We start from the raw sequence: 115343 nt of genomic DNA, 5'->3' as shown, positions 1-115343 counted from the left end.
GCGAGCAAGTTTGGCTTCGATCTCACCCAGTTCGATGCGGAAACCGCGGATCTTCACCTGATCGTCATTGCGCCCCAGGTATTCGATGTTGCCATCCACCAGGTAGCGACCGAGGTCACCGGTCCTGTACATCCGGGCATTTGGCGTGGTGCTGAACGGGTCCTTGAGGAAACGTTCGGCAGTCAGGTCATCGCGGTTGAGATAGCCGCGAGCCACCCCGGCGCCGCCAATATAGATTTCACCCGGCACGCCCAATGGCACCGGTTGTTGGTGCTCATCCAGCAAGTAGAACTGGGTATTCGCCACCGGCTTGCCGATATGTGCGGCAAAACCGTCCTCACGAGCCATCGACACCCAGCTTGAGTAAGTCGTGGTTTCCGACGGGCCGTAGAGGTTGCACAGGCGCTTGACCTGGGTCTGTTCGAACAGCGTTTCCACCAGGCTGCGCTTGAGTGCTTCGCCGGCGACGTTGACCGTGTCGACGCCCTCGCCCAACCCACCGGACTCCAACAAGGCCTTGAGCGCCGAAGGCACGGTGTTGATCAGGGTGATGTCGTGCTCGCCCTGTTGCAGTTCCAGCACATTAGTCACGACTTCGATGCTGCCGCCGCAGGTCAGCGGCGCGAAGCACTCGTAGACGGCCAGGTCGAAGTTCAACGAGGTCGAGAACAAGGTTTTCGCCAAGGTCTGCGAATCGAACGAACGATGCGCCCAGGTCAGGAAGTTCACTGTGTTGCGGTGTTCGATCATCACGCCTTTAGGCAGACCGGTCGAACCGGAGGTGTAGATGACATAGGCCAGATGCGCGGACGTCAGCTCGGCGACCATCGGATTCCGGACGGACTCGTCCTGCCACAGCCCACTGTCGAGATTGATCACTGGCATCGAAGCGCCGGCCAGCAGTTCGACCGTCGCGTCCTGGGCCAACACCGCTGCTGGCGCGCTGTCTTCGAGCATGTAGGCAATCCGATCCAACGGATACGCCGGATCCAGCGGCACATAACCACCGCCGGCCTTGAGGATGGCGAGCAGCCCTACAACCATGTCGATACCACGCTCGACACAGATCGCCACCCGCGAGTCGGGTTTCACCCCTTGCGTGCGCAGGTAATGCGCCAAGCGGTTGGCCCGTTCGTTCAACTCGCGATAGTTCAGGCGTCGCTCGCCACGGATCACCGCAACGGCATCCGGCGTATGCTGCACCTGCTCTTCGAACAACCCATGAATGGTCTGCTGCTGCGGGTAATCGGCTTCGGTGGCGTTGAACGTCACCAGCAGTTGCTCACGTTCCGAGGCCGGCAGGATCGCCAACTGATGCAGCGGCGCCTCCGGCGTCTGCTCCAGCATTCGGACCAGATTCTCCAGCGTGTGCTGCACATAACCACAAAGCCGCTGCGCGCCAATGCGTGCCGGGGTCATGACGGTAAAGCTGAACGCCTCGCCCTGGTCATCCACCGACAACATCAATGGGTAGTTGGTCCGCTCTTCGCCACCCAGCACCTGAATGCCGTTCCAGGCCGACAGCGCCTCGGCCGAGGTCGACACGGCGGTGTGGCGGTAGTTGAGCAAGGCACTGAACAACGGCGTCGGCGCCTCTACGCCGCTGCAGCGTTGCGCCAGCGCCAAGGCGGCGTGTTCATGGCCGAGCAATGCGGTCAGGCGAGCGTGGGTCGCTTTCACACCGGCGCGAACGCCGGTTTGCCCGACACTCACTCGCAGCGGCAAGGTATTGATGAACATCCCCAGTGCCCGATCGGCACCCTCGCCGCCCTGCATCCGGCCCAGCAGGACCGTACCGAACACCACGTCTTCGCGACCCGAGACCCGGCCCAGCACCTGGGCCCAGGCCAGGTGATACAAGCTCGCCGCGCTCACCCCGAGCTGACGCGCCTGGGCCCGCAACCGACGACCGAGGTCGGCTTCCACCTCATGGCGGGCTTCCTCGATGTCGCTGCCATCGCCTTGCACATCCTGCAAGCCGAACGGCAGCGTTGGCTCGTCGACGTCACCGAGCATGTCGCGGAAGAACCGTTCATGGGCTTCAGCGCTCACACCCAAACGGGCCTGAGCCACATAATTGCGATACGGCATCGCGACGCCCAACTGATCAGCCTGCCCCAGCAGATACGCCTGCATTTCCTGTTGCACCACCTCCAGCGCGGTGTGGTCCAGGGCCATGTGGTGGAACAGCAGCATCGCCAGCCAACGATCGTGACTGGCATCGTGGGCATAAACCAGGCGCAGCATCGGTGCCCGGGTAATCTCCAGGCGGTTCTGCCGCGAATCGAAACGCTCATGCAACTGCGCCGCAACGTCTCCGTCGGCCGGGTCCAGGATCGCCTCTTGCTGAATCAGCAGCGCCTTGCGCCAGACCACTTGCACCGGTTGTTCGAGCCCTTCCCACAACACCGACGTGCGCAGAATGTCATGACGGTCGATGACCTTTTGCAGGGCTTGGGAAAAGTCTTCCAGGAGCCCACGGTTGTCGAAGGCGAACTGCGTCTGGAGCACATAGGGGTCGCCGCGTTCGGCGGCCAGGTGATGGTAAAGAATACCTTCCTGCAGGGGCGCCAGCGGATAGATATCCTGCACGTTGCCGGCGCCGCCCGGTACCGTCGAGGCGATCCGGTCGATGGCGTCCTGGTCCAGATCGACCATCGGCAGCATGTCCGCCGTGATGTATTCGCAATTCAATGGAATCAGATTCGCCGGGACACGGACCTCGCGGCCACTGCCGACTGCCGCCGCCAACGCCGCCAGGGTGGACTGGCTGAACAGCACGCCGACGTCGGCGCTCAGCCCGGCCTGGCGCATCCGCTCGATCAGGCTGACCGCCAGCAGCGAATGCCCGCCCAGCTCGAAGAAGTGGTCATGCCGGCCGACCCGCTCAACCTTGAGCAGCTCGGACCAGATCCGCGCCAGTGCCGTTTCGACCTCACCTTGCGGGGCTTCGTAACCGCGGCCCGAATAGGCCTCGCTGTCCGGGACAGGCAGGGCCCGGCGGTCGAGCTTACCGTTCGGGGTCAGGGGCAAGGCGTCCAGGCGCATATAGGCCGCAGGCACCATGTGGCTGGGCAAATGCACTTGCAATTGTTCGCGCAGGCGCTCGGCCGTCAACGCTTGATCCAGGCTGTCGTGCGCCGTGTAGTACGCCACCAGGCGCTGGTCATCCGGGGCCTCTCCCACCGCGACGACAACAGCTTCCCGCACACCGGGGCACGCGCCAAGCCTGGCCTCGATTTCACCCAGTTCGATGCGCAGGCCACGGATCTTCAGTTGGCTGTCGTTGCGCCCCAGGTAGTCGATATTGCCATCCGGCAAGTAGCGCGCCAGGTCACCGGTGCGGTACATCCGCGCGTCCTGCACGGTGCTGAACGGGTTTTTCACAAACCGCTCGGCGGTCAACTGCGCACGGTTCAAATAGCCCCGGGCAACGCCGGCGCCACCGATATACAACTCACCCGCCACGCCGACCGGAACCGGCTGCAGGTGGGCATCGAGCAAGTAGACCTGGGTGTTGGCCACCGGTCTGCCAATATGCAACACCGCCTGCGAGGCATCGATCCGCCCCGAGGTAGCCACCACCGTCGCTTCCGTAGGGCCGTAGTTGTTGATCAGTTCGAAAGGCAGATCGGCCGGTAGTTTGCGCAGGCGGTCGCCGCCAATCAGCAAGGTGCGCAGTTGATCGTGGGCCATATCGCGGCCAAATGCGTATTCGGCAATGGGCGTGGGCAGGAAGCACACGTCCAGCGCCTGGGCCTGCCACCAGTCGAGCAGCGCGCCGACGTCCTCGCTGCCCGCATGGGCCGGCGGCAACAGCAACGTCGCCCCCGCACACAACGAAGGCCAGATCTCCCAGGCCGCCGCATCGAAACCGAAACCAGCGACACTGGACGTGCGGCTGCCGCGCTTCACATCGAAGGCCTGGCAATGCCAGCCCACCAGGTTGCTGAGGTTGCGATGCTCGACCATCACGCCCTTGGGCAGACCGGTCGAACCGGACGTGTAGATCACATACGCCAGATGGCTGGCTTCGAGCCCCGGCACCTCGGGGTTGGAGACGGATTCGTCCTGCCAATCGCCGCTATCGAGATCGATGACCGGCGCCGAGCCGACGGCCAGTAAACCGCGGGTGATGGTCTGCGCCAACACCGCGACCGGTGCACTGTCCTGCAACAGGTAGCCGATACGTTCCGCCGGGTAGGCCGGGTCTACGGGCACATAACCGGCCCCGGCTTTCAGCACGCCCAACAGGCCGACGATCATTTCCAGGCTACGCTCGACACAGATCGCCACTCGGTCGTCCGGGCAGACGCCCAAAGCCAACAGGCGATGCGCGACCTGGTTCGCCCGGGCGTTGAGTTCGCAGTAGGTCAGTGCCTGGTCTGCATACACCACCGCCACCGCTTGCGGATGCGCCGCGGCCTGGGCTTCGAACTGCCTATGGATCAGCGGGTCATGGGTATAGGTCGCACCAGTCGCATTCCAGATTTCAAGCAATTGCTTGCGTTCGGCCAGCGGCAAGATCGCCAGGCTGTGCAACGGCGTCTGTGGCGCATGTTCCAGCGCATCGACCAGGTTTTCCAGCGCCACTTGCATATAGCCACAGACACGTTGGGCACCGATCCTGGATTCGACCAACGCCGTCAGGCTGAAATCTTCACCCAGGTCATCGACGCTCATTGTCAGCGGATAATTGGTGCGCTCTTCGCCCCCCAGTGCCTCGATGCCTTGCCAGGCGGACGAGGTTTGCAGCGCGATGGGCGCGGCGACCGAATGCCGGTAATTGAGCAACGCGCTGAACAACGGCGTCGGTGCCATGACGCCACTGCAACGCTGGGCCAACGCCAGCGAGGCATGCTCATGGCCCAACAGGCCGGTCAGCCGTGCGTGGGTCGCCAGGACGCCGTCGCGCACGCTTTGCGCACCGACCTGCACGCCAATCGGCAAGGTGTTGATGAACATCCCCAATGCCCGGTCGGCACCTTCGCCGCCCTGCATCCGCCCCATCAGTACCGTGCCGAACACCACCTCTTCGCGCCCTGACACCCGGCCCAGCACCTGGGCCCAGGCCAGGTGATGCAAGGCGGCCGCGCTCACGCCCAAGCGGCGGGCCTGGGTACGCAGGCGTCGACTCAAATCCGTCGCGAGACCCTGTCGGGCTTCCTCGACAAGGCTGCCATCGCCGCGCACATCCTGCAGGCCGAACGGCAGCGTCGGCTCGTCGATGGTACCGAGCATTTCACGGAAAAACGCCTCGTGTGCTTCGCGACTCACACCCAGGCAGGCCTGGGCCACGTAGTTGCGATACGGCACCGCCTCACCCAATTGGCCGGCCTGGCCCAGCAGGTGCGCCTGCATCTCGTGCCGCACCACCTCCAGCGCCGTATGGTCGAGCGCCATGTGATGGAACAGCAGGGTCGCCACCCAACGTTGGTTGAGTACATCCTCGGCAAACCGGATGCACATCAATGGCGCCTGGCGGATGTCCAGGCGATATTGCCCCGCGTCGAAGCGCGCCTTCAGCCGGCTGGCAATGTCACCGTCCCCAGCGCCCAGGGCCACTTGCTCGACACCCAGCGATGCCGTGCGCCAGACCACCTGCACCGGCTCGTCCAGGCCTTCCCAGGCCATGGCGGTTCGCAGGATGTCGTGGCGATCGATCACGCCCTGCAGGGCCTGGGTGAAAGCGTCGAGGCGTTCGCGGTTGTCAAAGGCAAATTGTGCCTGCAAGACATACGGATCGCCCTGCTCGGCGGTCAGGTGATGATAGAGAATGCCTTCCTGCAAGGGCGCCAGCGGATAGATGTCCTGCACATTGCCCGCCCCGCCCGGCACGGTCGCCACGATGCGGTCGATGGCGTCCTGGCTCAACGCGGCCAGCGGCAGCATTGCCGGGGTTATGTGGGTGCAACCGAGCGGAATCAGGTTGGCCGGGACGTCGATTTCGTTGCCGTCATGACCAACGGCTGCCGCCAGCGCGGCCAGCGTCGGTTGATTGAACAGCACGCGCACGTCAGTGCTCAAACCGGCCTGGCGCATCCGCTCGATCAGGCTGACCGCCAACAGCGAATGCCCGCCCAGCTCGAAGAAGTGGTCGTGTCGACCGACTTGCTCCAGCCCCAGCAGGTCCTGCCAGATTTGCGCCAGGACGGTTTCGGTTTCGCCTTGCGGAGTTTCGTAGCCACGGGATATGACGGCATCGAGATCCGGTGCCGGCAGCGCCTTGCGGTCGAGCTTGCCGTTGGGGGTCAGTGGCAGCGCGTCCAGTCGGACGTAGGCCATCGGGACCATGTAATCCGGGAGTTGCGCTTGCAAGTGCGTGCGCAGGGTTTCGATGTCCAGTGCTTGATCTGGCGAGTGCTGGGTGAAATAAGCCACCAGGCGCTTGTCACCCGGCACGTCTTCACGGGCCAGGACCACGGTTTCCTTGATGGCAGTAGCCTGGGCGAGCTTGGCTTCGATCTCGCCGAGTTCGATGCGGAAACCACGAATCTTGACCTGATCGTCATTGCGCCCCAGGTATTCGATGTTGCCATCCGCCAGGTAGCGCCCCAGGTCACCGGTCTTGTACATCCGGGCATTTGGTGTGGTGCTGAACGGGTCCTTGAGGAAGCGTTCAGCGGTGAGGTCATCGCGATTGAGATACCCACGAGCGACCCCAGCCCCGCCGATGTAGATTTCACCCGGCACACCCAACGGCACGGGTTGTTGGTGTTCATCGAGCAAGTAGAACTGGGTGTTAGCGACCGGTTTCCCGATGTGTGCAGCGAAACCCTCTTCGCGGGCCATCGACACCCAACTGGAGTAAGTCGTGGTTTCCGAAGGGCCATAGAGGTTGCACAGGCGCTTGACTTGGGTCTGTTCGAACAGGCTTTCCACCAGACTGCGCTTGAGCGCTTCACCGGCGACGTTGACCGTGTCGACACCCTCGCCTACACCGCCCGACTCCAGCAACGCCTTGAGCGCCGAAGGCACGGTGTTGATCAGGGTGATGTCGTGCTCACCCTGTTGCAGTTCCAGCACATTAGTCACGACTTCGATGCTGCCGCCAGACGTCAGCGGCGCGAAGCACTCGTAGACCGCCAGGTCGAAGTTCAACGAGGTCGAGAACAAGGTTTTCGCCAAGGTCTGCGAATCGAACGAACGATGCGCCCAGGTCAGGAAGTTCACTGTGTTGCGGTGTTCGATCATCACGCCTTTAGGCAGGCCGGTCGAACCGGAGGTGTAGATGACATAGGCCAGATGCGCTGAAGTCAGCTCGGCGACCACCGGATTCCGGACGGACTCGTCCTGCCACAGCCCACTGTCCAGATTGATCACTGGCATCGAAGCGCCGGCCAGCAGTTCAACAGTCGGGGTCTGGGCCAATACCGCTGCTGGCGCACTGTCTTCGAGCATGTAGGCGATGCGGTCCAGCGGATAGGCCGGATCCAGCGGCACATAACCGCCGCCGGCCTTGAGGATGGCGAGCAGCCCTACAACCATGTAGATACCACGCTCGACACAGATCGCCACCCGCGAATCGGGTTTCACCCCTTGCGTGCGCAGGTAATGCGCCAAGCGGTTAGCCCGTTCGTTCAACTCGCGATAAGTCAGGTGTTGCTCGCCACGGACCACCGCCACGGCATCCGGCGTACGCTGCACCTGCTCCTCGAACAAACCATGAATGGTCTGCTGCTGTGGGTAATCGGCCTCGGTGGCGTTGAAATCGCGCAACAACTGCGAACGCTCGCCGTCAGGCAGGATGTCCAGATCATTGACAAACGATTGGGGCGCGAACTCCAGCGCCTCCACCAAGCTCGCGAGGGCTGTCTCCATGTAGGCGCCAACCTGCCGGGCATCGACCGCGCCAGCGGTCTGCACGCTCAACAGGAACCCTTCGCCCTGATCATCGACCGACAACATGCACGGATAATTGGTCCGCTCCATGACCGCCAGCACTTGCGCACCCGCCCAACGTTCGATGCCGTCGTTATCCTGGAGCGGGCTGTGGCGGTAGTTCAACAAGGCGCTGAACAGCGGCAACGAAGCCGGCACGCCGCTGCAGCGCTGGGCCAGTGCCAGCGAGGCGTGTTCATGACCGAGCAACGCGGTCAGTCGCTCATGGGTCGCCTTGACGCCCGAACATACATCCTCGGCGCCCACTTTCACTCGCAGCGGCAAGGTATTGATGAACATGCCCAGCGCGCGGTCCGAGCCCTCGCCGCTCTGCATGCGGCCCAACAACACGGTGCCGAAGACCACGTCTTCACGACCGGACAAGCGCCCCAATACCCTGGCCCACGCCAAGTGATGCAAGGCCGCCGGGCTCACGCCCAGCAGGCGCGCCTGTCGCCGCAGGCGCAGGCTCAATGTGGCATCGAGGTTCAGCTTGACCTCTTCGATACCCCGGCCGTCGCCCTGTACTTCACGCAGCCCGAACGGCAGCGTCGGCTCCTCGACATCGCCGAGCATGTCGCGGAAGAAGCCTTCATGTTGCTCGCGGCTGACGCCCAGCAGGGTCTGCGCCACATAATTGCGGTACGGCATGGCAGCGTCCAGGCGCTCGGCCTCACCGTTGAGGCACGCCAGCATTTCCTCCTGCATCACGTCCAGTGCCGTATGGTCCAGGGCGATGTGGTGGAACAGCAGGATCGCGACCCAGCGCTGCTGGACGCGGTCCCAGGCGCACGCCAGGCGCATCAGTGGCGCCTTGCCCAGGTCCAGGCGACAGTGCCGAGGGTCGAAAAGCGCTTGTAGTTGCGCGGCGACATCGCCTTGTGCCGGGTCCAACAGCGGTTCTTCGAGTTGCAGTTCGGTACGGCGCAGGACCACTTGCAAGGGCTGGTCGAAGCCTTCCCAGAGCACGGCGGTCCGGAGGATGTCGTGCCGGTCGATGACCGCCTGCAAGGCCTGGACGAACCCATCGAGCTGGGCACGGCTGTCCAGGGCAAACACGGCTTGCAACAGGTACGGGTCGCCCGCTTGCGCGGCAATATGGTGGTAGAGAATCCCCTCTTGCAGCGGGGCCAGCGGGTAGATGTCCTGCACATTAGCGACCCCGCCGGGCACCGTGGCGACAATCCGGTCGATGGTTGGCTGATCCAGCGACACCAGCGGCAGCATGGCCGGCGTGATCCGCTGGCAACCTGCGCTGATGGCATTGGCCGGCACCACGATGTCAGCGCGACCGCCCACCGCCGCAGCCAGGGCGGCCAGGGTCGGTTGACCGAACAACACACGCACATCGGCACTCAGGCCGGCCTGGCGCATGCGTTCGATCAGTTTCACGGCCAGCAGCGAATGCCCGCCCAGCTCGAAGAAATGGTCATGGCGCCCCACCCGCTCCACGCCCAGGACCTCGGTCCACAGCCGGGCCAGCACGGTTTCCACCTCGCCCATTGGTGCTTCATAGGCACGGCTGGCAAAGGCGTCCGCCTCGGGCGCTGGCAGCGCCCGTCGGTCCAGCTTGCCATTGGGTGACAGGGGCAGTTTTTCCAGGCGCACATAGGCCGCCGGGACCATGTAGTCCGGCAAGAGCGCCTGCAGGTGCGCGCGCAGCGCATCGGCATCGGGCCACAGGTCCGCGATCGCAGGCGTGAAGTACGCCACCAGGCGTTTGTCGCCAGGGCTGTCTTCGCGGGCGATGACCGCCGCCTCTTTGATCCCGGCCTGCTGACAAAGCCTGGCCTCGACTTCCCCCAGCTCGACGCGGAAGCCGCGGATCTTGATCTGGTCGTCATTACGTCCCAGGTATTCAATGCAGCCGTCGGGCTGGTAGCGCCCCAGGTCACCGGTCTTGTACAGGCGTGCCTGGCCATCCGCCGCGAAGGGATCGCGGATGAAACGTTCGGCACTGAGGTCGTCGCGGTTCAGGTAGCCACGGGCAACGCACACGCCGCCGATGTGGAGCTCGCCAGCCACGCCGGCTGGAACCGGACGCAGGTGTTCATCCAGCAGATAGATGCGCGTGTTGGCCACCGGATACCCGATGGCCGGCAGCGTTGGCCAGGCGGCGACATCGTCCGGCAAGGTCAGCGCGGTGGCGACGTGGGATTCGGTCGGGCCGTAGTGGTTGTGCAGGCGGCAGCCGTCCAGGCGGGCGAAAAAGCCACGGATCTGTGGCGTGATGCGCAGTTGCTCGCCCGCGGTGATGACGTCCCGCAGCGGGCAGGCCAACGGACCGCTCTCGCCATCGCCCAGCACCGCCTCGGCCAATGCCTGCAGGGCGACACACGGCAGGTAGAGCCGTTCGATGCGCTGCTCGCGGATATGCTGGAACAGACGATGGAAATTCAACCGGATATCGGCATGGATCAACGACAATTCGCCACCGGCGCACAGGGTGCTGAAGATCTCCTGGAAGGCAACGTCAAAGCCCAGGGCCGCGAACTGCAAGGTGCGTGCAGCCGCGCGGCCCTGCTGCTGGGCCTGTGCGATTTGCCACTGCATCAGATTGACCAGGGCCCGATGCGGCATGGCCACGCCCTTGGGCTGGCCAGTAGAACCGGAGGTATAGATGACATACGCCAGGCTGTCGGGGCTCAGGCCGCTCACGTGCGGAGGGGTTTGCGGCTGGGCGCTGATACCGGCGGCATCGCGCTCCTCGGCGTCGAGCAACAACACCGGCATGCTCGGTTGCGGGAAACGTGCCTGCAAATCGCGCTGGGTCAGCAGCACCTTGGGCGCGCTGTCGTCCAGCATGTAGGCCAGGCGCTCGCTCGGATAGGCCGGGTCCAGCGGTACATAACCGGCACCCGCCTTGAGAATCCCCAGCAGCCCCGCGACCATTTCCAGGCTGCGGTCCACACAGATTGCCACGCGATCATCGGCACCGATCCCCAGCTCGATCAGGCGATGGGCAATCTGGTTCGCCAGCCGATTCAGCTCACCGTAGCTCAGGCGCAAGTCCTGATACGTCAGCGCGACAGCTTCCGGCCGGGCCTGGGCCTGGGCTTCGAACAACTGATGAATCAGCATTCCCGCCGGATAGGCCGTATCGAAGGCATTGAAGTCCTCGATCAATTGCCGACGCTCATTGGCGGGGACAATATCCAGGCCATGCAGCGGTGTGTCGACCGCCTGATCGAGCGCATCGGCCAATGCTTCGAGCACCGTATTCATATAGCCGCAGACGCGCTGCGCGCCAATGCCGGCCACGGCTTGCACCGTCAGCCCGAACGACTCGCCCAGGTCGTCTATCGACAGCGACAGCGGGTAGTTGGTCCGCTCCTCGCCGCCCAGGATCTCGACACCGGCCCAGGTTCGCGCCAGGCCGGCGTCCTTGGGTGCCTGCGCGGCCACTGCGGTTTGCCGGTAGTTCAGCAATGCGCTGAACAGGGGCGTCGGCGCGGCGACCCCGCTGCAGCGCTGCGCCAGGGATAACGGCGCATGTTCATGACCCAGCAGTGCCGCCAGGCGCTCGTGGGTGGTCTTGAGAGCAGCCAGTACGCCCTGGCTCCCAGCCTCGACGCGCAGCGGTAGCGTGTTGACGAACATGCCCAGGGCGTGTCCTTCGTCCTGGCCGCTGTGCAAGCGGCCCATCAACACCGTACCGAACACCACATCCTGACGACCGGACAAACGCCCCACCACTTGGCCCCAGGCCAAATGATGCAGGCTCGCCGTGCTGACCCCGAGACGCCGTGCCTGGGCGCGCAGGCGCTGGGTCAAGTCGGCAGCCAGCTGTAGCGAAGCCTCTTCGATACCGGTGCCGTCACCCTGCACATCCTGCAAGCCGAACGGCAGCGTCGGCTCGTCCACGTCCCCGAGCATTTCGCTGAAGAACGCTTCATGTTGGCCAGGGTCGCTGTCCAAGCGGACCTGCGCCACATAGTTGCGATAAGGCACGGACCTGGGCAGTTCACCCGAACGGTTTTCCAGGTGTGCCTCGATTTCCTTGCCCAGCATGCCCAGGGAAGTGGCGTCATCGATCAAGTGATGGAACAGCAATACCGCGACCCAACTGCCGTTGGCGAGGTCCTCTGCCACGTGGATGCGCATCATCGGTGCCTGACGCAGGTCGAAGCGGGTATGGCGAGGGTCGAAGCGGGCCTGCAACTGCTCGGCAATGTCGCCTGCGGCCGCATCCAGGGCAAGTTCTTCCACCCCCAGCCGGGCCTGGCGCCAGACCACTTGGACCGGCTCGCCCAGTTCTTCCCACATCACTGACGTACGCAGGATGTCATGCCGCTCGATCACCGCCTGCAAGGCTTGCACGAACGCATCCAACTGTGCGCGACTGCCCACGCGCAACAGTGCTTGCAGCAGATAGGGATCGCCCTGGGTCGTCGCCAGGTGGTGATACAGGATGCCTTCCTGCAATGGCACCAGCGCGTAGATGTCCTGTACGTTGCTCACCCCGCCCGGCACCGCCGCGACAATACGGTCGATCTCGTCCTGGGTCAGCGTTGCCAGTGGCAGCATGTCCGGCGTGATGCGCTCGGCATCGTGGGCAATGGCGTTGTCCGGTACGACGTTGACGCCGCTGGTCCCCGTGACGGCCGCCAGTGTCGCCAGGGTTGGCTGGCCGAACAGCACCCGCACATCAGTGTCCAGATTGACCTGGCGCATGCGTTCGATCAGTTTGACCGCCAGCAGCGAATGACCGCCCAGTTCGAAGAACCGGTCATGGCGCCCCACCCGCTCGACACCGAGAAGTTCAGTCCAGAGCTCGGCCAGGGTGATTTCCACGTCACCTACCGGCGCTTCGAACACGCGATGGGCATAAGCCTCTGCATCGGGCGCTGGCAGTGCCTTGCGATCAAGCTTGCCATTGGTGGTCAGCGGGAACCGTTCAAGGACCACGAAGGCACTGGGCACCATGTAATCCGCCAACGAACCCAGCAGGGTTGAACGCAGTTCGACCACCGACAGCCGTACGCCTTCATCGGCGATCAGATAGGCCACCAGACGTTGATCGCCCAGCACGTCTTCACGGGCGACGACCACCACTTCACGTACACCTTCGCACGCCGTCAGCTTCGCCTCGATCTCGCCAAGCTCGATACGGAAGCCGCGAATTTTCACCTGCTCGTCGTTACGCCCCAGGTATTGCAGCTCACCGCTGCGCAACCAGCGGCCCAGATCACCGGTGCGATACATGCGCGCCCCGGCGGCGCTGTCGAACGGATCGGCGAGGAAGCGGGTGTCATTGAGTTCTGGCCTGTTCAGGTAGCCCCGCGCCACCCCCGCGCCAGCGACATACAACTCACCTTCCACGCCCACCGGCACCGGTTGGCCGTACGGGTCGAGCAGGTACAGGCGCAAATCAGGAATTCGCTTGCCGATCGGACTGACCCCGATCAACTGCGCGTCCGCCGCTTCAAGCGGACGATAGGTTACGTGCACCGTCGTCTCGGTGATGCCGTACATGTTCACCAACTGTGTCCCGGCGTTGGCCACACGGGCATACCACGGTTTGAGAATGCCGGTTTCCAGCGCTTCGCCACCAAAGATCACCTGGCGCAGGCTGTGACGCAGATCGCTTTCGCCCTGGGCCGCGATCAACTGCCGGAAGGCACTCGGCGTCTGGTTCAACACCGTAACCCCGGCCTCGCACAACAGCGCGTAGCAGTCTTGCGGGGAACGGCTGACCAACTGCGGTACCACCAACAGGCGGCCACCATGGATCAACGCCCCCCAGATCTCCCAGACCGAGAAGTCGAACGCGAAGGAATGGAACAGCGCCCACACATCCTGCGGACCGAACTCGAACCACGGCTGGGTCGCCGAGAACAGCCGCGCGACGTTGCGGTGTTCGACCATCACGCCCTTGGGCAACCCGGTGGAACCGGAGGTGTAGATCACATAAGCCAAGTGATGCGACGCCAACGTCGCGACGTCAGGGTTGTGCGCCGGCTGTGGGGCGATGCCTGCGCTGTCAGGCTGATCGAGCCATAACACCGGGGCAGACAGCGCCGGCAGTTGCACCTCCAGCGCCGACTGAGTGAGCAACGCCACCGGGGAGCTGTCCTCGAGCATGAAGGCCAGGCGCTCTGGGGGATAGGCCGGGTCCAGCGGCACGTAACCGGCGCCGGACTTCAGGATACCCAGCAGGCCGACGATCATGTCCAGGCCACGCTCGACACAGATCGCCACCCGGTCATCCGGGCGAACACCCAACGCCAGCAGGCGATGAGCAACCTGGTTCGCCCGGGCATTGAGCTCACCGTAGGTCAATGCCCGGTCTTCGTATACCACCGCCAGCGCATCGGGTTGCGCGGCCGCTTGCACTTCGAACAGGCCGTGGATCGTGCGGTCATGCTCATAGTGCTGCCCATCGTTGGCGTTCCAGGCCTGAAGCTGACGGGCTTCGGCCGGCGTCGGCAGCACAAACTCGCGGATCGGCAATGCGTCATTGCTCAAGCCTTGCTCCAACACCTGCATGAAGCGCTCGGCCATCGCCTCGATTTCACCGTCCTGGAAAAAGGCTGCGTTGTAGATCCAGTGCAGCCAGGCGTTATCGTCGTGCGGGTTGCTCCGCACGTGGATGGCCAACGGCATCTGTTCATGGCCGTTCGAGCATTTCACCGAACGGGCCGGGGCCTGCCCGAACATGAACTGGTGATCGTCCAATTCATAGGAGAACGATATATCGAACAACTGCGCGCGATTGCCCTGCAGCAGCTCCAGCGAACGGTTCATATCGCTCAGGGGGAAGCGCTGGTGGCGATAGTCCTGTTTGAGGGTGCGCGCCACTTCGTGGACCAGCTCACCGAATGACAAGTCGGCGCTGAACCGCAACCGCACGGCGCTCACCTGAGTGAACAACCCCATGGTCTTCTTGAAGGTCGCGTTGGAGCGGTTCAGGACCGGCAGGCCGATCACCAGCTCTTCGCGCTGGGTGGTGCGGGAAAAATAGACATACAGCGCGGCAAGCAGCACAGCAGAGCGTGACGACTGATGCAATTGCGCCAGGACGTCGATCCGTTCGTTCAGCGTTTGAGGATAGCGCCATAGGGCATGGCGGCTGGGCGCCATGCCCTTGGGGTAATGATCGCGATCACGCGCGACGAATAATGGCGATGGAACATCCTGGTATTTTTCCAGCCAGTATTGTTGTTCACGAACAAAGCGAGGGGATTGGCGATAGCGGGCATCGTCCTGGATGAACTCCACGTAGGACGGCGCCGACAAATCCGGCAACTGGTTACTTTCCAGGGCGCTGTAAAGCTCACCGAGGTCCTTGAACATCAAACCGATGCTCCAGCCATCCAGGACGATGTGATGGACCTGGACGGCGAAATAGAACGACGAGTCGTTGAGTTTGAGCAGGTCGAAGCGAAACAGGTGGTCACCGTCCAGTGGAAACGCAACCCCCATACGTTGCTGTATCCAGGCCTGTGCCGCTGCTTCTGGATCGGATCGATCAGAAAAATCATGCACCGGAACCTGCACCGCCAGAGTATCGACCAGCATCTGCATGGGTACGCCACCGGCCTCGGTGCCTGAGAGCAATACCGTGCGCAGGGCGTCGTGTTTCTGCACTAACAAGTCGAACGCCCGTTGGAAGCGCTCGGGGTCAACAACGCCCTCGATGTGCAGATATCCTCCTATGTTGTACAAAGGTGAATCGCCCTTGCTCATCTGATCCAGCCAGATGTCCCGCTGGGCGGCCGTCAGGGGGTAGGTTTGCGAAAACTGCAGGGACTGATTCATACCCGCGCCTCCGACACTCGTCCGTCCACCGACAACGGACCGCTCTGAGCAATCCCGCTCAGAGGTTGTTCGTGACACCGGTTGGCCGAAAGGCTCGTTGCAACAACGTCATCCACAGCACGCGCAAAGAAAAATTTCATACGTTCCTTCTCAGAGATTTGTCAGTGCTGCCTGGGGAAAACGCAACAGGCACGCCTGGAGTTGAAGCAGATCCGCGCAGCCAGCCAGCGCGGCATGGTGTCGGTTGAACAAGCGGGTCGACCTTGCATGGCCTTGCCCCCGACAACCCATACGCGCCTGCCAGGTGGGGTTTGAAGCCAGGTATCCTTCACGGTTGCGCAGAGGTATTGTCACGACCTCGCATGCCGGACAACGTCGCCGAAATCGACATTCAGGCGCGCTTATCGCGGACAGCGCAGCTGGTATCGGAAACGATCTGCCCATCGACCAACTTGATGATGCGATCGGCCAGTTGGAAGTACTGATCGTCATGGGTAATGATCAGCACCGTCTTGCCACGACGCTTGAGATCGGGCAGCAATTCCTCATAGAAGAATTTCTTGAACGGCGGATCCTGGTCTGCCGCCCATTCGTCCAGCACGTAGACCGGTCGGTCTTCCATGTAGGCACACACCAGCGCCAGGCGCTTCTGCTGGCCATACGACAAAGCCTTGGTGGTTGAATAACCCAGCCCCTCGATCTTGATTTTGTCGGTCAGCCCCAGGGTTTCCAGATACTTACGGGCCAATGCGGGGCTGCCGTCCTCCTCATCGGGACCGATGAGGCGATTGAACAGATGAAAATCGGAGAACACTGCGGAGAACAAGTCTCGATAGTCACTGCGACTTTCATCGGTGATGGGTGAGCCATCGAGCAGCACCTCACCGCTTTGGGGGATGTAAAGCCCGCAGATCACCTTGGCCAGGGTGCTTTTGCCACAACCGTTGCCACCGACGATGTAGACCAACTCCCCGGATTGCACGCTCAGGTCGATAGGTCCCAGAGAGAAACCGGCATCTGCGTGCAGGTCCTGATAGTGCATCTGCACATCCTTCAACTCGATGCTGTCCCAGGACTTTTTATGCTCCAGCAGATGCACTTTGGGGGCTGGGGTCTCGACGGGGTCTGGGTGCGGATCGTTGATCGAGAAACCGAATTCCGAAAGACGAGCACAGGCGACCCGCCCCGCCGCCAGTAGCGGCATCGCTCCCACCAGCAACGACAGCGGCCCCATGATGTACAGCACGGCCAACACACTGGCCGTCATGACTTTCGGCTCGACCGCACCGACCAGTGGCGCGGCGAACAACAGGCAACCGATCAGCAAGGACAAGGTGAACTGGCCGACGTTGTCGGCGGCGGTGTACCACAGACGCTCGACAAAGTTGTAGCGCGCGACCCGTATAGACGATGCCTCGATGGCAGAGCGACCGAACCAACGCCGCCGAACGCCATTGAGCTTCAGTTCCTTGAGACCGAACACCAGGGCGTGGGTGTATTCGTTGAATGCAGTGAACTCGTCCCGTACACGACCGGTGTATCTGACGCCGCTGGTGAAGAAAAACAGATAAAGCCCGACCCCCAGGATCATCAGTGAGACAGTCAAGGCCAGGACAACCCACGACAGGTAAGCCAGGTAGGCGATACCAAACAGAAAGACAGTCATCTCGACCAGGACTGTGGGGATGATGATCAACGTGGTGTTCAGTTGCGGAATGTCGTTGGTCAACATGGTCAGCACATTGGGCGGGCCGCGCCGGTCAACCTCTTCCAGCGGCGTGGCGAGGATCTTGCGACACAGCGCGATGCGCAACCGCGTCATGATCCGCATGCTGGCGTAAGCCGGGAACAAGGCTGCACCGTTGCGCAAGATCAGCGCCGTGGCACTGAGCCCGATGAACCAGTACAGCGCGTGCAGGCGAGAGCCATCATTGTGGATCGCCTCGTTGATCACGCTCACCACCGCGATAGACGCTACCCCACTGATGACACCGCAGATCAAGGTAAAGAGTGTCAGCCAGGGATGGTTGCGCCACAACAGGCGCATGACCGAGCCCGGCTTCGGCTTCTTCGCTTTTTTCTCTTTCATGGGTTGCTGTCCTCGAATGGAGTCGCGAAAGGGCTCACGCTGGCTGCCATACGTCGCCGCGGGCGGTCATCTCGCCCATGGCCACGACAATCAGGCGTGGCTCCTCGTAAGGATCGCGAGCATGGGCGGCCAACATGTTGTCGAGCATCACTACATCGCCCTTGCGCCAGGCGAACCTGACGGCACAGGCCTCATAGGCCTCGCCGAGCAACGCCATGACGTTGTCTTCTATCGGTGTTCCGTCGCCATAACTGACCATGCGCGGCAGACGATCGGCACCGAATATATCGAGCAGGTCTTCACGCATTTCCTCGCCCAGACAAAATGGGTGATGCAGCTGGACCTGGTTGAAGAAAGCACGCTCGCCCGTCACCGGATGCTCGATGACTGCCGGGCAGAGCGTACGCACTTGCAGCGTTTCGTCGTCGAGCCATTCGAAATCGGTGCCCTGTTCCCGGCAACGCTGCTCGACAGCCGCGCGGTCAGTGGTACCAAAGAACGATTCCCAGCTCGGCTCGACGCCGACGGTAAAGGTGCGGCTGTACATCAAGCCTTTCTGTTCGAAGCGCGTCACCACCTCCGCCGGCAGGCATCGCAGCACCTGACGGATGTCCGCCAGGGGAGTCGCGCCGCCGACCCGTGACGGCTGCTCGCAGTAGAACCATTGCTTGCGCGGCCAGCTTTCCAGGTGCGAACTCTCGTTGTGATACAGGATCATCTCGCGCTCGGGGTATGGCGTGGATCGGTAGACGTTGCGTCCGCCCTCCTTCTTCGGCAGGTCGCCGTAACTACCATGCAGCCCGGGCGACAGGGCTTCGGCGAACGCCTCGAAGTCCGGCACCGAGGCGAGATCAAAACCGCGAAACAGCACCGCGCCGTGGCGACACAGCAACGCTTCGATCGCCTCGCGATGGGTGCTGGCCCACAGCGAAGGGTCCAGCCCCGGCTCGATGGGTTCGATCACCACGGGCAAACTCAAACCGTCGGCGAGTGACGACAGTCTTACCGATTCGCCGGCGCCATGACCGGGCCAGACGAGTGAATCCGCCACCCCGTCAGCGGGCATGACGGGTGAAGCGTCAGTTTGAAGACTCATGCATAACTCCTGAACCACAGATCCTCGGATCCACGTCGCAGGGCCGAATCAATGCGCCCCACCATCGGGCAAGGATAAAAACACTGATCCGCGATGGTGTCTGGCACCGCAAACCGGGACAGAGCCCGGCACCTGCCGCTGCACCGACACGGTCGATCCGCATCAGGATCGTTTGTCCCCATTTCCCCCGACAGACGCAGGCACGAAGTCGGTGCTGAAATGCGCCAGCTGCGATTCGCACAGGTACCTCCAACGATCCCGTGGGCCGCAGTGACGTATCGAGTGCAGCGGTTTGCGTACCACGCAAACACGCTGTACGTGGCATTTAACAGGAGCGTTAGTCATGCCGATTAAGAACACTGGCGGATCGGTCAAATCCGCGCCAGCCCCCCTCACGCCTGGTGCATTGCTGCATGAGTTATTCATCGCCCGGGCCCGCGAATTCCCCGAGCGAACCGCGGTGTCCGACGCCTCGCGCTCATTGAGCTACGCCCAACTCGACGCGGCGTCGTCGAAGCTGGCGGCCCGGCTTCGCCAGGAAGGCGTCCAGGACGGGATGCTGGTGGGGATGTGCCTGCCACGCGGCGTCGACCTGGTCATCAGCTTGCTGGGCATCCTCAAGGCCGGTGGCGCTTATGTCCCGGTCGACCCGCAGTACCCTGGCAAGCGTGTCGAACACATCGTTCGCGACAGCGGCCTGAGCCTGATGATCGGCGAACTGGCCGACCTGCCACAAAGCACGTCCGTGCGTGTCCTGCCCCTGGCCGAACTGCTGGCCGGCCCGACACTGGAGCTGTTGGCCGACGCCGACCGCCGCAACCCCGACGAGGCCGCGGCCTATGTCATCTACACCTCCGGTTCCACCGGTGAGCCCAAGGGTGTATTGGTCGCGCACGGCAATGTCAGCCGCCTGCTGGAAAGCACCCAGCGTTCATTCGCCTTCAACGAGAACGACGTCTGGTCGATGTTCCACTCCATCGGCTTCGATTTTTCGGTCTGGGAAATCTGGGGCGCCCTCGCCCACGGCGGCCACGTTGCCGTCGTGCCTTACGATGTGTCGCGCTCGCCAAGTGAGATGCGCCAATGGCTGGCTGACCAGGGCGTGACTGTCCTGAGCCAGACGCCCTCGGCGTTCCGTGGCCTCGATGAAGCCGATCGCTCCGCCCCTGCCCCTCTGGCGCTGCGCTATGTGGTGTTCGGTGGCGAGGCGCTGCCGGCCACCGTGCTACGCCCGTGGGTCGAGCGTCATGGCGACCAGAAGCCGGCCTTGATCAACATGTACGGCATTACCGAAGCCACCGTCCACACCACCTTCAAGCGTGTGCTCGGCCAGGACCTGGAAAGTGCCGCCATGGTTTCCATCGGCGCGCCACTGGATGGCTGGCGTCTGCATCTGCTCGACGCCGATCAGCAACCGGTGCCCCAGGGCACCCCCGGTGAGCTGTACATCGAGGGCGCCGGTGTAGCGCTGGGTTACCTGAATCGTCCCACCCTGAACGCAGAGCGTTTCGTCCAGTTGCCGGGCACCTCGAGCCGAGCCTATCGCACCGGAGACCTGCTAGTCCTGGGGGATGACGGCGAGTACCGCTACGCCGGACGTTGCGACGAACAATTGAAGATCCGCGGTTTCCGGATCGAGCCGGGAGAAGTCGAGGCTTGCCTGCAAACCAGCCCGGCCATCGCCGCGGCCCATGTCGTCGGCCACGATTACGGCGAGGGCGACTGGCGCCTGGTCACCTACGTGGTGCCGTCCCAGGGCGTCGAGGCCTGGACCGAACAGACCCGCAGCGAAGTGGCCGCGCTGGTGGCCGCCAATCTGCCGGACTACATGCGTCCTTCGGCCTACATTGCGCTGGCGCAATTGCCGGTCACGGACCACGGCAAGATCGACAAGGCTCGCCTGCCCTCGCCTGAATCGGTGCCTTCGAGCGTGGAGCACGCCAGCGAACCGGGCCTCACCGAACAGGAGCAGTTCGTGCTCAAGGTCTGGTCGGACGATATCGGCCTGAAGAACATCGGCCTGAACGATGATTTCTTCGATTTCGGCGGCACCTCCCTGGCCCTGATCCGCTCGTTGAGCACACTCAAGGCCCATTACCGGGTCAACCTCGACCCAGGCGTGCTGGCAGATGGCGCGACCGCCAAAGTGTTGGCCGGCTGCATCCAGCGTTCCCTTGTTCAAGCCCATTGACCGAAAAGGAAAAAGCCCATGAGCAAAAAATTCGCCTTGACCCCGGAAGAACGTGCGTCCTTCGAAAAGAACGGTTTCATCGGACCATTCGACGCCTATTCGCCAGAAGAAATGAAAGAGACCTGGAAGCGCACCCGTCTGCGCCTGCTCGACCGCAGCGCTGCGGCGTACCAGGATCTGGATGCGATTTCCGGCGCCACCAACATCGCCAACTATGATCGCCACCTGGACGACGAATTCCTCGCCAGTCATATCTGTCGCCCGCAGATCTGCGACCGCGTCGAGAGCATTCTCGGCCCGGATGTATTGTGCTGGCGTACCGAGTTTTTCCCTAAATACCCGGGCGACGAAGGCACCGACTGGCACCAGGCCGACACCTTTGCCAATGCCTCGGGCAAACCGCAGATTCTCTGGCCGGAAAATGAAGACTTCGGTGGCACCATCACGGTCTGGACCGCCTTCACCGACGCCAACATTGCCAACGGTTGCCTGCAATTCATTCCCGGCACCCAGAACAGCATGAACTACGACGAAACCAAGCGCATGAGCTACGAGCCCGAGACCAACAACTCGGTGGTCAAGGATGGTGTGCGACGCGGTTTCTTCGGCTATGACTATCGCCAGCTGCAGATCGACGAGAACTGGAAACCTGACGAAGCCGCCGCCGTGCCCATGCAGATGAAGGCCGGTCAGTTCATCATTTTCTGGTCGACCCTGATGCACGCCTCCTATCCCCACAGCGGTGAGTCCCAGGACATGCGCATGGGCTTCGCTTCGCGCTATGTGCCGTCGTTCGTGAAGATTTATCCGGACTCCGACCACATCGAGGAATACGGCGGTCGTATCAGCCTGGAAAAATACGGTGCGGTCCAAGTGATCGGGGACAAGACCCCGGAATACAACCGCCTTGTCACCCATACCACCCGAGGCAAGAAATTCGAAGCGGTCTGATTTTTTCAGTGCCATATGACAGTTGGCATGCGCAACGTGCCTGACAGGAGTCCCCCAATCCATGACTATTTCCACCGACGCAGCCACGCGCCTGTGTGAGACCGTGAGGATGCTTAGGCACCTTGCCATCCATCTGCCCGATCCTATCTGCCTGAGCTTTCTCGCCCAGGGGAGTGACCTGTCACCCGACCAGGCCTCCCCTAGCGTCAGAGCCACCGAACGGGCGGTCAGCACCGCCTTCGCACGGATCGGCGTCAAAGCCGTGCAGTACTTGCACGACGGCGAGACGCAACTGTCGTCCTTCGAAATGTTTATCAGCAAGAAAATCTGCCAGGCGCTCGATTTCTCCTACGACCACTTCGACGACGTCGACAGTGCCAAGGAGTTCGGGCGCCTGGTCAGACACTTCGATTTCAGCGGTGCAGTGCCCGAGGTCGAGACACTGCACCTGATCACCCGCGACAACGTGGCGCTATCGGTCCACGCCAGTACCGAGCGCCAGCGCCCGGCCATCGTCCTGGCCCTGCCCTGTGGCATGCCATTCGACTTGTGCCGCGAGTGGTTCAACGCACTGAGCGAGCGGTTCTTCGTGGTCACCTGGGAAACCCGTGGGCTATTCGGTTCCTGCACCTCGTTCGACCAGTTGTCGGTGGATACCGACGCCCAGGTCGGCGACCTGATCAACGTGATGAATCACTACGGATTGCAGAGCGCGCACCTGATGGGCATCTGCGGCGGGGCGGTGATTGCGCTGAGCGCTGCCGCCACCTATCCGGATCGGGTCAACTCCCTGAGCCTTTGGCATGGCGATTACAACCTGGGCGACGACAGCCTGCGCACCGCCCACCAGCAGAACTTCGAATGGCTGATGGAATCGGCCGCCGTGGACCGTAACGAAGCCAGCGACTTGCAGGCGTTGTTCCTGGACCAGGCGACACTGGCGACCATTCCGGACTCCATCGCCCATGCGGCGCTCTATCCTTACGTCAATGAGGAGCTGTTCTACCGCTATGCACGGCTCAACGATGCGCTGAACAAGACCGAGTTGAAGTCGCGCCTGGAACAGATCACCGTGCCCACCCTGGTGGTCGCCGGCGACGCCGATGAAACCACTCACATCGGCGGTTCCCGGCTCATTGCCGAGGCCATCAGCGACGCCCTGCTGCATGTGGAACGCAACGGCAGTCATCTGGCGTTCTTCGAGTCCACCCAGCGTTCGAAGCACACCGCTTTCCACTTCCTGGAATCGACCCTCGAAGCGACGGCTGTTTGACCTCTGCACACCTGGGGCAAAGCAAAACCTGTGGGAGCGAACTTGCTCCCACATTGGTTCTCGGTGGGCCACAGACTTGGCGTTCGCCACAGATCCCGTGGGAGCGAGCCTGCTCGCGATGAAGCCAGGCCAGTCACCATCACCAGTGACTGACCCACCGCTATCGCGAGCAGGCTCGCTCCCACACGAGTTTTTCCAGCATTAATAAATCCGGTGTCCTCCACTCGTACGTGTGGGAGCGGGCTTGCCCGCGACGGGGCCGTGTCAGTCGCCATCCCAGTGACTGACCCACCACCATCGCGAGCAAGCTCGCTCCCACAATGGAATCGCGGCGACCTCAATCTCCCGGTCGCCACCCTCCCCCCGGCCACAGATCCACCTCAAGCCACCATGTGCTTCTCACGATGAAACTCAAGATACAGCACAGTCCGGTGTGCCCGTGAAGCGTTGACGGCGAAGTGGTCGAGGGAGCCGTCGAAGATCACCAGGTTACCGTTGGTGCTCTGGTTGAAGCTGCCGTTGACGTTGAGGTAGGCATAGTTCTGGGTAGTGGGCGCGTCGATGGTCAGTTGCATGTGCAGCAAGCCTTCTTCCCAGGTACCGGTGTGGGAGTGGGTACCGAGGAACACATTGGGCTCCATGCGCAGCAAGGCACAAAGCTTGATGCCGGGGATTTTCTTCAACAGTTCGATGGTGCCGGGCATGGCGGCCTGGGCGTAGGGGATCGGTGTGTCGTAGGCGACCAGGCCATACTGGGTCCACTCCGGCATGACGTCCATGTCGTCACCCCATCCCCAGAGCCAGCCATACTCGCCGCCGGCCTCCATATGCGCGGTCACTTCGTCGACGATCTCGGTAATCGACTTGCCCACACGGTTGATAGTCAGGGTCGGCGCATCGAGGGCAAGAAATTCCTCGCGGATCACTTCCCAGTTGTCAGCCAGGTTCTTGAGTGCCGGAAAACGGCTGGGTTCATAAAACGACGGGCGCATAGTTGCTCCTTTTATTGAGGGTTGTCGATTCCGATGACGCTGCGAAGGCAGCCCTGCCCGCGTGATACGGGCACAGCAGAAGAGCCTGCAAAGGTTGACCCACCGGGCCCGACCTGTCTGTCACGGGAATCCGGTACAGCAGGCCACGCCGGGCATTACAGCGGCTCGACCTGCGGGTTGTCGGCCAGCCGTACGACGGCCGCCTGCGTGGGCGTCTCGTCCAATCGGCGCATCGGCCCATAGAGCAAAACACTCAAGGGCAGGAGCGCAAACAGTCCGCCGGCCACGACGAACAGCAATCCGACGCCACGCCCCGGCCCTACGCCCAGCCAGCGCCCGATCGACTCGGCATAGAGGCCACCCGGCATCAGCGCCGGCTGGAACCAGTGATCCACCAGGAAGCCACCGACGATCACCGCCAGGCTGGTGGTGGCAATGGTCAACATGCTGATCAGCGCAAAGACACTGGCACGGCTGCCGGCGGGGATCCTGCGCATCCAGAGCGAGTTCACGCTGGCATCGGCGATACTCGCCATGGTGATCGCGACAAAGGCCAGCGCGCAGTACGCAACGGCCTGCGACACCATCCCCAGGGCAACGACACAGGCCGCCAGCAACAGATCGGCCACCGCCACCAGCGCCATCAAGCGCCGCGGATTGCCCATGGAAATCAACAGCCCCGCACCGGCCAGGCCTCCCAGGGCCGCCCAGGTGTAGGCCATCCCCAGCGTCTGACTACCCAGGGTCGACAGCAACAACGGCGTCATCATCAAGGTGGCCAGCGACAACAATGCGGTACGCATCATGGTGTAGACCAGCAGCCCGGCCATCAGCCGTTCGGCCATGAAAAACTTCAGTGCCGCCGCAACGTTGCTCACCGCGCCCCCGAACACCGAGCCTTTGCTAGTACGCTCATGACGGTCCGACGCACCGCGCACATGGGAGAACGCCTTGATCACCAGCAAGGTGCCCGAGCAGAAGGTAATCAGGTCCACCGCCAGGATCGTCACCAGCCCGGCACTGGCCATGATCGCCCCGGCCAGCAGCGGCGCCACCAGGGCCGAAGCGTTCTTGCTGATGCTGATCAACCCCGAGGCCCGGGTGAATTTGTCGGGGGCGACAATGGTACTCACGGCGGCCTGATAGGCCGGTTTGCGAAAGGCCCCGACAATGGACGCCAGGCAATTGAAAATGTACAGGTGCAGCGGTTCCAGGCGTTCGAACCAGAGCAGCGCCATCACCCCCAGAAGCAGTATCGCCAGGCTCACATCGCAACAGACAATGATCACCCGGTGGCTGATCCGGTCGGCCAGCCCGCCCGCCAGTGGCAGAAACAGCACCGCCGGCAAGGTCGCCGCCAGCACGACATTGGCGAAGGCCACCGCCGAACCGGTATGGGTATACACCCAGACGCCCAGGGCGAACTCCATCAACGCGGTGCCGACCACCGCCAGCGACTCTCCGCACCAGAGGAAATAGAAACCTTGGCCAAGATCAAAACCCCGGCGACCACTGCCCAAGCTCATGGGCGCACATCGCGAGGCATGGCGACATCGATCAACTTGCTCAGCAGCCGATAACCCAGGGAATAGGCCACCGCACCCAACACCACCGGCGCATAACGGGAAAACAGATAGGTGCGCAACACCCGCCTGGCGATAGGCGAACTGATGTCGCCGCTGACGTGCAGGGGCGTCGGGAAGGTCGCCGCGACGGTGGCACCGAATTCATCGTCCATCGATTGCACCGCGTGCCACCAGTAGACCGGGATGTACAACGCATCTCCCGGCTCCACCACCGTGCGCAGCGCTCGCAGTTGTCGGGTACCCGGAAAACGCCCGGTGTCGATGTCGTACAGGTAACCCGCCTGCTCGATCACCGGCTGCAACGCCCGCCAGCTGGTTTCGTCCGGCGGCAACAGCAGCACCTCCTTGGCGCCCACCACCTGGGCCATGAAGGTTTCATCGACGACATGGAAATGCCAATCGGTGTAGGAGTTGCGATACAGGAAACTGCGATGAGGCGGGTAATGCCGGGACTTGCCCAACTGCGGCATGAACGGCAATCCGCCGACGTCCTCTTTCATCTGCTCGATCGCCGAGCCTTCGGAAAACCGGCAACTGTCGGCCACCCATGGCCCATCACCCTCCCCCAGGCCTGCGAGGAATTCGTGGAACGGCATTTCCCGATAGACGCTGTTCGCGTACTCGGTCAGCTCGGCCTTGACCTTGGGATTGGACCAACCGATGACCTCGGAGACGATCTGCGAACGCACCACCACCGCGCTGTTGCGTGAATGGGCTTTGAGGTAGTCCAGGCGCTTCCATTTCTGAAACGCCGGCCAATGCCGCACCGCATTCTTGACCAGGCAGGGGCGGTTGCGATTGACGTACCGCCGGGTGAAGTCCTCTTTGGAGATCGACAGCGCGTCGATCACTTCGACCGGGCCCGCCTGCGGGTGATTGGGAAAACGGGACAGGCTCCAGAACTTCGATACCGGGCGATCCGATTCGGCGATTAGTGGCATTTTCGACCCTCGCAAGCACACTCAGGGCCGTTGGTATAACAGACTCGCGCGACCACGCCCAAGCACCGCACAGCCCCGTTCCTCGCCGTTGTCCCTGCTTCCCATGACAGACATCCCCCACTGGATGCTCTAATTTTTTCTCACTTTGTGAAGGGACTTCAGGCGCCCGCCCGCCACCACCAACGTCCTTCCTCACGGCTATTGATCCGCCGACTGGCAGTCGCCCAGGCCTCCACACACCGCTGCCTTTCGAACGGAGACAAAACCTCAATTGATTCTGCAAGCAGGTGCTCCGATATGGATTCGTCGACCGATATGTCGCTCTCGCAAGATTGCGTGTCCCATGAGCTGGCCTCAGTCCAGCAGGGCATCTGGCTGGACCAGATCGCGCACCCAGACCTGCCCTACTACAACATCGGCATGTCCCTGGAGATCAGGGGTGAGATCAACATCCCATTGTTCGAGAAAGCCATCGAGCTGGTCGCCAACCGTCACGATGCCCTGCGCCTGAGCTTCAGCCATGAGGGCGGCATCGGCCGCCAACGAGTCATCCCCGAGGTCAAGGTAAACCTGCAAGTGGTGGAGTTCTCCGAGGAGCAGGCTGCCGCCGGCCTGGCCATGGAGTACCTGCGCGACGCGTTCCGCCAGCCGTTCGAATCGCTGACCGGGCAGCTCTGGGAGGCGCGCATGGTCCGTTGCGGCCCGAACCTCCATTACTGGCTCAACCGCTACCACCACCTGGTCACCGACGGCATTGGCGTGGCGCTGATCGGCCACGCCGTGGGCGCGGCCTACAACGGCCTGCTGGCCGGCAATGACGAAGTCGCCCAGGGGCATTCCTACCTGTCGTTCCTGGAAGATGACCGGGCTTACCTTGCCTCGTCCCGCTACGAGCGCGACCGCCAGTTCTGGCAGGAAACCTACGCGCAAATGCCGCCATCGCTATTGCAACGCCGCGCTGACTTCAAGACCGGCCAGGCCAATGCACTGGCGCCCAGCGCCCAGGTGCAGGCGATGCTTCCCCGAGCGCTGTACAACGCCCTGACACAATTCGCCAGCGAACGCAGCCTGTCGGTCGCCCATGTGCTGATCAGCGTGGTGGCCACCTATTTCTGCCGCACCGTGGGGGTCGATGAAATCGTCATCGGCATGCCCGTGCATAACCGCACCACCGCCCGTACCAAAGAAACCGCGGGCATGTTTTCCTCGGTCAGCCCGATCCGCCTGCCCGTCGACTTCGATGCTTCGCTGCTGGACCTGATGCACACTGCCGGTGGGCAGCTGCGCCGCTGCTACCGTCATCAGCGCTTCCCCATCGCCGAGCTCAACCGCAGCCTGCGCCTGGCACAGAGCGGACGTCGGCAGCTGTTCGACATCTCCTTGTCGTTCGAAAGCCTGGACGGCGACGATCAGTTCGGCGGCACTTCATCCACCGTCATCACCATGGATAACGGTTACGAACAGACGCCCATGGCGATCTTCGTGCGCGACTACCATCCGTTCGAAGACGTCCATCTGGACTTCAACTTCAACACTGCCTATTTCAGTCTGGAAGAAGCCCGACTCCTGCAACAGCGCATGCTCTCGATGCTCGAAGCGGTGCTGGAGCGCCATGACACCGCCGTGGGTCATTACCCGCTCATGAGCCAGGCCGAGCGGCAACGTCTGCAAGTCGAATTCAACGCCACGGCCCGCGACTATCCGCAGGACGTGTTGATCCACCAGTTGTTCGAACAGCAAGCCGAGCAGCGCCCGGCTGCCTGTGCCGTGCGCGACGAGAGCGGTCCCCTGCTCAGTTACGGCCAACTCAATCGCCAGGCCAACCGGCTCGCCCATCGCCTGATCGAACTGGGTGTGGAGCCGGATGACCGGGTGGCCGTGAGCCTCAGACGCGGGCCGGAAATGGTCGTCGCCCTGCTGGGCATTCTCAAGGCTGGGGGCGCCTACGTGCCCATCGACCCGGACCTGCCGAGCGCCCGCCAGGCATTCATGCTTGGCGACAGTGCCCCGCGAGCCGTGCTGACCAGCCAGGCACTGCTGGCCCAGTTGCCGCCGTTGGATGTTCCGCTGCTGGCACTCGATGGCAACGAAGATCAAGGTCAACTGGCCGCTCAGCCCGAACATGACCCGGCCCCGCAAGCCCTGGGCCTGACACCCCGGCACCTGGCCTACGTGCTCTACACCTCAGGCTCCACCGGCAACCCCAAGGGCGTGATGAATGAACACCTCGGGGTGGTCAACCGCCTGCTGTGGGCCCGCGACCAATACGGTGTCGATGCCAGCGACCGGGTGCTGCAAAAGACTCCGTTCGGATTTGACGTGTCGGTCTGGGAGTTTTTCCTACCGTTGCTCGCCGGCGCCGAGCTGGTCATGGCTCGTCCGGGCGGCCACCAGGAGCCGGATTACCTGGCCCGATTGATGCGCCAGGCTGGCATCACGCTGCTGCACTTCGTACCGTCGATGCTCGACCTGTTCCTCGAACACCATGACAGGCAGGACTTCCCTGCCCTGCGCCGCGTGCTGTGCAGCGGCGAAGCCCTGCCTCGCGGCCTGCAACGGCGCTTCGAACAACAACTGGCGGGGGTCGAGCTGCACAATCTCTATGGCCCGACCGAAGCGGCCATTGACGTCACCGCCTGGCAGTGCCGGCCCAGTGACCCCGGCGAAAGCGTGCCCATCGGCAAGCCGATCGCCAACATCCAGATGCATGTCCTCGATGCCCGGGGCGAACCCCAACCGTTGGGCATCGCCGGGGAGCTGCACATCGGCGGCATCGGCGTCGCCCGAGGCTACCTGAACCAAGCGGAACTGAGCGCCGAACGCTTCATCGCCGACCCGTTCAGCCAAGAACCCAACGCACGCCTGTACAAGACTGGCGACCTTGGCCGCTGGCTGGCCAACGGTGCATTGGAGTACCTGGGACGCAACGACTTCCAGGTTAAAATCCGCGGCCTGCGCATCGAGATTGGCGAAGTCGAAGCGGCCCTGGCCCTGTGCCCCGGCGTTCGCGAAGTGGTGGTCATTGCTCGGGAAGACCATCCTGGGCAACCGGACAGCAAACGCCTGGTTGCCTACGTCTGCGGTGAGCCGGTGCCGGCCGAGCAACTGCGTGGCGCCCTGCTCAAGCACCTGCCCGAATACATGGTGCCCAGCGCCTTCGTGCACCTGGACGCCCTGCCCCTCACCGCCAACGGCAAGCTCGACCGCCGCGCCCTGCCCGCGCCCGGCCTGGAATCCCTGGCGAGCAAAACCTACGAAGCGCCCCAGGGCGACACCGAACTCGCCATTGCCGAGATCTGGAAAAACCTGCTTGGCCTGGATCAGGTCGGCCGTCACGACGGCTTCCTCGAACTCGGCGGCCATTCGCTGCTGACCGTGCAGCTGCAGGCGCGCCTGCACCAGGACCTCGGTGTCGAGATCGACCTGCGTACCCTCTTCGCCCAGACCTCGTTGAGTGAACTGGCCCAACAGGTGGAACAGGCCGGCCAGTCCCAGGTCCAGCCGATTGCCGTGGTGTCCCGCGACCAGCCCTTGCCGCTGTCCCTGGCCCAACAACGCCTGTGGTTCCTCGATCAACTGGACCACGCCGCCAGCGTCGCCTATCACATGCCCGCCGCCCTGCACCTGCGCGGCCAGCTGGATCGCCACGCCTTGCAGCGCGCCCTGGACCGCATCGTCGCCCGCCACGAAAGCCTGCGCACCACCTTCGAACGCCATGATGGCGAGGTCCGCCAGCGCTTCGCCGCCGCCGACATCGGCTTCGCCTTGCAGGAACACGACCTGCAAGCCCTCGACGCCGAGGCCCGGCAAGCGGCCGTCGAGCAACTGACCCTGGCCGAAGCCCGCGATGCCTTTGACCTGAGCCAGGGGCCACTGATTCGTGGCCGCCTGCTGCGCCTGGATGCCGACGAACACATCCTGCTGGTGACCCAGCACCACATCGTCTCCGACGGTTGGTCGGTGGCGGTGTTGATCGGTGAATTCAACGCGCTCTATGCCGCGTTCAGCCAGGGTCTCGACGATCCACTGCCGGCCCTGGCCCTGCAATACGCCGACTATGCCGCCTGGCAACAGCAACACTTGCAAGGTGAACGCCTGCACGCCCAGGTCGGCTTCTGGAAGGAACACCTCAGCGGCGCCCCGGCGCTGCTGGAACTGCCCAGCGACCATAACCGCCCGCAAGTGCAAAGCTACCAGGGTGCCGCGCTGGCCCTGAAACTGCCCGCAGCACTCAGCACTCGCCTGCGCCGCTTCAGCCAGCAACAGGGCCTGACGCCGTTCATGACCCTGCTCGGCGCCTGGTCGATCCTGCTTTCGCGCCTGAGCAACCAACCGCAAGTAGTGGTCGGCACCCCGGTGGCCAACCGTCCACGCCAGGAAACCGAGGCGCTGATCGGCTTCTTCGTCAACACCCTGGCCCTGCGCATCGACGTCCAGGCCCACAGCCGTGTCGACCAGTTGCTGGCGCAGATCAAGGCCACCACCCTCGACGCCTACAGCCATCAGGACCTGCCGTTCGAACAGGTGGTCGAAGTCCTGCAACCGGAACGCAGCCTGGGCCACAGCCCGCTGTTCCAGGCCATGCTGGTGCTGGGCAATACCCCGCGCGACCAGGCTTTGGAACTGCCAGGCTTGAGCCTGACCCCGCTGCCACAACCTACCGGCACCACACAGTTCGACGTGAGTTTGTCGCTCAATGACGATGGCGAAACCATCAGCGGCCAGTTCGAATACGCCACCGATCTGTTCGCTGAAAGCACCATTGCCCGTTGGGGCCAGCATTTGCTGCACCTGCTCGACGCGATGCTCGACGATGCCCACCAAGCGCTGGCAACCCTGCCGTTGCTGGACAACCAGCAACGCCGGCAACTGCTCGGTGGCTTCAATCAGACCCATGCCCCGTTTCCCGAGGGCAGGCTGGTGCATGAGTGGTTCGAACAACAGGTGCTGGATCGCCCCCGCGCCATCGCTGTCCAGGCTGAAAACAGCCGCCTCAGCTATGGCGAACTCAATGCCCGGGCCAATCGTATCGCTCACCGCTTGATCGCCGCCGGCCTGCGCCCGGATGAACGCGTGGCGCTGCTGGTGGAACGCAGCCCCGAGATGATCATTGGTATCCTCGCCATCCTCAAGGCCGGCGGCGCCTATGTGCCGCTGGACCCGAACTATCCGCAGGATCGCCTGCAGCACATGCTCAGCGACAGCTCGCCGCGGGTATTACTGAGCCAAGGCAACCTGGCCGGACAACTGCCACCGCTGCCGATTGCGCAACTGTCTCTGGACGATCCAGCCGCTGGCGATGAACGCAACCCGCGGGTCGAAGGCTTGACCTCCCGGCACCTGGCCTACGTCATGTACACCTCAGGCTCCACCGGCAAGCCAAAGGGGGTGATGCTCGAACACCGTTCGGTGTGCAACCAGATCGGCGCCCTGCAAGAGCGTTATGGCCTCAACCCGGAAGACCGCATCCTGCAGTTTGCCACCATGACCTTCGACATGTCGGTTGAAGAGATTTTCGGGGCGTTGCTGTCCGGTGCCACCCTGGTTCTGCGCAGCGATGCCTGGATTGCCGGGACTGCGGCCTTCGCCGCACTGTGCGAACAACATGCGATCAGCGTCGCCAACCTGCCGACCGTGTTCTGGCAGCAGGTCAGCCGCGACCTGCATGTACCGCTGCCCACCTCGCTGCGTCAGTTCATGATCGGTGGCGAAGCGGTGGGTAAACAGGCCGTGACCCAGTGGTTCGCCCGGGCCGGTCATCGCCCGGCGCTGTTCAATGCCTACGGCCCGACCGAAGCCACCGTGAACGCCTCGATCCGCCTGATGGAAAGCGACCACGACGACTTCCGCTCGATCGGCAAACCGGTACGCAACACTCAGCTGCACGTGCTCGATGCCAGCGGCAACCTCGTCCCACTGGGGGTCGCCGGAGAAATTCACATTGGCGGTGTCGGTGTCGCGCGCGGTTACCTCAATCGCCAGGAGCTGACCGCCGAACGCTTCATTGCCGACCCGTTCAGCACCGACCCGGACGCGCGCCTGTACAAGACCGGCGACCTTGGCCGCTGGCTGGCCGATGGCACTCTCCAGTACCTGGGGCGCAACGACGATCAGGTGAAGATCCGCGGTTTCCGTGTGGAGCTGGGCGAGATCGAAGCCATCCTCGCCGGCTGCGCCGGTGTGCGTGAAGCAGTGGTGGTGGCTCAGGAAAGCAGACCGGGCCAATCGGACAGCAAGCGCTTGATCGCCTACCTGTGCGGTGAATCGGTCCCCGTGGAACAACTACGCACCGCCTTGTTGGCGGCGCTGCCTGAATACATGGTGCCCAGCGCCTTTGTGCATCTCGAAGCCCTGCCACTGACGCCCAACGGCAAACTCGACCGCCGCGCCCTGCCCGCACCGGGCCAGGAAGCATTCGCCAGCCGGGCCTACGAGGCACCGCGGGGCGAGGTCGAGCAGATCGTCGCGACCGTCTGGCAGGATCTGCTGGGCATCGAGAAAGTCGGCCGGCATGACCGCTTCTTCGAACTCGGCGGGCATTCGCTGCTGGCGGTGAGCCTGATCGACCGCTTGCGCCAGCACGGCCTCAGCGCCACGGTGCGCACCGTGTTCACCGCGCCCAGCGTACGGGAGATGGCCCAGGCCCTGAGCCGCAGCGAGGAAGTCTTGTTCCTGGCCCCGGCCAACCGGATTCCGGCCGACTGCACGGCGTTGACGCCGGACATGCTGCCCCTGGTGGAACTGACCTCGACCCAGCTCGAACGTATCGTCAGCGCCGTGCCTGGCGGTGCCGCGAACATCCAGGACATCTACCCGCTGGCGCCACTGCAGCAAGGCATCCTGTTCCATCATTTGCTCGGGCATGAAGGCGACGCCTATCTGGTGCGCTCGATGATCGAGTTCGACGACCGCCAGCGCCTCGATGCCTTTGTCGCGGCCCTGCAAGTGGTCATTGACCGCCACGACATCCTGCGCAGCGCCGTACATTGGGTCGGCCAGCCGCAAGCGGTGCAGGTGGTGCAACGTCGGGCCGAGCTACCGGTCCAGCCCATCACCCTGACGGCCGATGAGGATCCGCGCGCGCAACTGGAGCGTTTGAGCGATCCACGACACCTGCGCCTGGATTTGCAACAGGCACCGCTGATGCGCGCCTGCATCGCCCAGGACCCGCATTCCCAACGCTGGTGGCTGGCCCTGCTGGACCACCACATGATCAGCGACCACGTGTCCCTGGGCATCGTGCTCGAGGAAATCCAGACCCTGATGCAGGGCCAGGGTGCCAACCTGCCCACACCCATGCCGTATCGGGAGTTCGTCGCGCAGATTCTCGCCACCCCGCCCCAGGCCCACGAAGCCTATTTCGCCGGGCGCCTGGCCAGTGTCGATGAGCCGACGGCCCCATTCGGCGTGCTGGATGTCCAGGGCGACGGTGCCCAGGTGGTGGAAACCAGCGTGCGTCTCGACCCGGCCCTGAGCCTGCGGATCCGCGCGCAATCGCGCACGGCCGGGGTGACGCCGGCGGTACTGTTTCATCTGGCCTGGGCCCAGGTGCTCGCGCGTTGCACCGGGCGTGATGACGTGGTGTTCGGCACCGTGGTCGCCGGACGCCTGCAAGGTTCGCTGGGCGCCGACCGGGCCCTTGGCGTGTTCATCAACACCCTGCCAGTACGGGTGCGATTGGCCGGGCTCAGTGTCAGCGCGCTGGTGGACGAAACCTATCGCGACCTCAGCGAACTGCTCGCCCACGAACAGGCCTCTCTGGCCCTGGCCCAGCGTTGCAGCGGCGTTGGCGCGGGCCTGCCGCTGTTCACCACCTTGCTCAACTACCGCCATCAGACCGACGGCGGCTCGTTGGCCAACGCAAACCAGGTCCTGGCCTGGGACGGTGTGCGCTTCCTCAGCAACGAAGCCCGCACCAACTATCCGATCGAAGTGGCCGTGGCGGATGAAGGCGACGACTTCTCCCTGACCGCCCAATCCATCACTGGCATCGACCCGCAACGCATCGCCGCCTACCTCGGCCAAGCCGTGGCCGCCCTGGTGGAAGCCCTTGAACAGACCCCTGAACGCCTCGCCAGCGACCTGAAAGTGCTGCCTGAAACCGAGCGGCAATTGCTGCTGGGCGACTTCAACCACACCGCCAGCGATTTCGGGCCTGCACAGCCGATCCACACCCTGTTCGAAACCCAGGTCCAGGCCAATCCCGAGGCCGTGGCCCTGGTTTGCGAGAACCAGCAACTGAGCTACCGCCAGCTCAACCGCCGCGCCAACCACCTGGCCCGGCAATTACTCGAACTCGGTGTCCAACCCGATCAACGCGTGGCGATCTGTGCCGAGCGCAGCCTGGACATGATCGTCGGCCTGCTGGGTGTGCTCAAGGCCGGCGCCGCCTACGTGCCGATCGACCCGGCCCATCCTGCCGAGCGCATGGCGTTCATGCTGCAGGACAGCCAGCCACGGGCCTTGTTGAGCCAATCGGCCCTCAGCCTGCCGTCCGGCGAGCTGCCGCTGTTGTTGCTCGACACGGTTGATTCGTTGCAGGCTGCGAGCAATCCAGCCTTCGATGGCAACCCGCAAGTGCCAGGCCTGACCGCCGAGCACCTGGCCTACGTGATCTACACCTCCGGTTCCACCGGCCAGTCCAAGGGCGTGATGGTCGAGCACCGTTCGGTGTTCAACTTCTGGCAGGTGCTGACCCGCACCACCCACCGGCATTGCCCAACACCGGCCACCGTGGCGCTGAATGCCGGGTTCTTCTTCGACATGTCGATCAAGGGCATCTCGCAGCTGTTCTCCGGCCACCGCCTGGTGATCATCCCGCAACTGATCCGCGCCAGCGGCCACGAGCTGCTGGACTTCCTCGAACAGCATCAGGTGCATGCCTTCGACTCCACGCCGTCGCAGCTCGACACCCTGCTCGCCGCCGGCCTGCTGGAACGCCAGAGCTATCAGCCGGTGAGCGTGCTGCTCGGTGGCGAGGCGATCAACGCCGCGACCTGGGAGAAACTGCGCAACTGCCCGAGCATTCGCTTCTACAACATGTACGGCCCGACCGAATGCACGGTGGACGCCACCATCGACCTGATCCGCGACCTCGGCGAACGGCCGAGTATTGGCCGGCCGATTGCCAACGTCCAGGTGCACGTGCTCGACGCCCGGGGCGAACCGACGCCGCTGGGCGTGGCCGGCGAGCTGCACATCGGCGGTGCCGGTGTGGCGCGCGGTTACCTGAACCGCCCGGAGCTGAGCGCCGAACGGTTCATCGCCGATCCGTTCAGCACTGAACCGAACGCACGCCTGTACAAGACCGGTGACCTTGGCCGCTGGTTGGCCGATGGCACGCTGGAGTACCTGGGGCGTAATGACTTCCAGGTGAAGATCCGTGGCTTCCGCATCGAATTGGGTGAGATTGAAAACCTGTTGCGGGGCTGCGCCGGTGTCACCGACGCCGTCGTGATCGCCCGGGACGATAATCGCCTGGTGGCGTACCTGTGCGGCGAACCGGTCAGTGCCGAACAACTGCGCAGCACCCTGCTCAAGCACCTGCCCGAATACATGGTGCCCAGCGCCTTCGTGCACCTGGACGCCCTGCCCCTCACCGCCAATGGCAAGCTCGACCGTCGCGCCCTGCCCGCGCCCGGCCTGGAATCCCTGGCGAGCAAAACCTACGAGGCGCCCCAGGGCGACACCGAACTCGCCATTGCCGAGATCTGGAAAAACCTGCTTGGCCTGGATCAGGTCGGTCGTCACGACGGCTTCCTCGAACTCGGCGGTCACTCGCTGCTGACCGTGCAGCTGCAAGCGCGCCTGCACCAGGACCTCGGTGTCGAGATCGACCTGCGTACCCTCTTCGCCCAGACCTCGTTGAGTGAACTGGCCCAACAGGTGGAACAGGCCGGCCAGTCCCAGGTCCAGCCGATTGCCGTGGTGTCCCGCGACCAGCCCTTGCCGCTGTCCCTGGCCCAACAACGCTTGTGGTTCCTCGATCAACTGGACCACGCCGCCAGCGTCGCCTATCACATGCCCGCCGCCCTGCACCTGCGCGGCCAGCTGGATCGCCACGCCTTGCAGCGCGCCCTGGACCGCATCGTCGCCCGCCACGAAAGCCTGCGCACCACCTTCGAATGCCATGACGGCGAGGTCCGCCAGCGCTTCGCCGCCGCCGACATCGGCTTCGCCTTGCAGGAACACGACCTGCAAGCCCTCGACGCCGAGGCCCGGCAAGCGGCCGTCGAGCAACTGACCCAGGCCGAAGCCCGCGATGCCTTTGACCTGAGCCAGGGGCCACTGATTCGTGGCCGCCTGCTGCGCCTGGACGCCGACGAACACATCCTGCTGGTGACCCAGCACCACATCGTCTCCGACGGTTGGTCGGTGGCGGTGTTGATCGGTGAATTCAACGCGCTCTATGCCGCCTTCAGCCAGGATCTCGACGATCCACTGCCGGCCCTGGCCCTGCAATACGCCGACTATGCCGCCTGGCAACAGCAACACTTGCAAGGTGAACGCCTGCACGCCCAGGTCGGCTTCTGGAAGGAACACCTCAGCGGTGCCCCGGCGCTGCTGGAACTGCCCAGTGACCATAACCGCCCGCAAGTGCAAAGCTACCAGGGTGCCGCGCTGGCCCTGCAACTGCCCGCAGCACTCAGCACTCGCCTGCGCCGCTTCAGCCAGCAACAGGGCCTGACGCCGTTCATGACCCTGCTCGGCGCCTGGTCGATCCTGCTTTCGCGCCTGAGCAACCAACCGCAAGTGGTGGTCGGCACCCCGGTGGCCAACCGTCCACGCCAGGAAACCGAGGCGCTGATCGGCTTCTTCGTCAACACCCTGGCCCTGCGCATCGACGTCCAGGCCCACAGCCGTGTCGACCAGTTGCTGACGCAGATCAAGGCCACCACCCTCGACGCCTACAGCCATCAGGACCTGCCGTTCGAACAGGTGGTCGAAGTCCTGCAACCGGAACGCAGCCTGGGCCACAGCCCGCTGTTCCAGGCCATGCTGGTGCTGGGCAATACCCCGCGCGACCAGGCTTTGGAGTTGCCAGGGCTGAGCCTGACCCCGCTGCCACAACCTACCGGCACCACGCAGTTCGACGTGAGCTTGTCGCTCAATGACGATGGCGAAACCATCAGCGGCCAGTTCGAATACGCCACCGACCTGTTCGACGAAAGCACCATTGCCCGTTGGGGCCAGCATTTGCTGCACCTGCTCGACGCGATGCTCGACGATGCCAACCAAGCGCTGGCAACCCTGCCGTTGCTGGATGACTCGCAGCGCCAACAACTGCTGGAAACCTTCAACCCGGCCAGTGTCGCTTTGGACGAAAGCCCAAGCCGTTTCCCGCACGTGGTGTTCGAAGCACAGGCGAGCCGCACCCCGGACGCCGTGGCGCTGGTCTGCGCAGGACAAACCCTGAGCTACGCCGAACTCAATGCCCAGGCCAACCGCGTCGCCCACACGCTGATCGCCCTGGGCGTGCAACCCGACGACACCGTCGGCCTCTGCGCCCGCCGCAGTGCGCAAATGGTCATTGGCCTGCTGGGCATCCTCAAGGCCGGTGCGGCCTATGTGCCGCTCGATCCGCAGTACCCGGCGCAACGTCTGGCCCATATGCTGGGCGACAGCAAGCCACGAGCCCTGGTTCGCCAGCAAGGCCTGGACGAATTGCCGCTGCCCCAAGGCCTGGCGACGCTGGAGCTGGGCAGCGCGGCGCTGCTGCAAGCCCCTGCTCACAACCCCCAAGTAACAGCGCTGGGCTTCGGTCACCTGGCCTACGTGATCTACACTTCCGGCTCCACCGGCTTGCCCAAAGGCGTGATGGTCGAACATCGCGGCCTGCGCAACCTGCTGGACTGGTACCTCGAAGACCTGGCGTTCGATGCTGGCGATGCCGTGCTGCTCGCGTCCTCCTACAACTTCGACCTGACCCAGAAAAACATCCTCGCGCCACTGCTGGTCGGCGCCACGCTGCACCTGGCCGAAGAACCCTTCAACCCCGGCGCCATCGTCGCGCAGATCGCCGACGCCGGCATCACGCACCTCAACATGTCGCCCAGCGCCTTCCACGCGCTGGTGGACGCCGACCATCAACAAGCCCTTGCCTGTCTGAAACGGGTGGTGTTGGGCGGTGAGCCGATCCAGCTCGCCATGCTGGAAAAACTCCCTCTGCCACGGCCAACGGTGATCAACAGCTACGGGCCGACCGAGTGCAGTGACGTGGTCGCCTGGTACACCGCTGATAGCGATCTCGAGACCTACCGGCACCAGTCGATTCCGATTGGCCGACCGATCCGCAACATGCAATTGCATGTACTGGACAGCCATGGGCAGTTGCTGCCGGTGGGCGTACCCGGTGAGATCCACATCGGCGGTATCGGGGTCGCGCGCGGCTACCTCAACCTGCCGCAGCTCAGCGCCGAGCGCTTTATCGCCGACCCGTTCTATGGCAAGGCCGACGCGCGGCTGTACAAGACCGGCGACATCGGTCGCTGGTTGCCGGACGGCACGTTGCAGTACCTGGGCCGTAACGACGATCAGGTGAAGGTCCGCGGCCTGCGTGTCGAACTGGGGGAAATCGAAGCCGCCCTCGCTGCTCTCGCGGGGGTTCGCGAAGCGGCGGTCGTTGCCCGCGATCACCAGTCCGGCAAACGCCTGGTGGCCTACCTGTGCGGCGAACCGGCCGCTGCCGGACAATTGCGCGCCGAACTGCTCAGTCGCCTGCCCGAACACATGGTGCCCAGCGCCTTCGTGGTGCTGGACGCATTGCCGCTTACCCCCAACGGCAAGCTCGACCGCCGCGCCCTGCCCGAACCGGATCAGGATGCCTACGCCAGCCGCGCCTACGAGGCACCTGAAGGACGTGTGGAACAGATCCTGGCCGATATCTGGCAAGCCTTGCTGGGGATCGAGCGCATTGGTCGTCACGACGGCTTCTTTGAACTGGGCGGCCACTCGCTGATGGCCGTCAGCCTGATCGAACGCTTGCGCGAACAAGGCCTGAACGCCAACGTGCGCATGGTTTTCAGCGCCCCGAGCCTGCGGGAGCTGGCCCTGGCCCTGACGACCACCACAAGCTCGGTTTTCCAGGCTCCGGCCAATCGCATTCCGGACACTTGCCTGGCACTGACACCGCAGATGTTGCCGCTGGTGGAGCTGACCTCGGCTCAGCTCGAACACATCGTCGCTGCCGTGCCCGGGGGTGCGCAGAATATCCAGGACATCTACCCCCTGGCACCACTGCAACAAGGCATCCTGTTCCATCATTTGCTCGGGCATGAAGGCGACGCCTATCTGGTGCGCTCGATGCTCGAGTTCGACAACCGCCAGCGCCTCGACGCCTTCATCGCCGCCTTGCAACAGGTGATCGACCGCCACGATATCCTGCGCACCTGCGTGCATTGGGACGGTTTGCCCCAACCGGTGCAGGTTGTACAGCGCCAGGCGCGGTTGCCGGTGCACAGCGTTTCCCTCGACGGCCACATGGACCCGCGCAGCCAGCTCGAAGCCTTGAGCGACCCACGGCAACTGCGCCTGGATCTGCGCCAGGCGCCGCTGATGCGTGCCTGCATCGCCCAGGATCCGCACTCCGAACGCTGGCTGCTGGCGCTGCTCAACCACCACATGGCCAGCGACCATGTGACCCTGGAAATCGTCCTGGAAGAAATCCACGCGATCCTCCATGGACAAAGCGACAGCCTGGCGGCACCACAGCCCTATCGCGACTTCATTGCCCAGGCCCAGGCCATCCCGGCCGAAGTTCACGAAGCTTACTTCACCCGCCGGCTGGCGGATGTCGATGCCCCCACCGCACCCTTCGATCTGTTGGAAGTGCAAGGCGACGGCAGCCATATCGAAGAAGCCAGCGTGCAGTTGGGCGTCGAGCTCAACCTGCGCATCCGCGCCCAGGCCCGGGAGCGAGGCATCACTCCGGCGACGCTGTTCCACGTTGCCTGGGCCCAGGTCCTGGCCCGCTGCACCGGTCGCGAGGATGTGGTATTCGGTACGGTGGTCGCCGGGCGCCTGCAAGGCTCGGCCGGTGCCGAACGGGCCTTGGGCGTGTTCATCAACACCCTGCCGGTGCGCCTGCAGCTAAACGCCGGGGCCAATGAACAGGTCCTGGCCACCCACCGCGACCTGATCGAGCTGCTGGACCACGAACAGGCCTCCCTGGCCCTGGCGCAGCGTTGCAGTGGCGTACCCAACGCCTTGCCGCTGTTCACCACGCTGCTCAACTATCGCCACCAGCGCGACGACAGCCAGCTGCACTGGCCGGGCATGCGCATCCTCGACAGTGCCGAGCGGACCAATTACCCCTTGACCCTGTCGGTCAACGACTATGGCGATGCCTTGGGCCTGACCGTGCAAAGTGTGCAGGGGGTTGACCCGCAGCGCATCTGCGCCTTGATGCAACGGGCGCTGGAGCAACTGACCCAGGCCCTGATGTACACGCCACAGATCCCACTCACGCAACTGGACGTGCTGCCTGCCCAGGAGCGCACCCTACTGCTGGAAACCTTTAACCAGACCGAGGTGAACTACCCGACGCACCTGTGCATTCAACAGCTGTTCGAAGCGCAGGTGCGCCGCACGCCGAACGCCTGTGCCCTGCTCGACAGCCGACAATCGCTCAGTTACGCCGAGCTCAATGCCCAAGCCAACGCTCTGGCGCACCAGCTGATCGCGGCTGGGGTCCAACCGGGGGATCTGGTGGCCATCTGTGTCGAACGCAGCGTGGCGATGATCAGTGGCCTGCTGGGGATTCTCAAGGCCGGAGGCGCCTACGTGCCGCTGGATCCGAGCTACCCGACCGAGCGCCTGGCCTCGATTATCGAGGACGCCAGGCCGCGCCTGTTGCTGGCCGATCCGGTCGGTCGCGCGGCCGTGGGCACACTGCAGGAGGGCACTCGCTACCTGGCCATCGAACGGGCGCTGGCGGTGCGTTCGAGCAGCCAGGACCCACAATGGGATGCCCAGGGCCTGACCCCGGCGCACCTGGCCTATGTGATCTACACCTCGGGCTCCACCGGCAGACCCAAGGGAGTGATGATCGAGCACCGTAACCTGGTGGCCTCGACGCTGGCCCGCGGCACGGTGTATGGGCCGGCAACCGACAAGCGCTTCCTGCTGTTGTCGTCGATTGCCTTCGACAGTTCCGTGGCCGGGGTCTTCGGCACCCTGGTCGGTGGCGGCACCTTGTGCATCCCGGATACCGAGACTGCCCGGGATCCCGACGCCATCGCCCGGTTCATTGGCGAACAGGCCATCACCTCGCTGCTGTGCGTGCCGTCCCTGGGACGCCTGGTGCTGACGAGCCTGGCCAGCGGTAACGGTCATGGCCTCCTGCAAGAAATGATCGTCGCCGGCGAAGCCTGTCCCGCGCAGTTGGTGCAGGCGTGTGCCGGGCTGGAACCTGAGATCACTCTGTACAACGAGTACGGCCCCACCGAAGCCACCGTATGGACCACGGTGCATCGCTGTACCGCCCAGGACCGGGGCACGGTGCCCATCGGGCGGGCGATCCCCAACAGTCGCCTGTACGTGCTGGACGAACAGCGCGAGCCGGTGCCACTCGGCGTGCCGGGCGAATTGTACGTAGGCGGCGCGGGGGTGGCGCGAGGCTACCTGGATCGGGCGTCACTGAACGCCGAACACTTCCTCAACGACCCGTTCGGCCCAGGCGACGCGCCACGGATGTACCGCACCGGCGACCTGGTGCGCATGCGCGCCGATGGGGTGCTCGAGTTCCTCGGACGCAACGACCAACAGGTCAAGATCCGTGGTTTCCGTATCGAACCCGGTGAGATCGAAGCCCTCATGCTGACCCTGCCTGGGGTCCGCGAGGCGGCAGTTATCGCCCGCGAAGACACACCAGGGGCGATGCGTCTGGTGGCCTACCTGAGTGTCGAACCGCACCTGGCCGGCCGCAATGCCAGCAGCACGCTGCGGCCTTACCTGACCTCGCAGCTACCGGACTACATGGTCCCCGCCGCGTTCGTGGTGGTCGAGCAACTGCCGCTGAGCCCCAACGGCAAGCTGGACCGCCGCGCCCTGCCCGCTCCCCGCAGCGAAGACTTTGCCTATCGCCAGTACGAAGCGCCCAACGGTGAAACCGAAACGTTGCTGGCGCAGATCTGGGCCGACCTGCTGGGCCTGGAACGGATCGGCCGGCACGACGACTTCTTCGAACTCGGCGGCCACTCACTGTTGGCGGTGCAGGTCACGCTGCGGGCGCGAGAAACCTTCGGTGTCGAAGTGCCGCTCAGAGGATTGTTCGAACACCCCTCGCTGCTGGCCCTGGCCGACCTGATCAACACCCTGCAACTGGCGCAGTACGAGTCGGATGAATTGCTCGACCTGCAACAAGAAATGGCTTCGCTGTCTGAAAGCGAACTGCTCGCTATCGTCTCCAAGGATGCTGAATAAATTGAACGAACATAACGATAGTCTCGACCAGTTGAAACGTGCCGCACTCCTGCGACTGCTCAAGCAACGTGGTGCGACACGGGTCATCGAAAGTGCTCCTGACGACCTGCCCCGCGTCGACCGTGACGCTCCGCTGGCGTTATCGTTCGCCCAGCAGCGGCTGTGGTTTCTCGACCAGTTGGACCCGACCGCCAGCGCCGCCTATCACATGCCCGCCGCGCTGGTGCTGCGTGGCGCGCTCGACCTGGCCGCGCTCAAGGCGGCCCTCAATCGTCTGGTGGCGCGGCATGAAAGCCTGCGTACCACCTTCCGCCGTGAAGGCGAACACCCGGTGCAGATCATCGCCCCGGCCGATTGCGGCTTCAGCCTGGTGGAGCATGACCTGCGCCATCTATCCCGGGACGAAGCCGAGGCCCAGGTAGCGCGCCTGAGTGAAGAGGCAGCCAAGCAACCGTTCGATCTGCTGCAGGGGCCGCTGATTCGCGGCAGCCTGCTACGCCTGGCCGACGACGAGCATCGGCTGCTGATCACCCAGCACCACATCATCTCCGACGGTTGGTCCATCGGCATCCTGGTCAAGGAGTTCGCCACGTTGTACCAGGCGTTCAGCGCCGGGCAGCCCGACCCGCTGCCGCCGCTGCCCCGGCAATACGCCGACTATGCAGCCTGGCAGCGCCAACACCTGGAAGGCGCGCGCCTGGACCGGCAAGTGGAATTCTGGCGTGCTCACCTGGGTGGCGCCCCGGCCCTGCTCTCGTTGCCGACCGACCGCCCACGCCCAGCGGTGCAGAGTTACCGCGGCGAAACCCTGGGCTTCGATCTGCCCGCGTCGTTGTCCGCCGCCATCGCCCAGTTCGCCCAGTCCCGCGCCGCCACACCGTTCATGACCTTGATGGCCGCCTGGGCGGTCCTGCTGGCGCGCATCAGCGGCCAACAGGACCTGGTGATCGGCACCGTCGCCGCCAACCGCGACCGCCAGGATGTGCAGTCGCTGATCGGCTTCTTCGTTAACACCCTGGCCCTGCGCGTACGCCTGGAAGCCAACCCGACCCTTGATCAGGTGTTGCAACAGGTCAAGCACCTGATGCTGGAATCCTCGCCCCACCAGGACACGCCCTTCGAGCTGGTGGTCGAAGCCCTCAAGCCACCACGCAGCGCCAGCCACAGCCCGGTGTTCCAGACCATGCTCTACACCAATGCCGGGGGCGCTGGCGGCCAGTTGCAGTTGCCGGGGCTGAACCTGGAGTTTTTACCGTCGCCCAAGGACAACACCCAGCACGACCTGTCCCTGCACATCGACGAAGGTGGTCCAAGCCTGTCCTGCAGCCTGTCGTACTCCACCGCGTTGTTCGACGCCTCCACCATCGAGCGACTGGCGGGGCGCTTCGAGCGTCTGCTGCGCTGCTTCACCCAAGCCCCAGACACCCGGATTGCGGCCCTGGAACTGGACCCGACCCTGGCCTTGCCCGAGGTCAAGGCCCTTGTGCCTGCGCCGCAGCGGCTGCCGCTGTCCTTTCACCAGGAGCGGATGTGGTTCGTCGACACCTTCGAAACCGGCTACCTGTACAACGCCAACCCGGTCTACCACAACATTGCGTTGCTGCTGGAACTGAGCGGCGAGATCAATCAGCCGGCCCTGCAAACCGCCCTCGACGGGCTGCTGGCCCGCCACGCCATTCTGCGCTGCCGGGTGCTGAGCGACGGTAGCAGCGCCTGGCAGCAATTCGACGGGCCAGCGACCCTGGCGCTCGAATTGATCCAGGGCAACCCTCACGACCTGACGGCCCTGGCCCTGGCCGAAACCCGCCGCCCCTTGACCATGGACGGCGGCAGCCTGGTGCGCGCCAGCCTGGTACGGGCGGATGAGCGCAGCGCCATCCTGGCCATCGCCGTGCACCACTTGCTGGCCGACCGCAGCTCCATGCAGTTGCTCAAGCGCGATCTGCTGGCGCTTTATGAAGCCGCCTGCGCCGACCGTGACGCCGAGCTACCGGCCTTGTCGTTGGGCTATGGCGACTTCGCCGCCTGGCAACGCAACCTGCCGGCCACGGTGCTGGAAAACCTGCGGGCCTACTGGGCCTATCAACTGCGCGGCAAGCTGCAAGCCCTGGAGCTGCCGCTGAATCGACCGCGGGCGGCGGTACATGTGTTTGCCGAAGCCAGCCACAGCTTTACCCTCGAACCGGCGCTGGTACGACGCCTTGAGGCCCTGGCCCGGGAAGTCGGCGTGAGCTGCGACAGCCTGGCCCTGAGTGCTTTCACAGCACTGCTGCGCCGCTACGCCGGGCACGATGAGCTGGTGGTCGGCACCACGGCCGCCTGTCGTGAGCCGGCCTTGCGCGATGTTGTCGGGCCGCTGGACAACCTGCTGGTCATGCGTGGCCAGTGTGACAGCGACACCACCCTGCAACAGCTGTGGGAACACACCGCGAGCAACCTGACCCAGGGCCTGCGGCACCGGCACATGCAGTTCGACCAACTGGTGCTGGCCCTCAATCCGGCCAAGGACATGAGCCGCACCGCACTGTTCGATGTGCTGTTCAATTTCCAACGCACCACCGACGCCAGCTCGCTGGTCGCTGGCCTGGCGATCAATACCCTGGAAACCAACCTCGGTTACGGCAAGAACGACCTGCACCTGCTGATCAAGGCCAGTGAGCAACACTGGGCCGGGCACCTGGTGTACAACGCAGAATTCTTCGACGTCGAATTCATCCAACAGCTGATGCGCCACTACGTGCGTTTGCTGGAGGCCTTCGTCGAAGATTTGCAGCAGCGGGTCGACGACATCCCGTTACTGGATGCCGCCGAACGCCAGCGGCAGATTCTCGATTTCAACGACAGCGAAGCCGCCTGGCCCGATACCCTGACCCTGCATCAAATCTTCGAGGAGCAGGCCCGCCAACACCCGGAACGCATTGCCGTCAATCTCGGCCCGGAGCGCCTGAGCTATCGACAGCTCAACGAACAGGCCAACCGCCTCGCCCACCGTTTGCGCTCGGCTGGCGTGCAGCCGCAAGAACTGGTGGCCATTGCCCTGGATCGCTCGGTGCAGATGATCGTCGCCACCCTGGCGGTGCTCAAGGCCGGCGGCGCCTACGTGCCGATCGACCCAAGCTCGCCCCAGGAGCGCATCGCCTATGTGTTACGTGACAGCGGCGTACGCAAGGCCATCGCTCGCCAAGACATGAGCCCGGCGTTGCAGGATCTTGGCATCGAAGTCTTTGATGCCGCCCCGGCCAGTGGCGGCAGCACCGACAACCTGCCGAACCTCACCGCAGCGAACCACCTCTGCTATGTGATCTACACCTCGGGTTCCACTGGTGAACCCAAGGGGGCGTTGCTCGAACATCGCAACGTTGTGCGATTGCTGCACAACAATCGCCTGGATTTCCGGTTCAACGCCGACGATGTCTGGTCGTTGTTCCACTCCAACGCCTTCGATTTCTCGGTCTGGGAAATCTTCGGCGCCCTGCTCTATGGCGCGCGCCTGAGCCTGGTACCCGAAGCCCTGCGTCGCGATCCGCAGGAACTGTTGGCTTTCCTTGAACGCGAACAGGTGACGGTGCTGAACCAGACGCCCTCGGCGTTCCATCAACTCAGCGCCGCGGCCCTGGCGGCACCGGACGTGCGCCTGGAACACTTGCGTTATGTGATTTTCGGCGGGGAAAGCCTGGAACTGGGCAGGCTCGACGCCTTCCATCGGGCCTTCGGGCATGTGGCGCTGGTGAACATGTACGGCATTACCGAAACCTGCGTGCACGTGACCTACAAGGCCATTGGCGCAGCGGACATCGCCGCTGGCGTCTCCAACGTCGGGCGGCCGATCCCGACCACCGTGGCCTATGTACTCGATGCCCATCAACGGCTGTTGCCAGTGGGCGTGGCCGGTGAGATCTGCGTCGGTGGGCTGGGGGTCGGTCGCGGTTACCTGAACCGTCCGGCCCTGAGCGCCGAACGCTTCATTGCCGACCCGTTCCGTCCCGGCGAACGGTTGTATCGCTCCGGGGACCTGGGCAAGTTGCTGGACAACGGCGAGATCGTTCACCTGGGGCGGATGGACGCCCAGGTGAAGATCCGTGGTTTCCGGATCGAACTGGGGGAGATCGAAGCCAAGCTGCTGGCCTGCGCCGGCGTGCGTGAAGCCCGGGTACTGGCTCGTGAAGACGTGAGCCAGGGCAAGCGCCTGATCGCCTACCTGATCCCCCAGGCGGGAACCGCGCTGCAAGTGGCCGCATTGCGCAAACAATTGGGCGCTACCCTGCCCGACTACATGATCCCCAGTGCCTTTGTCAGCCTGCACGCCTACCCACTCACGGCCAACGGCAAGCTGGACCAGGATGCGCTGCCGGCGCCGGACCTGGATGCCATGTCCGAACGTGGCTATGTCGCCCCCGAAGGCGCCACCGAAACCGCCCTGGCGCAGATATTCCAAGAGCTGCTCGGCCTGGAACGGGTCGGTCGTAGCGACAGTTTCTTTGAATTGGGTGGGCATTCCCTGCTCGCCGCGCAACTGGTCTCCCGAGTGCGGCAACAGCTGGGCGGCGACCTGATGCTGCGCGAGTTGTTCAGCCATCCGACCGTGGAAGAACTGGCGCGGGTAGTGGGCGACCTGCAAATCGCACACACCGAGACCATCGGCCTGGTAGACCGGGACAAGCCCCTGGCGCTGTCCTTTGCCCAGCAACGCCTGTGGTTCCTCGACCAGCTCGATGCCGATGCGGGCAGCGCGTATCACATGCCCGCGGCGCTGCTGCTGCGCGGCAATCTCGACCGTGCCGCGCTCAAGACAGCCTTGGACCGCTTGGTGGCGCGGCATGAAAGCCTGCGCACCACCTTCGTACGCCGTGGCGAGCAACCGGTACAGGTCATTGCCCCGGCGTACTGTGGCTTTGCCCTCAGCGAACAGGACCTGCGCTCGCTGCCGTATGAGCAGGCCAGCCTCAGCGCGGCTCGCATCGGCAATAGCGAAGCCCTGGCGCCGTTCGACCTGGGCCAGGGACCGCTGATTCGCGGTCGCCTGCTACGGTTGGCCGACGACGAGCACATCCTGCTGATCACCCAGCACCACATCATCTCCGACGGTTGGTCGGTGGGTGTATTGGTCAAGGAGTTCGCGGCCCTCTACCGGGCCTTCAGCCAGGGGCAGGCCGACCCGTTGCCGGCGCTGCCGATCCAATACGCCGACTACGCGGCCTGGCAACATCAGGCCCTGAACGGCGAGCGCCTGAGCCGCCAGGCCGACTTCTGGCGCGAGCACCTGGGCGGTGCGCCGGCGTTGCTGTCCTTGCCCACTGATCGTCCGCGCCCGGCGACGCAGAGCTATCGGGGTGGCGACGTCCCGGTCGAGATCGCCGCGGCGTTGCGCGAACGCTTGGAACGTTTCTGCCAACAACACAACGTCACCCTGTTCATGACCTTGCTCAGCGCCTGGTCGGTGCTTATGGCACGCCTGGGTAACGAGCGCGACGTGGTCATTGGCGTGCCGACCGCTAACCGCAGTCGCACCGAAACGGAAAACCTGATCGGTTTCTTCGTCAACACCCTGGCCCTGCGAGTGAACCTGACAGAAAACCCGAGCGTGGTGCAGTTGCTGGAGCAGATCAAGCAGACAACGCTGGCGGCCCACGAACACCAGGACATTCCCTTCGAGCAGGTCATCGAAGCCTTGCAGCCACCGCGTTCGCTGAGCCACAACCCGCTGTGCCAGGTTGCCCTGTCGCTGGATAACACACCGGGGGGCGGCGAGCTGAGCCTGCCCGGCCTGACCTTGACCCCCGTGGCCCAAGCCCATGAAACCTCGCAGTTCGACCTGATGCTGACGCTGGGCAATGACGGCGGCAGCCTGGCCGGGGTGATCGAATACGCCAGTGACCTGTTCGACCGTTCTACCGTGGAGCGCTTTGCCCAGCACTTTCAAACGCTGCTGCAAGCACTGGTCGAGGATGTCGAACAGCCGGTACTCGCCCTGCCGTTGCTCAGCCCGGCACAGCGCCAGGCCTCGCCGGCGACGCTGGCGCCCAAAGCCGTGTTCCCTGTGCAACTGCTGATTCATCAACGCTTCGAACAGGTCGCCGCCGCACAACCCCACGCCACCGCCCTGGTCCTGGGCGAATGCGAACTGAGCTACCAGGCCCTCAATCGCCGCGCTAACCGCATCGCCCGTGAACTGCTCGCCCAAGGCGTGCGCCCCGATGACCGGGTGGCGATCCTGGCCCGGCGCGGAGTGGAGATGGTCTGCGCGGTGCTGGCTGTGCTCAAGGCCGGTGCAGCGTATGTACCGCTGGATCCGGCCTACCCCAGCGAACGCCTCGGCTACCTGCTGGCCGACAGTACTCCGGTGGCCTTGCTGGCCCAGCCGGACTGCCTCGACGGGCTGCCCGAGCATGCCGTGCCGGTGGTGAGCCTCAAGGATTACGTCGCGGCAGACGACCTGGCGGACGTGTCCCTGGACTACAATCTTGAGGCCAAGGCACTGGGCCTGACGCCACGGCACCTGGCCTACGTCATTTACACCTCGGGGTCCACCGGGCTGCCCAAGGGCGTGCTGGTGGAGCACGGCCATGTGGCTCGGCTGTTCGACGCCACCGCCGGGTTGTTCGACTTCGACCAAAACGACGTATGGACGTTGTTCCACTCTTTTGCCTTTGACTTCTCGGTCTGGGAAATCTGGGGCGCGCTGAGTTACGGCGGCAAGTTGGTGATCGTTCCGAGCGATGTCGCCCGATCGCCCGATGACTTCTATGCGCTGGTCTGCCAACAGCACGTCACGGTCCTGAACCAGACGCCGAGCGCCTTCCGCCAGTTCATCGAGGCCCGAGAGCGCAGCGACCAGGAACATGCCCTGCGCGAAGTGATCTTCGGCGGCGAGGCCCTGGACTTCCGCAGCCTGCGCCCTTGGACCGCACGCACCGCGCTGTCGCGCACGCGCCTGGTGAACATGTACGGGATCACCGAAATCACCGTGCACGCGACGTATTACCCGATCAGCCAGGTAGAAATCGACACTGGCGCGCCGAGCCTGATCGGTCCGCCATTGCCGGACCTGTGCCTGCGCATTCTCGACGAGTACCAGCAACCGGTGCCGGTGGGGGTCAATGGGGAAATCTACATTGGCGGCGCTGGCGTGGCCCGGCATTACCTCAACCGCGCCGAACTCAATGCCGAACGATTCATCCGCGACCCGTACGCCGTGGAACCCGGGGCGCGGTTGTACCGCACTGGCGACATCGCCCGCTACCGCGTCGACGGCGGTGTGGTCTACGTGGGCCGTAACGATTCGCAGATCAAGATTCGTGGCTTTCGCATCGAACTGGGGGAAATCGAAGCCCAGTTGCTGGCCCTGGCCGATGTGCGCGAAGCCTTGGTGATCGTGCGCGAGGACCAGCCCGGCGACAAACGCCTGGTGGCGTACCTGATCGCCCATGACGATGTCGTACTTGAGTCTTCGGTCTTGCGCAACCAACTGGCCAGCGTGCTGGCCGAACATATGCTGCCCGGGGCCTTCGTGACCCTGCAAGCCTGGCCGCTGACCACCAACGGCAAGCTGGACCGCAACGCGTTGCCGGCGCCGGATTTGTCTGCCGCCGCGAGCAAGCATTACGAAGCCCCCTTGGGCGAAATCGAACTCACGCTGGCCAGCGCCTGGCAGGAGCTGCTTGGGGTTGAACGTGTGGGTCGCCAGGACCACTTCTTCGAACTGGGCGGCCACTCATTCCTGGTGATCAGCCTGATCGAGCGCCTGCGTCAGGCCGACCTGCAACTGGATGTGCGCACGGTATTTTCCGCGCCAACGCTCAAGGCCATGGCGGCGGTCCTGGCCGGTGGCAACAACGTCCAGCGGTTCGTGCCGGCCAACCTGATCCCGGCCGACTGCATGGCCATCGAACCGCAGATGCTGCCGCTGGTGAGCCTCAGCCAGGGGGAAATCGAGCAGATCGTCGCCGATGTCCCCGGCGGGGCCAGTAACGTACAGGACATCTATCCCCTGTCGTCATTGCAGGAAGGCATTCTGTTCCACCATTTGTTGCAGGCCGAAGGCGATGCGTACCTGATGCGCACCGTGGTGACGTTCAACCGTCGCCAGTTGCTCGATGACTTCCTGGCCGCCGTGCAGGTGGTGATCGACCGCCACGACATCCTGCGCACCGCCCTGCGCTGGCACGGGTTGCCGCAGCCAGTGCAGGTGGTCCATCGCCAGGCGCAACTGCCGGTCGTGACCCTGGACTGCTTGCCCGGCGAAAATGCCTTGCAAACCCTGCGCGACCACACCGACACCCACCATCTGCGACTGGACCTGCAACGGGCGCCGCTGATCGCCGCGTACATCATCTACGACGCGCCGAATGAGCAGTGGCTGCTGGCGTTGCTCGACCACCACCTGGTCAGCGATAACGTGACGCTGCGTCTGATCATGCTGGAGATCCAGGCCGTCCTGGCCGGGCAGGCCGACAGCCTGCCGCCGTCCCAGCCTTACCGTAACTTCATTGCCCAGGCCGCCAACGTATCCCAGGCCGACCACGAAGCTTACTTCCGTCGCCTGCTGGCCGATGTCGACTCCACTACCGCGCCTTACGGGGTGCTGGATGTGCGCGGCAATGGCGCTGGGATCAAGCGTGCGGTCGAACACTTGAGCGAGGCGCTCAGTGCCCGGGTGCATCGCATGGCACGCCAGCAAGGGGTGCCAACCTCTGTGCTGTTCCATGCCGCCTGGGGTCTGGTGGTGGCGGCGACCAGCGGACGCGACGACGGGATTTTCGGCACGGTGTTGTCGGGGCGCTCCCAAGGCACCGCCGGCGCCGACCATGCCCTGGGGATGTTCATCAACACCCTGCCAATGCGCATTCGCTTGCAGCAAAACACCGTCAGCGACATCGTCCGCGACGCCTACCAGCAGCTCAGTGAATTGTTGACCCACGAACAGGCGTCCCTGGCCCTGGCCCAGCGTTGCAGTGCCGTGGATGCGTCGCTACCACTGTTCACGGTGATCCTCAACTGCCGCCATGGCGACTTGGTCAATACCTCCGGGGAAAACGTCGAAGACATGGGCGATCACGAAGGCATGCACTTCATCGCCTCCGAAACCCGTACCAACTACCCTATCGAAATCGCCGTGGCGAATGTCGGCAACGGGTTCTCCCTGACCGCCCAATCCATCACTGGCATCGACCCGCAACGCATCGCCGCCTACCTCGGCCAAGCCGTGGCCGCCCTGGTGGAAGCCCTTGAACAGGCCCCCGAACGCCTCGCCAGCGATCTGAAAGTGCTGCCTGAAACCGAGCGGCAATTGCTGCTGGGCGACTTCAACCACACCGCCAGCGATTTCGGGCCTGCACAGCCGATCCACACCCTGTTCGAAACCCAGGTCCAGGCCAATCCCGAGGCCGTGGCCCTGGTTTGCGAGAACCAGCAACTGAGCTACCGCCAGCTCAACCGCCGCGCCAACCACCTGGCCCGGCAATTACTCGAACTCGGTATCCAACCCGATCAACGCGTGGCGATCTGCGCCGAGCGCAGCCTGGACATGATCGTCGGCCTGCTGGGTGTGCTCAAGGCCGGCGCCGCCTACGTGCCGATCGACCCGGCCCACCCCGCCGAGCGCATGGCGTTCATGCTGCAGGACAGCCAGCCACGGGCCTTGTTGAGCCAATCGGCCCTCAGCCTGCCGTCCGGCGAGCTGCCGCTGTTGTTGCTCGACACGGTTGATTCGTTGCAGGCTGCGGATGACGCGGCTTTTGACGCCAATCCGCAAGTCCCCGGCCTGACAGCCGAGCACCTGGCCTACGTGATCTACACCTCCGGTTCCACCGGCCAGTCCAAGGGCGTGATGGTCGAGCACCGTTCGGTGTTCAACTTCTGGCAGGTGCTGACCCGCACCACCCACCGGTATTGCCCAACACCGGCCACCGTGGCGCTGAATGCCGGGTTCTTCTTCGACATGTCGATCAAGGGCATCTCGCAGCTGTTCTCCGGCCACCGCCTGGTGATCATCCCGCAACTGATCCGCGCCAGCGGCCACGAGCTGCTGGACTTCCTCGAACAGCACCAGGTGCACGCCTTCGACTCCACGCCGTCGCAGCTCGACACCCTGCTCGCCGCCGGCCTGCTGGAACGCCAGAGCTATCAGCCGGTGAGCGTGCTGCTCGGTGGCGAGGCGATCAACGCCGCGACCTGGGAGAAACTGCGCAACTGCCCGAGCATTCGTTTCTACAACATGTACGGCCCGACCGAATGCACGGTGGACGCCACCATCGACCTGATCCGCGACCTCGGCGAGCGGCCGAGCATTGGCCGGCCGATTGCCAACGTCCAGGTGCACGTGCTCGACGCCCGGGGCGAACCGACGCCGCTGGGCGTGGCCGGTGAACTGCACATTGGCGGCGCTGGCGTGGCGCGCGGTTACCTGAACCGCCCGGAGCTGAGCGCCGAACGGTTCATCGCCGATCCGTTCAGCACTGAACCAAACGCACGCCTGTACAAGACCGGTGACCTTGGCCGCTGGTTGGCCGACGGCACGCTGGAGTACCTGGGGCGTAATGACTTCCAGGTGAAGATCCGTGGCTTCCGCATCGAATTGGGTGAAATTGAGAACGCCCTGGTGGCCTACCCGGGTATCCGCGAGGCCGTGGTCATCGCCCGGGAAGACAGCCAAGGCGATTCGGACAACAAGCGTCTGGTCGCCTATGTCTGCGGCGAACCCGTCCCGGCCGAACACCTGCGCAGCGCGTTGTTGAGCGGCCTGCCGGAGTACATGGTGCCCAGCGCCTTCGTGCACCTGGACGCCCTGCCCCTCACTGCCAACGGCAAGCTCGACCGCCGCGCCCTGCCAGCACCTGGTCAGGAATCGTTGGCGAGCAAAACCTACGAGGCGCCCCAGGGCGATACCGAAATCGCCATTGCCGATATCTGGAAAGGTTTGCTGCACCTGGATCAGGTCGGTCGTCATGACGGTTTCCTCGAACTCGGCGGCCATTCGCTGCTCGCCGTGCAGTTGCTCTCGCGGCTGCGGCGCAAGCTGGGCGCACGAATCACCCTGCGCGAACTGTTCGACGCGCCAACCGTGCGTGGCCTCGCCGCCCTGGTACACGGCGCGTCGCCCACCCAGTCGGCATCGATTCCATTGGCCAACCGCTCGGGGCGACTGCCGTTATCCTTCGCCCAGCAACGGCTGTGGTTCCTCGACCACCTGGATCACGCGGCGGGTGCTGCTTATCACCTGCCCCTGGCCTTGCGCTTGCAGGGGGCGCTGGACAAAGCGGCGCTGCAGGCCACCCTCGACCGCCTGGTGGCGCGTCACGAAACCTTGCGTACCCGGTTTGAACTGGTGGACGGCGAGCCGGTGCAAAAAATCGCTCCGGCCGATCACGGTTTCCAGTTGGACCAGCAGGACCTGCGCACGCTAGCACTCGATGAACGCAAGGCCAGGCTGGAGCACCTCGGCCAGATCAACGCCACGCCGTTGTTCGACCTGAGCCATGGACCACTGATGCGCGGTCACCTGGTGCAACTGGCGGACGAGGAACATGTGCTGTTCATCACCCTGCACCACATCGTTTCCGATGGGTGGTCCAACAGTGTGCTGGCCCGGGAGGTCAGCGCGCTCTACAGCGCGTTTACCCAGGGCCAGAAAGATCCGTTGCCGCCCCTGGCGTTGCAATACGTGGACTATGCCGCCTGGCAGCGACAGTCCCTTGAAGGCCCGGCACTGCAAGCGCAGGTCGACTTCTGGCGGCAACACCTGGAAGGTGCACCGGCCTTGTTGAACCTGCCGTTGGATCGTCCGCGCCCGGCAATACAAAGTTATGCCGGCGGTATCCTCGAATGCAACTTTTCGCCGGCCCTGAGTGCTGATCTGCGGGCTTTCAGCCAGGCCCAGGGCACCACGCTGTTCATGGTGCTGCTGGCCGGCTGGTCGGTGTTGATGAGCCATCTGAGCGGTCAGGATGATGTGGTGGTCGGCACCCCGGTGGCCAATCGTCAACGTCCGGAGCTGGAGGCGCTGATTGGTTTCTTTGCCAATACACTGGCCTTGAGAGTGAGCACAGAGCGCGATATCCGTGTCGAAGAACTGCTGGCGCGGATCAGGAACCTGACCCTGAGCGCCTACAATCATCAGGACCTGCCTTTCGAGCAGGTGGTGAGCGCATTGCAACCGACCCGCAGCATGAGCCACAGCCCGTTGTTCCAGGTCATGTTGAGCCTGGACAACACGCCACCGGCACCGCTGCAGTTGCCTGGGCTTGAGGTGAAAACCCTGGAAAGCCCCCATAACACCACGCAGTTCGACCTCTCGCTGTCCCTCATCGACAACGGCGAGCGCATCGGCGGCAGCCTGCAATACGCCAATGACCTGTTCGACAGGCCGACGGTACAGAACATTGCCGAGCTCTTCGCCAAGCTCCTGGAAAACCTGGTGGCCGATGGGCAGCAATCCATCGGCAAGCTGCTGGAGAGCACACCGCCGCTGGTGCGCTCGGTCAATGCCATCGCCCAGCCGCGCTTTGGCGATGACAGCCCTGCCCCGGCCTTGCCTTACGAGGCGCCCAAGGGCGACACCGAGATCGCCATCGCGGCCCTCTGGCAAGAATTGCTCAAACTGGAACGGGTCAGCCGCCATGATGATTTCTTCAGCCTCGGCGGGATTTCGTTGATGGCGGTGCAGATGGCCTCGCGTCTGCGCAAGGTCCTCGGTAAGCCGATTGCCGTGCGCGACCTGTTTGTCGAGCCGACCATTGCCGGCTTCGCCCGGACCCTCGACGGCCAGGCCCGCCCGGGCGGCCACAGCAATCTGGTGCCGATCCGGCGCACCGGTTCCCAGCGACCGCTGTATCTGGTCCATCCGCTGGGCGGTGAAGTGCAATATGCACGGGACCTGGCGCCGGTGCTCGATCCCCAGGTCCCCGTCTACGGCTTGGCGGCCAGCGGCCTGGTGGCGGGTGAGGCGCCGTTGGCCGATGTGCCGACCATCGCGGCGCGTTACCTGACGGCCATCAGACAAACCCAGCCGCAAGGTCCGTATCGGATCGCCGGTTGGTCGGCCGGTGGCCTGATCGCCTATGAAATGGCGCGTCAGCTGCAGGCCGGTGGCGAGGTCGTGGAATTCCTTGGCATCATCGATGCGTCGGCACGTCCTGATCCGGTACCGACGCAATCGATCAGCGAAGCACAGTTCCTGATGGCCTGGCTGCCTGAGCAGATCGACCCCGGGCTGATGCGGCAACTGACGGCACTGGCGGAACACTCGGACATCGACGCGATGCTGGCGCTGTGCATCACCCATCGCCTGCTGCCGGAGGAACTGCCCCACGATATCGATGCTGCTCTGCTGCGTACTCACCTGGAAGTCGCCTATCGGATGCGGCAGGCCATCGGCGCCTACGTCAGCCCATCCAGCCCGCTCAAGGTCTCGCTGTTCACCGCAAGCGAACAGCGACGCAGCGACCCGACCCTGGGCTGGCGTGCGCTGCTGGCGGATCAGGTCAGCGTGACGCCACTGCCCGGCACCCATAACACGCTGGTCAAGGCGCCCCATGTGGCCAAGCTGGGCGAGGCGATTTCACAGGCGTTGAAAACCGCCGCGGAGTCATAAAGGAACCCAGGGTGTCCGGTGAGCAATGCGCCGGACGCCCCGGGATTGGACACAACCACTGTGGGAGCCAGCTAGCTCCCACAGGATCAACAGCCCTGATCGGCAGATCAGGATGTCCCCGTTTTCCGCTACAGACGCTGCCTACCTGCAACCGCTTAAATACCCCCCGCAAGCTGAATCGTTTCTGTGGATGGATTCCACAGGCGATGCCTGGTCGCCCGCCGATCAGGCCTTTCACCCACCGCACGATCACTCTAGAGGGAGCCTTATGCATGTGATCATTACGGCCATCGGTTCAGCCGGTGACGTTCACCCGTTTGTCGGGATCGGCCGCACACTCGCAGCCCGCGGGCATCGGATAACGTTTTGCGCCAGCGCGGCGTTCGCGCCGGTGATCGAGCGCTGCGGCTTCAAGTTTCTGCCATTGGGTACCCGCGAGGAATATCAAGCGGTCATGGCTGACCCGGCGCTGTGGCATCCGCGCACGTCACTGCCCACCTTATGGAAAACCGTCGGCGGTACCTTGCGTGAGCAGTATCGACTACTGGAGCAAGCGTGTGACGACGACACTGTCATGCTCGGTTCGTTATGGGCGTTTTCCGCCCGCCTGCTGCAAGAAAAGCACGGCATCCCACTGGTCACCGGGCAGGTCACACCGTTCGCCATCTGGTCGCCTCTCGCACGCCCTACCCATCCACCGGGAACGAATCTGCCGGCCTTTGTCCCGTATCCCTTGAGACGCCTGCTGCTGGGAGTCATCGAGCACGCCTTCCTCGATCGGCTCATGAAGCCGGAACTCAACAGTTTTCGCCGTGAATTGGGCTTGCCCCCGGTCAAGCGCATCATCAGCCAGTGGATCTCCTCACCCGATCGGGTCTTGGGCTTGTTCCCGGACTGGTTCGCCCCAATCCAACAGGACTGGCCGACCCAGACGGTACTGACCGGGTTCCCGTTATTCGATGAGTCCGGCTTCGAGGAACCCGACGCCGAACTGGAGGACTTCCTGGGCGTGGCCCCACCGGTGGTGTTCACCCCGGGTTCGACCACAGTCAATGCCGAGCAATATTTCGCCGCCGCGGCTCAAGCGCTGAAGTTGATCGACCGCCGCGGAGTGTTCCTGACCAGTCAGCCGGTAGACCCGGCGCTGTCCAGCGACGGCAGGATCCTGGTCAGGCGCTACGTCCCCATGAGCCGCATCCTGCCCCACACCTCGGCCCTGGTGCATCACGGAGGCGTCGGGACCACGGCCCTGGCAATCGCCGCTGGGGTGCCACAGATCATCACGCCATTTGCGCACGACCATTTCGACAATGCAGCACGAATGCAAAGCCTGGGGTGCGGCCTGCGGATTTTCTCGCCTGCCTCTGCCGAGTCACTGGCCACGGCCCTGGACAAGGTGCTGAACAGTCATGACGTGCGTGCCAGTTGTGACCGCTACAGCAAGCTGATGCCCAGTGGTGAAAGCGCCCGCGAAGCGGCAGCGCTGCAAGTCGAGGCACTCGCTCGCACGGCCACGTATCGCGTCGCGTAATCACGGATTGATCGGCGTTTGACTCTGCGCTGCCAATGGCTCGGCCTGAAGGCATCACTCTTTTCATTCGTTTCATCGGGCCAGCGGATCGGCCCACGGAGAACCTCATGACTCAGACCATGCCCGCTTCGAGCGCAGAGCAGGTGCTTTATCCCCTCACCGCTCCGCAACTGGATATCTGGCTGGACCAGGTGCTGCACGGTGACAGTCCGTTGTACAACATCGGCGGCTATGCACGCATCAACGGCGCGGTCGATGCATCACTGATGCAAACGGCCATCGATCAAGTAGTCAACCGCCACGACGCGCTGCGGATCCAGCTGGTACCCGGCTCGAGCGAACATCCTCTGCCACGGCAACGGTTCCTGGGGGCTGTCAGCGTTCCGATGACGGTACATGACGTATCGGGCCATGACGATCCGCAGGCCAGCGCACTGGCGTTGCTGCAGGAAAACCTGCAGACCCCGTTTTCCTTTGACCGCGGACTGCTGTTGCGCGCCGACCTGATCAAGATTCGGGAAGACCTCTACTACTTTTTCGTCAACTGCCATCACCTGATCGTCGATGGCTGGTCCTTCGCCATGATCGGCCGTGCTGTCAGCCAGGCCTATACCGCCCTGCATGAGCAGACGCACAACCAAGTCACGGCGCCGAGCTATCAAGCTTTTATCGAGCAGCAAGTCACCCACAAGGATTCGGCCGCGTTCCAGCGCCAACGCCAATACTGGTTGGACAAGTACCGTACCCTGCCCGAGCCCCTGCTTGCCCCCCGCTATCAGAGTCGCTTCGGCCAGCACCTGGCACCCAGCCAGAACCATGCCTGGCGCCTGCCACGAGCGCTTTACAATCGTCTCGCCGAACAGGCGAAAGCCACAGGCCAGGCGACTGTCTTCCACGTCATGCTGGCCGCGCTGTACAGCTACTTTGCACGCATCGAGCAACGCGATGAAATCGTGATCGGCCTGCCCATCCTCAACCGCGCCAATGCCACACACAAGGCCACGCTGGGTCTGTTCGTCGGCATGAGCCCGGTACGCCTGGACCTGGGCACCGACCTGAGCTTTGCCGAGCTGGCCGGCAGGATTGCCCTGACGCTCAAGCAGGACTATCGCTATCAACGCTTTCCGTTGAGTGAACTCAACCGTGAGCTCGGGCTGCAGAACCTCGGTCGGCGGCAGTTGTTCGACGTGGTGGTGTCCTACGAACAGGATCAGGACACCTGGTACGGGCCGGCACTGGCGCAACCGGTCAAGCTCAGCAATGGCTACGAACAGCTGCCACTGGCGATGCACATTCGTGAGGCGGCGCCAGATGACGATGTGTGGATGCACTTCATCTACAACGAAGCCTATTTCGAAGCCGCGCAGATCGAGGCACTGCAACAGCGCTTCATGCACATTTTGCAAGGCGTGGCGGATGACTTCGACGTACCGGTCAGCACCCTCGACCTGATGCCGGCCAATGAACGCCAGGTGCTGCATGAATACAATTGCACAGACGTCGACTACCCCAGGGATGTGCTGCTCCATCAACTGATCGAGGCCCAGGTCAGCGCTCGCCCCGAAGCGCTCGCCGTACGGTTCGCAGAGCAAGCACTGACCTATGATCAACTGAACCGCCAGGCCAACCGACTGGCCCACGCCCTGCTGGAGACCGGCCTTGGCCCGGACGCCCGAGTCGCCATCTGCCTGGAACGCAGCCTGGAGATGGTGGTAGGCCTGCTGGGTATTCTCAAGGCGGGCGCCGCCTACGTGCCCCTGGATCCGGGTTATCCGGCCGACCGCTTGAGCCACATGTTGAGCGACAGTGCACCCAGTGCGCTGATTACCACTCGCGGGTTATTGGCGAGCCTGCCCGCCGCGACGATGCCGGTACTGTGCCTGGATACCGACCAGGAACGCGTGTCCCGGCAGCCGGAGCACAACCCGGACGCCGCTGCGCTCGGGCTGACGCCCCGACATTTGGCCTACGTGATCTACACCTCCGGCTCCACGGGCCTGCCCAAAGGCGTCATGAACCAACATGACGGGGTGGTGAATCGACTGCTCTGGGCCCGCGATGCCTATGGCGTCGATGAGCACAGCCGCGTGCTGCAGAAGACTCCGTTCAGTTTCGACGTGTCCGTCTGGGAATTTTTCCTGCCGTTGCTCAGTGGCGCGCAACTGGTCGTCGCTGCTCCCGACGGGCACAAGGATCCAGGCTATTTGATGGACATCATGGCGAGCGCTGGCATCACGCTGTTGCATTTCGTGCCGTCGATGTTGCAAATCTTCCTCGATCAGGTCGAACCACAGCGTTTGCCGGCGCTCGAGCAGGTACTGTGCAGTGGCGAAGCCTTGCCCCATGCCTTGCAGAAGCGCTTTTTCGAACGCTTGCCCAACGTGCAGCTGCACAACCTCTATGGCCCCACCGAAGCGGCCATTGATGTCACGGCCTGGCATTGCCGGGCCGACATGCACGAAGGCATCGTGCCGATCGGCCAGCCGATCGCGAACATTCAAATGCATGTCCTGGATGCGAACCTGCAACTGCTGCCACCTGGTGTGGCTGGCGAGCTTCATATTGGTGGGCTGGGTGTCGCCCGAGGTTACCTGAACCGTCCCGAGCTGACGGCCGAACGCTTCATCCAGGACCCGTTCCGGGATGACCCGCAGGCCCGCCTGTACAAGACCGGCGACCTGGGGCGCTGGCTGCCCGATGGCAGCCTCGAATACCTGGGGCGCAATGATTTCCAGGTGAAGATCCGCGGCCTGCGCATTGAACTCGGCGAGATCGAAGCGCACCTGCTCGCCTGCGAGGGCGTCAAGGACGTGGTGGTGATCGCTCGCCAGGAAACCGAAGGTGATGCGTACTTGTGCGCCTATCTGGTGAGCGAACCCGGATGCAAGCTGTCACCGCAAACGCTGCAAGATGATTTGCGCCAGCAGGTACCCGACTACATGGTGCCCAGGCACCTGATCGAGCTTGAACAATTGCCGTTGAATGTAAATGGCAAGCTGGACCGCAAGGCCTTGCCCGAGCCTGCCGACACCCTGGGTACCGATACCACAGCGCCGCGCACGGCATTGGAGCAGGCGCTGGCCGACCTCTGGCAGGAAAACCTCAAACGCACGACGCTGGGCATCCACGACAACTATTTCATGCTTGGCGGCGATTCCTTGAAGGTCATTCACTTGCAGATCCATGCACGTGAACAAGGCATAGCGCTGACCCTGGCGCAAATTTACCAGCACCCCACTATCGCGCAACTGGCCCAGTCGCTACAGACGCAAGACCTGTCATCCACCCCGCTGCTGCCTTTGAAGCACGTGGCACCTTTTGCCCAGGTGCCGGCAGAGATCCGCGTGACCAGCGCGGGTCTGTACGATGATGTGTTTGCGGCTTCGCAGCTGCAAGTCGGGATGATCTATCACTCGATGATGCATCCGGAGTCGGCGATCTATCACGACATCTTCCGCTATCGCCTGCGCCTGCGTTGGGATGCAACGGCTTGGGATCGCGCCTGTGAGACATTGATCCGGCGCCACCCGGCCCTGCGCATGTCATTCGACATCGGCCACGCCGAAGTGCCCATGGCCCGGGTGCATTCGACGGTCGAATCACCGGTGCAAGTCATCGATGTTGTTTCACTGAGCCCGGACGCACGTGCCCAGGCCATTGCCGCCTATGTGGAGGAGCGCAAGGGTTACCGCGAAGACTGGCAGCGGGCGCCGCTGTATCAGTTCTGCGTGTTCGTCGCGCAGGATGAAATCGACCTGGTCTTGAGCTTCCATCATGCGATCCTCGATGGCTGGAGCGTCGCCACCTTGATGCGCGACTTGATCACGCTCTACACCTCGGCGCCTGGAACCGACGCCCTGCCAGCCCTGACCACCACGCCGGCCGACTTCATTGCCCAGGAGCAGGCGGCCATGGCAAGCGATGTTCACCGCCGGTTCTGGGGCGAATACCTGCGCGATGCGCCTGCCGCCGCCATGACCAGCTGGATCCACGCGGTCGCTCCGGATCCGACGCCGCATCGCTCGGCCTATCGGGAATTGCCTGCAGCGGAGCTGGCCCGCCTCGAAGCGTTCTGTCGGGCCCACGACCTGCCGTTACGTGCAGTCTTGCTGACGGCCCATGGTTTCGCCCAAGCCATCATGTCCAATCAAAAGGAAGTGTTGTGCGGCGTCATCAGCCATGGGCGGCCAGAGTTCGAGGATGCTGCCTCGGTCCTGGGCCTGTTCCTCAACACCTTGCCGGTGCGCTTCAACGCCCAGGGCCAGAATTGGCTTGAGGTCATCCGGGCCTTGATTGCCCAGGAACAACAGGTGTTCGCCCACCGGCGCTATCCGTTCGCACTGATTCATCGCGAAACCGATGTCGCCCTGAACGTGGTGTTCAATTACGTCGATTTTTATGTGCTCAAAGACATGCTGGCCCAAGGCGAAGGAATTCTCACCGAGTGGGAAACCACCGAAGCCAGCAACTATGACTTGCTGACCACGCTGGGCCGCCACCCTGGCAACGGTTCGCTGATGTTGAAAATGGACTACTGCACAACGCGTGTCGCCACGAGCCAGGTCGAGGCCTATGCCGAATACTTGCTGCGCACACTGGAACTGATGACCGCCGCCCCCGATGCCAAGCCCAGCATCCCGGCCTGGCTGCCGCGCCTCGAACGACCCACGCCACAGGCAGCCGCGGCAGTTGCCCCTGACAATCTGTCGGCCCTGCTACTGGACAGCTTCGCCCGCCACGAGCAGCAGACCGCCGTCAGTTTTGGCCAGGCCCGCCTGTCTTATCGGCAGTTGGGAGATACCTGCGCACAACTGGCGAGTTGGCTGCACCAGCAGGGTATCGGCCAGGGCGACCGGGTCGCGATCATGATGCCGCGCTCGCCTGACCTGATCATTGCCTTGCTCGGCGTCCTACAGGCTGGTGCCGCGTATGTACCGATTGACCTGAGTTATCCGAATGAGCGCATCCAGCTGATTCTCGAAGACTCGCAACCGGGACTGGTGCTCTTCGCCGATGCATCTGCACACCTGGCGATGACCCTGGCCGGCCAGGCAGACGTCCGACACTGGGACAGTGTGGTCGCCGGCTTCGACACCAACCTGGTACGCAGTCACGCACGGGTTGCCTCTATTGCCGCCGACATCGTGGCTGACGATAACGCCTATTTGCTCTATACCTCCGGTTCGACGGGCCGCCCCAAGGGCGTGGCGATGCCGCACCGGGCATTGACCAATATGATCCTCTGGCAAAACCGTCAGCAGCCGGCCGGACCACTGAAGACGCTGCAATACTCGCCCATCTCGTTCGACGTATCGTTCCAGGAGATTCTCTCGACGCTGTCTTGCGGCGAAGAACTGGTCATGATTGATGAGGGACTGCGCTATGACTTCATCCGGTTGTTGAAATTTATCAGCGCGCAACACGTCAATCGCCTGTTCCTGCCCTATGTCGCCTTCCAGGGGTTGGCTGAAGTCGCCATGCAGCTGGGCATTCGGCCGGTGTCGCTGCGCCAGATCAACGTGGCCGGCGAACAATTGAAAATCACCGCCGAAATCCGTGAACTGATCGATGGCATCGGCGATTGCCGGGTCGAAAACCACTATGGCCCGACCGAGGCCCATGTGGTCACCCGCCTGGCGCTTGAAGGCGCCACGGCAAACTGGCCGAGCATGCCGTCGATTGGCACGCCCATCGATGGGGTGCACATGCATGTCCTGGATGCGGCGGGCAACCCCTGCCCGGTCGGAGTCATGGGCGACCTGTTCATCGAAGGGGAATGCCTGGCCAACGGCTACTGGAACCGACCCGACCTGACCGACGAACGTTTTGTCTATCGCCAGTTGGCTGGCCAGACCCGGCGCTTGTATGAAACCGGCGACATCGGTTTCTACCTGCCCGGAGGCGATCTGGTCTACCAGGGCCGCAGTGACGCACAAGTCAAGATCCGTGGTTATCGCGTCGAGCTGGGCGAGATCGAAGTGGCCATGCTCGGCTCCGCCCGGTTCAGGGCCGACATCCAGCAGGTAGCGGTCATCGACAAGCCCGCGACCGATGGCAGTCGGTATCTGGTGGGTTTCGTCCAGCCCCTGCCGGGCCGCGAGCCGGACCTGGACCAACTCAAGGCCGAACTGCGCCTGGCACTACCCGACTACATGGTGCCGAACACCCTGGTCAGCATCGCCAAGCTACCCCTCGGGCCTACCGGCAAGATTGACCGGCAGCGGTTGCAGAAGATTGAAGTCCACAGCACTTTGCTGCGTCCGTTCATCGCGCCGAGAAATGCCATGGAGGACCTGCTGCAAGCCTACTGGCAAGAAACCCTGGGCCTGGAAGACATCAGCGTCTACGACAACTTCTTCGAGCTGGGGGGCAACTCGCTCAAGGCCGTACAACTGGTTGCCATGCTCGCCAGGCATCAGAGCCTGGAACCGTCGCTGTCGGACTTCATCCAGGCCCCGACCATCGCCGAATTCGCCCAGGTGTTGCAGCACACTGAAACCGGCCACCCTGATACCGGTGCGCTGGTGGACTTCAAGAACGCCACGCGCAAGCCGCCATTGTTCCTGGTGCACCCCATCGGCGGGCATGTGCTGTGTTATGCGGCATTGGCGCGGGTGCTCAAGGACCAGGTCCACCTGTACGCACTGCAAGCACCGGGCACATGGGATGCCCGCGCCCCTTTGCAATCGGTACAGGCCCAGGCGCAGTACTACGCAGATGCCATTGAACAGGTCGCGCCTGAAGGGCCACTGAACATTGGCGGCTGGTCCTACGGCGGCGTCGTGGCGTATGAGCTGGCGAGCGAGTTGCAGCGGCGCGGGCGGCGTCTGCATAACGTGTTTTTGCTCGACACCATCGTGCGTGTCAGGCAGGGCGAGGTGCAGATAGAACGCACCGAGTTCATGAATTGGTTCATGTGGGAACTGCTCAGTGGCGATGGGCAGAAGGAATACGCCTACCACGCCCTGGACTTCGCCTCCATGGGCGATTCCCAGGCCTTCGCAGCGATCAGGCAGCACGGCATCGACCAGGGCATTTTCGACCAGAGCATCACCCTGGCGACACTGGATCAGCTGTTCCGGGTGTTTCATGCCAACTGGCAAGGGTTGCTGGACTATCGCTTCCCGCCCCTGGACTTGCCTATCACGCTGTTCGCGGCGGATGTCGAGCTGCCCGATGTGCTGCAAGCCCCCCATGAGCTGGTGGGTACGGCCTTTCGCGACCCCTACCGTGGCTGGCGCTCGATTGCGCCCCAGGTACAGCGAGTCGCCGTGGAGGGCGACCATTTGACCATGATGCGCGAACCTCATATCGAGCGAGTGGGCCAATTCATCAAGTCCCGAATGGACGTGGCCCGGGCCAGGAATACCGGGGCCGTGACGGCATTCGCATAACCGTTACCGAACAGTCGCGGGGCAGGATTGGCTGCCCCGCCAGACTCACATGCCCGGTCGTTCCGGGCCAGATACAGGTGAAACAACATGACAGAACCCAGAAAAGCCATTGTGGCCGGCGCCGGTATCGGCGGCCTGACCGCCGCCATCGCGCTGCAGCGAGCGGGCTGGCAGGTCAAGGTCTTCGAGGCGGCCCAGACGCTGCGTACCGGCGGCACCGGTTTATCGATCATGGCCAATGCCATGGCGGCGCTGCACTCGATCGACGCCCACGTTCCGGTGGAGCAGGCAGGCCAGGTGATCCGCCAGTTTTTCTTCAAGAAACAAAACGGCGATCCCATCACCAGCATGCCTATCCACGAGATCGGCGAACAGCTGGGCCACCCCAACGTGAATATCCAGCGTCCCCTGCTGCTGCGTGCCCTGGCGCAGCAACTCACACCTGACACCCTGACGACCGGATTGCGTTGCGTGGGATATATCAATCTCCCGGATGGCGTAACGGTGCAGTTCGAAGATGGCAGCAGCCAGGAAGCTGATCTGCTGATCGGTGCAGATGGCCTGAACTCGGTGATCCGCCAGCAGATGCTTGGCGAGACACCCACCCGCCCATCGGGTTATGTCGCCTGGCTGGCGGTCACGCCCTTCAGCCATCCGGTCATGACCGACGGCTACGTGGCGCATTACTGGGGGCGTGGCAAGCGCTTCGGGCTCTGCGATGTGGGGGACGGCCAGGCGTATTGGTGGGGGACCTGCAACCATAAAAACGCAGCGGATGCCGCGCTCAATATCAGTAAACAGGAAGTGCTCGGCGCTTACGCCGGCTGGGCGCCGGAAGTCATGGCGGCCATCGAGGCGACACCCGAGAATGCCATATTGAAAATGCATGCCCGGGATCGCCATCCCGTGGAGCAATTCTGTGACGGCCATGTGGTGCTGTTAGGTGATGCGGCTCATCCCATGCTGCCCAGCCTGGGCCAAGGCGCGGCGCAGGCGATTGAAGACGCCGTGGTACTGGCCGATCGCTTGGCCCGAACGCCGGAGCTGCGCACCGCGCTGCTGCATTACCAGGCGTATCGACACCCCCGGGCCAATGGGATCGTCAACGCCGCTCGCTTCATGAGCGGTATCGAACAGGCCGAGTCGACGCTCACCTGTTGGCTTCGAGAATGGTATTTCCGCCTGACCCCGCAAAGCAGCCTGCGTAAAAAGAATATCGACATCCTGTCATTCAAGCCCTGCGCATAAACCATCAAGGGGATCAGTCACCGACCTGGGCCGGACGATGTGAAAGCGCGTCTGGTCGCCCGCGCCCGGGATGAGTCAATGACAAAAAACGACTCCCATATAGACAGAAAACGACATTTTTTATAAACGAGAATCGAGAAGATCAGCATCTTTCGCCATAGCTTGAAGCCGGATTCCGGGCATTTTTGCCAGAAAATCTCTACCGTCAGGGCCGTCAAAAAAGCAGATGGCGAACGCCCTCACCGGGCCGAGAAAAGAACCTAAGCTATTGATTTAATAAAAATTCTACGGATAGACGCTCAGAATCAATCCCCCCGTTGCATTCACGTTCCGAGGAAAAGCCTTTCGTCAAAGAGTCAAATTTCTTCAAGGAGGCATCACCCAAACTGCCCCCCTCTGACCCGGAATGTCCCTGTTTTCCCTTACAGACTTTTCCTACACTGGAACGCTTAATAGCCCTACCAGCTGAACCGTTGTTTGTGAATGGATTCACAGGTGATATTTGACCCCAGGTATCAAATCCAGAAGAGGCTTCAGCATTTTGAGAAGCGGTCGGATTTTCTTCCGTCAACAATCACTGAGATGCAGAGCTTTTTCGCAGTATGCAGGATAAGCATAATGAATCGACATGCGTATATTGACGGTGCCGAGAAATCGCACCTCTACGTAGAGCTAGGAAAGCTGATTTCAAGTGTCGGGCACGAGAGTTTCTTGACCAACATGCACCAGATGATCGAAACATCCGTGCCGGTCAGTCGACTCGAATTGAGTGAGTGGACAGTCGACGATACCCAATCGAACGTCCTCGATGTCCAGTTGTTGGGGCACGCGGGCTTAGAGAAACACGCGCAAATGCAATCGGCTTGCCCTACCAGTGCGGTACAGCGCAACGATCACCCTTTGGTGAAAAGAGTGCTGGAGGTGGATGACGCCCTGCTGATTCACCTGAACGCCCGGATGAAGGACGAGAAAGGCAATACCTGCCTCGGCACATCCCATCAATGCAATCTGATTTCCCGCAAGGCCAATCGTCGTTGTGTGATCTCGTTGCATCGTTCTCAGATACAACGCGACTTTTCCCTCCAGGAACTGTCCTTTTTGAAATACCTCTCCGAGACCCTGCTGCCGCTGGCGGAGCGCCATGCGCACCTCAACCGGCAGTCTTGCTTCAAGACCCCTGGCAGCGCTGCGAGCCAATCACTCAATGCCGCCGACCAGACCCAGTTGCAGCGTGACTTCCATGAGCGATTGAGCCCGTGCGACGTGACCCTTTCGGTGCGGGAAAAAGAAGTGTGCCTGGGATTGCTGGCCGGTGGCACCGTACCGGAAATAGCAGAAAAGCTCAGGGTCAAGAACAGCTCCATCGAAACCTATCTCAAACGTGCCGCCGCCAAGCTGGGTGTCAGCGGGCGACATGGGCTGGCGAAATGGATGATCGGATCATGACGACGCGCGGCGGGCAAGCGCGGACCCAACAGAACCCGCCTACCCGCGCCTGCGGGACCTGAACGGGTACCACGATGAGGCAGGTCGATGCGTAGATTCTTGAGCCCCTTGGCGGCCGCGGCATTCATGCTCGGTGGTTGTTCGCTTATTCCGGACTACCAACGCCCCGATGCACCGATAGCTGGACAATATCCGCAGACATCCGCCTATGCCCCCGCCCTCTCGGGCCCTATCGCGGCTGAGCAGGGTTGGCGCGACTTGTTCCAGGATCCAGTACTGCAGCAACTCATCGACAGTGCGCTGGTCAACAACCGCGACTTGCGCGTGGCCGCCCTGAACGTCGAGGCGTACCAGGCGCAATATCGGATTCAGCGGGCGGACCTTTTCCCGGCGATCAGTGCCAGTGGCACAGGTTCACGCCAGCGGCTGCCGGCCGACCTGACGGGAACCGGCGCCCCGGGGATTAGCAGCTCGTATTCGGCAACCTTGGGGATCAGTGCCTATGAGCTGGACTTGTTCGGGCGAATACGCAGCCTCAGCGATGAGGCCTCGCTGGTCTACCTGTCCAGCGAAGAAGCCCGCCGCAGCAGCCAATTGAGTCTGGTGGCCAGCGTGGCCAGCGCCTACCTGACCTGGCGTGCCGATCAGGAACTGTTGGCCCTGACTCGCGACACGCTAGAGTCCTACGAGCAAAGCTTGCGCCTGACCGAACGCAGTAATCAGGTCGGCACCGCCTCGGCGCTGGACCTGAGCCAATCACGCACGTCGGTGGAAAGCGCCCGGGCCAGCCTGGCCAAATTCCAGCGCCAGGTCGCCCAGGACCTCAACAACCTTACGTTACTGGTGGGCACGTCCGTCGCCGATGAGCTGCCCGGCCGCCCACTGGCGTCCGACTTGCTCAGCGAAGTGCCCGCAGGCTTGCCTTCGGACTTGTTGCAACGGCGGCCGGACATTCTTGAGGCCGAGTACCTGCTGCAATCGGCCAATGCCAACATCGGTGCGGCCCGTGCCGCGTTCTTTCCGAGCATCAGCCTGACCGCCAATGCCGGCAGCTCGAGCAGCGAACTGTCCGGGTTGTTCAAGGGTGGTTCGGGCAGTTGGACATTTCAACCGCAGATCAACCTGCCGATTTTCAATGCCGGCAGCCTTCGGGCGAGCCTCAATTATTCGAAGATCCAGAAAGACATCCGCGTGTCGCAATACGAGAAAGCCATCCAGACCGCCTTCCAGGAAGTGTCCGATGGCTTGGCGGCGCGCAAGACCTATAAAGACCAATTGATCGCCCAACGCGATCTGGTCCAGGCCAACCAGGACTACTACCGCTTGGCGGAACGACGCTATCGCATTGGCGTGGATAGCAGCCTGACGTTCCTGGATGCCCAACGCTCGCTGTTCAGCGCCCGACAAACCCTGATCGTCGACCGGCTGTCGCAGTTGCTGGCCGAGGTCAACCTGTACAAGGCCCTGGGCGGGGGTTGGGTAGAACGCACAAACAAAGTGACTGTGAGGTGACTGCAGATGGGCACATTCGAACCAGGGGCACTTGTACGCCTACGCTCGGGAGGTAAAACAATGGTGGTCAAACACTCTTCGTCGATCTCCCAGTTGCCCGATACCTTGCTGCTGCTGTGCGAGTACCGGGCCAAGAAGCGCCTGGTACAAGGCTTCTATGCGATCCGCGACTTGATTCCGATCTCCGGAACCCCGGGCGGCGAAAGATCCTAGCGAACCTGGGAATCGGGACGAACACCAGCCCTTGTAGCGAGGGCAGTCCGATGCCCCCTGCTCTTTCTTACCTGCGTCGTCAGACCGTACGTGAATACTGGACCGTCTTGTCGACCTCCAGATACGCGTCAAAAGCCATGGCGACGCTGCGCATCATCAATTGCCCTTGGGGCAGCAGCACCAGCGCTTGATCGGTGATGTCCAGCAGGCCGTCGCGAACCTGCTCGCGGAGCCGCTCCAGCGCATCGGCGAAGTACTCGGTAAAACGAATGCCGTGCTCGGCCTCGATCTGGCCGAACTCTACCCGTCCATGGCACATCAGCTCGCTGATGACCTCGCGTCGCAAGCGATCGTCGTCGCTCAGGCGATAGCCGCGCTGCACGGGTAGCAGGCCTTGATCCAGACGGGCGTAATACTGGGAAAGCTCCTTGACGTTCTGGTTGTAGCTGTCGCCGACCTTGCCGATCGAGGACACGCCCAGGCCAATCAAATCGCAGTCGGCGTGGGTGGAATACCCCTGGAAGTTACGCTGCAGCGTACCCTGGGCGCGGGCGCGCACCAGCTCATCGTCCGGCAAGGCGAAATGGTCCATGCCAATGTAGACATAACCGGCTTCGGTAAGGCGATTGATGGTCAGCTCGAGCAGCTCCAGCTTGCGCTCCGGCGGCGGCATGTCTTCGGGGCGGATCATCCGCTGCGCCCTCACCCGTTGTGGCAGATGCGCATAGCTGTAGGCGGCAATGCGGTCGGGCCGCAGCGCGATGATCTTGCTCAAGGTGACATCGAAACTGGCGATGGTCTGCAGCGGCAAGCCATAAATCAGGTCCACACTGACAGACTTGAAGCGCGCCAGGCGGGCCGCCGCCACCAGCTCGGCCACCTGCGCCACGCTTTGCACTCGATTGACGGCCGCCTGCACCTGCGCGTCGAAATCCTGGACGCCGAAGCTCAAGCGATTGAACCCCAACTGACGCAGGCCTTGGATCTGTTGGCCATCGATGGTCCGAGGATCGACCTCGATGGAAAACTCATGCTCGTCGCTGTCATCCATGTCGAACGATTGGTGCAGGCAGTCCATCAGGTCAGCCAATTGCTCATGGGTCAGGTAAGTCGGTGTGCCTCCTCCCAAGTGCAATTGGGTGAGTTTGCGCGAGCGGTCGAACAAGGTGGCCTGCTGGGCGATCTCGCGCTTGAGGTACGTTAGGTATTCGGCGGCGCGGTGGGTCTTGCGCGTGATGATTTTATTGCACGCGCAGTAATAGCAGAGGCTCTGGCAGAACGGGATATGGATGTACACCGACAACGGCTTGGGCACTGGCGCCTGGTTGCTGCGCTGGGCAGCGTGGCGGTATTCATCCATGGCAAACGCCTGGTGAAACTGCGGGGCCGTGGGATAAGAGGTGTAGCGCGGCCCCGGGCGGTCGTATTTTTCCACCAGGGCACGATTGAAACCGGATGCAGCATTCATGAAGGGTTCAACTTTTCAAAAGTGTGTGGGCCTGCGTCATCGAGCTCTGGATCGAACAGATTGCAGATCGCGTCCACATTCAGGCGCCCAGCGGGCAGGATGCCGATAAAACGGCTCGACAGTTCAATCAATCCCTTGTCGTGCAACACCTCCAGCAACGGCCAGATCGACGCAAAGTGCTCGCGAAACTGCAAGCCAAAACGCGCCTCGATGGCCGGGATATCCAATTCCAGGTCGCAGGAAAGCTGTTCGATCACGGTCGCACTGACCTGATCCTGCGCCTCACATCGCCAGCCACGACACACCGGCAACTGCCCGGCGTCCAACTGCTGACAGTACTGCAGCAGATCGTCAGTGTTCTGCACGTACAGGTGTTCGATCTGGGTGACAGCCGACAAGCCAAACCCCACGTGATCGCAGCAACCGTGGCGGGTAAAACCCTGGCAATTGCGATGCAGGCGCCCGTGCTCCTGGGCGACCGCCAGGTCATCGTCGGCCCTGACGAACTGCCCCAGGCCAATGTAGTGATAACCTGCGCCGATCAATTGCTCGCAGCAAATCCGCCGCATGGCCTCCTTGTCCGCCTGGCTGCAAAAAGCGCCGGCCACTCCGGCGTTCTTCGAGCGGTAACGATAAGGCGCACGGGCATAGTCAAAAACGTGCAGCCGGTCCGGCTCCAGCTCGATCAGCGTGGCCAGCTTCAGGGCGAAACTGTGGGGCGTCTGCCAGGCATGGCCATAACCAAGGTCAATGTTGATCGAGCGAAAACCAAAGGTGCGCGCGGCATCTATCAGCGAATGAATCGGGGCCGGGTTCTGGTAGCAATCGACCGGCAAATCACAGTCAGCACCGATGTCGGGCACACCTATGCTGACATGGGTGAAACCCTGGTCACGAATCAGGCCCATGGTCGACCAGTCGGTGTGGTGCAGATCCACTTCGATGCTGTGATCGCCGCTGTCGTATTCGCAGAAGTCGAAGCGTTTGCGCAGATCGCTCATCAGCTTCTGCAAATGCGCGATCACGGGGGTGCCACCGGTCAGGCAAAACTGTTCGACCCGCCGCCCCGCGCCCAGGTGACAGCCGACCAGGCCCATCTCGTACGTCAGGCGTTGCAGATAGCCCTCGATTTCCCCGCACCGGCACACGCTGGCCAACGGCGAACACGAGGCCAGTCTCAAACGCGAAGGCAGATGCACCGAAAGGGACAGGGGGCGCCGCGTCTGGCGGCTGTCGCGCAACCCGCGCAACAGATCGAGCGAGCCGATGCCGCCATGGAATTTTCGCGTGCCGACCGGGCAATCGGCATCAGCCACCGCCGGGGCACTTCCCGCGGGTCGCTCACCGAGGGTTTGAAACAGGTCGAACATGACAATCTCCGAGTGGCAGCACAGCGACAGTGTCCGACGTTACCCGCCGGGGCTCCTTGACCTGTATCAAGCGCCTTGGAACCACGCCGTTATCGCTCACCACGTGACGTAGAACATGCCCTTGGCCAACAACACAATCGCCACCATATGGAGAAACACACTGGTGTGGATGATGTGCACGTAACGGGCGTTCATGCGGGCACTCCTGAACAACCACATGGCCCAGAGAAAGTGTCCCAGCACACTGCCCGCCAGCAGGATCTTCAACCCCAGCAGCAAACCGAAAGATGATTGCAACGGCGACGACAGCAACGGCCAATAGCGTAGCCAGACCATGGCGCCACCTGCGCCGAACAGCACCAACAGCACCCAAGGCATCAACTGGCGCGCGCGTTGGCTGATGCCTTGCTCCAACAGCACCATGACCTTGGCAGGCAATTGTTTGCGGATGCTCTCCAGGAACAACACCTCGAAAAACACCGTGCCGATGAAAACCAGCGCGGCGAACAGGTGCAGGGTCAAAAACAGCGGATAACTCATGGGACTCCTCGGCCACCCTGCTTCAGCGGGCGGTTTATACGAGGTTATCGCGCTGACGGTGCGAGGGGGTTGATGCCAATCAAGGAACGCGTGTGTCCGGTATAAGCCACACCACCGCCCCCTGAGGGAGCCAGCTTGCTCGCGATAGCGCCGGATCAGCAGCATTAGTGTTACCTGACACACCGCCATCGCGAGCAAGCTCGCTCCCACAGGATTACGCCGCTGAAAGCGTCAACATAACGTTACTTTTTTGAAACACCTCACAACCGTTGATCAGTTACTCCGTTTTTTTGACACTTCACCGATATTCGGTCACAACTTTTGCGCTCCGCTGGGTCATAACACTTTGGCTGCCGATGGAATATTGGCATCTAGCGCGGTTTTAGCCAGATACGGAGATAAGCTCATGATTTTCAACGTACAAGATTTTGGCGCCAAAGGAGATGGCATCACCGATGACACGGCGGCGATACAAAGTGCGATTGATGCGGCGGCCGCGGCAGGTGGAGGTCAGGTGTACATGCCGACCGGGACTTATATCGTTTCGGCAGGCGAGGAACCGTCCGACGGCTGTTTGATGCTTAAAAGCAACGTCTATCTGTACGGCGACGGCATGGGCGAAACCACAGTCAAGGTGGCTGATGGTTCCGACACCAAGATCACCGGGGTCATCCGCTCGGCTTATGGCGAGGAAACCCACGATTTCGGGGTCAGCAACCTCACCATCGACGGCAACCGCGACAACACCACCGGCAAGATCGACGGCTGGTTCAACGGCTACATCCCTGGCGAAGAAGGCTACGATTCCAACGTCACCCTCGACAGTGTCGAGATCAAGGATTGCTCAGGGTACGGTTTCGACCCTCACGAGCAGACCGTCAACATGGTCATCAAGAACAGTGTGTCCCACGGCAACGGCCTGGACGGCTTCGTTGCTGACTTCCTCAGCGACAGCACGTTCGAAAACAACGTGGCCTACGACAACGACCGCCACGGTTTCAACATCGTCACCAGCACCCACGATTTCACCATGACCAATAACGTCGCCTACGACAACGGCGGCAATGGCATCGTGGTCCAGCGCGGCAGCGAGGACATTCCCTCCCCCAGCAACGTCACCATTACCGGTGGCGAGGTGTATGGCAACGGCGCCGAAGGGGTGCTGATCAAGCTGTCCAGCGAAATCACCGTCAGCGACGTCGACATCCACGACAACAGCAGCGCCGGGATTCGTATCTACGGCAGCAACCACGTCGAGATCCTCGACAACACGCTGAACAACAACTCCCTGGGCGGCGCCGTACCGGAAATCATCATCCAGTCCTACGACGATACCCTGGGCGTATCCGGCAAGTACTTCAACGGCAGCGATAACACCATCCAGGGCAACATCATCAGCGGCAGCGACCTGTCGACCTATGGCGTCGCCGAACGCAACGAAGACGGCACCGATCGCAACGCGATTATCGGCAACACCATCAGCCACACCAGCAAGGGCGCCACGCTGGTCTATGGCGATGGCAGCTACGTCAGCGACACGGTACCGATGACCACTGTGCAAGGTACGGCGGGCAACGACACCCTGCTGGGCAGCGCCGCCAGCGAGATTTTCTATGGTGGGGCCGGCAACGACACCATCAATGGCGGGGCCGGTGTCGATATTCTGGTGGGCGGCGCGGGCATCGACAAACTCACCGGCGGCGCTGGTGCCGATACATTCCGCTTCGTCGCTCAATCCGACAGTTACCGCAACGCCACCTCCAGTTTCGATGACACCATCACCGATTTCGATGTCACCCAAGACAAGATCGACCTCGCCGGTCTCGGCTTCACTGGCCTGGGCAATGGCCGTGGCGGTACCTTGCAGGTCAGTTACAGCGCCAGCAGCAACCGCACCTACATCAAGGACTACGATGCCGATGCCAGCGGCAATCGCTTCGAACTGATCCTCACGGGCAACCTGACCAGCACGCTGACGGCCAGCAACTTCATCTTCAATCGGGTGGTCACCGGCACCAGCGGCAGCGACTCGCTGCTGGGTAGCGATTCGGCCGATACCCTGCTCGGCCTTGCGGGCAACGACAGCCTCAGTGGCGGCGCCGGTGACGACAAACTCGACGGCGGTGCCGGCATGGACACCCTCACCGGCGGCGCCGGGGCGGACACCTTTGTGTTTTCCAATCGCCTGGACAGCTACCGCAACTACAACACCGGCGGCGCCAACCTCGGTGACCTGATCACCGACTTCAATGTCAGCGCCGACAAGATCGACCTCTCGGCCATGGGCTTCACCGGCCTGGGGGATGGCAAGAACAACAGCGTGTACCTGGTGCTCAACAGTGCCGGGACCAAGACCTACATCAAGTCCCTGGAGGCCGATGCCAATGGCAACCGCTTCGAAGTAGCGCTGGACGGCAATTACCTCAACACGCTGACCAGCGCCAACTTCGTGTTTGCCACTTCGCCAACGGTCAACCATGCGCCAGTGGTGGCAACGGCATTGCTGGATCAGAACGCCACCGAAAACACCCCGTTCAGCTACGTGGTGCCGGCCACCAGTTTCAGCGACCCAGATAACGACAGCCTCAGCTACACCGCCAAATTGGCCGATGGCAGTGCGCTGCCCAGTTGGCTGGTTTTCGATGCAGCCACCCGCACCTTCAGCGGCACGCCCAGCGACACTGCATCGGGCACTTACTCCATACAGGTCACCGCGACCGACGGCAGCAATGCCACCGTCAGCGACAGCTTTACCCTCGCGGTGCAGGATGTACCCGCGCCCCCAACAATCATCAACGGCACGCCGAACAACGACACGCTGACCGGCACTGCGGCCAACGAGCAACTGTTTGGCGGCGCCGGCAACGACACCCTTAACGGCGGAGCGGGCAACGACATCCTGGTGGGTGGTACCGGCGTGGACAAACTCACCGGCGGCGCGGGGGCCGACGTTTTCCGTTATACCTCCAAGCTCGACAGCTACCGCACCAGCTCCACCAGCGCCAGTGACCAGATCCTCGATTTCGACGTGGCCGCCGACAAGATCGACGTCTCGGCACTTGGTTACACCGGCCTGGGCAATGGCCTGAACGGCACACTGCAAGTGACCTACAGCGCCTCCTCCAATCGCACCTACCTCAAGGACCTCACGGTCGATGCCAACGGCAACCGCTTCGAGGTGTCGCTGGCGGGCAATCTGGTGAGCAGCCTGACCGCCAGTCATTTTGTCTTCGCCGACCAGAACACACCCAGCAACGTGGCGCCGGTCGTGGCCATACCGCTCCTCGACCAGAATGCCACCGAAAGCACGCCGTTCAGCTACACCGTGACTCACGACAGCTTCACCGACGCCAACCAGGACGTGTTGACCTACACCGCGACCCTGGCCGATGGCAGCGCCCTGCCCACCTGGCTGAGCTTCAATGCCAGCAACCTGACCTTCACCGGTACGCCCACCAGCACTGCGTCCGGCAATTACAACGTGCTGGTCAAGGCTACCGATCCGTCAGGCGCATCGGTCAGTGACAGCTTCGCCCTGGTCGTCGCCGATGCCCCCGCCAACACCGTCACCGGCACCAATAACGCCGAGACCCTCAATGGCACGGCTGGCGCGGACCTGATCCTCGGCCTCGGCGGCAACGACACGATCAAGGCCGGCACCGGCGCAGACGTTGTCGATGGCGGCGCCGGACGCGACTCGCTGTACGGTGGAGACGGTGCCGACACTTTCCGCTACACCAACGTGCTCGACAGCTACCGCGACTACGACACCGGCGGCGTCACCGCCACCGACACGATCTATGACTTCACCGTGGGCGTCGACAAAATCGACGTTTCAGGATTGGGCTTTCTCGGCCTTGGCGATGGCAGCAATGGCACGCTGTACATGACCCTGAACGCGGCTGGTGACAAGACCTACATCAAATCCGCCGAGGCTGACGCCGATGGCAATCGCTTTGAAATCGCCCTCAACGGCAACTACCTCAACACGCTGACCGCCAGTGATTTCGTGTTCGGCGAACGCGCCCAGCAGGACATCCTCTACCTGCCGACCCTTGGCCAATCCAATGCGCGCCTGCTGCGCATGACCGAGGACGACGACCAGTCCGGCACCTCGATGCTGGTCAATGACCTGGACCGGTACACCACCTATGACGTGCGCAGCCAGTTCACCGATGCCGACGGCAATGGCATCGACATCGCCGTCGGCGGTAGCACGGTCAACGGCCTGTCCACCCTGGGGCCCGATGAGCTCAAATTGTGCTGGTGGTTGACCGACACCAACCAACCGGGGCCCGCGCTGTTGCGGGCCGTGACGCTGCTGCGCGAGCAACTCACCGAACTGCAATCGATCGATAACGTCACCATGGGCATCATTTGGGGCCAGGGCGAGGAAGCCGCCCAAGAGATCGCTCGGTCCACGGACAAAGCGGCGGCAGCTGCGGCTTACAAGGCCGCGACGCTGAAGGTGTTTGATTACCTGCATGCCCAGTTCGGCAATTTCAGCGTGTACATGATGGAGACCGGTCACTACGAAGAGGATGCGGCCCGGGCCCGTGGCTATTCGGAGGAGAAAATCGCCTCCATCGTCGAGGGTGTCGGCTACGTCCGTGCCGCCCAGGAGGCCATCGCCGCCGAGCGCGCCGACGTCAAGCTGGCGGTGGACTACACCGACCTGCCCCTGCGCTATGAAGTCGATCCGCTGGTGTATCCCGACGACGTCTGGCACCTGCACGAGGAGTCGGCGGAAATCGTCGGGCAACGCCTGGCCGACTACATCGCCGATGACCTCGGCTTCCAGGGCAACCCCAACGACAACAACAGCGTGCAGGACATATTCGATAACGCACAGAACCAGGGCGGACATATTGCCGGCACCGACCAGGACGATACCCTGGTGGGCAGCTCGGGCAACGACACGCTGGATGGCGACCTCGGCGCCGACACCATGACCGGTGGCGATGGCAACGATATCTACGTGGTCGACAACGCGTTCGATAGCGTGGTGGAAACCAACACTTCGACCTCGCAGATCGACACCGTGCAAGCCTCGGTCAGTTGGACCCTGGGCGCCAATCTCGAAAACCTGGTGCTCACCGGGGTATCGGACATCGACGGCACCGGCAACGAGCGGCGCAACTTCATCACCGGCAACGCCGCCAATAACGTGATCGATGGCGCCGCAGGGGCCGACAGCATGAGCGGTGGCGATGGCAACGACACCTACTACGTCGACAACGCCGATGACGCGGTGATCGAAACCAACAGCAATGCGGTGCCCGGCGGCATCGACAGTGTCCACAGCAGCCTGGCGGCCTATACCCTGGGCAACAATGTCGAGAATTTGTATATCGACAGCACGGGCGCCGCCAATGGCACGGGCAACGCCTTGGACAACACGCTGTTCGCTGGTGCCGGCAACAACGTACTGGATGGGCGCGACGGCAACGACACGGCCTCGTTTGAACGTGCCCTGGCCGGCGTTACCGTAAACCTCTCGACCTCTGCGCAACAAAACACCGTGGGGGCCGGCCTCGATACCTTGAAGTTCATCGAGAACCTCACCGGCAGTGCCTACGCCGACAGCCTGTCGGGCAACAGCGCAGCGAACATTCTGAACGGTGGCGCAGGCAACGATACGCTGGTGGGTGGTTCGGGTGATGATCGGCTGATTGGCGGCGCAGGCACCGACAACCTCACCGGCGGCACGGGCGCGGATACCTACGCGTTTGGCGCGTTGTCGGACATGGGCGTCGGCGCTTTGCGCGATGTGATCAACGGTTTCAAGACCACCGAGGGTGATCATCTGGACCTCACCGGCCTGGACGCCAACCCGCTGACCGCCACTGTCGACGCCTTCACGTTCATCGGCAGCAACGCCTTCGACCCCGCTAACGCCACCGGCCAACTGCGCTTTGCCGATGGCATTGTCTACGGCAGTACCAACGCCGACGCCACCCCCGAGTTCGAATTCGAACTGGTGGGCGTCAAGGAGCTGCACGCCAGCGACTTTACCGCCTGATCTGATGGGGTGAGTCTTCAGCATGGATGCTGATCGACCCACCGCTATCGCGAGCAGGCTCGCTCCCACAATGGGTCTTTAGTGGACACAAAGCCTGTGTTTGGCACAGATCTTCTGAGGGGAGCTTGCTCGCGATGGCGACGGCACATTCAACATCGATGCGCAGCGACCCACCGCTATCGCGAGCAGGCTCGCTCCCACAGGGGATTGGCTGAGCCTGAAAAATCGAGGTTCACCAGAGAACCAATGTGGCGAGGAGATTTATTCCCTGCCCACAAGGATCCAGGGATTTGGGCTATTCAAAACAGACTTTGCACCTGCTCCAGGACCGCGCGGTTCATCTGGCCCGTGTGGGTGTGCAGGCTGACATAGCTTTGCAGCATGTCGAGTTTGGTGTTGAGCAGATCCCGACGGGCCTGGAATAGCCGTTGCTGTGCATCGAGAATGTCCACCGTGGAGCGCACGCCACCCTGGAAGCCTTTTTCCGTGGAGGTCAGTGCCCGCTGATTGGACTCCACCGCGCGCTGCATCGCCTTGCTCTTGGCGAACCCGGCCACCACACCCAGATAATCGGTTTCGATATCCTCGGCCAATTGTTGCCGCTGCACGTCATAGTCGGACTGGGCGCCGGCCAATTGCGCTTCGGCCTTGGCCACGGAGGCGCGTACCGCGCCGCCACGATACAACGGAATATCCAGTTGCACGCCTACGTAGTAGGTGTCCTGACGCGGGTCGAGTTCTTGGTACTGGCGGGTTTCCCGACGGGTCAGTTGCGTGGTCAGCGACAAGGTCGGGTAATGCCCGGCACGCTGACTGTCAGCCTGGGCCTCGGCGACTTTCACCGCCGCCAGCCGCGCGGCCAGGTCGGGGCTGGCCTCACGGGCAATCGCCGTCCAGTAAGCCAAATCCTGCTCCGGCGGGATCGGGCTACCGGCGGCAATCTCTTCGCGCATCGGCTGGATATCATCGATGGGCACGCTGGCACGACCGGACAGTGCCCGCAACGCCGCCACTCGGCGGGCCTGGGCTTCGGTCTCCTGGGCCTCCACCAGATCGAGCCGGGCCTGGGCTTCATCGATATCGGTGATCGCCCCCTGGCCACCCTGATAGAGCTTTTTGCTCTGGGTGACCAACCCATTGATGACCGTTTTCTGCTGGGCGATCAGCTTGATCTCGTTCTCAGCCCGGGCGACATCGAAATAACCCTTGGCGACCCGGTCGAACAGGGTCTGGCCGGCGACGTCGAATAGCTGGCTGCCCAATTGCCCCCTGGCCTTGCCCTCTTGATACGCCGCCCAACGCCCCTTGTCGTACAGCGGTTGCTGCGCCGCCAGGGTGACGTTGTTGGCCTGGTAATCGTTACTGTTGACGTAGCCGCTGTCGTCACCGCCGTCGGTACGCCCGCCATAGCCATAGCGCGAGGACAACGACACTTGCGGGTAGAGACCACCGCGACCGATGTCTTCTTCATGCCGCGAAGCCTCGAAGGCATGGGCGGCCGATTGCACGGTTGGATCGTTGAGGCGTGAGGCATCGTAGGCGGCGGTCAGGCTCAGACCTCCTTCGCCAGCCCACACAGGATTGATCGCCGCCCAACTGGTATACAGGCTTAGCAATACACGAGAGCGGTAGCGGCAACGGTCGGTCATGCTCATTCCTCTTTGAAGGCCGCAAGCAAGCGTTCGCGCAGGGGTTTCATCAGGTAATTCATCAAGGTCCGTTCGCCCGTCACCACCGTGACATCGGCGAGCATGCCGGGGCGCACCAACAGCCCGGCGCTCTGCAACGAAGCGACGGTGTCGGCGGGAATCTCGACCTTGGCCGAGAAATACGGCTGGTGTGTCTGCTCATTGATCAACTGGTCCGCCGACACCGTGGTCACCGTGCCGATGACGGTCGGTGTATCCACCCGTTGCAGCGCGGTGAAATGCACATGCACCGGCAAGCCCGGGCGCAATTTGTTGGCCATCAGCGGCTCGAAACGCGCGGTGATCGCCATCGGCGCGTCCAGCGGCACCACCTGCATCAGGGTTTGTCCGGCCTGCGCGACACCGCCCACGGTATGAATGCTCACGTCCATGACCTGCCCGGCCACAGGCGCACGGATCGCCCCGTTGTCGACTTCGAACTGCAGCGCTCGAATCTGATCGGCATAGCCGGCCGCTTCGGCAGACACTTCGCTGAGTTGGGTTTCGGCGTCGCGGCGGAACTCCTGCTGCGCCTGCAAGGCCTTGAGCCGGCTTTCGTTGATCGCCTGGCGAGTCCTGCCGATATCGCCCACGCCGGAAGCGATCTGCCCCGCCAATTGAGCCGCATTGCGCTCGGCTTCGAACAGCTTGTTGCGCGGAACGTAGCCTTCACGGGCCAGATCACGCAGCCCCTCAAGCTCCTGTTGCTGGAAGCGCATCTGCGCGTCGTAGTTACGCTTGACGCCTTCATAGCCAAGCAACTGCTGCTGCAACGCCACAGCTTCGTGCTCGATGATCTGCAAGCGGCTGCCCAGCTCCGCACGGCGGGTCAGGAACAACTGGCTCTGCAAGGCCATGGCCGCCTTGACCCGCGGCTCGTCGGCGTGCGCCAGCAGCTCGGCCGGCCACTGGATCTCGGCACTGCCCAGGCGCTCGGCAATCAACCGCGCCTCGACGCTGCGGTCGTTGAGCAACTTGCCCAAGGTCACGTCCAGCTGCGACTGCGCCTGCACGGTATTGAGCTGCACCAGCAACTGCCCCTGGGCGACACGATCGCCATCGCTGACCAGCAGCTTTTCCACCACTCCGCCGACCAATGACTGCACCGCCTTGCGCTCACCCGCCACCACCACGGTGCCGCTGCCGACGACACCCTGGTCGAGCGGCGCCAGGCAGGCCCAGAGCAGCGCCCCGCCCAGCGCCAGGACCAGGAAAACCACGCCATAGCGGGCGGCACCGCCAGCGTCGGTGCTGGCGGTGGGCAGCGTATGGGCACCGAGTACGCTCAGCCCCTGCTCGCTGTACGCTTGTGTACCTGGAGTCAGATCACGCATCGCCGCCAGCCTCCCTTACCGCGGTCGGCCTGGGCGCTGGCATCAAAGCCTTGAGCACCCGGTCCCGTGGGCCGAATGCGTGTTGGGTGCCGTCCTTGAGCACCAGGATGTGATCGACCACCGCCAGCACATTCGGCCGGTGAGTAATCAGCACCACCGTACTGCCAGCGGCCTTGAGGGCGTTGATGGCCTGCAGCAACGCCAACTCACCGGCTTCATCGAGATTGGAATTGGGCTCGTCGAGCACGATCAGCGTCGGATGGCCATACAGCGCACGGGCCAGCCCGAGGCGTTGTTTCTGGCCACCGGACAAACCAAGCCCGCCGGGCCCCAACGGCGTGTCGTAACCCTTGGGAAACCTCAGGATCATCTCGTGGATACCGGCGTGACGACTGGCGGCGATGATTTTGTCGGCATCCTGCTCGCCGAAACGGGCAATGTTGTCGGCCACGCTGCCGTCGAACAGCTCGATGTCCTGTGGCAGATAGCCCAGGTGTGGGCCCAAGGCGTCATGGGACCATTGGCTGATCTCGGCATCGTCCAGCCGCACCGATCCGCCCATGGCCGGCCATACCCCGACCAATGCCCTGGCCAGGGTCGATTTACCACTGGCGCTGGCGCCGACAATAGCCAGCACATCACCTTTGGCCAGGCTGAAATTGATCCCCCGCAGGATCGGCTGTGTGGCCCCGGGCGGGCCGACATACACCTGCTCCAGGCGCACCGCGCCGCTGGGCGGGGGCAAGGGCATGCGCAGGCGATCACGCGGATGCTGGGTCAGTAGTTGGCTCAGGCGCTGGTAGCTCTGGCGCCCGGAGTTGAACTGTTTCCACGAACCGATGGCGATTTCCACCGGTGCCAAGGCCCGCCCCAGCAGCAGCGACATCGCAATCATCATGCCCGCTGACAGCTGGCCTTCGAGCACCAGCAACGCCCCAAGCCCCAGGGCCAGCGACTGCCCGGAGATGCGCACGAAACGGGTCGTCGAGGTGATACGGGCACTGCGGTCGCTGGCGTGGGCCTGGGCGGCAATGATGCGTTGTTGCAGCAAGCTCCAGCGCTGGCGCAACGGCCCGAGCATGCCCAGCGCCTGGATGACCTCGGCATTGTGCAGCGTGCTGTTCACATAGATCGACGACTGCACGCCCAGTCGATTGGCCTCCCCCAGGCGCGCCCGGGTCGCCAGCTCGCCCCACAGCGCCAGGCCGATCAGCACCAAGGCGAGCACCAGGGTCAGCACCCCGAACCACGGATGAAAGATGAACGCCACCAGCAAGAAGATCGGCAACCACGGCGCGTCGAGCAAGGCGATCAAGCCCTGCCCGGTGATCAACTGCCGCAGCGTCGCCAGGTCGCTGAGCACCTGCGCGGGGTTGGCGTTGTGCTCACGCAGGCTGCGGGCGAAAGCGGCGTCGAAAATCCGCTCGCCCAAGGCATCGTCCAGCCCCGCGCTCATGCGAATCATCACCTGGCCGCGCACCCACTCGATCAGGGCGCTGAACATGAACAGGCCCAGGGCGATCAAGGTAAGCATGAACAAGGTGGTTTCGTTGCGGCTGGTCAGTACCCGATCGTAAACCTGCATCATGTAGAGCGAGGGCACCAACACCAGCAGGTTGATCACGCCACTGAACAGCGCCAGCGAACCGAACACCCGACGATAGCTGAGCAGAGCCGCATCAATGTCATGGCGTGGATCGAGTAGAAAACCCATAGGAAATCAGCCTGCAAGAGAAATAGTCGGTCCAGGACGCAATCCATCGCAAGGCTTTTTCCCGAAGGTGCTCGAGAAAAACTCAATTTAGCTGACGTGCCGCTGACAGGGGCGATCCTCGTCCCTACAAGCGCCAATTACTGACAACGCAACGGCGGGTTAGTGCCGGTTCGCGGGGCTTGGCGTGCAAGTGGGTGACAGGCGGAAGTGCCGCGCTTGAAGACGACGGCTTTTGCGTCTGCAACGGGCTTTTTAGGCGGGTTTGTTGGCGCCAGTAACGTGACGCCAACCGGGCAAAACGAAACGGTTCAACCGAGGGAAGCAGCCCTCTGCGGCTGAGGCGAATGGCGCGACGTCACCAGTCCGATCAAGGAAATGACCAGGGCCAGGCCGAGGGTGGTACTCACCTCGCTGCGGTGCTCAGGCGTCACCATCATGACGGCCAGGGCTGCCGAGATGAATACAATGACCAGCCAGGTGAGCCAGGGAAACAACCACATGCGCAAGGGCAGCTCCACATTCTGGCGCGCGAGCATCCGCCGCATGCGCAACTGGGATACCGCAATCACCAGATACACCAGCAAGGCGATGGCGCCGGAACTGGCGAGCAGGAACTGGAACAATCCCGCAGGCATGAAGAAGCTGAATAACGTGACACCCAATCCCAGCACGGTACTGGCGACCACTGCGGCCCTTGGCACGCCGACCGACGAAGTCACTTCCACCGCCTTCGGTGCATCGCCACGTCGGCCCAGCGAGTACAACATGCGCGAGGCAATATAGATCGAGGAGTTCATGCAACTGGCCACGGCGATCAACACCACCACATCCACCATGAATTTGGCGTGGGGGATGTTCATCAGCTCCAGGGCCCGCTGATAGGAACCCACTGAAGCCAGCAGCGGATCGTTCCAGGGCACCACTGAAATGACCACGAAGATCGACAGCAGGTAGAACACGCCGATGCGCCAGATCACCGAGCGCGTAGCCTTGGCGATGTTCTGTGCGGGGTTGCTGGATTCGGCCGCGGCAATGGTCACCGCCTCCGTGCCGATGAAGCTGAACATGATGGTGATGAAGGCCCCCACCACCGCCGACAGGCCATTGGGAGCAAACCCGCCATGCGCCTCCATCAATCGACTCAGGCCACTGGCCTCACGCTCGGGAATCCAGCCCATCAACACGGCGAACCCCAGGGAAATGAAACCGATGATCGCCACGACCTTGGCCATCGCGAACCAGAATTCGAACTCCCCATACTTGGACACACTGAACAGATTCGTCACCGCCAAGGCAATGATCGACACCGAGGCGAACAGCCAGGCATCGATGGCGGGAAACCATTGGTTCAGCACATGACCGGCGGCAAGCGCCTCGATGGGGATCACCAGCACCCAGAACCACCAGTAGAGCCAACCGATGGTGAAACCGGCCCAGCGGCCGATGGCCTGGTCGGCATAGGTGGAAAATGAGCCGGTGTCCGGGTTGGCAACCGCCATCTCGCCCAGCATGCGCATGACCAGCACCACCAACAGGCCGGAGAAAAGATAGGCCAGCATGACGGCCGGCCCAGCGGCTGCGATGGCATGGCCCGAGCCAACGAATAGACCTGCGCCAATAATCCCGGCAATGGACAGCATGGTGACGTGACGAGGCTTGAAGCCCTGTGCCAAATGGCCGTTCGAATCCTTGAAACTGGGGCTGGTCATTTTCTTGTTCTCTTGATGGTCGACATTTGAGGCGCGCGGAGGAACGGTCGGTGCTTCTGGTTTTCGCCCCCTCCTGAAAGCGACACATCGAGATGTTTGATCCACCCCTCACGAACTTGCGCACTGCGGTGAAAAGTTGGGCCACGTTACCCGCCTTCCCTGCCGAGTTAGTTACCTGTACACGCCGCCTCTGTGCCTGATCTCGCCAGATCGGGCATGGCCTCTTGCCCAGTTTGGTGCGTCTGCCCTGGGCCAAAAACGCGCGCACCCAATCGGTCATTGGCGAAATGAATGCTTTAAGGATTACTCAGTTAAGTATTTTGCAGAGGAAATGAGCGGTTATTCCGATCTGGCGTTTTGCTCAGCGGCCTGGCCCGGCGCCTAATGACTCAGCCATTCGAACCAGGTCAGCAAAGGATTTGGCGTGCATTTTTTTCATCGCATGGGCGCGATGGATTTTCACCGTGATTTCGCTCAGGTTCATCTGCCCGGCAATCTGCTTGTTCATCAGGCCTTTGGCGGCGAGGGCCATCACCTCTTTTTCACGGACCGTCAGTGTTTCGTAGCGGGTATGCAGGTCCGAAAGCTGACGCTCGACGGCCCGGCGCTTGACGTCAGCCTCAAGCGCCGCTGACACCGCGTCCAACAAGTCCTGTTCACGGAAGGGTTTGGCCAGGAAATCCACGGCGCCGGCCTTCATGGCCTTGACCGACATTTCGATGTCGCCATGGCCGGTGATGAAAATGATCGGGATGGTGGAGTTCGACCCCGCCAGCTGACGTTGGAAGTCCAGGCCACTGCTACCTTGGAGTCGTACATCCAGCACCAGGCAGCTGGCGCCTTCGGTCTTGGGTTGGCGAAGAAAGTCCGCAGTGGACGCGAACGTCTCGACGCGCATCCCGACCGAGCGCAAAAGATTGCTTAATGCATCGCGCATTGAGGCATCGTCATCCACCACGAACACTATTGAATCCTTGCTGCCCGGCTCATTGGATGGGGGATTGCCGTTCATGCACGATCCTCTTGGGGGATGGACGAAAAAAGTGTAGCACAGCGCTTTTGCTGGAAAAGTGCGCAAGCAACGACCCGACCGATCAAGCACACGCTATGCAATAAGCTGGGGTTCCAAGGCTGAAATCAGCGCAAGAAGATAACGCGGGCGATGCAAGTACGCGTTGATTTGAGCGCTGTAGCTTTCGCCGGTGGTGCACCAACTGCAAAAGTGCTCGCAGTTATTGGAGAAGATTCTGTATTGCTCTTCGCCCAACCTGGAACGCGCCCGATTGGCGACTTCTTCGGCGCAATATTCAAATTGCCCATCAACGATCCACACGGGCTTGCCGTTGGCGAAGTGTTCGAGATCGGTGACTTCAATAGGACCTGACTTGAGAGCGCCGCTGAACCCCGAATAGTGCGCAACTTCTGCGCCGCCGAGGTAGATGCCGTGGTGCAGGTAGAACCTGCGTGGACTGACCAGGTGCGCCCCTACAGGCACGCCGCCTGGGGCTTGCTCGAGGTTGACCAGTTTCAATGAAACATCCAGCAAGCCCTTCGGCAATTTGCCCCAGTGACGGGGTTCAACAGGTCGCTGGTTTTGGGGCATTGGTGCGCTCAAGCGATAGAAGACACTCGTGGTCATGAGTGCCAGGCAAATAAGCGCAATGCAACGCAGGGATGAAAATTTATCCACTGCAACGGCGGTTAGATTATTCATGAGAGAAACTCCGCAACCCTTGAAGAGACTGTATCGCCGGGGTTGCAGGGTTTCATTTGTACATGGGACTGATTTAAGTGACCCGTTGATATACGGGTCTTAAACCTAAGTATTAATCAAGCAGGTGTCGTTGAACTCAATGCGGCGATGGGCAGCGTGAATTGAACAGTGGCACCGCGAGGTGGATTGGTGCGGGCCATCAAACAGCCGCCATGGGATTCGATGATCGAGCGACAGATCGATAAGCCCAACCCCAGGCCTGCGGGTTTAGTGGTGTAGAACGAAGTGAAGACCAGATCGGTACTGTCCGAGGTGAACCCCGGCCCCGTGTCACTGACACTCACGACCACGCAACCCGCAACATCCAGTGTCGAGCAGATGAGCAATTGCCGTTCGCTTTCGCTGACACCGCTCATTGCCTCGAGCGCATTCATGATCAGGTTGAGCAACACCTGTTGCAGCTCTACGCGGTCACCTTCGATGGAGGGCAAGTCGTCCATCAGTTGCGTCTGTATCGAGGCACCGCTCTTGCTGATCTGGCCACGGGTGAAGTCGATCATTTCGCCAATCGCCGCATTGATGTCTACCAGCCCCTTCTGCGGTGGCGCCTTGCGGATATGCCCACGGATGCGGCCCAGCACGTCCGCCGCTCGATTGGCATCGAAGATGAGACGGCCCAGGACCTGCCGGACCTCTTCGATCTCGGGCGGTTGGGCGTTCAACCAGCGTAATGCGGCATCGGCGTTGAGGATGGCCGCCGCAATCGGCTGGTTGACTTCGTGGGCAATCGACGCCACCAACTGTCCCATGGTCGCGACGCGGTTGGCGTGGGCCAGTTCGGTTTGCACCTCGCGATAACGTCGCTCGCTTTCACGGATTTTTTCCTCCGCCTGCCTGCGCTCGGTCAGGTCCAGTACAAAGGCCACCCCTTCCCTGCTACTGGCCTCGAACATCGCCAAACCGACGATGACCGGCAGGCGACTGCCGTCCTTGCGCACATACTCCTTCTCGAAAGGCCGGGCATGCCCGGTCAACAGAGCCTGGGCGAATGAACGGTCGCTGAGTTCAAGAAACTGCGGGGCCGTCAGCTCTCTCCAGCGCAGGCGACCCGAGGCGAGATCTGCTTGCTCGTAGCCCACCATGCGCAGAAAGGCCTCGTTGGCCTCGATGATCTCACCGTCGGCATTCCAGAAGATAATCCCAATGATGTTGGCGTCCACCAGACGCCGGATCCTCGCTTCGCGCTCAGCCACCTCACGATACAAACGGGCATTTTCCAGCGAGATGGCTGCCCGAGAGGCCACCAGCTTCAACACGGCGATCCGGGTTGGACTGAACACGCAGGCGGCAAGGTTGTTTTCCAGATAGAGCACGCCGACGAGCTTGGCCTGGTTCATCAACGGCACGCAGAGGATCGAACGGGCGCGGTGTTGACGGATATAAGGGTCTGCGGCAAACGGCGACGCACTCACGGCATCGTCAAGAAAAACGCTCTCCCGGGTGCGCAGGACCTGGTGAAAAATCGACTCCGGTAACAGGGCCGCGCTCACCGGGACATTGTGCAATTGCGTTGCGTTGTCGCCGGTGGTCACCTGCGCCACAACCCGATACTCACCAGCGTCCGGGAGAATCAACAGCCCGCGTTCGGCGCCGGCCTGTTCGATCGCCGTGCCCATCACCATATCGATCAGCTTCTCCAGGACAATTTCTCCCGACACCGCCTGGGAGACTTTGAGTACCGTGGCGAGATCCAGGTGTTCGACCGGTGTTGCCATCGTTGTCGTCGGGCCGAGTGCAGGCTCCTCGGCCCTCAGCGATGGATACTTGTTCTCCAGTTGCCGCACCTTGCCCTCGGCGCCCCAACGTTGGTAACCGTAACGGGCATCCTGCAAATAGACCCGGGCGATTTTCCCAAAGCCCCGCGCCGCGTAGAAGCGTGACGCGAGTTCGTTGGCAAGCGCCTCGATGTGTACAAAGCCACTCTCTTGCGCGGTATCGATCGCCTGTTCGTAAAGCAATTCGGCGTCGATCACGCGTCCTTCAACCCGAGCGATTTCAGCAGCGACCAGCGCGGCACGGCTGGCGAAGTTTTCCGGACACTGCTGTGCCCAGGTCTGGAGCCACTGCTGGTCGGCAACGATCGCGGGCAAGTGCTGCCCATGCTCGTCCACCGGGATGCTATCGCAGTGGGCGGCCCGAGCCAGGGCAGCATAGAAATGAAACTCGGCTTCTTCGAAAAACAAGTGGGAAGTCCAGAGCAGCCGCTGCGCCTGTGCGGCGGCTTCCAGCGCCGCCTGAGGCTCGTCGACCATGTAGCGGGCCTGCAATTTGCGGATCCAGTACCAGCATTCAGCCAATGCCAGATCCGGGTTGCTGGACAAGTGAGCTTCGGTGCCCGCCTCGCCGGACTCGCCGTCGTCGAGGTTGCCAAAGCTTGGCGTCAAGCCCCGGAGCATCCGGATCAGCCCCCGTTGCGTGGCGATAAAATCAACCACCAGGCCAAAGCGTACGTTTCTGGCATACGCCAGGCCCCGCTCGGCTTCATCTTGCACCTCGGACAACGGGGCACCGGCGAAGAGAGAATCGGAAGTAAGGCTGTTGCCGGCATAGGCACCATACGGCAGGTCGCCGATCTGGTTCGCCGCGACAAACGAACGGCGCAACAAGTCACGGCATTGCCCCACCGGTTTCATCCAGCGCACGGCAAAATTCGAGAAGCAAAGATACGTGCTCGCCTCGAATCGCTTCAGGCCCCGCCGATCAACGAGTTCACAGCCGAGCTGACCGAAGCGCAACCCCACCTGATAATCACCAAACCGTCGCCCGACAACCCTGAAGACGTTGGCGTAGAGCACACAGGAAGCATCGCAGTTACCCTGCTCGAGGCTCAGGGTAACCGCCTTGCAAATCAACAGGCACGTCAGGTTCGCATCGGTCTGCAAGGCTGGCGGGAACAGCTTGCTCAAGGCGTTGACGGTCACCAGGGACGTCGCGTCCTCCATCAACGGCAAGTCGATAAGCTCCTCGATTGCCCGGTCCCCCAGCAGCGCCCCGATACGGTCGTACTCCTGGCGCACTTGATCGTCGCTCGGATGGGCCGACCACTCGATCCCCACGTGTCGCAGGTAGGCAAGGCAGACCGCGACCGCGCCGTCGCTGCGATCCAGGAGCAGATAGACATCCATTAACAGGCAGGCGACGCTGGCGCGTTCGATCACCGTCTCGGCGCGATGCGACAACGCCGTCAAGCGCTCGTCCGCGACAGCGAGCTGTCCGGTCAGAAACTCGCATTCGGCCCGGTTCAACGCCAGCGCAAACATCAGTTCATGCCGATGCACCCAGCAGTCGTCGTCCAACAACTGTGCCCCAGTGGAGAGGTAGTTCAGCGCCGAAGCATAGGCCGTCGACGCCTTGGCCCGTTGGCCCGCCATCAGGTTGAATTCCGCCAATTGCTCCCGCTCAGCCGGGTCGGTGAGCAGGCTGGCGCCGCGATTGAGCTGGCCGACGATTTCAAAAATCGCCTCCTCCCACACCTGCGGGGATGTCTGCGCGGCCAGCAGCCGGCCGATTCGCAGGTGGGCCTCGGCGCGCGAATCCTTGGGGATCAGTGAATAGGCGGCTTCATGAATACGGTCGTGAACAAAACCATAGGCGCCGTCCCGCCGCTCCACCAGCTCCTGGCGGATCGCCTCCCACAGCACCGTGCGAACCTGCGTCCTGGGAATGCCCAGGACGGTGGAAAGCGCCTTGAGCCCGGCGACGTTCCCCAGGCAGGCAAGCTGCTGCAACGCCTGCTGCGTCTCGGCCGGCAGGCGGATCAACTTGCCGACCATCAGGTCCACGACGTTATCGGTGTAGCCCTTGGCATGGATGCGGTCAGGGTCCCACCACCACTGCCGCGCGTCATGATCGAAGGTCAACAATTGCTCATCGGCCAACGCCTGCAGAAACTGGATCACGAAGAATGGGTTGCCGGCGGTTTTATCCAGCACCAACTGCGCCAGGGGCTCGATGCGCTTGAACTCGTCACGGAGCGCCTCGCAGATCAACTGCTCGATATGCACTTTGGCGAGCGGCGCCAGCGTGATCTCATCGACCTTGCCCCCCGCGTTCCGAATGGCCTGCAGCTTGCCGGTCAAAGGGTGCGTGACATCCACCTCGTTGCTGCGGTAGGCACCCACCAGCATCAAGTGCTGGACATCCGAACTGGTCAGCAGATCCTCCAACAGGTCGAGCGTTGCCGCGTCGAGCCACTGCAGGTCGTCGAGAAACAGCGCCAACGGATGTTCTTCCCGGGCAAACACCCCGATAAACCGGCGGAACACCAGCAGAAAGCGGTGCTGTTCCTGCTGGGGCGCGAGCGCCGGCACCGGTGGCGGTTCGCCGATGATGAGCTTCAATTCGGGAATGAGGTCGGTCATCAGCCGCGCATTGGCGTCCAGTGCCTCCTGCAACGCGTCACGCCAGCTCGCCAGCTCTGTGTCGCTCTTGCCCAGCAGCGTGCGCACCAGGCTCTGGAATGCTTGCACCAGGGTCGAGTAAGGGATATCGCGCCGATACTGATCGAACTTGCCGCTGGCGAAGAGGCCCCGCGGCGGGACCAATACCTTGTGCAGTTCATTGACCACCGAGGATTTGCCTATGCCGGAATAGCCGGTGACCAGCACCAGTTCCGGCGCGCCGCTGTTAACGATCCGAGAGAACGCAGCGACCAGGGTCTCGACCTCACGCTCGCGCCCATAGAGTTTCTCGGGGATCAGCAGCCGGTCGGAGGTGCCGTGCTCACCCAGCGCAAAGGCATCGATGCGTTGCTGTTGCCGCCAGTCCACAATGCAGCGCCGCAGATCATGCTCGACACTCGCGGCCGTCTGGTAGCGCTCCTCGGCGGTCTTGGCGAGCAGCTTCATGACAATGTCAGAAAGTACCTTTGGAATGGTTTCGATCCGTTCGCAGGGCGGCAAGGTCCTTTTGGCGATGTGGCAGTGCACCCACTCGATGGGGTCGGATGCCGTGAACGGCAACGAACCGGTCAACATCTGGTAGAGCGTGACGCCGAAGGAATAGAGGTCACTGCGTGAATCAATCGAACGATTCATCCTGCCGGTCTGCTCGGGAGCCATATAAGCGAGCGTACCGGCGAGGGTCTCGGGCGCCTGCCGCTCCCGTGGCAGCCGCGAGGCAAGACCGAACCCGGTCAGCCTGGCCTGCCCGTCGAGGCAGTTCACCAGGATATGACTGGGCTTGATGTCTTTATGCACGAGGCCGCGCTGGTGGAGCTTGCCCAGTGCCACGGCAATGCTGATGGCCAGACGCAAAAAAGTCGCCGTTTCCATGGGCGCAATCAGCAGCTGCACGAGCGGCGTGCCGCCTGGATCCTCCAGCACCAACTGCATCTGGGCGCCTTCGCGGACCATCTCCAGCGGGCGCACCGACCAGGTTCCCTCCAGCTCGTCCTTCAGGCCAAACTCGTGGGCCAGACGGCCAAGGCAGCCGGGACGCGGTTGTTCGGCGGCGGGCCGTGCGACCAATACACTGCCATCGCCGTCTACACCCGAACGCAGTTCCCGAGAGAAGACACGTTCACCATCGTCCCATAAAATCTGCATGTGGTTATCCATCGGCACGGAAGCAATCTGTAGTTTGTATCTGCCGCACTTTGCCGTCGGGCTGGCGTCCAGTGTCACGTCGCAGTTGCCAATGTCGTCGCCATGGGGCGGCTTCCGTGGCTGCGCTGGATACCCGATCATGATGGGGCTCTGTCGGGATCCAGAACGGGTCGTGTTGCCGATGTCTAGATTAACCCCTCACGAAAGCCCTTCAAGTGATTTCATTGGCGAACGCCGAATTAACTCGCCACCGTTTTTTTGTATTGAGCCCGCGGGCAAACGGCTGGATCCAACACCGACCCTTTGGTCTTAGCGAGCTATACCTAGGTATACTTTTGCGGCCTATGAGACCGCGTATCTTGTAATGACGACAGGCGCTGCTGCGAGCGACCCGATATGCATGACACCCCGATGCGCAATACGACGACTATCGCCGTTGTCGACGATGACGAGTCCGTTCGCACAGCCCTGAAAAGCCTGCTACGGTCCAGCGGTTATCACGTTCGAACCTATTGCAGCGCCATGGACTTCCTCGACGCAAACGCCCCGGCGGATACGCACTGCCTGATTTCCGACATCCAGATGCCGGGGATGAGCGGCCTGGAGCTGCATGAGCAGCTCGGTGCCATGGGGTTTCAGATCCCCACCATATTCATCACCGCTTACCCGCACCTTGGCGCCAACACACCCAGGCTGGTTGCCTGCCTGCCCAAACCCTGTGAAACCGACCGGCTGTTGAACTGCATCGAAGCTGCCCTGCGCCAACGCCACTGAGATCGTTGCCCCACCATCTGCGCGCCCGACATACCTTGGTATGTATCCCCCTCCACTGACGTATGGTTTCACTGAACCGATGTAGAAGTGCGCCTGCAAGCCCCCCTCAATACCATGCACTTACAGCGAGCGAATCGCTGATTCATTGACCCCTGGCGTACGCTCGTCGAGCGACGCAGCCACCTTGCGGGGAACGGGCTATGTCGGCTTTCTTTGGGTTACCCCAGCGCATTTTGAACTTCATCGGCGTGATCCTCCTGGCCGGTTGTACCGTCGGTCCCGACTTCGTGAAACCTGAGAACGGGCTTGGCACCGTACAGCTGGCGCCCCGCCAAGAGCACGCAAGCGGCGTCCCGATGTCCGCCGCGGCGGTGCCAGCCCAATGGTGGACGCTGTTCAATGACGCCGTGCTCACCGGGCTGCAATCGCGCGCACTGGCGGGCAACCTGGACCTGCAGATGGCAGCCGAGCGTATCGAACAAAGCCGGGCGCAATTGGGCATTGCAGCTTCGCAGCTGCTGCCCAGCGTAGGGGCCAATGCCAGCTACACCCGTGAGGCCCTCAGCGAACATGGCAAGTTCGCTGCACTGGGTGCCCCGACCGGCCCCGAGAATTTCTGGCAACTGGGCTTCGATGCCAGCTGGGAAATCGATCTGTGGGGCCGTGCACAACGAGCCCGCGAAGGCGCTGCCGCGACACTGGAGGCCACGGTTTATGATCGCGAAGCCGCACGGGTGGCCCTGGCCGCCGAAGTAGCGCGGACCTATCTGCAATTGCGCGGAACCCAGGCGCAACTGGACATCACCCGGCAAAACCTGACGGTCGCACAGCGCACCCTCGGCCTGGCTGAAAGCCGCGAGCGTAATGGCGTCGCGACGCGCTTCGAAACCTCGTCCGCTCGGGCGCAGTTGGCCACAATCAAGGCCATGGTTCCCGAGTTGGACCAACGTCGCAACGCCCAGATGAATGCACTGGCTTTGCTGATGGGGGAACAGCCCCGCGCCCTCGATGGGCAACTGGGCAAGGCGCTGCCCCTGCCTTCCCTGCCCACCGGCGTTCCGGTGGGCGTCCCGTCCGAGCTGGCCCACAGGCGCCCCGACATCCTGCGCGCCGAGGCCCAGCTGCATGCCGCCACAGCCGCCATCGGTGTGGCCAAGGCTGATTTCTACCCACGCATCGGCCTGAAAGGACGAATCGGCGTGGAAGCCTTCGAAAGTGGCGATCTCGCCAGTTGGGACTCCCGGGTCTTCTCCATCGGCCCCACGGTTTACTTGCCGATCTTCCAGGGCGGACGTTTGATGCAGCGCCTGGCCCTGAACGAATCACGGCAAAGAACGGCAGCGCTCGCGTATCGCCAAACCGTCTTGCGAGCCTGGCATGAAGTGGACAATGCCCTGGACGCCTGGTCGGCTCAACAGCGTCAGCACGATGAACTGCTGGTTTCCTACGAACAGAACAAGCAGGCGTTGCACACCGCCGAGCGAGGTTATCAGCAAGGCGCCGCCGACTACCTGAGTGTACTGACGGCCCAACTCAACCTGCTTGCCAGCCAAACCAGCCTCAATGCCAGCGCGACCAACGCGACGCTCACCGTGGTCAATCTCTACAAGTCCCTGGGTGGCGGTTGGAATTCGGAGGCTGCCCAATGAACGGCATCGCATTGTTGCCAACAGCCGTCGCGGCCAGCGCAGCGCCCCCAGTTTCCTCCTCGAAACGGCCGCTGGTCGGCCTGGTTGGCATTTTTCTCGCGGCCATGATGGCGGGGTTGAATATCCGGGTCGGCGCATTGGCCCTGGCAGATGTGAGAGGCGCAATGGGCCTGGGCTTCGACGACGGCTCCTGGCTCACCACCGCATACAGCGCCGGCGAGCTGATTGCCATGCCCTTTTCCGCGTGGTTTGCCATCACCCTCTCGGTCCGTCGCCTCGAGTTGTGGATGCTCGGTACATGCACCCTGCTCGCCTTGATCCTGCCCTTCATCCACGACCTGGAGCTGTTGCTGACCTTGCGTTTTGTGCAAGGCATCGCCAGCGGCACCACGATCCCGTTGTTGATGATGGCGGCACTCAAATTCCTGCCGCCCCCCATACGGCTGTATGGCCTGGCGCTGTATGCCATGACTGCGACCTTCGCACCGAACCTGTCCATCTGGCTCGCCGGGCACTGGACGGACGGCTTGCAGGACTGGCGCTGGGTGTACTGGCAGATCATTCCCCTGACCTTCATCGCCGCCGGTTTGATCGCCTGGGGGCTGCCGAAGGAACCCATCCAGGCCCTACGCTTTCGGCAAGCCAATTGGTTTGGCATGGCCTGCGGTGTACCGGCATTCGGCCTGATGACCGTCGCACTGGATCAAGGCGTGCGCCTGGACTGGTTTCATTCGCCGTTGATCAGCTCTTCGTTGGTGGCTGGCCTGGCATTGCTGGCTGTCTACCTGTTGACGGAGTGGTACCACCCCTCGCCTTTCATCAAGTTGCAGATCCTCGGACGCCGCAACCTGGGGCTGGGCTGCACTCTGTTCTTCGCGCTGCTGGTGGTGCTGATGTCCAGCTCACTGTTACCGGCCAGCTATCTCGGCCCACTGCAGAACTATCGCGTCTTCCAGATGGCGCCGATCGGGCTGATCGTGGCGTTGCCGCAACTGATCCTGGGACCTCTTGTGGCGCTGTTGCTGTACCAGAAGTGGGTCGATGCGCGTGTCGTATTCGCGCTGGGGCTGTTCCTGATTGCCCTGGCATGCCTTTGCGGCGCGCAATTGACCAGCGACTGGAACCGCGACCAGTTCGTCATGGCGCAAACGCTGCAAGCCCTCGGACAGCCCATGGCGGTGGTCTCGATGTTGTTCCTGATCACCAGCGTGGTGCAGCCCCCCGAAGGGCCCTATGTGTCCGGCACGATCAACACGTTGCGCGCCTTCGGGTCGCTGGCCGGTGCTGCGGTGGTTGGCCAGCTCATGACCGTGCGGGGTCGCTTTCACGGAGAAATGTTGCTGGACCACGGGGCACTGGCAGACAACAGCCTGGCGTCTGTGCCTGGGCCAGCGCAATGGATGAGCATTATCGGCCAGCAGTCGCTGGTGCTGTCGATCGCCGATGCCTATCGCGTGCTGGGCCTGTTGGCGTTGCTGTTGATTCCTCTGGTGTTGCGTCTGACCTACATCCCCGCACCGGTCATGCAGGCAGCCTCATCACCTTCCTCCTCACACGGGTGACCATCATGGCATTACCGAAGAAAGCCCAGATCATCAGTGCCGTGCTGCTTGCCGCGGCCATCGGCGCTGTTCTGTATTTCAACCGTCCTGAATCCAGCGCCGCGATACAGTCTACGGACGATGCCTACGTCCACGCTGACTTCACCACAGTAGCGCCGCAGGTGTCGGGCACGGTCGAGAAGGTCTTGATCGAAGACAACCAACCGGTGAAGAAAGGCGACCTGCTGGCAACCATCGACGACCGTGATTTCGTTGCAGCCGTGAACGCGGCGAAAGCCCAGGTCGCCAGCGCCCGGGCCAGCATCGCCAGCCTGCAAGCGCACCTGATCCAACAGGAAACCGCCATACGCCAGGCCCAAGCAGCGGTAGCCGCAGACGAGGCGGCAGTCAAGCTGGCCAAAGCCAATCACGCGCGTTATCGCAATCTGGCCACCGACGGCTCGGGAACCGTGCAAGCGCAGCAGCAGGCCGAAGCGCAATTGAGCGTTCAACTGGCCAGCCAGGATAAGAGCCAGGCCGGTCTGCAGGCTGCCCGGCAACAAGTGGATATCCTCAAGGCCGACCTGGAAAAAGCCAAAGCGGCCCAGGCCCACGCGCAGGCGGTGCAAGCCATCGCCGAACTGAAACTATCCTATACCCGCATCACCGCACCGATCAGTGGCACGATCGGGCAGAAATCGGTACGCGTCGGTGCTTTCGTCAATGCTGGAAAACCCTTGCTGGCGATCGTTCCGCTGGACGCCGTCTACATCACCGCCAATTTCCGCGAGACGCAACTGGCGCGCGTAGAAACGGGACAAGTCGTCGATATCGAAGTGGATGCCTTGCCGGGCGAGGTGCTGGAAGGCACGGTACAAAGCCTGGGGCCGGCCAGTGGCGTCAGCTACTCCGCCGTGGCGCCGCACAATGCCACCGGCAACTTCACGAAGATCGTCCAGCGCTTGCCCGTGCGCATTCGCATCGACCCCGACCAGCCGGTGGCGGCGAAATTGCGCGTGGGCATGTCCGTCACGCCGCGTATTCGTATCGGTGGATAGTGCGCATATGCAGATGAAGCCCTAAGCAAATAACTTAAAGTTCTTTGTGATCTGTTTTTTAGATCATTTAGATTAAGTCTTAAGCCCAATGGCTCCGCGCGGTGATGCCATCAAGGAGCGTTGGCACTCACCATCAGTCACTGCACTCTCATTAACGGGCCACCGTCATGCAGCTCCTCACGCTTCCTCCCTCGCCCAGCCTGGCCACCTCGATTCGCGCCACGGCCCAGGTCTTTGAAGACCCTACTTCCCAGGCGCTGTTGGCGCATCTGCAACGAGTGGCGCCCAGCGATGCCAGTGTATTGATCATCGGCCAGACCGGGACAGGCAAAGAGCTGGTGGCCCGCCATGTGCACAACCTCAGCACTCGCCGCGACAAGCCGTTCGTTGCGGTCAACTGCGGGGCGTTTTCCGAAACACTGGTGGAAGCCGAGCTGTTCGGCCATGAAAAAGGCGCCTTCACCGGCGCATTGACGGCCAAGGCCGGCTGGTTCGAGGAGGCCGACGGTGGCACGCTGTTCCTGGATGAAATCGGTGATTTGCCGCTGCCGATCCAGGTCAAGTTGCTGCGGGTACTACAGGAACGTGAAGTGGTCCGCCTGGGCTCGCGCAAGAGCATCAAGATCAATGTGCGGGTACTGGCGGCCACCAACGTGCAGTTGGAAAAAGCCATCAACGCCGGACACTTTCGCGAAGATCTCTATTACCGCCTGAACGTAGTCAGCCTGGTCCTCAAACCCTTGCGCGAACGACCCGGCGACATCCTGCCGTTGATCCGCCATTTCATCGCCGAGTACAGCCGCCGGCTGGGTCACGGCGAGGTGACGCTGGACGCCCAGGCGCAGCGCAAACTGCTCGACTATTCCTGGCCGGGCAATATCCGCGAGCTGGAAAACGTCATTCACCACACACTGCTGATTTGCCGTAACAAAGTGATTGGCGAACAGGACCTGCACCTGTCGAATTTTCGCATCGAACGTCAGGACAACCCACAGGAATGCGTCCCACAAAACGCAGAGGCGTTGTTGCAAAAAGCCTTTGAAAAACTGCTCGAGCAGGAGCACGGCAACCTTCATGAGCAGGTCGAAGCAGCGCTACTGCGCGCCACCTACCGCTACGCCAATTGCAATCAAGTGCATACGGCCAGTCTGTTGGGCCTCAGTCGCAATGTGACGCGCACGCTGCTGATCCGGATTGGCGAGCTGGTGGTCAATCGACGGCGCCCGGCACTGGACACACGGGATGGCCGGGTGGTCAACCTGTCTACCTGAATTTCCCCGTGGCGAGGGAGCAAGCTACCTCGCCACAAAAGCAATTCGGCGGTGTGCTCGTTTATGGGCAGCGCTGCTCTTCAATCCCGGCAGCTTCCTGCCCCCTAGCCCGCGTCCCCAGATAAAAATCCTGGAGATCGCCGCGGGCTGCCAGTTGTTCGGCGCTGCCTTCACTGGCCACGCGACCGCTTTCCAATACATAGCCATAGTGGGCATGACGCAGGGCGATGTTGATGTTCTGTTCGGCGATCAAAAAGCTCACGCCATCGCGCTGGTTGAGTTGGCGGACGATCTCGAAGATTTCCTCGACGATCTGCGGCGCCAGGCCCATCGACGGCTCGTCGAGCAGCACCAGTTGTGGTTTGGCCATCAGCGCACGCCCGAGCGCGATCATCTGCTGTTCGCCGCCCGAGGTGTAGCCGGCCAGGCTCTTGCGCCGCAATTTCAGGCGCGGAAAATGCGCGTAGACCCACTCCAGGTCGGCCAGGAGCTGGCGCCGCGGAACCTGGCGCGCAAGGGCGCCGGCCAAGAGGTTTTCTTCCACGGTCAACTGGGCAAAGCAATGCCGGCCCTCCAGCACCTGCACCAATCCGTTTGCCGCCAGCGTGTGAGGCGCACTGTGGGTCACCTCCTTTCCCTGATACACAATCCGCCCCCGCACCACTTCGCCCCGTTCGGCGCGCACCAGGTTGGAGGCCGCCTTCAAGGTCGTGCTTTTGCCTGCGCCGTTGGCGCCCAGCAGCACCACGACTTGCCCTTTCACCACCTTCAGCGACACGCTGCGCACGGCCAGGATGGTTTGTTCGTAGAGCACTTCAATGTCGTCGATCTGCAGGATCGGCACTTGCGTGGTCATGCTTTTCGCCTCTTCAGGGAGCGACCGGACGCAAGCGTCCGGGTCGCTGCGATGCCTCAGGATTCCTTGCTGCAATCACGCGGGGTAATGCCTTTTTCCCGGGCGTACTGATGCGAAGAGGCTTCAATGATCGGCCGCAGCAAGGCACGGTCGGCCTGTACCCAGTCACTGATCAGCTTCCACCGGGTCCCGTCCCATTGCTGGAAGCGCACCGCACCACCGCCTTCATGGTCCGAGCACGACAACTGCAATGGCTGCACCAGGCCCAGCGCCCCCAGCTCCTTGAGTCGGGCGTCGTCGAGCTTGAGGTTCTCGAACCCCCAACGCACCTGCTCACCGGTCAGCGGCTGCTTGCCAAACTTCTGCTGGGCAATGCGCACGGCTTCAACGTTGAGGATGCCGTTGACCACGCCGAGGTTGTAATACACGGTGCCGAACCGCTTGGGATCGGCCAGGTCGCCATGACCGGCATCGACCACTTGCTGCTTGATGCCCTGCAGAACCGGGAAATCGGTGCCTGAAGGGTGGGTGGTGATGGCGATGAAGCCCTTGGCCGCAGCACCGGCCGGCGCCGCGTCGTCCTCGGAGTTGCTCCAGATATTGCCAATGATGTGATCGGCCGGAAAACCGACTTTCTGCGCGGTTTTCAGCGCCACCGGGTTCATCACGCCCCAGCCACGCAAGATCACCCAATCGGGTTTTTCCCGACGGATATTCAGCCATTGCGACTGTTGTTCATTGCCTGGATGCGGCACTTCCAGCAAGGTCAGCGTAAAGCCGTATTTGTCGGCCAGGGTCTGCAAGACCTCATTGGTTTCCTTGCCATAGGGCGAGCCGTGATACAGCGTGACGATCTTCAGGCCCTTGAGTTTGTCCAACCCGCCAGCCCGTTGGCCGATGTAATTGATGATCGCCGAGACCTCGGAATACGGGTTCAACTGCAACGGGAAAACGTAGGGAAACACACTGCCGTCGGTGGAATCCGTGCGACCATGGTTGATGGTGATCAGCGGCAGTTTGTCGGCCGTCGAACGCTCCAAAGTGGCATAGGCGATGCCCACCGACAGCGGGTTTGTCGCCGCCGCTGGGGCGCCGTTCAAGCCTTTCTTCAGGCGCTCGTAGCACTCGACGCCTTTTTCCACCACGTACTCGGTTTCGCACTCGCTCCAGGTCAGCTTGACGCCATTCACCCCGCCATTGGCGTTGACGTATTTGAGGTAGTCGATGAAGCCGCCGAAAAAACCGGTCCCGCCGGCCGCATATGGACCGACGCGATAGCTTTGCAGCGGGAAGTATTGTTCATTGTCCGCCTGGACGGTAAAGGCCGCGGCGGTGAGGCTCAGGGCCAGCGCCAGGCTGCTGGCGAATGATCGTTTGAACATCGGATTTTCCTTGTGATGAAGCCAGTGATAAGCCAACAAAATGGAGCTGAAAATCGCCTTGAGCGGTTCGCTCAATAGCGCAGCGGCCACAGCCGTGCGCGCTCGCGAAATCGCTGCCAGAGGCGTGCAAGGCCCTCTGGTTCCTTGATCAGGAACAGGATGATCAGGGCGCCGAATATCATCTTCTGCAGGTTCTCCACCTGGCCGGCGTCCACCAGCCCGCCGGGCAGCAGCGCCACCAGGTTGGAGAGCAACACCGGGAACAGCACGATGAAAGCCGCGCCGAGAAAGTTGCCCAACAGGCTGCCGAGGCCACCGATAATGATGATGAACAGGATCTGGAACGACCGGTTGAGATCGAAGCCATGGGGCTCCACGGTGCCCAGGTAGGCGAAGGCCCACAGGGCACCGGCCACCCCGAGGAAAAAGCCACTGATGGCGAAGGCCAGCAGCTTGGTTTTCGCCAGTGGGATGCCGATCACCGCTGCGGCGGTGTCCATGTCACGCACCGCCATCCAGTTGCGCCCCAGCTCGCTGCGCACCAGGTTCTTGCCCAGCCAGAACAGCGCCACCACGACCGTCAGGGTCAGCAGATAGCGGCCGGCCGGTGCGTCCAGGTTCACCCCGAACACGTCCAGGCGCGGCGCGGTGATCACGCCCGAGGCGCTGTTGTTGGAAAACCAGCTGAACCGGGTCAACGCCCAGGTCACGAAGAACTGCGCCGCCAGGGTCGAGACCAGTAGGTAAAAACCCTTGATCCGCAGGCTCGGCAGGCCGAACAGCACCGCCACCAGCGCCGCCGTCAGCCCGCCCAGGGCGATACTGAACAACAACGGCAAGCCGGCGACACGCAGTTCGAGGTTGTAGGTGGCAAAGGCCCCCACCGCCATGAACGCTGCGGAGCCGAGGGACAATTGCCCGGCATAGCCGGTCAGCAGGTTGAGCCCCAGCCCGGCCAAGGACAGCACCAGGAACGGAATCAGGATCGCGCTGAACCAATAGTCATTCCCCAGCCAGGGCACCACGACGAACGCAACCAGCAATAATACGGCGAGTCCGTGGCGATCCTGGCGCAAGGCAAAGACACGGCGATCCTCGGCGTAACGGGTGTTGAACTGACCTGCTTCTCGATAAAACATGTGGTTTCTCCCCTAGACTCGTTCGATGGCCCGCTCGCCGAACAGCCCCGCCGGACGCACCAGCAAGAACAGCAGCGCCAGCACATAGGGAAACCAGTTCTCGATACCACTGCCGATAAAGGGCCCGAGGTAAACCTCTGCAAGCTTCTCTGAAGCGCCAATGATCAACCCACCGACAATCGCCCCGCTGATGGAGGTAAAACCGCCGATGATCAACACCGGCAGGGCCTTGAGCACCACCAGCGAGAGCGAGAACTGCACACCCAGGCGAGCGCCCCAGAGCAAGCCGGCGACCAGCCCGACAAACCCCGCCACCGCCCACACCACCACCCAGACCCGCTGCAAGCGGATGCCCACGGCCAACGCCGCCAATGGGTCATCGGCCACCGCGCGCAACGCCAGCCCCAGCCGGGTCTTGTTGAACAGCCAGGACAACAGCAGCACCAACGCAGCAGCCGTCAGCGCGGCAAAAATGTCGAACTGCGACAACAACATCCCACCCAGCTCCAGCGGTTCATCACTGATGCCCAGCTCCAGGCCGTGCACCTGGGCGCCCCACAGCGCCTGGGCGAAACCTTCGATGACGTAGGAAAGCCCGAGGGTGGCCATGAACAGGGTGATCGGTGAGCGGTTGACCAACGGCCGCAGCACCACGCGCTCCACCGCCACCGCGATCAGCAGCATGGCCACCAGGCTGATGACAAACGCCAGCCAGAACGGCACACCGCGCTCCAGCAGGCTGACGAAGGTCAGTGCCGAGAACAGCACCATCGCACCCTGGGCGAAATTGAACACGCCGGAGGCCTTGTAGATCAGGACAAAACCGATCGCCACGAGGGCGTACATCACCCCCGCCAACAGTCCGCCAATCAATACTTCAAAGAAAAATTCCATGCCTGTTCCTGTTTTGCGGGCGCAACTTGCCTGCCCTCTCCAGACGGAGAAGCCTTCGAATGCCCAGGGTTAGTGGCGCGTGCCCAGATAGGCCGCAATGACCTCGGGGTTCTGTCGTACCTCTTCAGGCGATCCATCGCCGATCTTGCGGCCGTAATCGAGCACCACCACGTGGTCGCTGATGTCCATGACCACACCGATATCGTGCTCGATCAACACCACAGTGGTGCCCAGCTCTCGATTGATGTCGACGATGAAGCGGCTCATCTGCTGCTTCTCCTCGGCATTCATCCCGGCCATGGGCTCGTCCAGCAGCAACAGCCGAGGCTCTGCCGCCATGGCCCGGGCCAACTCCACCCGCTTCTGCAGGCCATAGGGCAACTTGCCGACCAAAGCGTCGCGCCAGGGCTGCAAGTGCAGGAACTCGATGACCCGCTCCGCCGCTTCGCGCTGGATGTCATCCTCGGCCCGGGCCCGACCGATGCGCAGGGCCTGTTCAAACCAGCTGCTGCGACGCTTGAGGTTGCGTCCGGTGAGCACGTTGTCGAGCACGCTCATGCCCTTGAACAAGGCGATGTTCTGGAACGTCCGGGCGATGCCGCGCACCGCCACATCGTGGGCGCGCATCCGGCGCCGATCTTGCCGGTCAAAACGGATGCGCCCGTCCTGGGCCTGGTACACACCGCTGATGACATTCAACAGCGAACTCTTGCCGGCACCGTTGGGGCCGATCAAGGCGCAGATCTCACCGCTGGCAACCCGAAAGCTGATGTCGGTAACCGCCTTGACGCCTTTGAATGACAGTGAAATATGCTCCAGCTCCAGCAAATGCGTGGCGGCCGTGTGTGTCATGGGTCGCCTCCTCTCAGGCCAATTGCGAATGGCGTTCTATCCAATCGTCGGTGGTTTGTTTCACGGGAGTTTCTGGCGCATCCCACTGGGCCGAGTCGTGCCAATGGCGAACCTGGATCCCCAAGGCTTCGAAAAACGTCTGGGTGTCGGCGCTCAAGGCATCCCCCACCAGCAACGGCGCGCGGGTGCGAGAAAAGCCCAGGACGTCGCGCAAGGGGCGCCGAACCAACCAGTGCCCCAAATAGCGTTGCAACAGACCCGGGCGCGCTGCCAAGGCCCAGTCCACCAGCCGGCGCTGCCAACTGCCCGGTTCCGACAAGCGTTCAAGTACATCCCTGTGCAGGCGCGCGTAGGTCTCACGCGTACCCGCCACCAGCGTCGGGCCCAGCTCGCGCCGGTCGCGATCACGGGTCGCCAGGTTCTCCGGGAAATTCAGGCGAAAGCCGGCAATCAGCCAAGGCGCCAACAGATAGCGCGCCTGACCGCCAGAGGCGAAGGCCCGGGCCGCCAGCGCTTCTTCCTGGCGCCCCAATCCTTCCCGTTGCACCAGACGCCGACCTTCCTGCAACAGCTCGGCGTGACTGATGCGTTGTTGCTCGATGGCCTGCGGGCCCTGGCGGTAAAAGACAAAAGCCGTATGCAGCGGCCGCGCTTGCGGCGCCAGTTCAGGGGACGTGCGCTGGGCAACCAACGTCGAGTAGTCCAGCATTCGATCGAACGCAACGGCATCCGACAGGCCACGCTTGTCGAGATAGATCCCAACCTGCGGCGTCACCCGTGCAGCACACAGCAGAAGGATTTCCTCGTGCCCTTCGGCCAGTACGAAGTCCGGTTGCAGTTCGCCGAGCAGTGAGGTGCTCGACAGGTCCACCGGATCGATCAGGCTCGCCACGCCGCCCAACCACTGCGCAGCCAGCGCTGCCAGCAGCGCCTGCGGCCGCGGGCGGCTGATGATCGTCAGGGTCGCGCCCACCGAAAAGCCCAGGCCCTGCAAGGCACTCGCCAGACTCTGCACCTCGTCAGCCAACTGGCGCCAGGTTCGCTCCTGCCAAACGCCCAGGTGCTTATGGCGCAGGGCAATACCGCGGCCCTGCCCCAGTGCCTGCTGCAGCAGCCACTGGGGCAAACTGGCCGGAACCGCGTGCCGTGTGTCGGTGAACGTGACCATGTTTCCTCCCGGGCCTAAGCGACTGCCGCTGTTCTGGACGTCACTTGGCGTTGTTCCAGTTCACGCACCAGCGGCAGGACCTTGCGGCCGAAATACTCGACTTCTTCCTGGAAGTGCAAGAAGCCCGCGAGCACCAGGTCGACTCCCACGGCCTTGAGCGCGACGATGCGTTCAGCGATCTGTTGCGGCGTACCGATCAGGTTGGTCTTGAAGCCGTCGTTGTACTGCACCAGGTCCTCGAAGCTGGATTTGGCCCAGTTACCCTCGCCTTCCGGGCTGGACTTGCCGGCCTGTTTCGCCGCATCACCGAAGGCATTGACCGCTTCGGGGTCGGCCTGGTCGATGATCTGGGCCAGCACCGCACGCGCCTCTTCCTCGGTGTCGCGGGCGATGACGAACGCGTTCACCCCGACCTTGACCTTGTGGTTGTTGGCCGCGGCTTTCGCCTGGATGTCATCGACCTGGGCCTTGATCCCCTCAACGGTATTGCCGTTGGTGAAATACCAGTCGGAGACACGGGCGGCCATGTCCCGGGCGGCACGTGAGCTACCGCCCTGGAAGATTTCCGGATGCTGCTGCAACGGCTTGGGCTTGAGGGTGTAGTCATGGAAGCGGTAGAAGTCACCGCGAAAGGTGAAGTTGTCGGTGGTCCAGATGCCCTTGAGTGCCGTGATGAATTCCTCGGAACGGCGATAGCGCTCATCGTGCTCCAGCCACGGCTCGCCAATGGCGGTGAACTCGCCCTTGAACCAGCCCGACACGATGTTGACCGCCACCCGGCCACCGGTCAGGTGATCGATGGTTGCGATCTGCTTGGCCAGCACCGACGGCGTCCATGGCCCCGGCAACACGGCGGCGATGACTTTCAGGCGTGTGGTGGCGGCCAGCAAGGCGTGACTGAACGCCACCGATTCATGCTGGTATTCGGCACCGTACCCGGCGGTAAAACGCACCTGGGACAGGGCGTAGTCGAAGCCCGCATCCTCAGCGATTTGCGCAAGCTTGCGGTTGTAGTCGATTCCCCAGTCGGTGCGCTGTTCGATCTTGCTGACCACCAGACCTCCGCTGACATTGGGCACCCAGTAAGCAAATTTGATCGTGTCCTGGCTCATTGCATGTACTCCACGGCTCGTTGAATTGAATTGATTGATCAGGCGGCGCTGACGTTGCGCCGCGCATCCGGGGCAAGGCTCAGCAGCGCCGACTCGACAGCGCGCTCGATGCGCTCCAGCACCTGCGCGCTGGAGATCCCGTAGTGAGTGAAATCGGTTTCGCTGGCATAGACCCCCACGGGCAGACTGAGGGCCTGGAAGAAGCCGAACAGCGGCCGCAACTGGTGATCGATGATCAAGGCATGGCGATCGGAGCCCCCGGTCGCGGCCAGCAGCACCGGTACGTTTTTAAGGGCTTCGTGATGAACGAAATCGAATAGATGCTTGAACAGGCCGGTGTACGACGCCCGATAGACCGGGCTCGCCGCAATCAGCAGATCAGCGCTTTCAATGGCCTGCAGGTCTTCTTGCACGGCGGCGGGCAACGCCTCACGACGCAGTACGCCGGCGAACTGTGGGCCGATTTTGGCCAGTTCGACCAAGCGCACTTCGATCGGCAATTGCTGCCCGAGCCCTTCCACCAGCGCGTTAAGCAGGACCAGGGTGCGCGACGGTTGCTGCACGCTGCCTGACACTGCCACCACTTTGAATTGCTTGTTCATCACTTACCTCATGCCAGTAGACGCTGTCGCAGCGTCCGCACAAGGTCTAGAGCAGCAACCGTGCCAGCTTTATATTTACTTATTAATCAATTATTTAACCAAATAACGAAATCACTGCGCTGTCGTCTTACAGACAAGCTGTTGCTACGCTGTTGCCTGGCCAACACCCCGCGGTGTCGTTGCTCACGGTGATGACTGTTGCCCAGCACACAGTCGCGCAACAGATTGTCCGCAGGCCGACAACCCTTTCGCCCATAAAAGCCGTGCAGCCCAGGTTCTACGGGCATTTCACGTCAGGCATGGACCGTGCAATGGCTCCAGCTACCCTCTCGTCATCAGAAGGAACACCGTCATGACCGCACAGCAACAACACCTGCCGCCTGTCCTCTCCACCGGCACTGACTATCAAGCCTTGGTCGAGCGATTTCGGCCGATTTTCGCGCGCATCCAAGCCGGCGCCCTGGAGCGTGAACAAACCCGTAGCCTGCCTTTCGAACAGGTGAAATGGTTGAAGGAAGCCGGCTTTGGCGCCGTGCGCGTACCAGTCGAGTTCGGTGGTGCGGGGGCTTCGCTGCCGCAGTTATTGCAACTGCTGATCGAACTGGCCGAAGCCGACTCCAACCTGCCCCAGGCCCTGCGCGGCCACTTCGCCTTTGTCGAGGATCGCCTCAATGCCCACGCCAGCAGTCCGCAGGACATCTGGTTCAAGCGCTTCGTCGAGGGCGACCTGGTGGGCAATGCCTGGACCGAAATCGGCGCGGTGAAAATCGGCGAAGTCGGCACCCGCGTGTCCCGTCTGGGCGATCAATGGGTCGTCAACGGCACCAAGTACTACAGCACCGGCAGTATTTTTGCCGACTGGATCGACCTGTACGCCCAGCGTGACGACAACGGCAGCGACGTGATCGCCGCCGTCAATGTCCACCAGCCGGGCGTCAAGCAAAGTGACGATTGGGACGGCTTTGGCCAACGCACCACCGGCAGCGGGACGTCGGTGTTCGAGAATGCCGTGGTCGAGGCCGAAAACCTCATCGACTTCGCCACCCGCTTCAAGTACCAGACGGCGTTCTATCAACTGGTCTTGCTGGCGGTGCTGACCGGCTCAGGCCGCGCAGCCGTGCGCGACATCACCGAGCAGGTGAACAAACGCACACGGATATTCAGCACCGGCAATGCCAGCCAAGTGAGCCAGGACGTACAAGTGCAGCAAGTGGTCGGCAAGGCCTCGGCCCAAGTCTATGCTGCCGAGGCTACCACCCTGCGTGCCGCAGCGGCCTCGCAACGCGCCTACGAAAGCCGCTTTGGCCGTAACACCGAGGCCGAGCACATCGCCAACATCGCCGCCGAACTGGAGTCCGCCCAAGCCCAGGTGGTGATCTCCGACCTGGTACTGCGTGCCACCAGCGACCTGTTCAACGCCCTCGGCGCGTCGGCCACCAGCACTGGCAAAGCCCTCGACCGCCACTGGCGCAATGCGCGAACCGCCGCCTCGCACAATCCGCTGATCTATAAGGAGCGCATCATTGGCGACTGGGAAATCAATGGCACGGAACCACCGTATGTCTGGCAAATTGGCAGAGGGTCCAAGCAAGGCTGAGGGCTGTACCTGCAAGGATTGATCGTTCCCACGCTCCGCGTGGGAATGTCGCCAGGGACGCTCCGCGTTCCACTTCAATTCATGGAAACGGCTTCGATCAGCACCTGTTCCAGGATGGCAAAAAAACATTTGATATGAGCCTGTTTCAATACCTGGGGCCGGGTCACCAGATAAACCTCCATGTCTGGAAGTTCGATCTGCGGGAACACCTCGACCAGGTCTTTCGCTAGAATACGCGGCAACACCCCCACGCCCATGCCGCGTTTCACCGATTCAAGCTGCGCGGTAAAGGAGCTCACGCTGATCTGTGCCCGTTCCAGGCCCGCGGCTTTTGCTGCACGCATTTGCGGCAACATGTCCAATGGAGGCAGCAAGGCAATGTTGCCCGCAGTGGCCAGCGTCATTCCCGGAAAGCGCTGCAGATAACTTGCTGCCGCGAAGACACCGTAGGCGAATTTGCCGAGAGGACGATAAATCAACGACGGTTCGCCCAGATGGGCCGTGCGTACCGCAATGTCTGCGGCTCCGCGAACGATCTTGTGAAAGTCCGGTGTTGACAGCAACTCCACCGAACAGCGCGGATGCAAAGCAGTGAAGCGACTGGCAGCCTCCAGCACGGCAGATGAAAACCCCTCCCCGGCACTGACGACAACACTGCCCGATAGCTCCGTGGGCCGCTCGGACAGGGCCGCCAAGGTTTGCCGTCGCAAGCCCGATTCAGCAGCCTGGGCAACCTCCAGAAGCGACTGGCCGCGCGGGGTCAACCAACATCCTTCCACGCCCCGCTCCACCAGCGGTTCGCCCAGGGCGCTTTCAAGCTGGGTCAAGCGTCGGGACACCGTAGACGGCGCCATCCCCAGTAACTGGCCCGCTTGAAGAAAGCTGCCGCGCCGCGAAACCGCCAACAGCAGACGAAGATCATCCCAATTTGCTTGCAACGCCATGCGTCATTCCTTCCCTGGTCTGCATATATGCAAAGCCATTATGCAGCAGTCGCCATTTTTCGCGAGAGGCCTGGGCGGTATATCTACACGCCGTCGAAACAACAGGAAGGTTCGAACATGTACAGCGTCTTCGTCACTGGCGCCACAGGCTTACTGGGCAACAACCTGGTGCGTGAACTGATCGCTCGAGGCTATGCGGTCAAAGCCCTGGTCCGATCAAGAGCCAAGGGTGAACAGCAGTTCAGCAAGCTGCCACGGGTGGAACTGGTCGTGGGAGACATGGCCGACGTAGAGGCCTTCGCACCGGCGCTGCAAGGCTGCGATACGGTGTTTCACACGGCGGCATTCTTTCGCGACAACTACAAGGGCGGCAGCCACTGGAAAGCCTTGGAAAAGATCAACGTCAGCGGTACGCGGGATCTGATTGACCAGGCCTTCCGCGCCGGCATACGGCGGTTCATCCATACCTCATCCATCGCCGTGCTCGACGGGGCGCCCGGCACATCCATCGACGAGACCTGCCTGCGCGCCGAGGCCGATGCGGATGACTACTACCGCAGCAAGATTCTCGCTGACAGGGTCATCCTGTCGTTTCTGCAAGACCATCCCGAAATGCATGCCTGCATGGTCCTGCCTGGCTGGATGTGGGGCCCCGCCGACATCGGACCGACCTCCTCGGGGCAGTTGGTCAACGATGTCGTGAACGGCAAATTGCCCGGCCTGATCCCCGGCAGCTTTTCCGTGGTCGATGCCCGCGACGTGGCACTGGCGCAGATTGCCGCTGCCAATCATGGACGCCGGGGGGAACGCTATCTCGCCGCTGGCCGGCATATGACCATGGGCGAACTGGTGCCTGTCCTTGGACGCATCGCGGGCGTCAAGACACCGGCTCGACAAGTACCGCTGCCCCTTCTATACCTCTTGGCGGCCGTGCAAGAACTCTATGCACGTATCACCCGCAAACCCGTCCTGCTGAGCCTGGCCACCCTGCGCCTATTGGTGCGAGAAGCAGACCGCAGCCGTTTCAATCACAGCAAAAGTGAACACGAGCTCGGTGTACGCTTCCGTACGCTGGAGCGGACCCTCAGCGATACCGTGGCGTGGTACCGTGATCACGGCTGGTTCAAAAATTACAGTGTGCCGGCCAGACAGACCACTGACACAAGGACGTAGAAAGACTGTGCCCAGAGAAATAATCCTGATGCGCCATGGCCAGCCAAAACTGGCCGCGACCGCCAAAGTATCAGCGCTCGATATGAAAGACTGGATCGAACTCTACGACCGCTCGGAAATCACTCATCACCCCGCCCCGGACGCCAGCCAACAGCTCGCCGCGACCGCCACGGTCATCGTTTCAAGCTCCGCGCCTCGTGCGCTGGCCTCTGCCCTGGCATTGGGCCTGGAACCCACCGTCGTCGACGCGCTTTTCTGTGAAGCGCAACTGCCGTATGGCCGCTGGAAATGGCCAAGGCTCTCACCGTTTACCTGGGCGTTTGTTCTGCGGGTCTTATGGTTGTGCGGGTACTCCCGCCGGGTTGAGTCCGCAGGTGCCGCGAAGCTGCGTGCCAACAGCGCAGCGCAACGGCTGCAGGCACTTGCCGGCAATGGCCCGGTCCTGCTGCTGGGGCATGGCTGGATGAATCGCATGATCGCCAAGCAATTGAAGGCGGACGGCTGGACTCGTCAAAAGCGCAATGGCAGCCAATATTGGAGTGCGGCGGTCTATCGGAATTAATCCCGGCGGTTTTTAAACCGTCGCACAGCCTATGCCTGCGCTTGGCCTTGAACCATGCGCCAACTTTTCCACAAAACCAGTCGGAACCCGTACCAGGCAGCCAAGAATACTGGCAGCATACCTTTCCTTCTTTGCACTCATGGAGTGACTGTGACGAATCTTGGTGCCGCCCCTGTGTTGCTACCCGCCTCCACCTTTGCGGATTACCGCTTCTTTCGCCGATTGGGCATGTTCGTTCTTGCCAGCCTGGTGTTTTTCCTAGCCGCAATACCCGCGGTTCTCCTCATACCGGCAGAGTCATACCTGTCGTTTGCCGCCACGATGGGCCCAATCGCGCTCATTCTCCTCGCCCTGTTCGCCTGGCAATACCGCTCCGATTCAGGCGCCCAACTGCGCGGTGACGCCATCCGCAACCCGCTGCGGATCGGTGCGTTCGGGATCATTGCGTCCTACCTGCTTTGCGGGGTCGCCATCGTCGTGCTGGGCTTGCCTCAAGAGGCCTTCATGGCCGAGCTCCTGGCCGGCCTCAGCGGTTGGCAAGGCGCGATCAAAATCGCCTCGCTGATCGTGTTTCCGCCCATCGCCGAAGAGTTGTATTTCCGCCATTACCTGCTGCGACTGTTCCCCTACGAGAACAGCCCTGCCTGGAAATGGATCGCAGTCATCGTGACGTCGGCCATCTTTGCTGGCATTCACATCCAATACGGTAATTGGACAACCATCGCGCTGCTCTTTGCTTGTGGATGCGTGTTCGCCATCGCGAGAATCAACAGCGGTGGCCTGCTGGTCCCGATACTGCTGCACTCGCTGGCGGAGATTGTTGCCCTGACCACTGACGGGGCTTTGCGCCTGCTGGGGCTTTACAGTTGATCTACAAGTACCTGACTTCTCGGCTGGCCAGGCAACTTGTCCTGGTTCTTCGGCCGTACATCACCACTCCAGGCCTTGGTAACAATGAAAAATCATATTAGGGGATATACCCTGGCCATTTTGGCACTTTCAGCCGTGGGCGAGCCCGTACAAGCAGCAACGTGGCAAATTTGCCGCTTGGAACTGCGTATCGTTGAAGTGCTGAAACAACCGTATCCGCAGCTACAGGCCCGGGTCCTGAAAGTCAGACCGGCATCGACCACCGTAGAATGCCCGGAGGCAGGGGCCACGCTCACGTTCACGCCAGAAACGACCGATTACCAAGCCACGCTCCCCCGCCGGCATTGGCCCAAGAAAGGCCAGTCGGTACGTATCGATTACCGGTATCTGGACGGCATGTGTAAAGGCGACGGCAACAGCTATGCCTGTCGCATCAAGCACTACCCATTAGTGGGTCGATAGAAGGAGGCAATCATGAGCATGAAGCCCGTCAGCATTCGTACCTTGCGCAGTACTGATACTGAGGCGTTACTGGCTTTCGAGCGGGACAACCGCGAGTGGTTCGAGCGCCACATTGACCCTCGCGATCCGGCTTTCTACTCGGTGCAGGGCGTCACCGAGCACATCGCAACGTATCTGGCTGATTTCGCCGCCGGAGCCTGGCACCCGTTTGTCATTGAGGATCCCGAGGGAAAAATAGTGGGCCGAGCGAACCTCAAAGACATCGACCTGGCCGAGGGGTCAGCAGAGGTCGGCTATCGGATAGCCCAAAGCGCCTGCGGACAAGGACTGGCGACACTGGCGGTGAAGCATCTGATCCAGCAGGCGCAAGTGCATTGGCGCCTTAACCGATTGGTAGCCCACGTCTACGCTGGCAATATCGCCTCGGCCAAAGTCCTCAAACGGTGTGGTTTCCTGATCGAGCAATTAGCGCTGCACGAAGGGATAGAGCGCGATTATCGGTTTGGCCTGTGGATTGAGGAGAGTCACCAGTACGCTACCGGTTCAGAGGATAATTCCTAGCTTTCTGATGCTCCCACGTCTACCAGCCAAACATTTCATCCGGCTGTAAAGCAGACCCTAATTGGCAAACAAGTATTACTCGGGGATACCCAAAACCATCGGCCCCGCGTGCCTACCCCAATAACCCAACCAACTGCCATGGCGTCATCTTGGTCACCATGATCATCACGATCACAAACATCCCGGAAAATCCGCAGACACCCAACCAGAACCATTTTCGATACACGGGCAGGTACTGATTATCGAGCGTCTTTCCAGCTTCGACCGCGCTTGAAGCCATCACGTACAACCGCTTCTGCAGCACCAATACCGGCAACCAAAGCGCCCCCACGCACAGGAAGATGATCAGCGAGGTCAGCACCCATTCGGTGGTCAGGGGAAGCCCGGCGAGCGTCAGCAGCAGGTAGCCCGTGATGATCTGAATAAAGCCGGCCGGCGTGGTAATCCAGGTGTCGAACTGCACGACCGTCCTGGCCACGTGCGCGATCACTTGAGGGTTGGCCGTGCGGCTGGCGGCGATCAGATAGAGGTAGGAGCCCATGCCGAATCCGAACAGGAAAACAGCGGCGATGATGTGAACGTACTTCAGGCACAGGTAGAGCATGGTCAGCCCTGCCCGTCAGAGAAGTGCACGGACAGGCTCAGGTTTTCCGGATCGTTGATCGCGGCCATGTATTCGTCAACGGTGATTTCGCCGACGCACGCGCGGGCGCCGGGTGCGGGCAAGTAGCCCTGGGCGAGTTTTGCGGCCCAGGCGACGGCGGCGCAGCTGGGAATCTCCGGGCCTTTGTCATTCAAGGCCGTGAGCTGCGCCGTCATGAACAACGGTTTTCCTTCGAGCCCGATGCCCTGGACATCGATGTACATCGCGCTTTTGCCATCGCCGAATCGTTCGAACCACAGCCCCCAGCGATGAAGCCTTGCGGCCCAAGGGGCATGGTCACGGACGATACCTTTGCGCAGTGCCTGGGCCAGCAGGTAGTTGGCCAGGCCTCCGAGCTTAAGGCCTGAACCGGCCTTGAAACTCAGGGTTTGTGCGCCATAGCGGCCGGCAAAGATGTCCATGTCCGGCACGTCGACATTAGCTAACAGCCGAGTGCCCATGTGCGGCATTCTGCGCAGCTCAAGATCCTGCCAGCCCAACACCTCGTGCACTTGGCCGTTCTTGAGCTGCTTGATCGGCTTGCCGGCGTAGGCCAGGACGCCTTCGACGGTGGACAGTCCCGGCATCTTGGCCGAAGAGGAGATCCCATGCTCGATCAAGTCGATGCGTTTAAAGCGATAGCGCTGCTGATCGATGATCGCGGCCGATAGCGTCGGCACTGAACTGCAACCACTGAGGATCGCCACGCCCGCCTGCTTTGCCCGGGCATCGAGAGCGCCAATGCCGGTGACGAAAGCCCTGGAGTCGGACAGGTCACAGTAGTTCACGCCTGCGTCGATACAGCTCTCGGCCACTGCATAGGATTGCCCCTGAAACGGCCCGCCGGTATGGATGACCAGCTGGATGTTCATCGAGCCCAGGACGGATTTGAACTCAGGGCCCATGGCATCGCCGCACCAACTTTCGCAGACAGCGCCTGATTGGGTTTTCAA

50 protein-coding genes (2 of these 50 cut by a window edge) are annotated in these 115343 nt (G+C 62.4%); 23 read left to right on the top strand and 27 right to left on the bottom strand.

The window, feature by feature from the left end:
• The 3 genes from J9870_RS13225 to J9870_RS13215 all read right to left on the bottom strand — a co-directional run.
• On the bottom strand, positions 1–15642 hold the 5' portion of the coding sequence (locus tag J9870_RS13225) for a non-ribosomal peptide synthase/polyketide synthase (RefSeq protein WP_210644686.1). Its footprint begins 13449 nt before the window's first position; the window shows 15642 of its 29091 coding nt (coding positions 1–15642); the start codon lies at positions 15640–15642; its stop codon lies off the left edge, out of view.
• A 391-nt stretch (positions 15643–16033) separates the two neighbouring features.
• Positions 16034–17731: a cyclic peptide export ABC transporter gene (locus J9870_RS13220; protein WP_210644684.1), complete on the bottom strand. Its 1698-nt coding sequence runs from the start codon at positions 17729–17731 to the stop codon at positions 16034–16036.
• Between the two features lie 34 nt (positions 17732–17765).
• On the bottom strand, positions 17766–18827 hold the full coding sequence (locus J9870_RS13215) for a TauD/TfdA family dioxygenase (RefSeq protein ID WP_210644682.1): 1062 nt from the start codon (positions 18825–18827) through the stop codon (positions 17766–17768).
• 343 nt (positions 18828–19170) lie between these two features.
• Between J9870_RS13215 and syrB1 the strand changes: the two genes are divergently transcribed.
• From syrB1 to syrC, 3 genes are all read left to right on the top strand, one after another.
• Positions 19171–21018, top strand: coding sequence for a syringomycin E biosynthesis L-threonine--[L-threonyl-carrier protein] ligase SyrB1 (syrB1, locus tag J9870_RS13210; RefSeq protein ID WP_210644679.1), 1848 nt, complete (start codon positions 19171–19173; stop codon positions 21016–21018).
• Positions 21019–21036: 18 nt separating this feature from the next.
• Positions 21037–21969 carry a syringomycin E biosynthesis L-threonyl-[L-threonyl-carrier protein] 4-chlorinase SyrB2 gene (gene syrB2, locus J9870_RS13205; protein WP_135845730.1) on the top strand — a complete coding sequence of 311 codons (933 nt, stop codon included), beginning with the start codon at positions 21037–21039 and terminating at the stop codon, positions 21967–21969.
• A gap of 61 nt (positions 21970–22030) precedes the next feature.
• Positions 22031–23242: a syringomycin E biosynthesis aminoacyltransferase SyrC gene (gene syrC / locus J9870_RS13200; RefSeq protein ID WP_210644678.1), complete on the top strand. Its 1212-nt coding sequence runs from the start codon at positions 22031–22033 to the stop codon at positions 23240–23242.
• A gap of 380 nt (positions 23243–23622) precedes the next feature.
• Here the strand turns inward: syrC and J9870_RS13195 are convergent, their stop codons facing one another.
• The 3 genes from J9870_RS13195 to J9870_RS13185 form a co-directional block, all read right to left on the bottom strand.
• On the bottom strand, positions 23623–24234 hold the full coding sequence (locus tag J9870_RS13195) for an aspartyl/asparaginyl beta-hydroxylase domain-containing protein (RefSeq protein WP_210644676.1): 612 nt from the start codon (positions 24232–24234) through the stop codon (positions 23623–23625).
• Positions 24235–24389: 155 nt separating this feature from the next.
• Positions 24390–25760 carry an MFS transporter gene (locus J9870_RS13190; RefSeq protein ID WP_210644674.1) on the bottom strand — a complete coding sequence of 457 codons (1371 nt, stop codon included), beginning with the start codon at positions 25758–25760 and terminating at the stop codon, positions 24390–24392.
• Positions 25757–26761, bottom strand: coding sequence for a cupin-like domain-containing protein (locus J9870_RS13185; protein ID WP_210644673.1), 1005 nt, complete (start codon positions 26759–26761; stop codon positions 25757–25759). Before J9870_RS13185 ends, J9870_RS13190 begins: the two co-directional genes overlap by 4 nt.
• A 297-nt stretch (positions 26762–27058) precedes the next feature.
• Here J9870_RS13185 and J9870_RS13180 point away from each other — a divergent pair, with 297 nt between their 5' ends.
• The 8 genes from J9870_RS13180 (at position 27059) to J9870_RS13145 (ending at position 70115) form a co-directional block, all read left to right on the top strand.
• On the top strand, positions 27059–43183 hold the full coding sequence (locus tag J9870_RS13180; RefSeq protein WP_210644671.1) for a non-ribosomal peptide synthetase: 16125 nt from the start codon (positions 27059–27061) through the stop codon (positions 43181–43183).
• A 1-nt stretch (position 43184) separates the two neighbouring features.
• Positions 43185–56771: a non-ribosomal peptide synthetase gene (locus J9870_RS13175; RefSeq protein WP_210644669.1), complete on the top strand. Its 13587-nt coding sequence runs from the start codon at positions 43185–43187 to the stop codon at positions 56769–56771.
• Positions 56772–57039: 268 nt separating this feature from the next.
• Positions 57040–58302, top strand: coding sequence for a nucleotide disphospho-sugar-binding domain-containing protein (locus tag J9870_RS13170; RefSeq protein ID WP_210644667.1), 1263 nt, complete (start codon positions 57040–57042; stop codon positions 58300–58302).
• A 107-nt stretch (positions 58303–58409) separates the two neighbouring features.
• Positions 58410–65696, top strand: a complete 7287-nt coding sequence (locus J9870_RS13165; RefSeq protein ID WP_210644665.1) for a non-ribosomal peptide synthetase — start codon at positions 58410–58412, stop codon at positions 65694–65696.
• Positions 65697–65783: 87 nt separating this feature from the next.
• Positions 65784–66944: an FAD-dependent monooxygenase gene (locus J9870_RS13160; RefSeq protein WP_210644663.1), complete on the top strand. Its 1161-nt coding sequence runs from the start codon at positions 65784–65786 to the stop codon at positions 66942–66944.
• Between the two features lie 618 nt (positions 66945–67562).
• Positions 67563–68390: a helix-turn-helix transcriptional regulator gene (locus J9870_RS13155; RefSeq protein WP_210644661.1), complete on the top strand. Its 828-nt coding sequence runs from the start codon at positions 67563–67565 to the stop codon at positions 68388–68390.
• 87 nt (positions 68391–68477) lie between these two features.
• Positions 68478–69902 carry an AdeC/AdeK/OprM family multidrug efflux complex outer membrane factor gene (gene adeC / locus J9870_RS13150; protein WP_210644659.1) on the top strand — a complete coding sequence of 475 codons (1425 nt, stop codon included), beginning with the start codon at positions 68478–68480 and terminating at the stop codon, positions 69900–69902.
• A gap of 6 nt (positions 69903–69908) precedes the next feature.
• The gene (locus tag J9870_RS13145) at positions 69909–70115 is read left to right on the top strand and encodes a hypothetical protein (protein WP_210644657.1); all 207 of its coding nucleotides are present in this window, start codon (positions 69909–69911) and stop codon (positions 70113–70115) included.
• Between the two features lie 79 nt (positions 70116–70194).
• Here the strand turns inward: J9870_RS13145 and hemN are convergent, their stop codons facing one another.
• The 3 genes from hemN to J9870_RS13130 all read right to left on the bottom strand — a co-directional run bounded on the left by hemN (position 70195) and on the right by J9870_RS13130 (position 73493).
• Entirely contained in the window at positions 70195–71583 is a 1389-nt protein-coding gene (gene hemN / locus J9870_RS13140; RefSeq protein WP_210644655.1) for an oxygen-independent coproporphyrinogen III oxidase, read from the bottom strand.
• The gene (locus tag J9870_RS13135) at positions 71580–72953 is read right to left on the bottom strand and encodes a coproporphyrinogen III oxidase (protein ID WP_210644653.1); all 1374 of its coding nucleotides are present in this window, start codon (positions 72951–72953) and stop codon (positions 71580–71582) included. Before J9870_RS13135 ends, hemN begins: the two co-directional genes overlap by 4 nt.
• Before the next feature lie 96 nt (positions 72954–73049).
• Positions 73050–73493: a hypothetical protein gene (locus J9870_RS13130; protein WP_135845745.1), complete on the bottom strand. Its 444-nt coding sequence runs from the start codon at positions 73491–73493 to the stop codon at positions 73050–73052.
• Between the two features lie 406 nt (positions 73494–73899).
• Here J9870_RS13130 and J9870_RS13125 point away from each other — a divergent pair, with 406 nt between their 5' ends.
• On the top strand, positions 73900–79515 hold the full coding sequence (locus J9870_RS13125) for a putative Ig domain-containing protein (protein ID WP_210644651.1): 5616 nt from the start codon (positions 73900–73902) through the stop codon (positions 79513–79515).
• 299 nt (positions 79516–79814) lie between these two features.
• On the opposite strand, the gene J9870_RS13120 is transcribed toward J9870_RS13125, so the two are convergent.
• From J9870_RS13120 to J9870_RS13090, 7 genes are all read right to left on the bottom strand, one after another.
• A complete protein-coding gene (locus J9870_RS13120) occupies positions 79815–81164 on the bottom strand; it encodes a TolC family outer membrane protein (RefSeq protein WP_210644649.1) in 1350 nt (449 codons plus the stop codon).
• A 2-nt stretch (positions 81165–81166) separates the two neighbouring features.
• Entirely contained in the window at positions 81167–82537 is a 1371-nt protein-coding gene (locus J9870_RS13115) for an HlyD family type I secretion periplasmic adaptor subunit (RefSeq protein ID WP_210644648.1), read from the bottom strand.
• A complete protein-coding gene (locus tag J9870_RS13110) occupies positions 82530–84251 on the bottom strand; it encodes a type I secretion system permease/ATPase (RefSeq protein WP_210644646.1) in 1722 nt (573 codons plus the stop codon). The genes J9870_RS13115 and J9870_RS13110 overlap by 8 nt, the downstream gene beginning before the upstream one ends.
• A gap of 308 nt (positions 84252–84559) precedes the next feature.
• Positions 84560–85960 carry an amino acid permease gene (locus tag J9870_RS13105; protein WP_210644644.1) on the bottom strand — a complete coding sequence of 467 codons (1401 nt, stop codon included), beginning with the start codon at positions 85958–85960 and terminating at the stop codon, positions 84560–84562.
• Between the two features lie 361 nt (positions 85961–86321).
• Complete coding sequence (locus tag J9870_RS13100; protein ID WP_210644643.1) at positions 86322–86972, bottom strand: response regulator transcription factor; 651 nt, start codon at positions 86970–86972, stop codon at positions 86322–86324.
• 93 nt (positions 86973–87065) lie between these two features.
• Complete coding sequence (locus tag J9870_RS13095) at positions 87066–87674, bottom strand: lecithin retinol acyltransferase family protein (protein ID WP_210644641.1); 609 nt, start codon at positions 87672–87674, stop codon at positions 87066–87068.
• A gap of 116 nt (positions 87675–87790) precedes the next feature.
• Entirely contained in the window at positions 87791–93280 is a 5490-nt protein-coding gene (locus J9870_RS13090) for a trifunctional serine/threonine-protein kinase/ATP-binding protein/sensor histidine kinase (RefSeq protein WP_210644639.1), read from the bottom strand.
• Positions 93281–93676: 396 nt separating this feature from the next.
• Between J9870_RS13090 and J9870_RS13085 the strand changes: the two genes are divergently transcribed.
• The 5 genes from J9870_RS13085 to J9870_RS13065 all read left to right on the top strand — a co-directional run bounded on the left by J9870_RS13085 (position 93677) and on the right by J9870_RS13065 (position 99573).
• Positions 93677–94054, top strand: coding sequence for a response regulator (locus J9870_RS13085; protein WP_210644637.1), 378 nt, complete (start codon positions 93677–93679; stop codon positions 94052–94054).
• A 200-nt stretch (positions 94055–94254) separates the two neighbouring features.
• Entirely contained in the window at positions 94255–95703 is a 1449-nt protein-coding gene (locus J9870_RS13080; RefSeq protein ID WP_210644635.1) for an efflux transporter outer membrane subunit, read from the top strand.
• A complete protein-coding gene (locus tag J9870_RS13075) occupies positions 95700–97265 on the top strand; it encodes an MFS transporter (RefSeq protein WP_246883116.1) in 1566 nt (521 codons plus the stop codon). Before J9870_RS13080 ends, J9870_RS13075 begins: the two co-directional genes overlap by 4 nt.
• Before the next feature lie 5 nt (positions 97266–97270).
• Positions 97271–98302 (top strand): HlyD family secretion protein, encoded by a 1032-nt coding sequence (locus J9870_RS13070; RefSeq protein ID WP_210644633.1) that lies wholly within the window; start codon positions 97271–97273, stop codon positions 98300–98302.
• A 167-nt stretch (positions 98303–98469) separates the two neighbouring features.
• Positions 98470–99573: a sigma-54 dependent transcriptional regulator gene (locus J9870_RS13065; protein ID WP_210644631.1), complete on the top strand. Its 1104-nt coding sequence runs from the start codon at positions 98470–98472 to the stop codon at positions 99571–99573.
• A gap of 61 nt (positions 99574–99634) precedes the next feature.
• On the opposite strand, the gene J9870_RS13060 is transcribed toward J9870_RS13065, so the two are convergent.
• The 8 genes from J9870_RS13060 to msuE form a co-directional block, all read right to left on the bottom strand.
• Entirely contained in the window at positions 99635–100429 is a 795-nt protein-coding gene (locus J9870_RS13060) for an ABC transporter ATP-binding protein (RefSeq protein WP_210644629.1), read from the bottom strand.
• 56 nt (positions 100430–100485) lie between these two features.
• On the bottom strand, positions 100486–101811 hold the full coding sequence (locus tag J9870_RS13055; protein ID WP_210644627.1) for an ABC transporter substrate-binding protein: 1326 nt from the start codon (positions 101809–101811) through the stop codon (positions 100486–100488).
• 71 nt (positions 101812–101882) lie between these two features.
• The gene (locus J9870_RS13050; protein WP_210644625.1) at positions 101883–102950 is read right to left on the bottom strand and encodes a branched-chain amino acid ABC transporter permease; all 1068 of its coding nucleotides are present in this window, start codon (positions 102948–102950) and stop codon (positions 101883–101885) included.
• Between the two features lie 12 nt (positions 102951–102962).
• A complete protein-coding gene (locus J9870_RS13045) occupies positions 102963–103844 on the bottom strand; it encodes a branched-chain amino acid ABC transporter permease (RefSeq protein ID WP_210644623.1) in 882 nt (293 codons plus the stop codon).
• Positions 103845–103913: 69 nt separating this feature from the next.
• Positions 103914–104696, bottom strand: coding sequence for an ABC transporter ATP-binding protein (locus tag J9870_RS13040; RefSeq protein ID WP_210644621.1), 783 nt, complete (start codon positions 104694–104696; stop codon positions 103914–103916).
• A gap of 13 nt (positions 104697–104709) precedes the next feature.
• On the bottom strand, positions 104710–105864 hold the full coding sequence (locus J9870_RS13035; protein WP_210644619.1) for an AMP-binding protein: 1155 nt from the start codon (positions 105862–105864) through the stop codon (positions 104710–104712).
• Positions 105865–105878: 14 nt separating this feature from the next.
• On the bottom strand, positions 105879–106976 hold the full coding sequence (gene sfnG, locus J9870_RS13030; RefSeq protein ID WP_210644617.1) for a dimethylsulfone monooxygenase SfnG: 1098 nt from the start codon (positions 106974–106976) through the stop codon (positions 105879–105881).
• A 38-nt stretch (positions 106977–107014) separates the two neighbouring features.
• Complete coding sequence (gene msuE, locus J9870_RS13025; RefSeq protein ID WP_210644615.1) at positions 107015–107578, bottom strand: FMN reductase; 564 nt, start codon at positions 107576–107578, stop codon at positions 107015–107017.
• 352 nt (positions 107579–107930) lie between these two features.
• On the opposite strand from msuE, the gene J9870_RS13020 reads away from it, so the two are divergent.
• Positions 107931–109175: an acyl-CoA dehydrogenase family protein gene (locus tag J9870_RS13020; protein ID WP_210644613.1), complete on the top strand. Its 1245-nt coding sequence runs from the start codon at positions 107931–107933 to the stop codon at positions 109173–109175.
• Between the two features lie 74 nt (positions 109176–109249).
• On the opposite strand, the gene J9870_RS13015 is transcribed toward J9870_RS13020, so the two are convergent.
• Positions 109250–110119, bottom strand: a complete 870-nt coding sequence (locus J9870_RS13015) for a LysR family transcriptional regulator (RefSeq protein WP_210644611.1) — start codon at positions 110117–110119, stop codon at positions 109250–109252.
• A 117-nt stretch (positions 110120–110236) separates the two neighbouring features.
• Here J9870_RS13015 and J9870_RS13010 point away from each other — a divergent pair, with 117 nt between their 5' ends.
• From J9870_RS13010 to J9870_RS12990, 5 genes are all read left to right on the top strand, one after another.
• Positions 110237–111292: an SDR family oxidoreductase gene (locus tag J9870_RS13010; RefSeq protein ID WP_210644609.1), complete on the top strand. Its 1056-nt coding sequence runs from the start codon at positions 110237–110239 to the stop codon at positions 111290–111292.
• 28 nt (positions 111293–111320) lie between these two features.
• On the top strand, positions 111321–111854 hold the full coding sequence (locus tag J9870_RS13005) for a histidine phosphatase family protein (RefSeq protein WP_210644607.1): 534 nt from the start codon (positions 111321–111323) through the stop codon (positions 111852–111854).
• Between the two features lie 150 nt (positions 111855–112004).
• The gene (locus J9870_RS13000) at positions 112005–112724 is read left to right on the top strand and encodes a type II CAAX endopeptidase family protein (protein WP_246883115.1); all 720 of its coding nucleotides are present in this window, start codon (positions 112005–112007) and stop codon (positions 112722–112724) included.
• 84 nt (positions 112725–112808) lie between these two features.
• Positions 112809–113186 (top strand): hypothetical protein, encoded by a 378-nt coding sequence (locus tag J9870_RS12995; protein ID WP_210644605.1) that lies wholly within the window; start codon positions 112809–112811, stop codon positions 113184–113186.
• A gap of 18 nt (positions 113187–113204) precedes the next feature.
• Positions 113205–113747 carry a GNAT family N-acetyltransferase gene (locus tag J9870_RS12990; protein WP_210645243.1) on the top strand — a complete coding sequence of 181 codons (543 nt, stop codon included), beginning with the start codon at positions 113205–113207 and terminating at the stop codon, positions 113745–113747.
• A gap of 112 nt (positions 113748–113859) precedes the next feature.
• On the opposite strand, the gene J9870_RS12985 is transcribed toward J9870_RS12990, so the two are convergent.
• Positions 113860–114351, bottom strand: a complete 492-nt coding sequence (locus tag J9870_RS12985) for a DUF2269 domain-containing protein (protein ID WP_210644604.1) — start codon at positions 114349–114351, stop codon at positions 113860–113862.
• Between the two features lie 2 nt (positions 114352–114353).
• Positions 114354–115343, bottom strand: partial view of a saccharopine dehydrogenase NADP-binding domain-containing protein gene (locus J9870_RS12980; protein ID WP_210644603.1) — the 3' portion only. It continues 138 nt past the right edge of the window; 990 of the gene's 1128 nt are visible here — the last part of the coding sequence; its start codon lies off the right edge, out of view; its stop codon occupies positions 114354–114356.

It is taken from the genome of Pseudomonas sp. Tri1, from assembly GCF_017968885.1.
Classification (GTDB): Bacteria; Pseudomonadota; Gammaproteobacteria; order Pseudomonadales; family Pseudomonadaceae; genus Aquipseudomonas.
Note: the sequence above shows the minus strand (reverse complement) of the source record. Positions and strands in the feature narration are given on the sequence as shown.

Bases quoted from the DNA above. Each gene is read 5' to 3' on its own strand.
- J9870_RS13220 (WP_210644684.1), bottom strand. From the start codon at position 17,731: ATGAAAGAGAAAAAAGCGAAGAAGCCGAAGCCGGGCTCGGTCATGCGC.
- J9870_RS13215 (WP_210644682.1), bottom strand. From the start codon at position 18,827: ATGAGTCTTCAAACTGACGCTTCACCCGTCATGCCCGCTGACGGGGTG.
- syrB1 (WP_210644679.1), top strand. From the start codon at position 19,171: ATGCCGATTAAGAACACTGGCGGATCGGTCAAATCCGCGCCAGCCCCC.
- syrB2 (WP_135845730.1), top strand. From the start codon at position 21,037: ATGAGCAAAAAATTCGCCTTGACCCCGGAAGAACGTGCGTCCTTCGAA.
- syrC (WP_210644678.1), top strand. From the start codon at position 22,031: ATGACTATTTCCACCGACGCAGCCACGCGCCTGTGTGAGACCGTGAGG.
- J9870_RS13195 (WP_210644676.1), bottom strand. From the start codon at position 24,234: ATGCGCCCGTCGTTTTATGAACCCAGCCGTTTTCCGGCACTCAAGAAC.
- J9870_RS13190 (WP_210644674.1), bottom strand. From the start codon at position 25,760: ATGAGCTTGGGCAGTGGTCGCCGGGGTTTTGATCTTGGCCAAGGTTTC.
- J9870_RS13185 (WP_210644673.1), bottom strand. From the start codon at position 26,761: ATGCCACTAATCGCCGAATCGGATCGCCCGGTATCGAAGTTCTGGAGC.
- J9870_RS13180 (WP_210644671.1), top strand. From the start codon at position 27,059: ATGGATTCGTCGACCGATATGTCGCTCTCGCAAGATTGCGTGTCCCAT.
- J9870_RS13170 (WP_210644667.1), top strand. From the start codon at position 57,040: ATGCATGTGATCATTACGGCCATCGGTTCAGCCGGTGACGTTCACCCG.
- J9870_RS13165 (WP_210644665.1), top strand. From the start codon at position 58,410: ATGACTCAGACCATGCCCGCTTCGAGCGCAGAGCAGGTGCTTTATCCC.
- J9870_RS13160 (WP_210644663.1), top strand. From the start codon at position 65,784: ATGACAGAACCCAGAAAAGCCATTGTGGCCGGCGCCGGTATCGGCGGC.
- J9870_RS13155 (WP_210644661.1), top strand. From the start codon at position 67,563: ATGAATCGACATGCGTATATTGACGGTGCCGAGAAATCGCACCTCTAC.
- adeC (WP_210644659.1), top strand. From the start codon at position 68,478: ATGCGTAGATTCTTGAGCCCCTTGGCGGCCGCGGCATTCATGCTCGGT.
- J9870_RS13145 (WP_210644657.1), top strand. From the start codon at position 69,909: ATGGGCACATTCGAACCAGGGGCACTTGTACGCCTACGCTCGGGAGGT.
- hemN (WP_210644655.1), bottom strand. From the start codon at position 71,583: ATGAATGCTGCATCCGGTTTCAATCGTGCCCTGGTGGAAAAATACGAC.
- J9870_RS13135 (WP_210644653.1), bottom strand. From the start codon at position 72,953: ATGTTCGACCTGTTTCAAACCCTCGGTGAGCGACCCGCGGGAAGTGCC.
- J9870_RS13130 (WP_135845745.1), bottom strand. From the start codon at position 73,493: ATGAGTTATCCGCTGTTTTTGACCCTGCACCTGTTCGCCGCGCTGGTT.
- J9870_RS13125 (WP_210644651.1), top strand. From the start codon at position 73,900: ATGATTTTCAACGTACAAGATTTTGGCGCCAAAGGAGATGGCATCACC.
- J9870_RS13120 (WP_210644649.1), bottom strand. From the start codon at position 81,164: ATGACCGACCGTTGCCGCTACCGCTCTCGTGTATTGCTAAGCCTGTAT.
- J9870_RS13115 (WP_210644648.1), bottom strand. From the start codon at position 82,537: ATGCGTGATCTGACTCCAGGTACACAAGCGTACAGCGAGCAGGGGCTG.
- J9870_RS13110 (WP_210644646.1), bottom strand. From the start codon at position 84,251: ATGGGTTTTCTACTCGATCCACGCCATGACATTGATGCGGCTCTGCTC.
- J9870_RS13105 (WP_210644644.1), bottom strand. From the start codon at position 85,960: ATGACCAGCCCCAGTTTCAAGGATTCGAACGGCCATTTGGCACAGGGC.
- J9870_RS13100 (WP_210644643.1), bottom strand. From the start codon at position 86,972: ATGAACGGCAATCCCCCATCCAATGAGCCGGGCAGCAAGGATTCAATA.
- J9870_RS13095 (WP_210644641.1), bottom strand. From the start codon at position 87,674: ATGAATAATCTAACCGCCGTTGCAGTGGATAAATTTTCATCCCTGCGT.
- J9870_RS13090 (WP_210644639.1), bottom strand. From the start codon at position 93,280: ATGCAGATTTTATGGGACGATGGTGAACGTGTCTTCTCTCGGGAACTG.
- J9870_RS13085 (WP_210644637.1), top strand. From the start codon at position 93,677: ATGCATGACACCCCGATGCGCAATACGACGACTATCGCCGTTGTCGAC.
- J9870_RS13080 (WP_210644635.1), top strand. From the start codon at position 94,255: ATGTCGGCTTTCTTTGGGTTACCCCAGCGCATTTTGAACTTCATCGGC.
- J9870_RS13075 (WP_246883116.1), top strand. From the start codon at position 95,700: ATGAACGGCATCGCATTGTTGCCAACAGCCGTCGCGGCCAGCGCAGCG.
- J9870_RS13070 (WP_210644633.1), top strand. From the start codon at position 97,271: ATGGCATTACCGAAGAAAGCCCAGATCATCAGTGCCGTGCTGCTTGCC.
- J9870_RS13065 (WP_210644631.1), top strand. From the start codon at position 98,470: ATGCAGCTCCTCACGCTTCCTCCCTCGCCCAGCCTGGCCACCTCGATT.
- J9870_RS13060 (WP_210644629.1), bottom strand. From the start codon at position 100,429: ATGACCACGCAAGTGCCGATCCTGCAGATCGACGACATTGAAGTGCTC.
- J9870_RS13055 (WP_210644627.1), bottom strand. From the start codon at position 101,811: ATGTTCAAACGATCATTCGCCAGCAGCCTGGCGCTGGCCCTGAGCCTC.
- J9870_RS13050 (WP_210644625.1), bottom strand. From the start codon at position 102,950: ATGTTTTATCGAGAAGCAGGTCAGTTCAACACCCGTTACGCCGAGGAT.
- J9870_RS13045 (WP_210644623.1), bottom strand. From the start codon at position 103,844: ATGGAATTTTTCTTTGAAGTATTGATTGGCGGACTGTTGGCGGGGGTG.
- J9870_RS13040 (WP_210644621.1), bottom strand. From the start codon at position 104,696: ATGACACACACGGCCGCCACGCATTTGCTGGAGCTGGAGCATATTTCA.
- J9870_RS13035 (WP_210644619.1), bottom strand. From the start codon at position 105,864: ATGGTCACGTTCACCGACACACGGCACGCGGTTCCGGCCAGTTTGCCC.
- sfnG (WP_210644617.1), bottom strand. From the start codon at position 106,976: ATGAGCCAGGACACGATCAAATTTGCTTACTGGGTGCCCAATGTCAGC.
- msuE (WP_210644615.1), bottom strand. From the start codon at position 107,578: ATGAACAAGCAATTCAAAGTGGTGGCAGTGTCAGGCAGCGTGCAGCAA.
- J9870_RS13020 (WP_210644613.1), top strand. From the start codon at position 107,931: ATGACCGCACAGCAACAACACCTGCCGCCTGTCCTCTCCACCGGCACT.
- J9870_RS13015 (WP_210644611.1), bottom strand. From the start codon at position 110,119: ATGGCGTTGCAAGCAAATTGGGATGATCTTCGTCTGCTGTTGGCGGTT.
- J9870_RS13010 (WP_210644609.1), top strand. From the start codon at position 110,237: ATGTACAGCGTCTTCGTCACTGGCGCCACAGGCTTACTGGGCAACAAC.
- J9870_RS13005 (WP_210644607.1), top strand. From the start codon at position 111,321: ATGCGCCATGGCCAGCCAAAACTGGCCGCGACCGCCAAAGTATCAGCG.
- J9870_RS12995 (WP_210644605.1), top strand. From the start codon at position 112,809: ATGAAAAATCATATTAGGGGATATACCCTGGCCATTTTGGCACTTTCA.
- J9870_RS12990 (WP_210645243.1), top strand. From the start codon at position 113,205: ATGAAGCCCGTCAGCATTCGTACCTTGCGCAGTACTGATACTGAGGCG.
- J9870_RS12985 (WP_210644604.1), bottom strand. From the start codon at position 114,351: ATGCTCTACCTGTGCCTGAAGTACGTTCACATCATCGCCGCTGTTTTC.